The sequence below is a fragment of the Lacticaseibacillus salsurivasis genome (genome assembly GCF_036246225.1).
GTDB lineage: Bacteria > Bacillota > Bacilli > Lactobacillales > Lactobacillaceae > Lacticaseibacillus > Lacticaseibacillus salsurivasis.
In genome coordinates this window covers 57243-148539 of record NZ_BTTP01000005.1, presented here as the reverse complement: position 1 = coordinate 148539, position 91297 = coordinate 57243, and the positions used below count along the sequence as shown (strand labels likewise).

84 protein-coding genes, 1 pseudogene and 1 riboswitch (1 of these 86 running past the window's edge) are annotated in these 91297 nt (G+C 54.3%); of the genes and pseudogenes, 21 read left to right on the top strand and 64 right to left on the bottom strand.

All coding sequences use genetic code 11. From position 1 onward, the window contains the following. Window positions 1–478 precede the first annotated feature (478 nt). The 13 genes from lysS to pth form a co-directional block, all read right to left on the bottom strand. Window positions 479–1966: a lysine--tRNA ligase gene (lysS, locus tag AAA927_RS06085; protein WP_338216645.1), complete on the bottom strand. Its 1488-nt coding sequence runs from the start codon at window positions 1964–1966 to the stop codon at window positions 479–481. 64 nt (window positions 1967–2030) lie between these two features. After that, window positions 2031–3047 (bottom strand): tRNA dihydrouridine synthase DusB, encoded by a 1017-nt coding sequence (gene dusB, locus AAA927_RS06080; RefSeq protein WP_338216642.1) that lies wholly within the window; start codon window positions 3045–3047, stop codon window positions 2031–2033. Next, window positions 3037–3936, bottom strand: coding sequence for an Hsp33 family molecular chaperone HslO (hslO, locus tag AAA927_RS06075; RefSeq protein WP_338216640.1), 900 nt, complete (start codon window positions 3934–3936; stop codon window positions 3037–3039). The genes dusB and hslO overlap by 11 nt, the downstream gene beginning before the upstream one ends. 175 nt (window positions 3937–4111) lie before the next feature. Further along, window positions 4112–4663 (bottom strand): hypothetical protein, encoded by a 552-nt coding sequence (locus AAA927_RS06070; RefSeq protein WP_338216638.1) that lies wholly within the window; start codon window positions 4661–4663, stop codon window positions 4112–4114. Between the two features lie 152 nt (window positions 4664–4815). After that, window positions 4816–7110 (bottom strand): ATP-dependent zinc metalloprotease FtsH, encoded by a 2295-nt coding sequence (ftsH, locus tag AAA927_RS06065; protein WP_338216637.1) that lies wholly within the window; start codon window positions 7108–7110, stop codon window positions 4816–4818. Between the two features lie 74 nt (window positions 7111–7184). Further along, window positions 7185–7724 carry a hypoxanthine phosphoribosyltransferase gene (gene hpt, locus AAA927_RS06060; RefSeq protein ID WP_125579510.1) on the bottom strand — a complete coding sequence of 180 codons (540 nt, stop codon included), beginning with the start codon at window positions 7722–7724 and terminating at the stop codon, window positions 7185–7187. Between the two features lie 16 nt (window positions 7725–7740). Then, a complete protein-coding gene (gene tilS, locus AAA927_RS06055) occupies window positions 7741–9036 on the bottom strand; it encodes a tRNA lysidine(34) synthetase TilS (protein WP_338216634.1) in 1296 nt (431 codons plus the stop codon). Between the two features lie 151 nt (window positions 9037–9187). Continuing rightward, the gene (locus AAA927_RS06050) at window positions 9188–9676 is read right to left on the bottom strand and encodes a S1 domain-containing RNA-binding protein (RefSeq protein WP_338216632.1); all 489 of its coding nucleotides are present in this window, start codon (window positions 9674–9676) and stop codon (window positions 9188–9190) included. A gap of 86 nt (window positions 9677–9762) precedes the next feature. Beyond that, window positions 9763–10134, bottom strand: a complete 372-nt coding sequence (locus tag AAA927_RS06045) for an FtsB family cell division protein (RefSeq protein ID WP_338216630.1) — start codon at window positions 10132–10134, stop codon at window positions 9763–9765. Between the two features lie 69 nt (window positions 10135–10203). Beyond that, on the bottom strand, window positions 10204–10467 hold the full coding sequence (locus AAA927_RS06040) for an RNA-binding S4 domain-containing protein (RefSeq protein ID WP_125579506.1): 264 nt from the start codon (window positions 10465–10467) through the stop codon (window positions 10204–10206). A 22-nt stretch (window positions 10468–10489) separates the two neighbouring features. Continuing rightward, a complete protein-coding gene (locus AAA927_RS06035; RefSeq protein ID WP_338216628.1) occupies window positions 10490–12064 on the bottom strand; it encodes a polysaccharide biosynthesis protein in 1575 nt (524 codons plus the stop codon). Beyond that, the gene (gene mfd, locus AAA927_RS06030; protein WP_338216626.1) at window positions 12054–15566 is read right to left on the bottom strand and encodes a transcription-repair coupling factor; all 3513 of its coding nucleotides are present in this window, start codon (window positions 15564–15566) and stop codon (window positions 12054–12056) included. Before mfd ends, AAA927_RS06035 begins: the two co-directional genes overlap by 11 nt. 138 nt (window positions 15567–15704) lie before the next feature. Further along, entirely contained in the window at window positions 15705–16262 is a 558-nt protein-coding gene (pth, locus tag AAA927_RS06025; RefSeq protein ID WP_338216624.1) for an aminoacyl-tRNA hydrolase, read from the bottom strand. Between the two features lie 325 nt (window positions 16263–16587). On the opposite strand from pth, the gene AAA927_RS06020 reads away from it, so the two are divergent. Both AAA927_RS06020 and cbpA read left to right on the top strand, forming a co-directional pair. After that, on the top strand, window positions 16588–17565 hold the full coding sequence (locus AAA927_RS06020) for an L-lactate dehydrogenase (RefSeq protein ID WP_125579502.1): 978 nt from the start codon (window positions 16588–16590) through the stop codon (window positions 17563–17565). A gap of 148 nt (window positions 17566–17713) precedes the next feature. Beyond that, a complete protein-coding gene (gene cbpA / locus AAA927_RS06015; RefSeq protein WP_125579501.1) occupies window positions 17714–18379 on the top strand; it encodes a cyclic di-AMP binding protein CbpA in 666 nt (221 codons plus the stop codon). Window positions 18380–18665: 286 nt separating this feature from the next. On the opposite strand, the gene AAA927_RS06010 is transcribed toward cbpA, so the two are convergent. Further along, complete coding sequence (locus AAA927_RS06010) at window positions 18666–19169, bottom strand: QueT transporter family protein (RefSeq protein WP_338216621.1); 504 nt, start codon at window positions 19167–19169, stop codon at window positions 18666–18668. Window positions 19170–19176: 7 nt separating this feature from the next. Then, window positions 19177–19222, bottom strand: a riboswitch (PreQ1 riboswitch). Between the two features lie 142 nt (window positions 19223–19364). On the opposite strand from AAA927_RS06010, the gene AAA927_RS06005 reads away from it, so the two are divergent. Then, a complete protein-coding gene (locus tag AAA927_RS06005; protein ID WP_338216619.1) occupies window positions 19365–21290 on the top strand; it encodes a DUF3800 domain-containing protein in 1926 nt (641 codons plus the stop codon). 96 nt (window positions 21291–21386) lie between these two features. On the opposite strand, the gene AAA927_RS06000 is transcribed toward AAA927_RS06005, so the two are convergent. From AAA927_RS06000 to AAA927_RS05965, 8 genes are all read right to left on the bottom strand, one after another. Then, a complete protein-coding gene (locus AAA927_RS06000; RefSeq protein WP_125579498.1) occupies window positions 21387–21740 on the bottom strand; it encodes a type II toxin-antitoxin system PemK/MazF family toxin in 354 nt (117 codons plus the stop codon). An 11-nt stretch (window positions 21741–21751) separates the two neighbouring features. Then, window positions 21752–21994 carry an antitoxin gene (locus AAA927_RS05995; RefSeq protein WP_125579497.1) on the bottom strand — a complete coding sequence of 81 codons (243 nt, stop codon included), beginning with the start codon at window positions 21992–21994 and terminating at the stop codon, window positions 21752–21754. Between the two features lie 87 nt (window positions 21995–22081). Then, window positions 22082–23215: an alanine racemase gene (gene alr, locus AAA927_RS05990; RefSeq protein WP_338216651.1), complete on the bottom strand. Its 1134-nt coding sequence runs from the start codon at window positions 23213–23215 to the stop codon at window positions 22082–22084. A gap of 2 nt (window positions 23216–23217) precedes the next feature. Further along, the gene (gene acpS, locus AAA927_RS05985; protein ID WP_338216617.1) at window positions 23218–23574 is read right to left on the bottom strand and encodes a holo-ACP synthase; all 357 of its coding nucleotides are present in this window, start codon (window positions 23572–23574) and stop codon (window positions 23218–23220) included. A 368-nt stretch (window positions 23575–23942) separates the two neighbouring features. Further along, window positions 23943–25439 carry a degradosome RNA helicase CshA gene (gene cshA / locus AAA927_RS05980; RefSeq protein ID WP_338216615.1) on the bottom strand — a complete coding sequence of 499 codons (1497 nt, stop codon included), beginning with the start codon at window positions 25437–25439 and terminating at the stop codon, window positions 23943–23945. A 441-nt stretch (window positions 25440–25880) separates the two neighbouring features. Further along, a complete protein-coding gene (locus AAA927_RS05975; protein WP_338216613.1) occupies window positions 25881–26723 on the bottom strand; it encodes a helix-turn-helix domain-containing protein in 843 nt (280 codons plus the stop codon). Between the two features lie 144 nt (window positions 26724–26867). Next, on the bottom strand, window positions 26868–28256 hold the full coding sequence (locus tag AAA927_RS05970; RefSeq protein WP_338216611.1) for a UDP-N-acetylmuramoyl-tripeptide--D-alanyl-D-alanine ligase: 1389 nt from the start codon (window positions 28254–28256) through the stop codon (window positions 26868–26870). A gap of 59 nt (window positions 28257–28315) precedes the next feature. Further along, window positions 28316–29074: a hypothetical protein gene (locus tag AAA927_RS05965; RefSeq protein ID WP_125579522.1), complete on the bottom strand. Its 759-nt coding sequence runs from the start codon at window positions 29072–29074 to the stop codon at window positions 28316–28318. A gap of 98 nt (window positions 29075–29172) precedes the next feature. Between AAA927_RS05965 and AAA927_RS05960 the strand changes: the two genes are divergently transcribed. After that, window positions 29173–29802 (top strand): SMI1/KNR4 family protein, encoded by a 630-nt coding sequence (locus AAA927_RS05960; RefSeq protein WP_338216609.1) that lies wholly within the window; start codon window positions 29173–29175, stop codon window positions 29800–29802. Between the two features lie 45 nt (window positions 29803–29847). Here AAA927_RS05960 and AAA927_RS05955 read toward each other — a convergent pair whose 3' ends face one another. The 9 genes from AAA927_RS05955 to AAA927_RS05915 all read right to left on the bottom strand — a co-directional run bounded on the left by AAA927_RS05955 (window position 29848) and on the right by AAA927_RS05915 (window position 36972). Continuing rightward, window positions 29848–30507 carry a hypothetical protein gene (locus AAA927_RS05955; RefSeq protein ID WP_338216607.1) on the bottom strand — a complete coding sequence of 220 codons (660 nt, stop codon included), beginning with the start codon at window positions 30505–30507 and terminating at the stop codon, window positions 29848–29850. A gap of 12 nt (window positions 30508–30519) precedes the next feature. Further along, window positions 30520–31224: a hypothetical protein gene (locus AAA927_RS05950; RefSeq protein WP_338216605.1), complete on the bottom strand. Its 705-nt coding sequence runs from the start codon at window positions 31222–31224 to the stop codon at window positions 30520–30522. Continuing rightward, on the bottom strand, window positions 31221–31880 hold the full coding sequence (locus AAA927_RS05945; protein ID WP_338216603.1) for a hypothetical protein: 660 nt from the start codon (window positions 31878–31880) through the stop codon (window positions 31221–31223). The genes AAA927_RS05950 and AAA927_RS05945 overlap by 4 nt, the downstream gene beginning before the upstream one ends. Beyond that, window positions 31870–32736 carry an ATP-binding cassette domain-containing protein gene (locus AAA927_RS05940; protein ID WP_338216601.1) on the bottom strand — a complete coding sequence of 289 codons (867 nt, stop codon included), beginning with the start codon at window positions 32734–32736 and terminating at the stop codon, window positions 31870–31872. Before AAA927_RS05940 ends, AAA927_RS05945 begins: the two co-directional genes overlap by 11 nt. Next, window positions 32729–33100, bottom strand: a complete 372-nt coding sequence (locus tag AAA927_RS05935) for a GntR family transcriptional regulator (protein WP_338216599.1) — start codon at window positions 33098–33100, stop codon at window positions 32729–32731. The genes AAA927_RS05940 and AAA927_RS05935 overlap by 8 nt, the downstream gene beginning before the upstream one ends. A gap of 93 nt (window positions 33101–33193) precedes the next feature. Beyond that, window positions 33194–33859 (bottom strand): DUF2238 domain-containing protein, encoded by a 666-nt coding sequence (locus AAA927_RS05930; protein ID WP_338216597.1) that lies wholly within the window; start codon window positions 33857–33859, stop codon window positions 33194–33196. A gap of 359 nt (window positions 33860–34218) precedes the next feature. Continuing rightward, window positions 34219–34620: a hypothetical protein gene (locus tag AAA927_RS05925; RefSeq protein WP_338216594.1), complete on the bottom strand. Its 402-nt coding sequence runs from the start codon at window positions 34618–34620 to the stop codon at window positions 34219–34221. Next, window positions 34617–36275: a MutS-related protein gene (locus AAA927_RS05920; RefSeq protein WP_338216592.1), complete on the bottom strand. Its 1659-nt coding sequence runs from the start codon at window positions 36273–36275 to the stop codon at window positions 34617–34619. The genes AAA927_RS05925 and AAA927_RS05920 overlap by 4 nt, the downstream gene beginning before the upstream one ends. 55 nt (window positions 36276–36330) lie before the next feature. Continuing rightward, the gene (locus tag AAA927_RS05915) at window positions 36331–36972 is read right to left on the bottom strand and encodes a TetR/AcrR family transcriptional regulator (protein ID WP_338216590.1); all 642 of its coding nucleotides are present in this window, start codon (window positions 36970–36972) and stop codon (window positions 36331–36333) included. Between the two features lie 130 nt (window positions 36973–37102). Here AAA927_RS05915 and AAA927_RS05910 point away from each other — a divergent pair, with 130 nt between their 5' ends. Beyond that, complete coding sequence (locus tag AAA927_RS05910) at window positions 37103–37807, top strand: ABC transporter ATP-binding protein (protein WP_125579482.1); 705 nt, start codon at window positions 37103–37105, stop codon at window positions 37805–37807. Between the two features lie 11 nt (window positions 37808–37818). Beyond that, complete coding sequence (locus AAA927_RS05905) at window positions 37819–40536, top strand: FtsX-like permease family protein (protein ID WP_338216587.1); 2718 nt, start codon at window positions 37819–37821, stop codon at window positions 40534–40536. Window positions 40537–40678: 142 nt separating this feature from the next. Here AAA927_RS05905 and AAA927_RS05900 read toward each other — a convergent pair whose 3' ends face one another. The 5 genes from AAA927_RS05900 to AAA927_RS05880 all read right to left on the bottom strand — a co-directional run bounded on the left by AAA927_RS05900 (window position 40679) and on the right by AAA927_RS05880 (window position 45962). Beyond that, window positions 40679–40930: a type B 50S ribosomal protein L31 gene (locus AAA927_RS05900; protein ID WP_125579480.1), complete on the bottom strand. Its 252-nt coding sequence runs from the start codon at window positions 40928–40930 to the stop codon at window positions 40679–40681. A 93-nt stretch (window positions 40931–41023) separates the two neighbouring features. Continuing rightward, on the bottom strand, window positions 41024–42316 hold the full coding sequence (gene murA / locus AAA927_RS05895) for a UDP-N-acetylglucosamine 1-carboxyvinyltransferase (RefSeq protein ID WP_338216584.1): 1293 nt from the start codon (window positions 42314–42316) through the stop codon (window positions 41024–41026). A 368-nt stretch (window positions 42317–42684) separates the two neighbouring features. After that, a complete protein-coding gene (gene pyrG / locus AAA927_RS05890) occupies window positions 42685–44283 on the bottom strand; it encodes a CTP synthase (RefSeq protein ID WP_338216582.1) in 1599 nt (532 codons plus the stop codon). A 546-nt stretch (window positions 44284–44829) separates the two neighbouring features. Beyond that, window positions 44830–45465: a DNA-directed RNA polymerase subunit delta gene (gene rpoE / locus AAA927_RS05885; protein ID WP_308439908.1), complete on the bottom strand. Its 636-nt coding sequence runs from the start codon at window positions 45463–45465 to the stop codon at window positions 44830–44832. A 50-nt stretch (window positions 45466–45515) separates the two neighbouring features. Next, window positions 45516–45962, bottom strand: a complete 447-nt coding sequence (locus AAA927_RS05880; RefSeq protein WP_125579476.1) for a YwiB family protein — start codon at window positions 45960–45962, stop codon at window positions 45516–45518. A 166-nt stretch (window positions 45963–46128) separates the two neighbouring features. Here AAA927_RS05880 and AAA927_RS05875 point away from each other — a divergent pair, with 166 nt between their 5' ends. Further along, entirely contained in the window at window positions 46129–46935 is an 807-nt protein-coding gene (locus AAA927_RS05875; RefSeq protein WP_338216578.1) for a lipoyl protein ligase domain-containing protein, read from the top strand. Window position 46936: 1 nt separating this feature from the next. After that, window positions 46937–48286, top strand: a complete 1350-nt coding sequence (locus tag AAA927_RS05870; RefSeq protein ID WP_338216576.1) for an HD domain-containing protein — start codon at window positions 46937–46939, stop codon at window positions 48284–48286. Here AAA927_RS05870 and AAA927_RS05865 read toward each other — a convergent pair whose 3' ends face one another. Further along, window positions 48287–48730 carry an NUDIX hydrolase gene (locus AAA927_RS05865; RefSeq protein WP_338216574.1) on the bottom strand — a complete coding sequence of 148 codons (444 nt, stop codon included), beginning with the start codon at window positions 48728–48730 and terminating at the stop codon, window positions 48287–48289. A gap of 121 nt (window positions 48731–48851) precedes the next feature. On the opposite strand from AAA927_RS05865, the gene AAA927_RS05860 reads away from it, so the two are divergent. The 3 genes from AAA927_RS05860 (at window position 48852) to mscL (ending at window position 53263) form a co-directional block, all read left to right on the top strand. After that, window positions 48852–49862 (top strand): YdcF family protein, encoded by a 1011-nt coding sequence (locus AAA927_RS05860; protein WP_338216648.1) that lies wholly within the window; start codon window positions 48852–48854, stop codon window positions 49860–49862. A 205-nt stretch (window positions 49863–50067) separates the two neighbouring features. Then, window positions 50068–52797, top strand: coding sequence for a YhgE/Pip family protein (locus AAA927_RS05855; protein ID WP_338216573.1), 2730 nt, complete (start codon window positions 50068–50070; stop codon window positions 52795–52797). A 94-nt stretch (window positions 52798–52891) separates the two neighbouring features. Continuing rightward, window positions 52892–53263 carry a large-conductance mechanosensitive channel protein MscL gene (gene mscL, locus AAA927_RS05850; RefSeq protein WP_125579471.1) on the top strand — a complete coding sequence of 124 codons (372 nt, stop codon included), beginning with the start codon at window positions 52892–52894 and terminating at the stop codon, window positions 53261–53263. Window positions 53264–53304: 41 nt separating this feature from the next. Here mscL and AAA927_RS05845 read toward each other — a convergent pair whose 3' ends face one another. The 4 genes from AAA927_RS05845 to purR all read right to left on the bottom strand — a co-directional run bounded on the left by AAA927_RS05845 (window position 53305) and on the right by purR (window position 58077). Continuing rightward, on the bottom strand, window positions 53305–54273 hold the full coding sequence (locus AAA927_RS05845; RefSeq protein ID WP_125579470.1) for a ribose-phosphate diphosphokinase: 969 nt from the start codon (window positions 54271–54273) through the stop codon (window positions 53305–53307). 227 nt (window positions 54274–54500) lie between these two features. Next, complete coding sequence (glmU, locus tag AAA927_RS05840) at window positions 54501–55901, bottom strand: bifunctional UDP-N-acetylglucosamine diphosphorylase/glucosamine-1-phosphate N-acetyltransferase GlmU (protein WP_338216569.1); 1401 nt, start codon at window positions 55899–55901, stop codon at window positions 54501–54503. A gap of 176 nt (window positions 55902–56077) precedes the next feature. Then, complete coding sequence (locus AAA927_RS05835; RefSeq protein ID WP_338216568.1) at window positions 56078–57232, bottom strand: VanZ family protein; 1155 nt, start codon at window positions 57230–57232, stop codon at window positions 56078–56080. Then, window positions 57229–58077 carry a pur operon repressor gene (gene purR / locus AAA927_RS05830; protein ID WP_125579467.1) on the bottom strand — a complete coding sequence of 283 codons (849 nt, stop codon included), beginning with the start codon at window positions 58075–58077 and terminating at the stop codon, window positions 57229–57231. Before purR ends, AAA927_RS05835 begins: the two co-directional genes overlap by 4 nt. 208 nt (window positions 58078–58285) lie before the next feature. Here purR and AAA927_RS05825 point away from each other — a divergent pair, with 208 nt between their 5' ends. Genes AAA927_RS05825 through AAA927_RS05815 form a run of 3 tightly spaced genes read left to right on the top strand, consistent with a single transcriptional unit; the run spans window position 58286 to window position 60279 of the window. Then, window positions 58286–58813: a GNAT family N-acetyltransferase gene (locus AAA927_RS05825; protein ID WP_338216566.1), complete on the top strand. Its 528-nt coding sequence runs from the start codon at window positions 58286–58288 to the stop codon at window positions 58811–58813. Between the two features lie 60 nt (window positions 58814–58873). Continuing rightward, complete coding sequence (locus tag AAA927_RS05820; RefSeq protein ID WP_338216565.1) at window positions 58874–59524, top strand: ABC transporter ATP-binding protein; 651 nt, start codon at window positions 58874–58876, stop codon at window positions 59522–59524. Further along, window positions 59521–60279, top strand: a complete 759-nt coding sequence (locus AAA927_RS05815) for an ABC transporter permease (RefSeq protein ID WP_338216563.1) — start codon at window positions 59521–59523, stop codon at window positions 60277–60279. Before AAA927_RS05820 ends, AAA927_RS05815 begins: the two co-directional genes overlap by 4 nt. Window positions 60280–60336: 57 nt before the next feature. On the opposite strand, the gene AAA927_RS05810 is transcribed toward AAA927_RS05815, so the two are convergent. From AAA927_RS05810 to AAA927_RS05780, 7 genes are all read right to left on the bottom strand, one after another. Beyond that, window positions 60337–61215 (bottom strand): cation diffusion facilitator family transporter, encoded by an 879-nt coding sequence (locus tag AAA927_RS05810; protein ID WP_338216561.1) that lies wholly within the window; start codon window positions 61213–61215, stop codon window positions 60337–60339. 173 nt (window positions 61216–61388) lie between these two features. Further along, the gene (gene ispE, locus AAA927_RS05805; RefSeq protein ID WP_338216559.1) at window positions 61389–62237 is read right to left on the bottom strand and encodes a 4-(cytidine 5'-diphospho)-2-C-methyl-D-erythritol kinase; all 849 of its coding nucleotides are present in this window, start codon (window positions 62235–62237) and stop codon (window positions 61389–61391) included. Window positions 62238–62305: 68 nt separating this feature from the next. After that, on the bottom strand, window positions 62306–62797 hold the full coding sequence (locus tag AAA927_RS05800; protein WP_338216557.1) for a GNAT family N-acetyltransferase: 492 nt from the start codon (window positions 62795–62797) through the stop codon (window positions 62306–62308). 55 nt (window positions 62798–62852) lie between these two features. Beyond that, entirely contained in the window at window positions 62853–63104 is a 252-nt protein-coding gene (locus AAA927_RS05795) for a Veg family protein (protein WP_125579460.1), read from the bottom strand. Window positions 63105–63238: 134 nt separating this feature from the next. Continuing rightward, a complete protein-coding gene (gene rsmA, locus AAA927_RS05790) occupies window positions 63239–64123 on the bottom strand; it encodes a 16S rRNA (adenine(1518)-N(6)/adenine(1519)-N(6))-dimethyltransferase RsmA (RefSeq protein WP_338216555.1) in 885 nt (294 codons plus the stop codon). Then, on the bottom strand, window positions 64116–64679 hold the full coding sequence (gene rnmV / locus AAA927_RS05785; protein ID WP_338216553.1) for a ribonuclease M5: 564 nt from the start codon (window positions 64677–64679) through the stop codon (window positions 64116–64118). Before rnmV ends, rsmA begins: the two co-directional genes overlap by 8 nt. Window positions 64680–64681: 2 nt before the next feature. After that, complete coding sequence (locus tag AAA927_RS05780) at window positions 64682–65455, bottom strand: TatD family hydrolase (RefSeq protein WP_338216551.1); 774 nt, start codon at window positions 65453–65455, stop codon at window positions 64682–64684. 318 nt (window positions 65456–65773) lie between these two features. On the opposite strand from AAA927_RS05780, the gene AAA927_RS05775 reads away from it, so the two are divergent. From AAA927_RS05775 to AAA927_RS05760, 4 genes are all read left to right on the top strand, one after another. Further along, window positions 65774–66532 carry a DeoR/GlpR family DNA-binding transcription regulator gene (locus tag AAA927_RS05775; protein ID WP_338216549.1) on the top strand — a complete coding sequence of 253 codons (759 nt, stop codon included), beginning with the start codon at window positions 65774–65776 and terminating at the stop codon, window positions 66530–66532. Between the two features lie 92 nt (window positions 66533–66624). Further along, window positions 66625–67629, top strand: coding sequence for a tagatose 1,6-diphosphate aldolase (locus AAA927_RS05770; protein WP_338216546.1), 1005 nt, complete (start codon window positions 66625–66627; stop codon window positions 67627–67629). A gap of 255 nt (window positions 67630–67884) precedes the next feature. Then, the gene (locus AAA927_RS05765) at window positions 67885–69045 is read left to right on the top strand and encodes an MFS transporter (RefSeq protein ID WP_338216545.1); all 1161 of its coding nucleotides are present in this window, start codon (window positions 67885–67887) and stop codon (window positions 69043–69045) included. Between the two features lie 60 nt (window positions 69046–69105). Then, window positions 69106–69501, top strand: coding sequence for an iron-sulfur cluster biosynthesis family protein (locus AAA927_RS05760; protein WP_338216543.1), 396 nt, complete (start codon window positions 69106–69108; stop codon window positions 69499–69501). A gap of 220 nt (window positions 69502–69721) precedes the next feature. On the opposite strand, the gene metG is transcribed toward AAA927_RS05760, so the two are convergent. The 6 genes from metG to AAA927_RS05730 form a co-directional block, all read right to left on the bottom strand. Beyond that, window positions 69722–71701: a methionine--tRNA ligase gene (gene metG, locus AAA927_RS05755; RefSeq protein ID WP_338216541.1), complete on the bottom strand. Its 1980-nt coding sequence runs from the start codon at window positions 71699–71701 to the stop codon at window positions 69722–69724. Between the two features lie 84 nt (window positions 71702–71785). After that, window positions 71786–72607 (bottom strand): DUF72 domain-containing protein, encoded by an 822-nt coding sequence (locus AAA927_RS05750; protein ID WP_338216539.1) that lies wholly within the window; start codon window positions 72605–72607, stop codon window positions 71786–71788. Continuing rightward, complete coding sequence (locus tag AAA927_RS05745) at window positions 72600–73073, bottom strand: NUDIX domain-containing protein (protein WP_338216537.1); 474 nt, start codon at window positions 73071–73073, stop codon at window positions 72600–72602. Before AAA927_RS05745 ends, AAA927_RS05750 begins: the two co-directional genes overlap by 8 nt. 9 nt (window positions 73074–73082) lie before the next feature. Then, window positions 73083–73769: an NAD-dependent protein deacylase gene (locus tag AAA927_RS05740; RefSeq protein WP_338216535.1), complete on the bottom strand. Its 687-nt coding sequence runs from the start codon at window positions 73767–73769 to the stop codon at window positions 73083–73085. 10 nt (window positions 73770–73779) lie between these two features. Continuing rightward, window positions 73780–74718, bottom strand: coding sequence for a hypothetical protein (locus AAA927_RS05735; RefSeq protein WP_338216533.1), 939 nt, complete (start codon window positions 74716–74718; stop codon window positions 73780–73782). A gap of 17 nt (window positions 74719–74735) precedes the next feature. Continuing rightward, window positions 74736–75515 carry a PHP domain-containing protein gene (locus AAA927_RS05730; RefSeq protein ID WP_338216531.1) on the bottom strand — a complete coding sequence of 260 codons (780 nt, stop codon included), beginning with the start codon at window positions 75513–75515 and terminating at the stop codon, window positions 74736–74738. 104 nt (window positions 75516–75619) lie between these two features. Here AAA927_RS05730 and AAA927_RS05725 point away from each other — a divergent pair. Together AAA927_RS05725 and AAA927_RS05720 are read left to right on the top strand one after the other, a co-directional pair. Continuing rightward, window positions 75620–76128, top strand: a pseudogene (locus tag AAA927_RS05725) (YbhB/YbcL family Raf kinase inhibitor-like protein). A 59-nt stretch (window positions 76129–76187) separates the two neighbouring features. Then, window positions 76188–76727, top strand: coding sequence for a dihydrofolate reductase family protein (locus AAA927_RS05720; protein ID WP_338216529.1), 540 nt, complete (start codon window positions 76188–76190; stop codon window positions 76725–76727). Window positions 76728–76780: 53 nt separating this feature from the next. Here AAA927_RS05720 and AAA927_RS05715 read toward each other — a convergent pair whose 3' ends face one another. The 5 genes from AAA927_RS05715 to AAA927_RS05695 form a co-directional block, all read right to left on the bottom strand. Next, entirely contained in the window at window positions 76781–77011 is a 231-nt protein-coding gene (locus AAA927_RS05715; RefSeq protein WP_338216527.1) for a hypothetical protein, read from the bottom strand. Window positions 77012–77085: 74 nt separating this feature from the next. Continuing rightward, entirely contained in the window at window positions 77086–78069 is a 984-nt protein-coding gene (locus AAA927_RS05710; RefSeq protein WP_338216526.1) for a DUF1002 domain-containing protein, read from the bottom strand. A gap of 96 nt (window positions 78070–78165) precedes the next feature. After that, complete coding sequence (locus AAA927_RS05705; RefSeq protein WP_338216524.1) at window positions 78166–79104, bottom strand: Ppx/GppA phosphatase family protein; 939 nt, start codon at window positions 79102–79104, stop codon at window positions 78166–78168. Beyond that, a complete protein-coding gene (locus AAA927_RS05700) occupies window positions 79101–81281 on the bottom strand; it encodes an RNA degradosome polyphosphate kinase (protein WP_338216522.1) in 2181 nt (726 codons plus the stop codon). The genes AAA927_RS05705 and AAA927_RS05700 overlap by 4 nt, the downstream gene beginning before the upstream one ends. Beyond that, the gene (locus tag AAA927_RS05695; RefSeq protein ID WP_338216520.1) at window positions 81278–82807 is read right to left on the bottom strand and encodes a Ppx/GppA phosphatase family protein; all 1530 of its coding nucleotides are present in this window, start codon (window positions 82805–82807) and stop codon (window positions 81278–81280) included. The genes AAA927_RS05700 and AAA927_RS05695 overlap by 4 nt, the downstream gene beginning before the upstream one ends. Window positions 82808–83566: 759 nt before the next feature. On the opposite strand from AAA927_RS05695, the gene AAA927_RS05690 reads away from it, so the two are divergent. Continuing rightward, window positions 83567–84484 carry an aldo/keto reductase gene (locus AAA927_RS05690; protein WP_338216518.1) on the top strand — a complete coding sequence of 306 codons (918 nt, stop codon included), beginning with the start codon at window positions 83567–83569 and terminating at the stop codon, window positions 84482–84484. Window positions 84485–84591: 107 nt separating this feature from the next. On the opposite strand, the gene lepB is transcribed toward AAA927_RS05690, so the two are convergent. The 5 genes from lepB to AAA927_RS05665 form a co-directional block, all read right to left on the bottom strand. Next, window positions 84592–85209: a signal peptidase I gene (gene lepB / locus AAA927_RS05685; RefSeq protein WP_338216516.1), complete on the bottom strand. Its 618-nt coding sequence runs from the start codon at window positions 85207–85209 to the stop codon at window positions 84592–84594. Beyond that, a complete protein-coding gene (locus AAA927_RS05680) occupies window positions 85190–86572 on the bottom strand; it encodes an MATE family efflux transporter (RefSeq protein WP_338216513.1) in 1383 nt (460 codons plus the stop codon). The genes lepB and AAA927_RS05680 overlap by 20 nt, the downstream gene beginning before the upstream one ends. Window positions 86573–86744: 172 nt before the next feature. Next, the gene (locus AAA927_RS05675) at window positions 86745–87737 is read right to left on the bottom strand and encodes an SGNH/GDSL hydrolase family protein (RefSeq protein WP_338216511.1); all 993 of its coding nucleotides are present in this window, start codon (window positions 87735–87737) and stop codon (window positions 86745–86747) included. A gap of 1 nt (window position 87738) precedes the next feature. Then, window positions 87739–89778 (bottom strand): beta-galactosidase, encoded by a 2040-nt coding sequence (locus AAA927_RS05670; protein WP_338216509.1) that lies wholly within the window; start codon window positions 89776–89778, stop codon window positions 87739–87741. Between the two features lie 96 nt (window positions 89779–89874). Beyond that, window positions 89875–91297: the 3' portion of an alpha-galactosidase gene (locus AAA927_RS05665; protein WP_338216507.1), read on the bottom strand. It continues 815 nt past the right edge of the window; only the last 1423 of its 2238 coding nucleotides appear in the window; its start codon lies beyond the right edge, outside the window; the stop codon is at window positions 89875–89877.

Below are 91297 nucleotides of genomic sequence, written 5' to 3'. Positions count from 1 at the left end.
CATGTATTAGGCACGCCGCCAGCGTTCATCCTGAGCCAGGATCAAACTCTCATATAATGAGTTATTTGAATAGCTCGATTTGTTGTTTGCGAATTGACTTCGCTCATGTTTAATTCTCTTCGATTTACATCGAAAAGCCCTATCACATTTACGAAACTTTGTTCAGTTTTCAAAGGACTACCTTGTCCAAAAGGCAACTATGAAATCTTACCACCACGCCTGAAAGCCGTCAACTGAAAATTATCAGTCGTGCGGCTTAAAAACCGCCGTGGTTGCCTTGACAACGGTATTTATCATATCAGCAGAACCGCACAGCGTCAACAAAATTTTCAACCTTTTGCAGTTTCCGAACGAGCATTAAAAGCATCAATTTTTCGTTTGTCTTTTATGCGAGTTAGACCCACTTTTTACGGTATGACCAGCACCCAATGTTCAGGCAACAAAAAAGGCCTCCATCCAAGGAGACCTGCTTTGGCCATTATGGCCGCATGGTTGGGAACAAAAGCACATCGCGAATCGATGCGGCATCGGTCAAGAGCATGACCAACCGATCAATCCCGATACCGAGGCCCCCAGTTGGTGGCATGCCATATTCCAGGGCTTCGACATAATCATTGTCAATGGGCTGGGCTTCGTCATTACCACTGGCTTTTTCGGCCGCTTGGGCTTCAAACCGGGCTTTTTGGTCGATGGGATCATTCAGTTCGGTAAAGGCATTGCCGTATTCATTACCGTGCATGAAGAGTTCAAAGCGATCCACAAAGCGCGGATCCTTTTGACTCTTCTTGGCCAGCGGCGACACTTCGATCGGATGGCCATAGACAAAGGTTGGCTGGGTCAAAGTTGGTTCCACGAATTCTTCGAAGAACGCATTAATGATATGGCCCGTCTTCCAGAAGGCTTCATAGTGCACGCCTTTTTCGTCTGCAAGCTGCTTGGCCGCCTCGTCGGTCATCGGCGCCCAGAAATCAATGCCGGTTTCCGCCTTAATGGCGTCCACCATGTGCACCCGCTTGAATGGCGCATCCAAATCAATCGCTTGACCTTGATAGGAAATAGCGCCGGTGCCTAAGACCTTGTGGGCCACAAACCGGAATAAGCCTTCCGTTTCGTTCATGACATCGCTGAGGTCCCAGTAAGCGGCGTAAGTTTCCAATTCGGTGAATTCTGGGTTGTGCTTGGTGTCTAAGCCTTCGTTCCGGAACACTCGGCCGATTTCATAAACCCGTTCCATACCGCCCACAATCAGCCGCTTCAAGTGCAGCTCCAAGGCAATGCGCAGGAACAAGTCGATGTCCAAAGCATTGTGATGCGTAATGAATGGCCGCGCATTCGCGCCACCGGCGGAAGTATGCAGCACTGGGGTTTCAACTTCAAGAAAGCCCAAGTTGTCCAGATACTCGCGCACAGCACTGACGATTTTGCTCCGCTTGACGAAGCGGTCGAAACTATCTGGATTAGCAATCAGGTCCAGATACCGCTGGCGGTAAATCTGTTCCACATTCGTCAAACCGTGATACTTATCCGGCAGTGGTCGCAGCGCCTTACTCAGGAAGGTCAGGTGCGTGGCGCGCACGGTCAATTCGCCGGCATCGGTTTTCATCATGTCGCCGGCCACACCGATGAAGTCACCTAAGTCGGCTTTTTTGAAGATCTTGTAGTTTTCTTCACCGACAACATCACGGCGCGCATAGATTTGAATCCGGCCCGAGCGATCGCGGAGATCCGCAAAGCCGACCTTGCCTTTGCCGCGTTTGGCCATCATCCGCCCCGCGATCACGACTTCGACGGGATTAGCCGCCAAGTCATCCTTATCGGTGCCGTCATAGGCGTCATGCAACTGCTGGGTTAAATGGGTGCGGTCAAAGCGGTGACCAAATGGATCGATGCCATCCGCCTTGAGGGCCTCCATCTTTTGGCGCCGCGCGATCATCTGATCGTTTAATTCATTTTGTTCCTTAGCCAACGTTATTCCTCCGTTTCATGTCCACTAGCCATTTTGCCAATCTCATAAGAAAAAAGCAACCGCGTTACCCGGCGGCTTTGGCTTTTTGGCGGGCTTCGGTTTCTTCGACGAAGCGGTCAAAAATATCGTCGACTTCTTGCTCAGTGTCCACGCTCATCGCCGCTGCTTTGGTGCGGGCGGCGCGCGGAATGCCCTTCAGGTAATAAGCCGCCTGACTGCGGAATTCCCGCACGGCCTGACCTTCGCCTTTCAAATCGACCAACCGATGAAGCTGGAGCTTGGCCGTGGTGATTTTTTCGCGTGGGGTGGGCTCTGGCAGCAGTTCCCCGGTGCGCAGATAAGTCTCGACGCCTTTAAGCATCCAAGGATTGCCCAGCGCAGCGCGGCCAATCATCACGGCATCAGCGCCGACTTCTTCCAGCATTCGCTTCGCGTCTTCCGGCGTGCGCACATCCCCGTTGCCCATGAATGGAATGTGGAGCTGTTCCTTGACCGTTTTCAAAATATTCCAGTCGGCGTGGCCGGTGTACAGCTGCTTACGGGTCCGACCGTGCATGGCCAAAGCCGAAGCGCCTGCGCGCTCGGCTGCCAAGGCGTTCTCTACTGCGTAAATATGGTCAGAATCCCAACCGGTTCGCATTTTCACCGTCACCGGTTTGTGGACAGCATCCACCACCGCGGCGACCATTTCATAAACCTTATTCGGATCGAGCAACCAGTGCGCGCCAGCGTCGGTTTTGGTCACTTTCGGCACTGGGCAGCCCATGTTGATGTCGATAATGTCGGCTTCGGTATTTTGGTCGATAAACTTGGCGGCATTGACGAGGGTTTCCTTGGTGCCACCGAAAATCTGAATAGAAATCGGATGCTCGCGGGGATCCACGAACAGCATGCTCAAGGTCTTCTTATTGTGATACATGATGCCGCGGTCGGAGATCATTTCACACACCACCAACCCGGCGCCAAATTCCTTAGCGGTCACGCGGAAGGCGGCATTGGTGATGCCGGCCATCGGCGCCACCACGACGCGATTGGGAATCGTCACGTCACCGATTTGCCATTCTAAGGGCTTAGTTGTCATTCTTCTCATCCTTTGCTTTCAGCATTGCCTTTAACTCATCTTCTGAATACTGATACTTTGCACCGCAAAATTTGCAGACGGCTTCGGCGCCATGATCTTCTTCAATCATGGCTTTGAGGTCCCGCCGCGGCGTGGTGGCGATGATTGCGCCAAAATGGGCCTTACTGCAGGTGCAAGCAAACGCCACGGGCTTGGCTGCCACTTGTTTCACCGGAATGTCACCCATCGCGCGCTGGGCAATTTGCAGCGGGGTCAGCCCTTGCCGCAGCATCTCTGAGGTCAGTGGCAGGGTTTTGACACTGGTTTCCACCGCGGCCAGCTCAGCATCTTTGGCGCCAGGCAGGGCCTGAATCATAAACCCACCAGCGACTTGAATGGAATTGTCGGCATTGACAAACACCGACAACCCCACTGCCGCCGGTATTTGCTCGGACTGGGCCAAATAATAAGTGAAGTCTTCCCCGAGTTCGCCAGAGACCAGCGGCACTTGGCCAGTGAACGGCTCGCCGAGGCCGAGATCTTTAGTCACCGCCAGTAGCCCTTGATGGCCCACCGCGCGGCCGACGTCAATTTTGCCGACGACATTAAGGGGCAAAGTGACATGCGGATGCTCAATGTAACCGCGCACCGTGCCATGGCTAGTGCCGTCCACCACCATGCCACCGACCGGGCCGTCGCCCTTCAGCCGCACCGTCAGCAAATCGCGGTCATTTTTCAGGCCCGCCGCAGAGAGCAAAAGTGTCGCCACCAAAGTCCGCCCTAACGCCGCCGAAGCCGCGCTCCAGGTATCATGACGGCGCTGGGCTTCTGCCACCACGCCGCTTGCATCGACGGCGAAGACGCGAAACGCCCCGTCTTTTGAAACTGCTGTGATCAATTGATCTGCCATTTTCAGCTCTCTCCTTTGCCTCATAAACGCAAGTATCATACCAGAAAGTCTGCGCTGATGCCACCCAGTGCCAACGGGTCAACGTTTACATGGACAGCGTCGCCAGCAGTTCGGCCAGGCTTTTTCATCATTTGCAGAATCAAAAAAGCGTTCCGCAGAACGCTTCTGGTCACCACTAATTCCATAGTAAAGCAAACAGACAACTGAGCATGAAAAAGCCCTGCGCCGCAATCAAGTACTTGGCCGTGCCCATCAGTTGGGCGACATAGCGGCCGTCAGCGTGAAGTCCCAGCGCCTGATAGTCCTCGGCGCGCCGATGCTTGAGATTGGCGGTCGCCATCAGCTGGCGCCGTTCAAAATTGCGCCACGCCAGCGTGGCCCAAATGCCTAAAGCCAAAGCAATCAACCATATGTACCAACTATAATACGTGCCATTCCAACCACTGGCTTCAGCGATAAACGCCCCACACCCGGCGGCAGCGAACAAGCCAGTGAGCCCGAGCACGCGCAGCCAGCGACTAAGACTTGGCACATACTGCGGCTCCTGGCCACTCAGCGCGGTTATCACTTTCATCCGCTGCACCCAGCGAGCCGTCAGGGTTGCCTTTGCCTCAGCATTCGGCCGGCTTTTCGGTAGATCATGGCGGACAAAGCCATAAATCAATAGCGCCAAAAGCCCAAGCGCATCCGCCCCATAAATCATCACACTGGCATAATCTTCAAACATCCTCGTCACGCTCCCTCTCTGTTTCAACTTTTCAAGCATAGCGATGACCCTTGGGCAGGCCGTGGTGATTGTGTGTGAATCTTGCGGCAAGGGCGTGAAGATTTTGTGAAAGACAAAAAAAACAGCCTCCACTAGGAAGGCTGCTTAGTGCATTACGCCGACGGATCGTCGTCGTGCTTTTCATCTTCTGCTGGCTTGTCCGCCTCATCATGTGATGGGGTTGGTTCAGCAGGTGTTTCTGGTGTTTCTGGTGTTTCTGGTGTTTCTGGTGTTTCTGGTGTTTCTGGTGTTTCTGGTGTTTCTGGTGTTTCTGGTGTTTCTGGTGTTTCTGGTGTTTCTGGTGTTTCTGGTGTTTCTGAGGCTTCTGAAGTTTCCGCCTCTGGCTTAGTGTCTTCAGCGCTATCGGCAGTCGCTTGATCATCAGTGGTCTGATCAGCGGCTGGCTTGCCTTCTTCGGCCTGCTTTTCCTTATCCTTTTGTTCCAAGGCTTTCTTGGCTTCTTCGAAGGTCGCCGCCTTTTCACTTGGGAATTCAGGTTCCGTTTCTGGCATCTTGCCATCACGGAAGAGGCTGAGGATTTGCTTTTCATCCAAAGTCTCGTACTTCAGCAAGGCTTCAGCAATCAACTTGTGCTGTTCACGATGCGCTTCGATGATGTCGTGCGCCTGTTGATGGGCTTCAGCAATAATGCGCCGGACTTCATCATCAATGGCCTTAGCCGTCGCTTGTGAGTAAGCCGGCATTTGACCGTAGCTACCGCCGACAAATGGCTGGCCGCCCTCAGATTCAAGGGTCACTGTGCCTAACTTATCGGACATCCCATAGCTAGTCACCATGCTGCGAGCCAGCTGGGTGGCTTGCTCGAAGTCATTGGAGGCCCCAGTGGATTCGGTGCCAAAGACAATTTCTTCGGCAGTCCGGCCACCCATCAGGCCAGCGATTTGTTCGGTAAGGTCTTTCTTGGAAAGCAAGAACTGATCTTCCTTCGGCAACGTGATGGCGTAACCGCCGGCGCGACCCCGAGGAATAATCGTGACTTTCCGCACGACCCGCGAGTCAGACAGCACCAAGCCGATAATCGCGTGCCCAGCTTCGTGGTAAGCTACCATGCTACGCTCGCGCTTGGAAATGACCCGGTCCTTCTTGGCTGGCCCGGCAATGACGCGGTCTTCCGCTTCATCAATATCGCTGGCATCAATCTTGGTTTTGCCCCGCCGCGCCGCGACCAAAGCCGCTTCGTTCAAGACGTTTTCCAGATCGGCCCCAACAAAGCCTGGGGTTTCACGCGCCAATTCGCCTAGGTCAACATCAGGCGCCAACGGCTTGTTCTTGGCGTGAACCTTAAGAATGGCTTCACGGCCCTTAACGTCTGGCCGGCCCACCAAAATCTTCCGGTCGAATCGACCTGGCCGCAGCAAGGCCGGATCCAGGACATCGGAACGGTTAGTGGCCGCCATCACAATGACGCCTTCGTTCCCGGTAAACCCGTCCATTTCAACCAGCAACTGGTTCAAGGTTTGTTCGCGTTCATCATGACCGCCGCCCATGCCGGCGCCACGCTGGCGACCGACCGCATCGATTTCATCGATGAAGATGATGGAAGGCGCATTCTTTTTGGCTTGATCAAAAAGATCACGCACGCGAGAAGCACCGACCCCGACGAACATTTCAACGAAGTCTGACCCGGAAATGGAGAAGAATGGCACGCCAGCTTCCCCAGCGACCGCTTTGGCCAGCAACGTTTTACCAGTACCCGGAGGACCCTCGAGTAGCACCCCGGCTGGGATGCGCGCACCGAGCTGGGAGAATTTCCGCGGATCTTTCAAGAACTCAACCACTTCGACCAGTTCTTGCTTTTCTTCTTCTTCCCCAGCCACATCGGAGAAGCGCACCTTGTTGGCTTTCTTATCCGCCTGCTTGGCCCGCGACTTGCCGAAGTTCATCACCCGGCCATTGCCGCCGCCTTGCCCCGACTGGTTCATCATCATATAGAAGAACACCATGAAGATAACCAGCGGTAGCACCGTGATCAGCAATGTGACCCACACGCTCGATGAGGACTCTTCCACCGTGTCAACGGTGACTTTATTCTTCGTCGCCGCGGATTCAATGGTCTTCATGTAAGTGTTGTTCGTCGGCACGTAAGACGAGAACTTCGTCGTGGCCGGCGAAGACTGGGTCATCAGGCCGACATTGGCCGAGCTGTTGGTGACTTTTTTAGCCTTCCGGTATTCCCCGGAGACCTTATAAACGCCGCCAGATGGTTGGATCTTGAAAGACTTGATTTCATCTTTCTTCAGCTGTGAGATGAACTGACTTGAGCTCAACTCTTGCGTTTGGGTGCCGCTATTACCACGCAGATACCATGCAAAGCCTGCGACCAAGGCCACAAACAATATCACATAGGTCAGCGTGTTGCCGAACAGCCCGTTTTGTTTTTTATTCATGCATAACCTCCAGCAACATTAGATGAAACATTTCCCTTATATCTTAATCATACACCATGCGTCAGGCCTTTTGCCTATTCTTGATATACCGCCGGCTTCAAAACGCCGATGTAAGGCAAGTTGCGGTATTTCTCGGCATAATCAAGGCCATAGCCCACCACGAATTCATTAGGGACCTGGGTGCCAACATAGTCTGCCTTCACGGTTTTGATCCGGCGCTCAGGCTTGTCCATCAAGGTACAGATCTTGATAGAAGCGGCATTACGGGTCTGGAACATCTTGATCAAATAGCTCAAGGTACGGCCAGTATCCACAATGTCCTCAACAATGAGCAAGTCGCGGCCGGCGACGCTGGTATCGAGATCCTTGAGCACTTTCACTTCGCCGCTGGACTCCGTTTCGTCGCCATAGCTGGACACATCCATAAAGTCGATTTCGACATAGTCATCGATTTTGCGGACGAGATCCGTCATGAACATGATCGCGCCTTTCAAAATACAAATGACCAATGGATTTTTGCCAGCGTAATCGCGGTTGATTTGTTCAGCCAGCCGCGAGGTAATCGCATCGATATCGTCCTTGCTGTACAGGACTTTTAGTATGTCGTCGTTCATGACCTGCTCCCCTATTTCATTCGATTTGAAGTGCCAATACTGTTTGCAGTATATCAGTTTGTGACCCTTGAAACAATTGACCGCGATCAATTCCCTCAACCCAATAAACGCGGTGGTTTTGGGCCGCCACCAAGGCCGTTTGCCGCTGGCTTCGAGGCATTTTTTGATTGATAAAATAACGTCGCAACAGTTGATGCTGACCATTGGCCAATTTCAGCTCATCCCCAGCTTGTCTGGTGCGAATCAGCACCGGCCCTGCTGGCAAAGCAGCCAAGACTTGAGCGTGAGCAGGGAGCGCGGCAAAGCGGCCTAACTTCAGTGAGCCCACCTGGTACCACTGCTCGGCCGCCTCAAGCAGAACGGCCCGCGGCGCCGGCTCAGTCGCCACGCGCCGCAACTCATGATACGCCGCTTCCAGCTGCAAACCTTGCCCGTAATCAAAGCGGCGACTACCATTTGCCGCCAAAGCCGCCAGCACTTGCCTTGCTACTCTTGGGGTTAACACCATGTGCCACCGGGCCAGCGCCGCCTCAAGCAAAATGGCTTGCACCGCCTGAGTTTCAGTCAGAAACTGGCGCCAGTCAACGGTGTCGCCAGGCGCCGGCAACATGCTGGCCACTTGGCGCTGCGCCAACGTTTCGGTGGCTGCCAGGGCTTGGGTCATCCGCGCCGTATGCGCCACCAGGTTAGGGTTGACCTGTTTCAGCGCCGGGGTCACTTGGTGCCTGATCAAGTTGCGACTGTACCGCAAATCTTGGTTGCTGGCATCCTCCGCGTAAGGGATGCCGTGGCGCTGCGCATAGCTCAGCAATGCCGCTTTAGGGACGGTCAACAGCGGACGCACCACCCGCAACGGCCCCCGCTGGCTGTCTGGCTTGATTCCCACCAGCGCCGGCAAATGGCCGGTGCGCGCCAGGCGGAACAGCACGGTTTCAACTTGGTCATCCCCGTGATGGGCCGTCATCAAGACTTTCGCCCCAACGTTCTGGGCGACTTGGGTCAAAAAGGCATAACGCGCTTGCCGCGCCGTCGCTTCCAAGCCGCTTTGGGGGTGTTGCTCCGCCGGCCACGTACCCGCTTGAAAAGGCAGGTGCAGCGCCGCGGCAGCATCGGCCACCAACTTCTGTTCTTGCGCGCTTTCGGTTCGCAACTGATGATCAAAATGGGCCACGGTGAGCTGTAAGGCGTGCCCTTGCAAGGGCGCTAACAGGTGCATAAGTACCATGGAGTCGACCCCGCCAGACACTGCCACCACCACTTTGGTCCCGGCTGGCAAGGCAAATGGGGCCAAGTAGCGTTCAATTGTTTCCATCATGGCCTCCTTCGCGTGCCATTTACCCTACCATACCAAGACTGGGAAAAACGTCCTACTAAAGTCCGATTCTGACACCTTGTCGCATGTACTAAAAAAGAACTTGAAGCAAAGTCAGGCTTTGCTTCAAGTTCCAACTGCGGCAACGGGCTTAGCTCCGGCGCCCGCCGCGACCGCCGCGCTTGCCTTCGGTATTGCGCCGCAAGCTGCTCAGCCGATCTTCGCTTTCCTTGAGAAAGCCTGACATCATGGAGTCAAAGTCATCCTTCGGCGCATCTTTGCCTGGGCGACTTGGCCGCGCGCCTCGCGGAGCAAACGCTGGTCGACCGCCGCTATGCACTGGCCGCCCGGCGTCATGATGTGCTTCATGGGGCCGATGTTCCGTGTGGGCATGGCCCTCACCGGCGTTTTCAACCGCGCGGCGAATGGACAGGCCAATTTTGCCTTCCTTGATCGACATCACCTTGACGGTTACCGTGTCGCCGACACTGAGCACATCATGAATATCCTTGACGTAAGCATCAGAGACTTCACTGATATGCACCAAACCGGTCTTGCCTTCGCCTAAATCGATGAAGGCCCCGAAATTCGTGATGCCTGTGACCTTACCCGCAACCTTTTCGCCAACTTCAACTGCCATATAAAAAGATGTCCTCCTGATTGAATTGTGCTTCTAAGTATACCACGCAAAAACCGGCACGCAACAGCAGCCGCTCGCTTTAGCGGCTATTTCCGCGTGTCGGTTTGCGTTGTCGGCAAGGAGAAGACCACTTCGCCTTTTTTCGACATCAAATAACGTTCCCGAATCAATTTGGCGAGGTAATCCTCGTTGTTCAACTGATCGATTTTCACTTTTAAGTTTGCTGTTTCGGTTTTCTTCTGCTTCAGCGTTGCCTTCGCCGTCGACAGTGTCTGCGAACGCGTTTCAATCGCGTTATGCGTGGACACCAGCTGATAGCTCCCAAAGCCGCAGACCAACAGGAGCGCCGCCAGCATCAAGCCCAAGCGGCGCTTATGCACCCGGAGCGTACTGGTTGATTTGGCTGGCGCCGCGGGTTTGGTTGACTGGGGATGAAGCGGCCTGATTTTTTGCTGCATCGAAAGACCCACCTTGCTTGTCTAGTTACTGTCAGTATAGCAAAGTATTGGCATCCGCCGTGTTACAGTTTAATAACTTTCCTTGTAGGTTTCGCTGACCACCGTATACATGTCGCCGGCCGCTTCTTTTTTGGTGATTTCATTCAGGCCTTGGACCTTCACCGTCAAGGTTTTATTACCAAAAACGATGGTCAATTCGTCCCCCAGGGCAACATCGCTGCTGGATTTGGCGACCTTGCCATTGATGGAAATTCGGCCTTTATCGGCGATTTCCTTGGCGACTGTGCGCCGCTTGATGATTCGAGACACTTTTAAATATTTATCTAAACGCATAACAATAGTCCTTTCTATTGACCTAACTGTGCTGGGTGAGTTTGCGCCAGGCTTTCATGAAGCGCCGGCCAAATGGAATCGTGAGCACTTCCCGTACGGTATACAGCTTAACCCAACTGGCCAAAACCACAAACAGGAGCACCCCTAAGGTAATCGTCACCACCAGTAAAATCAGCGCATCCCCGCGGGTGGCAAAGGGCATGTGGGTGGCCACCACATGCACCACCACGCTCATCACGCCGACCACAAAGCATAACCGGAGATTAAACGCCCGCGGATCAAATCCGCGCAGCACCGGCGGCAGGGCGAAATGTAAGACCGCGAAAATCACGGTGAGACTGAGCACCGTACTAAAGGCCGCACCTAAGGTCCCATGCCGGAAAGTGAACCATTCCGTGCTGATCAACTTGACCAAGAAGCCAGCCGCCAAGGCATACGCTGTCACGCGCAAATGATTGAGGCTTTGCAAAATCGCATTGTCAGCATTAATCAGCGCCACCAGCACAATACTGAGCGCATACATCCGCAGCGCTGGTGTTTCCGCCGTGGTGCCAAACAGTAGCCGGTTCACCGCTGGCATCAAGGCAATCAGCCCGGCTGCGGCAGCTAGTGAAAGCCCAAAGTTAAAGTGCACCAGCTGGCGCGCCGTGCGGCGAAAGGCGGTGCGTCGGTCTTGCGCCACGGCCCGAGTCAACGCCGGCAGCAGTGACGCCGAAAACGAAGTGGCCACGACTAGCCCCAGTTGCACCAGCGGTTGGCCGCGATCATACACCCCTTTTAAGGCTTTGGCCGCCGCTGGCGTCACGCCGCTAGCCACCAAGCCGCGGGTCACGGTAAAAGAGTCCACCAACTGCAGCAAAATCAGCATCGCAGCAAACAGCGTGATGGCCCCGCCTTCCCGGACAAAGCGGGTCATCAGCTGAGCATATTGGTCAAAGCCGCTGAACGCAAAGCGCCGTTTGCGAAAGACCCGGTGATACGCCGGCCACACCACCAGTAGCGCGCCGAGGCCGCCGAAAAAGGCGCCGCTCATGGCCCAGGTGCCCATTTTGTAGACATCCCAGCCGCCTTGCACGGCAAACCAAGCGGCGAGTAAAATCACCGCCACGCGAATCACTTGCTCCACCACTTGGCTGACGGCAGTTTTCGTCATATCAAACGTCCCTTGGAAATAGCCGCGGGCGGTGGACAACAGCGGCATGGTCAAAAACATCAACCCGACGCTTTGAATCAGCGGCGTGAGGCCAGGGTCGGCCATCAACTTGGCAATCAAGCCTGCGCCAAGCTCTAACGCGCCAAACATCCCCAGCCCCAGCCAGGTCATGATGACCCGCGCGCGGTGGGTCACCGCGGCCTTAGCTTCGAAATCCGGGGCTTCAGCCACTAGCTTGGAAACAAACACCGGAAAGCCAGATAACGCAAAGGTCATGCCGATGCCATACAACGGGTAAACTTGCTGATACACGTAAAACCCGGTATCACCAACCAGGTTCTGGAACGGGACCCGGTACACGGCACTGAGAATTTTGGCAATTAACGCCCCTAAACTCAGCACCCAGGCGCCGCGCATGGCATGTTTGAATTGATTATTCTCCATCGCCTGCCTCCTGTTGTCCGGCCAGTGCCTTTAAAAAGGCGGTGAGTTCCGCCAGCCAAGCCGCTGGCGCCATGGTTTTAGGAATCTGTAAGGTGACCGTCAGCAGCTCGTCGTTGGCCACTTGGGCTTTGAGCTTGGTGTGGGCCAAAGCACTGAACAGCTTTTCGCCGCTGACCTGCCCGCTGGCTTTGGCGGTGAACTGAATCAGCAGATGCTGCTCGTTGCGGGTAATCTTCGCCACTTGGGCCTGATCGGCAAAACGCTTGAGATGCGCAATCGCCAGTAGGTTCGCCACTGCCTCAGGATAATCGCCAAAGCGGTCAATCAAATCACCTTGTAGCTCGGCTTCCTGCTCATCCGTTGCCGACTCGCGCACCCGCTTGTAAAGCTCAATCTTCTGCGCCGAATCCGCCACGTAGCTATCCGGCAGGTAAGCTTCCAGATCCAGATCAATTTCAGCATCGACCACGGCCCGCCGCTTTTTGCCTTGTTTGGCCGCCACCGCATCGCCCAGCATCTGGGTATACAGATCATACCCAACGGCATCAATGAAGCCGTGCTGCTGGCTGCCTAGCAAATTGCCGGCGCCGCGAATCGACAAATCGCGCATCGCAATTTTGAACCCTGAGCCCAGCGCGGTGAAGTCCTTGATGGCCGCAAGCCGTTTCTCGGCTTCTTCGGATAAGACGCGATTTTGCTTGTACATAAAGTACGCATACGCCACCCGGCTGGAGCGGCCAATCCGCCCCCGCAACTGGTACAGCTGGGACAAGCCATAGCGGTCAGCATCTTCAATGATCAAGGTGTTGACATTCGGCATGTCCACGCCGGTTTCGATAATGGTGGTGGTGACCAGCACGTCAAAGTTGCCGTGGACAAAATCGTAAATGACATTTTCCAGCTGCGTTTCGGACATTTGGCCATGGGCATACCCCACTGTGGCGCTTGGCACCAAGGCTTCCACTTCCGCGACGGTGCGTTCGATATCTGATACCCGGTTATGCAAGTAAAACACCTGCCCACCGCGTTCCAGTTCTCGCTCAATCGCTTCGCGAATGGCGCCGGCATTTTGCTCCATGACAAAAGTCTGAATCGGATAGCGGTTCGTTGGCGGCGTTTCGATCACCGACAAATCCCGCACGCCAAGCATCGACATGTTCAGCGTGCGTGGAATCGGCGTGGCGGTCAGAGTCAGCACGTCGACGTTGGCTTTGAGCGCCTTGAGCTTTTCCTTGTGCTTGACACCGAAGCGCTGTTCTTCATCCACAATGAGTAGGCCAAGGTCATGGTAGTGCACATCCTTGGACAGCAGGCGATGGGTGCCCACCACGATATCCAGCTGCCCGGCGGCCAAATCTGCCAAGGTAGCTTTGATCTGGCTGTTGGTACGAAAGCGCGACAGCATCCCAATTTTCACCGGAAAATCACTGAAGCGATCCACCATCGTGTCGTAATGCTGCTGGGCCAAAATCGTGGTCGGCACCAAAAAGGCTACCTGCTTACCGTTTTCGACGGCTTTAAACGCCGCCCGCAACGCGACTTCAGTTTTACCGAAGCCGACATCCCCGACCAGCAAGCGATCCATCGGCCGGGACTTTTCCATGTCGTGCTTGATTTCCTTGCTGGCGCGCAATTGGTCTGGGGTTTCCGGATAAGGAAATTCCGCCTCAAAGGCGCGCTGCAAATCATCATCTGGCGCAAAGACAAAACCCGGTTCCGCTTCGCGCTCGGCGTAGAGTTTGATCAAATCATCGGCAATATCTTCAATCTTGGCGGCCACTTTGCGCTTGGTTTTCTGCCATTCACTGCCGCCGAGTTTGTTAATGCGTGGCGTTTTGCCATCCGCCGCAACATACTTTTGGACCAGATGCAGCTGATTGACGGGAATGAAAAGCTGATCGCCTTTTTGATAGAGAATGGTGATGTAGTCTTGATGGACCCCATCCACCACCAGCGTTTGCATGCCGGTGTATTGGCCAATCCCGTGGTTAACGTGCACGACGTAATCGCCAGGCTTCAGCTCCGTGTAGCTGCGCAGTCGTTCAGCGTTCGCCAGCGTTTGATGGCGGGCGCGGCGTTTCACCTTGGCGTTAAAGAGCTCATGCTCGGTCACCACCACCAAGTGCGCGCTCGGCAGCTCAAAGCCATTGGCCAGCGATCCTTGCACCACCTGTTGCACCTGCGGCAGCAAGTCGTTTTTGGGGCTGATCACACTATCGATTTCAAAATCACGCAGCGTCTGGTTGAGCTTATCAATCCGGGCCTGTTCCTGCACCAAATAGACCACGGTTAAATGCTGCTTGCGCCAGCGGTCAGATTCGGTTTTGAGCAGTGGCATCTGGGAGAAGAATTGCTGAATGTTGCGACTTGGCAGCGCCGTCAGCGACTTCAGACGCACATTACCCATGCCTTTTTGGAATAAGCTCAAATACAAATGGGCGCGGCGCTGATGATGATCCAAGGCTTGCAAGGTGACATTGGGCTGTTCACCAGCAATGCGGCCGCCTTCCGCCAGGCCCGCATACCAGTCGACCGTTTCTTGCACCAAATTAACATCGGCATCTAACAGCCGCGTGTAATCATCAAAAACAATGATGGCATCCTTTTGCAGATAGTCCACCAAGCGCACCGGCTCTGGATAGAGCGCCGGCATGTATAGCGCAAGGGCTTCGGGCCGTTCACCATTCGCCAGCTGCGTTGCGGTCGCCAGCAGGCCATTGGTCAGGGCCTGCTTGGCTTCTTTCGTTTTGGCCTTCGCCTTGGCCTTGGTGCCTAGCGCCGTGAGCGTTGCGCCAGCGGCCTTGAGCACCTCAGGGCCAGCAATCAAATCCGTGGCCGGCGTAATCATGACGTGATCCAAGTTTTCAATGCTGCGCTGGGTGTCCATGGCAAAGCGGCGCATGGAATCCACCGCGGTATCAAACAACTCGATGCGAATGGGATCGTCCTGGTTGAGTGGATAAACATCGATAATACCGCCGCGAATCGCAAACTGACCGGGCGCCGTGACCAGCTGATCACGTTGATAACCCATTGCGACCAAAGTGGCGGCCAGGGCTTTTGGATCAACTTCCGAGTCCAGATCCAGGGTCAATGTTGCCGCCTGCCAGGTGGTTTGCGGCACCAGCAGCCGTTTCATGCCGGCCAAACTGGTGACCACTAGCCCGGGCTGGCCACTGGCGAGCCAGTTCAAGGTGTTGATGCGCTCATTCACCGTATCCGGCGAGCTGACGGCAATTTCTGCCGCCAGCACGTCTTCAACCGGGAAGGACCACACCAAATCAGGCCCCACTAAGGCAGTGAGGTCGGCAATTAATTCTTCGGCATGATACCGATTGTTTTCAACCACCATCAGTTGGCGCTTGGTTTGCCGCAGCGCTGCTGCTAAGAACAACGCCTTAGCTGAACCATCAAGCCCAGTGACCAAATGGCGCCCGGCATCAAGGCCGGGCCATAGCGTTGTTAGCTCTGGCGTTTGCGCCATCATTTCAATGAGATCCATAAATGCTCCTTTAAAGGCAAAACGATGCCACGCCCACAAGGCCACCATTGGCATGGTGGCCCCCTAAGCAGTTATTCTGTTTGCATTATCGCACGTTCAAAGTCAGCCCGGCAACGCCGTTAAGGCTTCCTTACAAACTCAGTTGTATTTATTCATCAATTGAGCAAAATCCAGCCCGTGGATCCAGTCATCCGCAGCGTCCTGCAACTTGTCGATGCCGGTCAAAATCGCAATTTGGTCATCCTTGCTAAAAGGCGTCAGCACCCAATCCACGACTTTTTGCCGCTTGGGATGCTGGATGCCGATTTTGGCCCGGTAAAAATCTTGCGTGCCCAGCACATTGATGATGGACTTGATGCCATTGTGCCCGCCAGCGGAGCCGCGTTGGCGCAGCCGCAGGCGGCCCATGGTCATATCCATATCGTCTTGAATGATCAAGATCTCATCGGCCGCAAATTGATAGAAGGCTTTGAGTTGGCCCACCGCCCGGCCCGAATCATTCATAAAGGTTTGCGGCTTCACCAGCAGGATTTTCTCGCCATCAACAAAGGTGCTGCCGGTTAAGGCATTAAACTCCTGCTTGCGGATCTCGACGTCATACTTTTTGGCTAACGCGTCCACAGCCATAAAACCGATATTGTGCTTGGTTTTTGCATACTGACTGCCTGGGTTGCCCAGGCCGACGATCATTTTCATAGTTACCTCCTGCAAGGGGCCACGAAACTTGCGACCCCCTTTTCCGGTATCCAGTATACCAGACCTGGCAAGGAAGACGCGTACTTGCGAAAATAGGGCTTTGAAAACGCTTAATCAATGATACCCAATTGCTTATGAAAACGGTTGCTTTCATCTTTTTTGGGTTGGTGAACAGTTTCACAAAACCCCGTAAGACCGGCCTTTACGGAAATGGCAAGTCAAAAGTAAACTCGGATAAATTTTCTGGAAAGGCGTGCATCCATGAGCAATTGTGTTATACTTCAAGATGAATTGTACACTGCACATATGAAAGGATGATATCACCGTGGCAAATGCTAAAAAAGATCACCAAAAAGTAATTCTTGTTGGTGACGGTGCCGTTGGTTCAAGTTACGCCTATGCAATGGTTTTGCAGGGCATCGCTCAGGAAATTGGGATCGTTGACATTTTCAAAGACAAGACGAAAGGTGACGCGATCGACTTAAGCAACGCGCTGCCATTCACCACGCCAAAGACGATTTACTCTGCTGAATACAGCGACGCCAAGGATGCTGACTTAGTTGTCATCACCGCCGGCGCCCCTCAGAAGCCTGGCGAAACCCGGCTTGACCTGGTTAACAAGAACCTGAAGATTTTGAAGTCCATCGTTGACCCAATCGTTGACTCTGGCTTTAACGGCATCTTCTTGGTTGCTGCTAACCCTGTTGATATTCTGACCTACGCTACTTGGAAGCTGTCTGGCTTCCCTAAGAACCGCGTGGTTGGTTCCGGTACTTCTCTGGATACCGCTCGTTTCCGTCAGTCCATTGCTGAAATGGTCGGCGTTGACGCTCGTTCGGTCCATGCTTACATCATGGGCGAACACGGTGACACCGAATTCCCTGTTTGGTCACATGCTAACATCGGTGGGATCAAGATTTCTGAATGGGTTAAGGAACACCCAGAAATCGATGAAAGCAAGCTGGTTGACATGTTCGAAAACGTTCGTGACGCCGCTTACGAAATCATCAAGCTGAAGGGCGCGACCTTCTACGGTATCGCAACTGCCCTGGCCCGGATTTCTAAGGCCATCTTGAACGACGAAAACGCCGTATTGCCACTGTCCGTTTACATGGATGGCCAATATGGTCAGCATGACATCTTCATCGGTTCTCCTGCTGTGATCAACGCTAACGGGATCCAGAACATTCTGGAAATTCCTTTGACCGACCACGAACAAGAATCCATGGACAAGTCAGCAAGTCAACTGAAGAAGGTTATCACCGATGCGTTCGCCAAGAACGACATCGAAACCCGTCAGTAATTTGACTGATGAGCGCTGTGCTTCGGCACGGCGCTTTTTTTATTGTCTCACGGCGTCTGAGTAGCACGTGTCAGCGGCGCAGGTCTGTGGTATTATGGACGAATGAGAAAGTTTTAATGTTCAAATTGGGGAGCTTGGAGGAAACATCATGGTCATCAAATCACTCATCCAGAAAAAGGACGCGTTGACGACGGTTAAGGAAACCGTCACGCTTGAAGAAGCGCTCAAGACGCTCGAGGATTCTGGATTCCGCTGCGTACCGATTGTCGACGAAAGCGGGCAGATTTTCCGCGGCAACATTTATAAAATGCACATCTATCGCCACAAGTCACAAGGCGGCGATATGACGTTGCCAGTGACTTACCTGCTGAAAAACGCCACCAAAACGATTCCCATTGATGCCCCGTTCTTCAAGGTCTTCTTCAACATCAAGGATTTGCCTTACATCGCGGTGCTGGACGAAAATGCCAATTTCTATGGCATCCTGACCCACGCTCGGCTTTTGGCCATGCTGTCCGAATCATGGAACATCGATGTCGGCTCTTACGTCTTAACCGTGATGTCGACTGGGGCCCGCGGCGACTTGGCGGCAATGAGCAAGATTTTGGCTAAATACGTGTCCATTTCCGGCTGTTTAACGCTCGATGCCAAGCAAGACGAAATCGTCCGCCGCACCTTATTCACGCTGCCAGCCGGCATTGATGAAAATACGCTTAACGAATGCGTCGCCCGCCTTGAACGCAAAGGCTTCCGAGTAGCAGAGATCGATGATTTGCAAAGCGGGCAGCCGCTGCGCATTGACGAAGAAATCTAGTGAATCAAACAGGGGGTGTGACAATTGTCACACCCCCTGTTTGATTCACCTCGAATGTTCTAGCAGAGTTACGTGCCAAAAGGCCGGAGCCGAGCAGCTTGATCAGCCTGTAGTGCAAAGCACGTACAGGCTGACATGCGGCAGCAGCTACGCCCGCCACCGAGTCCAAAGTTCGGACTTGGTGGATGGCTTGATCAGCCCGTAGCGCAGAGCGCTTACAGGCTGACATGCGTTAGAAAGGCTACCTGTCGGCTCCAAAACCGCCTTTCGTCACAGCCCTTTGGTTTTAATTCACGTACCGGGCAAAATGCACGGTTTTATCGATCACATACATGACTGGCGCCGAAATGGCCATGATTACGAGTTCTGACAGCATCAAGCTACCATAGGTGACCCAAAATGGCAGGTGCGCGGTCCACACAAGCTCGATGGCAATCAGAAACATGGTGACGGTCATCATCACAATGGCCAAGGCCTGACGCTGCCAGACCTTTGGCAGGTGCTGACCGGCCCAAGCCACGACGGCTAGGCCCAGCAAGCTTTGACCGCCACCGAACAAGACATCCAGCCAGCCCATCGGCGAGAACAACGCGTTGTAGACAATCACGCCGACCACAACGCCGAACAGGTATTTGCGGTCAAAGGCCACCAGATGGTTGAGGGCTTCAGACAGCCGGAATTGAATGGCACCACTGGCGAGATTGAACACGCCTGGGGCCCAGGATAAAACGACGTACAAGGCGACGATCAACGCATTGGTGACCAAAGCCTTGGTGGTATTTTTCTTCATACAATAATGCCTCCTAGTTTTTTAGCGTGGGATGGATTGCGAACCACGACGCTCCAGTTTCCCACGAAATGACGCGGCTGTCCACCGCCAGCCGTGCTTTTCAGAAAATTCTGTGTGCATCCCGCACGTGATGCCGTACAATAAAAGGGAGTGGTCAAACTTGACCACAATTTTCTCAAAGAAAGTAGGCATAAGATGACAGAAGCGACAGCTTACCGACTGAAACAGATCATGACCCAAGAACATCTCAGTCTGACTCAGGCGGCCAAGCAAATCGGCATTTCACCTTCCAGCATGCGAAAAGCGCTGAAAGAGACTACGATGAGTCGGCCGATCACCTTCAAGATCAACCGGTTCATCGAAGAACACCCGATCCAACAACAAAAGAACAGTTTCACGATTTTCGACTCGGCAGAAGCCGAATCTGCTCAGCAAGCCAAATCCCCAGCCAAGCGCCAACCCGCGAAGCCCAAAGCGCAAGCCAAGTCTGAGCAGACGGAAAAGCCTGCCCCAAAGCAGGCGCGCCAACCACGAGCGACGAAGACAACCGCGAAGCCAGCCAAGCAGGGCCAGCAACAGCAAAATGCGGCTTCCGCTGACCAAGGCAAGCAGTCAGAAGCCGTAACAGCCAAGCAGACCAACAAGCAACCTCGGCGCCAGCCGCGCAGCCAAGCGCAAGCAAAACCAGCGGCTAACCGGCCAGCACATCGCCAAGCGCAAAGCCAGGCGGCAACCGCGGCTGCCAGCAGCAAACCCGCACGTCCGGCAGCGGAAACCCAGGACAAGCAACAGTCCAACCGGCGCCGGCAACGCAATACCCAGCAAGCAGCCAAGCAAACGGCGCCAGTCCAGGCTCAAGCTAACCCGACTGCTGAACAGCCTGCAACCAAGCCCGCGGTAGCGGAAAAAGCCGAAGCTAAAACGCCACGCGAAGGCAACGAGCAGCATCATGAGCGGCAGCGCCGCGGCCGCCGTCCTGCCAAGCTTGCCCGCAACACCACCGAACCAGCAGCGTCTCAGTCCGCAACCACGACCCAGACACCGACGTCAACCAGTCAAACCGCCGTTCAAACGATTGATCACACTGATATTCACCCTGTCCGCCAGGAAACGACCATTATGATTTACATGGACGAATCATTCGGCGGCGGGTCTGACTACCAGCGGAACATGTCGATCGGCGCAACTGTGGTTGATCCCGATGACACCCAGGCCTTGGTACCATTCATGCAGACGCTGTACCCGTTCGGCTGGCAGCCAGGTGATGAAGTCAAGGCCCGCGGCAAAGCGCGCGACCAGCTGGAAGCCATGCTGCGCCACGCCAAAAATACCGGCGCGCAAACCTATGCGGTGTACTCCCCGCTTTCAGATACGGGTAACTTCAGCCTGAGCTTTGGTATTTTGTACCCGTATGTCGCTGCTTTACTCCGGATTTTGGACGCCTTGCCAAGCAAGCCGACCAAAGTGCGGGTGGTCATGGACCAGCGCAGTGAAATCACCGACGAACAGCTGGCGATGGCGGCGCGGATGCTGCATGCTTACGTCAAAGCCCAGACCGGCCGCGAAGTGATATTCATGTTCCGGACCACGGATTCCAAAACCACGATTGGCGTTCAATACAGCGACTTTGTCAGTCACGCCGCCATGATTTTTGGCCCAGACCAAGTCGCTTCCACTGGTATTCACAAGCTGCCGAACATCGGCGGTCAACTCGGTGATCAGCTGCAACTCTTTGCCATGGTGGGCTTGCAGAAATATCTCTTGGACGATCGCCCCAGTCAAAACACGCAAAGCGAACCGTTCAATAACCCCGTCCTCAATGCCGCCGACCGCATGGCGCATCTGGCCGCTAAGGCAGCGGACATGGCCGAAGTACCTGATGAAACCTTCGCGCAAACGAAGCTGGTCATCAACCAACTGCTCCAAATTGCGCCAGCCTCTGTGTCTGGTGCCATCAACAAGATGCCATTCCAGAATTGGTATGACATGATTGCGCGCACCACCGCCATCCTGCATTACACGGATGAGACCCTGCCGCCATTCAAGATTGACCCCGATGCCATGCAAATCGCGACCGATGCTTTGAACAACATCGCCACGTTGCTTGCCGGCGTTCGCTAGACCGATGCCGTCTATCGCACTTCATTGTGCGGTAGGCGGTTTTTGATTCTTTCCAAATAAAAAAATCTCGCCGCAGCGAGATGGGATGTTCTATGTTTAGACGACCTTTAGTCCTACGGAAATGGCGAGGGCGGTATCGACCGCTTTCATTTTAGCCGGCGTCAAGGCCGTGACCTTGTCTTGGAGGCGCTGCTTGTCGATGGTGCGAATTTGCTCGAGTAAAATCACCGAGTCGCGCTCGATCCCATCTTCCTCCGCTAACAGCCCGACATGCGTGGGCATCTTGGGCTTGGCAATGCGGGAGGTAATCGCCGCCACAATCACAGTAGGACTGTAGCGATTACCCACATCGTTTTGAATAATCAAAACCGGGCGCATCCCGCCTTGCTCCGAGCCAATGACTGGCGATAGGTCGGCGAAGAAGACATCTCCGCGTTTAACAACGACCATAGCCCCCTCCTTTACCAACTTTCGGTCAACGCTTCACTTTCGCAAACCGTGAACTCGTTGGCGATTTGCGCATTCAACGCTCCCATTTTAACATAGCCAGCGATTAAAGCGGCTAATGCAGGATCGTCATCGGTCAAAAAACGGCGCAGCGCTAGTGCCACGACGGTTTGTTCGTCGACGCCATTGCCCCGACAGTACGCGTCAAGTAACTCGGCTAATGGCTGATCCAACTTGATTAAATCCCCTGCGTCCATTTCAAGACCCCCCTGTTCTCCAATTTATTTCATCGTATCACAGGGATAAGAAAAAACAACCGCCCATTTAAGGCGGTTGCTCGGAGATTACGCGTTGAATGGGGCGACTGACACCCGCGGCAGGCGTTCACTTAACCCACAGGCGATTTCATAGTGAATCGTGTGGGCATAATCTGCCACATCCTGCAGCGAAATGCTGGCGGCGCCGCTTTGGCCAATCAGCACCACCGGCGTGTCAGCCGGCACCTCATGCGGGAGTCTAATCATAAATTGATCCATGCAGACACGGCCAACGATTTCACAAGCCTGCCCGTCAACTAAGACGTGAAAACCTTGAAGGCGCCGCTGCCAGCCATCCGCATAACCCAGTGGCACGGTGCCAATCCATTCTGCCTTAGCCGCATGATAGGTGGCACCGTATGAGACGGCCTCGCCGGCTTCGATCTGTTTCACAAAACTCAACGAAGACTTCAACGTCAGCGCTGGTTCCAGTGGATAAGGAGTGGCTTCAATCGCCCGCCCTGAAGGATTCAGTCCATACATGGCCACGCCAAAGCGCACCAGGTTGCAGTCACACGCGGCATGCCACAGGCTCGTGGCGGAATTGGCCACATGCACGTACTTGGGCCGCTCAGGCAAAGCAGCGAGGAAAGTTTTGAAGCGCTCAACCTGCATTTTGAAGTAAGTCGGATCCGGCTCATCGGCGGTCGCAAAATGCGTAAACAACCCCTCAATATGAAAGGCCGGCTGCCCGGCAATCACACTCAGGGCTTCCTGCAGCACCGGCAGCGTGCGGAAACCAATCCGGCCCATCCCGGTGTCCAGGGCCAAATGGATCGCCAAAGGTGGCAAGCTCTCCTCGGTCAGGCCTTTTTCGGCGCGCCGCAACCAGTCGGCATCCCCCACCGGCACAGCGATATGATTGGCCGCCGCAATCGGTGCATACTCAGGCTCAATAATGCCGAGCACCAGAATCGGTAGTGTAAAGCCGGCGCGGCGCAGCGCCAGCGCCTCATCCAGGACGGCCACGCAAAAGCCGCTAGCACCAGCCGCCTGCGCAATCCGCGCCACCCGCAACAAACCATGACCATAAGCATCGGCCTTGATCACCGCGAACAGCGCGGTTTGATCAGGGAGTCCGGCAATGGCGTGCTGAACGTTGTGGGCAATCGCCGTTTCATTGATTTCCACGCGACTTGGGCGCAGGGTTGCTGTTACCATACTCATGCTTGAGCCTCCAAAATTACTTCTGTCATCACTAACGTGGCCGTGTGCGAAATCGACACCAGAGCCTGGCCTGGATACGGATGCCTGGTGATGACGGGTTTGCCTTTGTCATCATCGAGCGTTTCCACATCCTGCAGCTGCACCTGCCCTAAACCCGTACCATACGCCTTGGCGTAGGATTCTTTTACCGAAAAACGCCCCGCCAAATACTCTACCGCCCGCGCGCCGTTATACTTAGCAAATTGGGCGTACTCGTTGGGCGTCAGCACCTTTTTCGCAAAGCCAGTATTCTTATTCTGCGCGGCTTCAATCCGCGCCAGTTCGGTTAGGTCGATGCCTAAACCAGCAATCATCGCGCCCACCCTTTCTCATGTGTTGTTTTCATTATAAGCCTGAAGGGTCTTCATGTCTGGCGCATCGGGTTGAAAATTGTTCATCGTGGCATGAATCCTACAGGTAGCGGAGGGGGGCCGCACTTAGCCGGATGGGTAGCCTAGGCCAAGGCATTGCCGTCGTACTTGGACGGCGAGGCCTTGGTCGTAGCTATCCACTCCGGCATTGGCCAACCGCAGTGCAACTACAGGCTGCGGAGCGGGGCGCTTTTAGTCCGACAGATAGCCTAGGCTGCTCGGACGTTGCCCAGCTGAGCGCAACTACAGGTAGCGAAGGCCAACCGCACTTCCGAATAAAAAAACTCGCCTCCGCAGAGACGAGCTTTCGGTTACTTCTTAAAACTACGCTTGGCGCCTTGACGTTCCGACCGCTTTTCAGAAAAACGCCGGCTCTTGTCAAAATCGCGTTTGCCGCGACCACTGTTGTGACCATTGCGATTGTTACCGCGATAGCCGCCGTGGCTGTTGTTGCCACGATAGTTGCCACGACCATGACCGTGATGAGGCAACGGCCGTTCTGGGGTGATTTTGACTGGCACCGCAGAGGCATCTTCAGGCGAAACGGCCTTCAGGTATGCCGAGACCAAATCCAAGGCACTGTATTGTTCCAGCAACCCTTCGGCCATTGGCTGATACTTTTCCAAGTCGTCAGCATCGGTCATCTGACCCTTGATGGTTTCAAGCCCGGTTGAAACTTGGCCGATGAAGGCTTCTTTTTCTGTCGGTGGCTTCAGTGGTAGCATCCGCTTCTTGGTCAAATCCTCAATGGAGTGCAGGTATTCAACTTCGTTCGGGGTGACGAGCGTAACGGAAACGCCCTTCTTCCCGGCCCGGCCCGTCCGGCCGATGCGGTGAACATAGCTGTCAGGATCCTGGGGAATATCGTAGTTATAAACGTGCGTTACGCCGCTGATATCCAAACCACGGGCCGCCACATCGGTAGCCACAAGAAAATCCAGTTCGCCGGCCTTGAACTGACGCAGCACGCTCATCCGCTTTTGCTGGGTCAAATCGCCGTGAATGCCTTCAGCACGGTAGCCGCGCGCCTTCAAACCGCGGGTTAATTCATCCACCCGCCGTTTGGTACGGCCAAAAATCAGGGTCAATTCTGGGGACTGAACGTCGAACAAGCGGGTCATGATATCAAACTTTTCATAATCCTTCGCGCGCACGTAGTATTGTTCCACAGTGTCGGCGGTTAATTCCTTGGACTTAATTTTAACGGTGACCGGTTCGTGCATGAACTTGTTAGCCAACTTCATGATCTGTTGCGGCATTGTCGCTGAGAACAGCAAGGTCTGACGGCCTTCTGGTGCCTGTTCCACGATTTTTTCAATGTCTTCAATGAAGCCCATGTCGAGCATTTCATCCGCTTCATCCAGCACCAACGTCTTCAAGTTGGCCAGCTTCAGGGTGTGGCGGTTGATGTGATCAAGTAGCCGCCCTGGGGTCCCCACAACGATTTGCGGATGATCCGCCAAACCGCGAATTTGGCGGCGGATATCGGCCCCACCATAAACGGCTTGGACTTTGATGTGCTTGTCGCTGCCGAGGCGGTACAGTTCTTCTTGCGTCTGGACTGCGAGTTCACGGGTCGGGGAAATGACCAGTGCTTGGACAAACCGATCGCTTAAGTCCATGGCTTGCAAGATTGGCAAACCGAAGGCAGCAGTTTTCCCTGTCCCGGTTTGCGCTTGGCCAATCACATCTTTGCCTTGCAGCACCAGCGGAATGGTTTGTTCCTGAATCGGTGTTGCTTCTTCAAACCCAGACCGTGAGATGGCTTTCAGCAAATCGTGATCGAGACCTAATTCTTTAAATTTCAAGCAAGTTCCTCCTTGTGTGTTCACCACACGCTCTTTTACAAACCAGAGCGTAGTGTAAGGGGCCCTGACTTTGTAAATATTCTAGTTTCTGACATGCCTTTTTCTGAAAAGCATCTCAAATAGCTTACCACGAATAAGCAGTGAACACAAACCAAGGCCGCATGCAGGCTGCGGAGGTCGGCCGTACTTAGCCGGTCAGGTAGCCTTTCTACCGCATGTCAGTCTGTACGTGCTTCACACTACAGACTGATCAAGCCTAGAGCATTATTGCCGGACTTTGGCAGTGAGGCTCTAGGCGTAGCTAGCTGCTCGGGCGTTGGCCTCACGCAGCGCGACTAAGGCTGCGGAGTCCAGCCACACCCCACCCGCCAGTCCAGGTTTGGCGGCATCAAAAAAGACCAGTGCAGCAAACATCCGCCGCACTGGCCTTGGTTAAACTATCTAGTTCATCAGCCCCAGCAACCCCGCATCCGACAGAAACGGCATAAATGCGCGCGCCGCTTGACTGTCGCCGTTTTGCAGCAAGGCTTTGACATGTGCGGCGACCGCGGTTTCGGAAACAAACGGCGCCATCGCGGTGAGCCCTTTGTCCAGTGAGTCGGCCTGGGCCGCTTGCGTGAACAAGTCATCCAAAGTTGGCTTGCTTAAGAATGGGAACAACTTCTTCACCGCTTTCAGACTGTGCGTTTGCGCCAAGATGGCCTTAGCAGTTTCGTCATTAGCATCATAAGTGCGAAATGGCGCTAGTTTGAATAACAGCGCCTGATCGGCCTCCTTGGTGACATCCAAATCCGCCACCAGTGGTTCGATGTTCGCCTGGCCAATGAAGGGCGCCAGTTCGACCAAGGCTTCGTTAAAACCGGGCTCGTGCTTTTGCGCTTCCAGATGTTCAACCAGGGTGGCTTCACTCAAAAATGGCGCCACCATTTTTAGCTTATCCATGGGCAAGTCAACTTTGGCCGCTTTGGCGTCAACGGCTTGGGGCTTCATCACCGGCGCGGCAGCAGTTAAAGTGGTGCTATCAACTGCGGCGTCATCGTCGTTGATGACCACTACGGTATGGGCGCCTTCCTGAGAGCCAATTAACGTGGCCAAATCCAGGTCTAGAGCTTCAGCCAGCTGGGCATATTTATCGATATCAGGCAGGCTCTGGCTCCGTTCCCAGTTGGAAACCGCTTGATAGGAAACACCGAGCTGATCGGCGAGAGCACTTTGCGTCATGTTTTTGGCTTTGCGGGCCGTTGCGATTTGTTGACCAATATGTTGCGCATCGAAAATTTGCATGTGAAATTCCTCCTTGTTTCCGGTCGGGACTGCCGACCAGTGCCTCTTGTTTTGAGGTTGCTTTCAGTCTAGCTGGCGCGCACGATTTTGCCTATCAACCAACGCTTGAGTACAAGAAAAGCGGCACGCTGGCCGCTTTTTTGCTTATTCGCTCGTGCCGTCGACTAAAGCCTGCAGCACATTTTCCAGGTGCAACCCATGGCTGGCCTTAAGCATCACCAAGTCGTCATGCATCACAGTATCTTGCAACGCCACAATCAGACGGCGCTGTTCAGCCTTCGGAAAATAATGCACATGCTCCGGGGCATATTTGGCACTCAAGGCCTGCTTGAGGCTGACGATTTCATCCCCATAGAGGTAAACTTCCTGAATCTGATTAGGATCCAAGGCTTCCGCGACGCTGGCATGCAAGGCCGCTGAAGCTTCACCTAGTTCAAGCATATCCCCCAGCACGGCAATGCGGCGGCCTTGGCATGGGAACTTCGCGAAGTCGCCCAGCACTGCCTTCATCGCCGTGGGATTGGCGTTGTAGACATCGCTTAGAATCGACTCGCCGGCATCCCCCATCACCCATTGCGTGCGGTTTTTGGTGACTGGAAAATCACGCAAAGCGCTTTGAATCGCTTCCGGCTTGACATGGAAGCGCCGGCCCACCAAAATCGCGGCTAAGGCGTTGGCCACATTCCATTCACCCATCATCGGAATCGAGAACCGCAAATCTGGCCAGCGGGACAAGGAGAATTCAGTGTGTGTTTCCCCGGCTTCAATGTCGCGAGCGTAAAGCATGTTTTCTGGCTCGAGGCCAAAGGTTTTTTGCTCTTGGGACACGTGCTCTGCCCGCTCGCGTAGCAGCGGCTCATCGCCGTTATAAATGAACAACCCATCTTCTTTGAGGCCATCAGTGATTTCCATTTTGGCGTCGGCAATTTTATCTCGCGTTTTGAAGAACTCGATGTGCGCTTCGCCAATCATCGTGATCACTGCCACATCAGGCGCCACGAGGTTGCTCAGTTCATGCAGTTGGCCTGGGCGATCCATGCCCATTTCCACAACCAGCACTTCGGTATTGGTGTCCATGGCCAAAATCGTCATCGGCACCCCGATTTCATTGTTGTAATTATCTTGCGTCTTGATGACGTGATACTGTGTGGCCAAAATCGCTGCCGTCATATCCTTGGTCGTGGTTTTCCCGTTACTGCCGGTAATGGCCACCACTTTGGGATTAACCTTCATCAGCAGGTAATACCGCGCCAGCGTATTCAACGCGGCCAAGGGATCTTCAACCACCAGCTGCGGCAAGCGGGTGGCAAAAGGCGCATGGTCGGCGGCCACAAAAGTCGCACAGGCGCCTTTTGCTTCCGCATTTGAAATGAACGTGTGCCCATCACGCTCACCTTGCAGCGGGATGAATAAATCGCCGGGTTGGAGCTTACGCGTATCAAACGCGACGCCCGTAACCGTCGGCGCCAATGAATCCGGCACCGAATACTCGGCCCCCACAACCCGAGCGATTTCGCTTAACTTCATTTTCATGACTTACTCTCCTAGCGTTGATCCTTAAAATTCACAGCGTTCATATTGTAGCGCAATGCTTAGCGCTCTGCTACTTTTTCCCGCAGGCGCAACTGCCACTGGTTAGTTTCGCGAATCAAACTCAACTCCCCGACGCGTTTGAGGCCATCTTGATCAAGTGGCTGTTCCGGAACAAAACGATTTTGCACCTGGTAAAGCGGAATTTTAACTTGATCACGGCTAAATAGGCCGCGGCTGAAGTCGAGCAGCACCCCTTCTTCAAACAGCGGGAACAAATCGGCCAGCACCGTTGTCGACACTGCCGGGAAATGCTGGGCGCGCAGGCGGAGCCAAAACGGCTGATCATTGGCCGCCAGCCGCAAATGCCGCACAATCGCCGTGGCCAGGGTCTGACTGAAACGCTTGGTGGTGCGGAAATACATGGTCACCATGTCATTGGGCATCGGCAAGAACACCAGCTGATTTTGCAATTTATAGTAATAAGGTGGGGTGATATGGGTCTTGGTGAACCCAAGGTAAAGTAACTCCGCAATTTCAGTCGGCAGCAGCTCCCGCAGGTAATTGGCATGGCGGTAATCCAGCCAGCTGCGCGTGCGGGCGGCTTTACTGCGCATGAACGTCTTGACCGCTTCCTCACCACTCACCTCATTGAAACCGGTGTGCGGATCGATGAATTCATCCTCATCAACCGGCGGCAGCAGCAGTAAATGGCGAAACGGCGTCGGCGCTGAATTCAACACATCGCTTGCCGAGATGCCGGCGGTTAAGAACATATTCGCCAGTGGTTCATAATGGACATAGACCAAAGTATTCCGCATCGTCATGACTCCTTCTCCTTACCCTCCGATTATACTTCAAAACCACCCTGCGCGCCTTCCACCTTTGGTAAGATAGACATTGAAATGAGGCGATGATCATGCTCAAATGGCCTAACTTAGTGACGCCGCCAACTGCCTTGCCCACCATCCCGCAACTGGCTGCAATTCCTGCTGACTATTATGCCCTGGTCGCTACCGGCCAGTGGCCACGGCGGTACTTTTTCCCCACGCCAGAACCCACCAGCGATGCCATCGACGGGGCGGTGATTCACGCCTTCGCCACCATTGGGCCGCGACTTGAGGCGCCGCTGCCGGCGAACTTGGTGCCCTTTGCCCAAATCGAGGCGCGGTATTTTTGCTTTGATCTTGCGCAAAATCCGCCTAGCATTCGCTACATCGATACCGAAGTGGACCAATGGCTAACGTTGTCCCCAGATTGGGCCAGCTTTTGGCGGCAACTGACTTGGCGCTCGCCCGAATTGGACGATGCCCCATCACCGCAAGCATTTGGCCATGCCGCCTTAGTAGCCGATGAAGCAGCCCTGCCTGGCGTGCTGACCTACGCCCGGCTAAATCTGCCTGCCAATGATTATGGCGCCTGGCTCGTTTACTTCAGTCGCCAAGCTGAATTGGCGGCCACGGCGGCCTTCAAAGAAGAATTACAGTTTGCTCGTGATTACCGGTGGCGTCAATTTGACGCCCAAATCCGCACCGTTTTGTCTAGCTGAATAGGCAAAAATCGACCCGGCCCGGGTCGATTTTTTTAGCTGCGGTCAGGTTGGTCGCGCCACTTCGCTTGGTCGCAATTCAAAGCGCCGGTATGCCCAAAGCATCAGCCCCACCAGCACGAGACAAAGCAAGGCTAGCAGCAGGAGACTCATCCAAGGCTGGCCACTAGGGGTCGCTGGTCGGTATAAGAATTTGGCCAAGATTCCCGTAGCCGGCTTGGCGCTGGGAAAAGTCTCGGCACTGATCATCCCGCCAAGCAGCGCTAAAGGGACGACCAGCTTCAGGCTGTTGTGATAGGCCCGCAGCAGGGCACCGGCGAGCGTCATCGCCAGCGTGCCAAGCAACAGGTATGCGCCGCGCAGGTCGTAGGCCCCATAACGGTCGATGTAAAACATCACCGTGTGCGGCGCCGTCAAACTAGCGGTCAACCAAAGTACCGCAGTAAACCATAAGGCACTGCCAAGGGCGACGCTTAGTTCACCGCTGACCATATGCCGCCGATTCAATCCATATTGAACCCCAAGCCGCGCCGTATGTAACGGCGTCAAAATCGCGCTGAGCAAAATCAATAACCAAGGAAAGGTATAAAACACTTGGGCCGTCTGACTGTTCGCATACGCAAAACCGGCAACCCCAAGGCCCATCACTAGATAACGCGCTGCGCCATGTTTAAGTTGTATCAGTAACACCGACCGTAGTTTCATGCTACTTTCCTCCTAGCGAGCCACCACTTCACTGGTTCGCAAGCTACGCCACAAGCCCCAGATACCAATAACCGTCACCAGCCCCAGTAGCCGAGCCAGATGCCATGGGCCGCCCCACAAGAATTGGCCCACTTGGTGCAACACCTCGGCCACTTGCTTTGACAACATCACCGCCGCAATCAGCGCTACAATCACAATCACCACCACGGCCAGGCCACTCATCACGACTTTGAAGCGACGCGCAGGCCGCAGTCTGAGGGTGACTAAAAACAGCCACCCCTCTAGGCTACACACCGCCAACACCAGTAGCCACAGCAAGCCCAACTGAAGTGGCCCAGGATTCAGACCTGGTAGCAGCGTCCATGCAAAGCCGACCACTGGCTGGCTGAGGGCTTCTGCCACTGACACCAGCGCTAGCGCCAAACCGCCCACCAAGGCAAAGGTAGCCAGCGTACTTTTCAGCAAAGTCTGGCGGGCCGCCCCATATTGAAAGGCAAAGCTTAGGCCATCGTTGATGGTGATCAAGGAAGCTCCCAGCATGCCAAAAACCACGGCATACCCCATGAGCATGCTGAACATCACCTGCCCGAACGCTGGATCATCAGGATGCAGCAGAAGCACAATCACCGTTGCCCCGATGGTGACAAAGCCAAAAATAGAGCCAAACATCAGCAAAGCCAGGGGTGCTTGCAGTTTCAACAAAACTTTGAATTTCATTGGCCCACCTCCGGCAACAGCGGTGCTTCCAAGCCCCGGTATATCAGCCGGGTCGCCAGTGCCCCAGCCGCACTCACCACCAGTAAACCTAACGCCAGTGGCCACTGCTCGCTCCAAGTCCACCACAGCGCATACAGCACCGGGGCCGTTGGTGCCTGATTGACGATTTGAGGCAACGCGCCGCAAATGGACAGCAGCAAAAACGCTGGTCCCAAAAGCGCCCAGCCAAAGCGGCGGTTTAAATTCCAGGCCCCAATCGCCAGCCCGCCCAATTGGCACACCACGAGCTGCAACCACATCACGCTCAACGTTAACCAATCCCCAGCTGCGACTGGCTGCCCAGCCAAGTGAAGCAGCGTCAGCACCAGCCAGCTACCGCAGCTGCCAATCGTGGCTAAGATCAGCATCACGACCATAGCAACCTGCCACATGGTGCGGCGACTGATGCCATTTTGAAAGGCAAAACCGGCTGTCCAGTCGATGGCAAACAAGCCGCCAAACAATGCCACAAACCATAATAAGTACCGCCCAGGCACCACCTCGCTACCCATGCCCAGTCCCAGCACCAGCGCCCCAATCCCGGCAAAGAGCATGCCGCCACCTAGAATTTTGCCGAGCTGAGTTAAGCTCAGCCCCAGCAACTGTTTAAACCGCATCGCTCTCATCCTCTCGCGTTAAGGCAATGAACAATTGCTGCAAATTAAGGGCCGTCACCTGCACCGCCGCCGGGGCCGGTGTGGCAGGCACATTCATCGTGTAAGCGGTGGTCAGCTGGCCCATCGTTGTTTGCGACAGAATCGGGGTCGCGGCTAAGTAAGTCGCCACAGCCTGGTGGGGGCCGCTGACGGCGCGACCGCGCGCTTGCAGCGTTTCCGCCGCCTCGTCGATGGTGACGACCCCATGGGCAAGCACGAAGACATGATCCACCAAGGTCGCAATTTCCTCAATCAGATGCGTGGCAATGACGAAAGTCCGCGGCCGTTGGGCGTAGGTCGCGAGCAGTTCCTGATAGAACTGTTCCCGATTCGGCGCATCCAGCCCTAACACCGGTTCGTCTAACAAAATAAAATCACAAGGCACACACAACGCAATGATCAACTTCACAATGGTTTTAAAGCCAGTGGACAGCTGGCGCAACTGCCGGGTCTGGTCCACGTGAAAAGTCTTCACCAGATGGGCGGCGAAAGCTTCATCAAAGCCGCCAAACAACAGCTTGGCAGTATGAAAGTGCCAACTGACAGTTTTGTCAATCGGATACAGCGGCGAATCATTCATCAGATAAACCCGGTTCTGAATGGTTTCGTTGTCCACCACGGACTGGCCATCCATCGTGATGCTGCCGCTGGAGGCTAGGGTGCGATTGTTGATCATGCGCAGCAGCGTACTTTTACCCACGCCATTGCGCCCCAGCAATGCATAGATGTGCCCAGCGGCCAGGTTCAGGTCAACGCCTTTGAGCACCTGCTTGGCACCGTAGCGCTTAGTCACCTGTTTAACCGTAATTTCACTCATGCCCATACCCTCTTTCAATGGCGGCGAGCAGATCCGCCTTGCTGATTCCAAGTTGCCTTGCGGTTTTTAGCAGGGTGGCGACCTCTTGTGAATAAAACGCGCTTTGGCGTTGCGCTCTCAGCCTAGCCTGAGCGCCAGTCGTCACAAACATCCCCAGCCCGCGCCGCTTCTCAATTAAGCCGGCCGCGACCAGTTGGTTCATCCCCTTCAACACCGTGGCTGGGTTTAACTGATATTGCCGTGAAACTTCGGTCGTGGAGGGGATTTGGTCACCTTCTGAAAACGCCCCGCTGAGAATGCCAGCCGTGAACGCATCGGCGACTTGTTGGTACAGTGGTATCACACTATTCGCATCAAAATGCATCGACGGCCTTCCTTTCTCGTGGTTAATTGGTTAGTTATATGAGCAACTAACCTACGGCATAAAAATACACCGCTATGAATGCGGTGTCAATCCTTATTTCGTCGTTAATTTAGTAAAGGTAAACGGCTGCAGCCATTTGTGGTCGCGTTTAAGCATGACATACGCCCAAACGGCCAGCACCAAGGCCCCAAACACATCGGCAAACAAATCGCCCATCGTGTCCATCAGCGCCGCGCGCCCGACCAGCGGCACACCGTTAGCCAAAAAGCGCTGCATGTTCATGCCCAGCAAACCATCAAAGGTGAATTCATAAAACTCCCAGAACACGCCGATGGTGGTACCAAAGCAAAACGCAAAGCCTGAGATCAGTATTGGATCAATGTCCGCCCGCTTGGCCACCGGGGTGCGTGCGCTGTACAGCGCCAAGCCTAAGCCGGCGAGCAGTGAGGCCGAGAAGAGATGTAAGAACTTATCCCAGTACGGAATATTGTAGAACTGCATCCCGGTGCCCAGCAGCACCGAACCGAGAATAAAGCATTCGTAAATGACCTTCAGCACCAGCGGAAAGCGAAATTTAAAGCCATGCTCGATGATCAGAGGCAAAAACGCCAGCAAGACGCCTGCTGCCACCTGGGCCAGCAAGCCCTTTTGGCCAGGGTAAATGGGATGCCCTGCCAGCAACGCCGGCAAACAGACGACATAGTAGCCCACCGCGCCTAGCAGATTCAGGCCATACAATCCTTTCAATAAACGCTGCATAAAAGCCCACTCCTTTTCTTCTAGTGTACAGACCCCGCCCCTGTGCTGCAAATCGCGCCGCCTCATTCGAGGGCAAAAAAAAAACCACCATCGCTGGTGGAAAAGTTTGGGGGAACTTTTTTGGGAGTGTAAGTTAGTGTGTAAGCATAAGGCTGATTTCCTGTTGCCTTACGATGATTTAATCATATAACTTATTCGCGAAATTTGAGTTCAGTTTTCGTAAAAATAATTTATTTAATGCACCAAGTCAATATCTACTGCTGGAATTGTTGGGTTATGCCACCTTAATTGCGGATTTGATGGTTAGCTCAGCCTAATATATCTTTTAAGATTTTGACAATTAGTTTGTGTACAACCAATCAAACTTCAGCCTCACCTGTTATTTTTGTCATGCCAAGCTCAATCACCCAAGCCACCAAGGTCCCCTCCGCCGCTAGCAGCCAGATCAAGCTGGCTGTTAACTGCAGTTGAAACCCCCAGGCCACCGCCGCATACACTGCGGCGTTCAGGCCCAGCATCACCAGCTGCTGCCGCCCCCAAGTGGGCTGGAGGCGCATCAAAGTCTCGCTTAACCCATCGGTGAACAAGCCGAGCGCAAAAGCGGCGACGTTTGCCACCACCATGTACCAAAAGGCCACCCGCCAAGCATAGCCCAGCCAACTTAACACGCCTAACTGCACGGCAATCATGGCACTAAGCGGCACCATGCCAATCATCAATAAGGCTAGGACGGCGCCGAGGCCCACCACCACCTGCTTCATTCTGCCTGCTCCACTTGCGGCCAACTGCGGGTCTGCTCAAACGCTGCCACCAAATCATGCGCAGTTTGAATAATCGGCTGGGGATAAGCCATGGTCGACAACAGGGCAATCGCGTTATGCGACGTCGCCGGTCCTTGATGCAACTGATAGTCGAAGGTGACACCACTGGCCGTCACCGTTTCTTGGAAATGCCAGTTAATCACTAACGCTTTCAAAATCTCGGTCAGCTCACTGTCATGCGTGGCCACCATCACCCGCGCCTTGGTGCGACTGAGCCATTGCACGACACTAGCAGAAGCAGCAATGCGTTCAATGGTGTTGGTCCCTTTGAGAATTTCATCGATAAAGCCATACACCCGCTGACCTTGGGCGGCTAGTTTCAGCACGCGCTGAATGGCTTTGATTTCGGCGATGAAGTAGCTATCGCCCGCAGTAATGTCATCTTGCACCGCCATCGCTGTCACCACATGCCCTGGGGCCAAGGCAAAACTGCTGGCGGTGGCGGTGTTGATGGTTTGCGCCAGCACACAGTTGATCGCGACACTTTTGACGTAAGTGGACTTCCCTGAGGCGTTACTGCCGGTAATCAAAGCGGTTTGGCGCCAGTTCAGATCGTTGGCCACTGGCTTTTTCAGCAAGGGATGCACCAGGCCTCGCGCTTCAACCGCATCCGCCGTAAAAGTCGGCTGGCAGGCCACCGGACTGGCTTGGCGGAAGTTGGCAATGGCAATCGCCACCTCCAACTGCCCCAACTCCTGCCACAACGTCAGCGCCGCTTGCCGCTGCGCGGTCAACGTCTGCAGCACCGAGTTATAGGCGATAAACGGCAACATGAAACAAATGCCCAGATAATCCATTACCACTTCCAATTCCGTGCCGGTGTGGGTGCGAAACACAAACGCATGCCGTGTGATTTGCTTGAGCGGGGCATAGGCCGCTTTCAAAGCCGCTTGCCGCGGGGTGTTAATGCCACTGAGCTGGTGGGCCGCAGCGATGGTTTGCACAAGATAGCGCATGGCATTGAGTTCAAGCTCCAGCGCGTTGCGGCGCAACTGATAGTACACCAAGTTAAACAGCAAACTGGCGATCATCAGCAGCACACCGGCCAGCGGTAGCACAAAAATCAGGGCGACGCCAACCAGCGGCAATAAACCCAGCATCCGAAACTGCCAGCTGCCCGGTAGCACATGGTGATCGGCATTCAACAGGTACTGCTGCGACTGGTTGTGATCGACCTTGCCAAGATGCGCAAAAGCGGTGCGCACCGCCATGCGCGCCGGTTGATTCTGGGCAAAAAAGGCAATCAACTGTTCATCGGTTGCTGGCTGGCCAAAATCAAACCCTCGCATCTGTGCGTACAGGGCCTCTGCCCCAACACTTGATTCGGTCAGATTCACGCGCTGAAATACCTGCATCAAATTAAGATCATGCCAAGTCAAATCATCAATCGTGCTGCCTTGGGGATGCAACTGCCGCTGCGCCGCATAGGCCTCTTGCAAACTCGCCTCACTGTCCTGCCGCGTGCGGCCTGGCAGCTGGCCCCACGACATCAACAGCCGCGTTTGCAACTGCTGGCGCGCTCGCCAGGCACTAAACAGCATGCCGCCAAATAAAAGGGCCACTAATCCCAATAGCCACCACCAAGTATTGTCCATTCGCCCAGCCTCACTTTTCATTATTGCACTCAGAATAGCACTGCCACTAGTGCTGTCAATTGTGATGATTCTCATCGGAAACGTCGTCGCGGCCTGTAATCCCCAGCATGTCATACGGCGAGAAATACAAAGCGCGCATGATGACTTGCGCCAATTCAGCCGGTGGCAGGCTATCTTCACCCGCCAGCCAGGTGCGCACCACCGCCATGATGGCATTGGTCACCAAGCTTAAGGCATAAGGCTGCGGCAGATCGCGGCGAAACGTCGGAGTTCCTTTTACCCGGTACAACTCGCCGAGAATGGCCGTTTGCAACTTATCCGTCAGTAAAGCCACGAATCCAGGATCACCATTCGGGCCAAATAGAAACGCCAGTAAAGCGCGATTGGCTGCGACCAAGGCCACAATCTGGTCAATCACCGGATAAGGGCGCCCAGCAGTAAAGTCTTGCGGATTCATGGTGCCTTCGATGCCCCCGTCTAACAGGCGCTGAAATTCAGTGGTGAGTGCCGCTTCCATTTTGGTCACCAAATCATCTTTATCTAGATAGTGCAAATAAAACGTGCCGCGACTAATCCCGCTGTGACGGGTGAGATCGCTGATGGTAATTTTATTCAAGGATTTGGTTTTACCAACGGCGACCAGCGCCGACATAATCGCCTTTTCCGTTTGGACGACCCGTTCTTGATGCGTAGGCATGTTATTTTTTCTCCTTTTACTGAACAGTTTTTTAAAATTTGTGCATAGAACTGGCCACGAGCCGTTGTTTAATATGAGAGTAATTTGATTAACACGTTGTTCATTATTAACGGCTTGGAGGAAAAATGCAATGACGAATTTCATCACCGTGAAAAACGAAACCAAAACCTATGGCAGTGGCGACCACGCCGTCACCGCCAATCAAAACATCAGCTTCGACATCGCGCCGGGCGAGCTCACCATCATCTTAGGCGCTTCCGGCGCCGGCAAGTCCACGCTTTTGAACGTGCTTGGGGGGATGGATCACCTCACCAGCGGGTCAGTCAACGTGAACGGCATCGAACTGGGCGACCTCGATTCACGCGGTCTCACCACTTATCGCCGCAAACAAATCGGCTTTGTCTTTCAGTTTTACAACCTCGTGCAAAACCTCACCACCCGGGAAAATGTCGAACTGGCCGCTGAAATTGCCGATCAGGCAATGCCAGCTGACGAGGCGCTCAAGGCCGTGGGGCTGGCAAAGCGCACGGAAAATTTCCCGGCCCAGCTCTCTGGTGGTGAACAGCAACGCGTCGCCATCGCTCGGGCCATGGCCAAAAATCCTGCCCTGCTCTTAGCTGACGAACCCACCGGCGCCTTGGACTACAAAACCGGTAAAAAGATTTTACAACTGTTCCAAGACTTCGCCCGGCAATCCGGCAAAAACGTCATCATCGTGACCCACAACTCCATGATCCGGCCGATGGCAGACCATGTGATTGAAATTGCCGACGGTCAGGTCAAGGCCGATACCCGCAATGCCCAGCCGACCCCGGTGGCTGAGTTGGAATGGTAGGAGGCCGCCTCATGACAATGTTAAATAAGAATATTGGGCGCGAGTTCAAAATGTCTCGCGCGCGTTATTTCTCGGTGTCAGCGCTCCTGATGCTTGGGGTCTTCGTTTTGATTGGCCTCAATGTCACCGGCCCCAACATGCGCCAAACCGCGCAAACGGCCTACCAAGCAGAACACTTGGCTGACGCTAAAGTCACCTCAACGGTCAGCCTTGACGCCAAAGACCAAACCACTATTCGCCAACTCAGCGGCATTAAAAAAGCCGAGTTTGGCTATACCACCGACGTTTTGATCAAAAACACAACGCAGGCGCTGCGCATTCAAAGCAACCCCCAGACCTTGTCGCAGTTAACCCTCACTAAAGGTCATCAAGCCAACACTGCCAAGCAAATCGTCCTCAGTGACAGCTTGCGCGGCCGCTATCAACTAGGCGATACCATCACCCTAGCGGCAGGCAAAACCGGCGCCACGACTGGTCTCAAGCACCGCAACTTCACTGTGGTGGGCTTTGCCACCTCAACTGAATACTTGAAGAAAGACAAAATCGGTTCAACGAGTTTGGGTAATGGGACCTTAACCGGCTTTGCTTACACCACGAAAGCCGCGTTTACAGCCAACCAGCCCAATGTCGCGCGGCTAGCTTTCAGCACCACCAAAGGCGTCGCCTACTCAACGGCTTATGAGCATCATGCCACCACATTGGTCAACAAACTGCAAAAAACGCTGAACCGTCGCAATAAGGCCCGGGTCACCAGCCTGCGCAGTGACTTAATCGACCAGATCACCACCGCTGAACAAGCCATTAAGACCAACACGGCTGCCTTGCAAAGCGCATCGGCCACCTTGACCGCGGCCCAAACCCAGCTGACGAGCCAAATGACCCAGGCCGAGGCCACGCAAAATACCACCGCCATTGCGCAACTCACCGCCAAGCAGGCCGCGCTCACCCAGCAGCAAGCCGCCTTAACCACGAAGCAAAAACAGCTGACTCAAGCCAAGGCTAAAGTTGCCACCGCCAAAAACACCAAGCGGCAACTCAGCCAGGTCACCTTGACTGTGGCGACCCGCAATGACTACAACGATGGCTACAACAACTATGGCGAAGACGCCGCCCGCATCGACGCCCTGGGCAAATCCTTCCCCGCGTTCTTCTTCTTGATCGCCATTTTGGTCAGCTTCACCACCATGCGGCGGATGGTGGAAGAAAAACGCATCGAAATGGGCACGCTGCGCGCTTTGGGGTACACCAAAGGCGAAGTTATGCGCGAATTTCTCGTTTACAGTGTCACCACCGCCATCACTGGTACGGTGTTAGGCAGTATCCTAGGGCTGCTGGTGCTGCCACGAATCATTTTCCGTGCCTACACCGCCAACTTCAACTTTGCTAGCTTGCAACTGGCCTTGCATCCCGGCTATATTGCCTTAGGCTTTGCCCTGGCGTTATTCTCGACCGTCCTCGCGTCTTGGCTCGCGGCCCATGCTTCACTCAAAACGATTACGGCGGACTTGATGCTCCCAAAGCCGCCGGCCAGCGGCTCGCGCATTTTGCTTGAACGCATCACCCCGCTGTGGCAGCGCATGAGTTTCTCGCACAAAGTCACCGCGCGCAATCTCTTCCGCTACAAAGGGCGCATGCTCATGACCATTATCGGGGTGGCTGGCGCGACCGCCTTAATGATTACCGGCTTTGGGATTCGTGATTCCCTCAACACCATCATCGACCGGCAATTTGGCCAAATCAGCCAATATGATCTGGTGGCGGTTTACAACCCTGATGCCCAAGCCGCCAAGGTCAGCGCGGCGAAAAAAGCCGTGACCGCTTCCAATCAAGTCAAGCGCGAAGCCGCCGCCTACTTTGAGAATGTTTACGCCACCACCAGCAGCTCTGATTCCCGCGAAAACATCTCTCTGATGGTCCCCCAAACGACCAGTGCCCTAGATCAGTACATCAAGCTCCGGGATGCGCAAACCGGCAAAAAACTCACCCTCACCAACCAAGGGGCCATCATCTCGCAGAAACTCGCCAAACTGCAAGGCGTCAAAGCCGGTGATTCCTTCACCATTAAAGCTAGCGACGGTACCGCGCACAAGATTAAAGTCGCCGCCATCACCACGATGTATGCCGGCCACTATGTCTACATGAACCAACACTACTACCAGCAGGTCTACCACACGAAGGCCAGCCCAAATGCCTACCTGGTGACGCTGAAACACAGCACCAGTAAAGCGGTGACCCACTTTGCCGCCCGCTTCAACCACAAGGCCGCCGCTGTGCAAACGGTGCAATCGCAAGAAACCAAACGCACCATCACCAACATTTTGAGTAATTTGAATAACTTAATTCTCGTGTTGGTACTCAGTGCCTCACTGCTGTCGTTGGTCGTGCTATACACCCTAACCAACATCAACGTCTCCGAGCGCGTCCGCGAACTGTCCACCCTGAAAGTGCTTGGGTTCTACCCACGAGAAGTGCTCATGTACATTTACCGGGAAACCAACATCTTAACTGGGGTCGGGATTGTCGCCGGCATCGGCGTTGGCTACGCGTTCCATGCTTACATCATGGCGCTATTGCCGCCGGCTACCGCGATGGTTGCACCGGGGTTAACCTGGCTTAACATCGGGATTTCCGTTGGCCTGACGATTGTCTTCTCACTGCTCGTGATGCTCATGATGAATCATAAAATTCAAAGCGTTGACATGCTTGAAGCCTTGAAGTCGGTGGATTAATCGCCTTATCCCTGGCGCTGAAAGCAAAAAATCCACCATCACTGCTCGATGAATGAATAACATTCATTGACTGGTGATGGTGGATTTTTTTGAATCAAAAACCGGCACGTCGCAGACAAACCGCAACATGCCGGGAAATGTTTTACTTGTTGGTGAAACCGTACTTCTTGTTGAAACGATCAACACGGCCGTCAGCCTTGCTGAACTTCTGCTTGCCCGTGTAGAACGGGTGGGAGTCAGAAGAAATTTCAACGCGGACGAGTGGGTAGGTGTTACCGTCTTCCCATTCGATGGTTTCGCTTGAGTTCTTGGTCGAACCGGAAATAAACTTATAGCCGGTTGAGGAATCCATGAACACTACCTGGTGATATTCTGGGTGGATGCCTTGCTTCATGATATCTTCTCCTTTGCCCTAAGTCATTGCCTGACCTAGAGATAATTCAGTACACAACTCTAGCATTTTATCATGCCAAAGCCAAACTTGCAATCAGTTTTCGGCTTGGACTGGGGCTGGCGTTTCACTATCAACGAGCTCCACATCGGCGCCTAACCCGCGCAGTTTTTGAATCACACGGTCGTAGCCGCGTAGGATATTCTCCGCTTTGGTGATGGTCGTGTCGCCTTCCGCCATCAGCCCTGCAGTCATCAGACAAGCCCCGGCGCGAATTTCTTCGGCGGTGACTTCGCAGCCTTCCAGATGATCCGCATGGTGGAGCATAATGACATCATTTTCCACGGTGATGTTGGCGCCCATCCGCTCTAATTCTGGAATGTGGCGTACCCGCTTGGGATACAAGGTGTCGACAATAATGCCTTCCCCTTGCGCCTTCAGCATCAGCGGTGTGATCGGCTGCTGCAAGTCCGTGGCAAAGCCCGGATAAGGCAAGGTCTTGATCTGCACCATCCGCAAATCACCGGAAGGATAGACGAAAATATTATCTTCGCCGACATCCATCACGACCCCCATTTCTTCCAGCTTGGCCAAAAACGCGTCCAAGTGTTCAGAAATGATGTTTTTGACATTGATGCCATCACCCACGGCAGCGGCCATCGCTAAGTAGGTACCCGCTTCAATCCGATCGGGAATGATGGTATGGGCGTTGTGGGCCGCCAATTCTGCGACCCCTTCGATCCGGATGGTATCCGTCCCGGCGCCGCGCACGGTGGCGCCCATGTTATTCAAATAAGTGGCCAGGTCGATAATTTCAGGTTCCTTAGCCGCATTTTCAATCACAGTATGGCCTTTGGCGGTGACCGCCGCCAAAATCACGTTGATGGTGGCCCCCACTGACGCCATATCGAGGAAAATCCGGGCGCCATGCAGGCCTTCCTTGGGCGCTTGGATGGCGATGGCACCATGTTCATTGGTCACGGTGGCGCCTAGCGCCTCAAACCCTTTAATATGTTGATCAATGGGGCGCGGGCCGATATCATCCCCGCCAGGCAGGCCGACCACCGCGCGACCGAAGCGCCCTAATAAGGCCCCCATGAAGTAGTACGAAGCGCGCAAACTTTTGATTTTACCATTGGGCAGCGGCACATCTTGAATCTGGGTGGGATCGATATGCAGGACGCAATCAGAAAACTGCGATTTGACGTTCATCTCTTCCAAAATGGCCATCAGGTTGTAGACATCTTGAATCTCAGGAACAGATTCGAGCGTGACAGGCGTGCGAGACAAAATCGCGGCTGGGATCAGCGCCACGGTACTATTCTTCGCCCCGCCAATCACGACGGTGCCGGAGAGCTTTTTGCCTCCGTGAATCAGCATGTTTTTCATGAATTTTTTCCTCACTAAAAGACGTTCACTAGAAGCAACCACCGCAAAAATTGGCGCTTTGCGTTGGGCCACTGAAAGCGGCACACGAAATTCGGCGCAGGCGTCGAATTCGGCCGAATATTATTTCGAAATGAAAATTTCGTTAACTGGTAGGCGTGAAGGTTTCAAAACTACATTCACCGTTATATTCTAATGAACTCGCGCGCAAAAAACAACCCGCAATCTCCCGTCGCACCGCCGTTTTCAGCAAATTGCCATTAGCACTCTAACAAAAAAGTGCCAGCGTTTCGCTGACACTTCAAAGTTAGTGCTGACCTTGCTTGATGATAAGCGCGAAGCACCGCACTTTTCCAAGTAAGAAATTTCTTTTAGTAATTGCCAGCCGCCTTGATGAAAGCCTTGAACAGACCTTCTGGCTTGGTTGGCCGAGATTGGAATTCAGGGTGATATTGTGGGGCAACGAAGAACTTGTTCTTCGGATATTCGATGATTTCCATCAACCGGTTGTCTGGGCTGGTCCCAGAGAAGACCAAACCTTTAGCTTCCAGCGCCGCGCGATAGTCGGTGTTGAATTCGTAACGGTGACGGTGACGCTTGTCGATTTCTTTGACGTTATCGTAAGCCGCTGCTGCCACTGAACCAGGCTTGAGCACGCATGGGTAGAGGCCGAGGCGCAAGGTGCCGCCTAAGTTTTCCAGGTTCTTTTTATCAGCCATGATATCGATTACAGGATCTTTGATATCCTTGCTGACTTCCGTGGTGAAGGCATCCTTGTAGCCAGCCACATCGCGGGCAAATTCAATGGACGCCATTTGCATCCCTAAGCAGATACCGAAGAATGGCACATCATTTTCTCGGGCATACTTAATGGTGGTAATCATGCCTTCCAAGCCGCGATCCCCAAAGCCGCCTGGCACCAAAATCCCATCGGCATCGCCGAGCAGTTCCTTGACGTTAGCTTCCGTAATGTCTTCGGCCTGGTACTTCTTCAAATCGATCTTGGCATTCCAGAAGTAACCCGCAGACTTCAGCGCTTCAGTGACGGAAATGTACGCGTCCTTAAGCTCCACATACTTGCCGACCAAGGCAATGTGCACCGTGTCTTGCAGGTTTTCCACCCGACTGACCAGATTGGTCCAGTCGCTCATATCCGCAGCTGGGGTGTCAAAACCAAAGTGCTCCACCACGCGTTCGTCCATGCCTTGAGCCTGCATTGCCAGCGGCACGGAGTACAAAATTTTGGCATCGCGTGACTCGATAATTGACGCCACCGGCACATCCGTGAACAGTGAAATCTTTTTCTTCATGCTTTCGGTGACCGGCTGTTCCGTCCGCAGTACCAGCATATCCGGCTGAATGCCAACGTTACGCAATTCCTTAACCGAGTGCTGCGTTGGCTTGGTCTTCATTTCGCCAGCGGCGCGCAGATATGGTACCAAGGTGGCATGAATGTAGTAGACGTTCTCCGGGCCGACGTCTTTTTTCATCTGACGAATGGCTTCTAGGAACGGTTGGGATTCGATATCCCCCACGGTCCCACCAATTTCGGTGATAATCACATCAGAGTCGGTTTTGGTCGCCGCCCGCATGATTTTTTCCTTGATCATGTTGGTGATATGCGGAATGACCTGCACCGTGGCACCCAGGTATTCACCGTGACGTTCGCGGTTCAGCACTTCAGAATAAATCTTCCCGGTCGTGACATTGCTGTACTTGTTCAGGTTGATATCGATGAAGCGCTCGTAGTGGCCAAGGTCCAGGTCGGTTTCCGTGCCGTCATCCGTCACAAACACTTCCCCGTGCTGATAAGGGTTCATGGTGCCTGGATCCACGTTGATATATGGATCGAACTTTTGAATCGTGACTTTCAAGCCGCGGTTTTTCAGCAAGCGGCCAAGGCTGGCTGCAACAATCCCCTTACCTAGTGATGACACGACCCCACCAGTGACAAAAATATACTTGGTCATGAGAAAACTCCTTTGTGAATTTTTTCGGGAAAAAACAAAAACAAGCCCCCTATTCAATCGAACAGGGAGCTTGAAACCGTCTGGCCTTACGTTTTCTGTAAGGCGCCCAAGCAATATAGTAACTGGAAGGAGGGTGGGTGTCAAGTAAAGGCTGTGGAGATTGGCGGCCTTGGCTCGACGAATAGCCGCAGGTGAGGGCGGTGTGGCGCCGGGACGCGGTGGTCCTGCAGCGGGGGTCGGCTGGAGCCAAAATGCGGTCTCCAGCCTCAAATGTGAACCGCCACCGCGTCCCTCTGCCACCCCACCCTCACCTGCTTCATAACAGTATTGCCTTCACTTGATGGCCTCGCGTCCACAATCGTCTCAATTGTGGTTAGGAGCACGTCAACGGTTTCTGTGAGCCGCCAAGGGTCTAGCTTCACCACCCGGCTCTACTGGTTGAAAAGTACGTGAATTGAACGCCGACACGTTCCCGGTAATGGCCCCAACCTATAAGCACTTTAGAAATTGGTATAAAAAAAGCGGCGCTAGGCCGCTTCCAGATGCTTAATTTTCGTCTGAGTCATCATCATCGCTATCGTCATCCGCGGAGAAATCCGGGGTGTCGGTGTCGTCTGAATCGTCATCTTCTTCATCGTCGTCGCTGAATTCTGCCAGCTGGCCTTCGATACCGTCGGGCAAATTGTCTTCTTGCTCGTCGTCATCGTCGTCGCCGTTAGCGTCAACGCCATTGTCGAAGTCGTCGCTGGTGTCTTCATCGTCATCATCGGCGTCGAAGTCATCATCTTCTGGATCATCGTCGTTGTAGTCGATGACATCATCATCGTCAGCTACGTCAGCCAGGAAGGCGTTGACCTTCTTACGCTTCTTAGCGCGGCGTGGGGTGTCTTCTTCGTCTTCTGGGTGGTTGACTTCTTCATCAACGGAATCGTATGGGTACCAAGCCCGCAAGCCCCAGACATTATCGCCCAAGGAGATGAAGCTGCCATCATCGTTCAGGTCAGTGTAGAATTGCGGCAACCGATCACGGATCTCCTCATCGCTTTTGCCCAAGAAGGTCTGGATTTCGTTCACGATGTCGGCAAAGCCCATCGTGTCGCCTTTTTCTTCGAGAATGCCGCGAGCAACCTCGATCATGGACAGTTCTGATTTATTCGCATCGGCAAATACATCAAGTTTCAACCGGTACACGCCCTTTCTGCTTAATACAGTCTATTGTGAATAATACGCGCTCAAGCGTTAAAAAGCAATCGCATCCGATAATTTCCCAGATGGTCGCCATTGCCAAACAACTCGTACTCGATATAGATTTCGCCGGCTAGTGGATCAGTGGTCAGGCGCACATCCAGCCGCGGCGTCACGGTTTCCACCGGAATGATGCCATAAGGCGTGCGGTAGCGCGTCAGAATGCGGCGGTTGTTGGCAAAATGCAACCGCAGATGCGTATCATCTTCACTGGAGCCTCGCGACAGCTGGACAGAACCATCAGCCCGCAACTTCAGTGTGACCGGATAGTCGGTATGTTCTTCTTCGTTCACTTCACGATAGCGAATGTACAGTGTGTCCCCCATTTGAACGACTGTGCCTGGCTCATCGAACACATGGTTCTCCGTTTCCGCCTCTTGGGTGACAAAAGTCTCAAGGTGCACTTGCACCGGGACGCCGTGTGATAAATCCATTCGAATCAGCCCTTTCTGCTCTCCATTATAACGTAAAGGCCCGCTTTTGGCTTAAAACTGACGCCAGCGTCATGTTTTCTGCCGGGGGCGCAACCGCCCAATTCCTTGGGAAGGGTGCATGGCGCGCCGAACTTGCATATAATAGGGTATGAATGGGGGCAAGCGGATGGACAAGGCACTGAAAAATCTAGGACCAATCGGCGTGTTAAACCAACACTTCACCGCTGACCAGCGGCTTTTAAGCTTTGCGCATACCAACGCCCTTTTGAGCCGGCCAGCCGGGTTGCCTGCGGTGTTCGTCCACTACTGGACGTTGGCCCGCACAGTGATTTTGGGGATGCAGGATTTGCGCTTGCCGCAGCTCCCAGCAGCGCTGAAGACCTTGCAAGCAACGGGCTACCCCTTCTTTGTTCGCAACTCTGGCGGTTTAGGTATTGTCTGTGACGAGCAGGTGCTGAACGTTAGCTTGTTCTTACCCCCTGACGCCGCCACGATTCCTGAAGCCTATCAGCTCATGGCGGACTGGCTGACGGATGCGGTGGGGGCACCGCTTGCGGTTGGTGAAGTGCCGCACTCCTATTGCCCCGGCACCTTTGACCTGAGCCTAGGCGGGCAAAAAATCGCCGGGTTAGCTCAGCGTCGCACCAGTCGCGGCATCGTGGTGATGGCATACCTGGCCGTTGGCGGCGATCAGGCGGCACGCGGGCAGGTGATGGCTGACTTTTATCAGGCCGGCCAAGGTCAAGCCGATCCGCGCCACCGCTTTCCGCAGGTGCATCCAGCAACAATGGGCACCTTAAATGCCCACCTTGCCGCCCCGCTCACCCCGCAAGGCTTAAGGGCTAAACTCACAGCCGCGTTAACCACAAAGTCAGTATCCCTCACGCCCGTCCTTGCCACCCCGACCTATCAATCCGCGCTGGCCGCCGCCTTAACCGACATGCAGCAGCGCAATCAGTTTGAAGGAGAATAATATGGCCATTAAAATGCTTCCCCGCGAGAAAGTCTTTCGCGATCCCGTCCATAACTATATCCATGTTCAGCATCAGGTGATTTTGGACTTAATCAACACGCCTGAGTTCCAGCGCCTGCGTCGCATCAAGCAACTCGGCGTCGCCGATTACGTCTTTCAAGGCGCTGAACATACCCGGTTCACGCACAGCTTAGGCGTCTACGAAATCACGCGTCAAATCTGTGATAACTTTGCGGTGAACTTCCCCACCCAAACCGCTGGCGATGGCCTGTGGGATGACAACGAACGGCTGGTGGCACTATGCGCGGCCTTGCTCCATGATATCGGCCACGGGCCCTACTCACATACTTTTGAGCACATCTTTGCCACTGACCACGAAGCCATCACCCGCCGCATTTTGACGGATGAAAGCACCGAAGTAAACAAAATTCTGCGCGGCGTGGCGCCAGACTTCCCCGAGCAGGTGGCCAGCGTGATTGCCCATACTTACCCTAATCCGCAAGTGGTGCAAATGATTTCCAGTCAAATCGATGCCGACCGGATGGACTATCTGCTGCGGGATGCCTATTTCACCGGCACCAAATACGGCGACTTCGATTTAGCCCGCATCTTGCGGGTGATGCGCCCTTATCAAGGCGGCATCGGTTTTGACGCCAACGGCATGCACGCCGTGGAAGATTACATTGTGGGCCGATTCCAGATGTATCAGCAAGTTTACTTCCACCCCGTGTCTCGTTCAATGGAAATGATTTTGACCCACCTGCTGCAGCGCGCCAAGACGCTGTATGAAGCCGGCAAGTTCGATACCCGCTACAACCCGCGGCTGCTGATTCCGTTTTTCGAGCATCAATTCGACTTGAAGGATTACCTACGGCTTGATGACGGCGTGCTGAACACGTATTTCACCTACTGGCTGGACTATCCCGATCCGGTGCTGAAAGATTTAGCTGGTCGCTTCTTGAGCCGCCGACCACTGAAGTCGGTGGCCATCACCGACCAAACCGCCGCGCTGCTGCCGCAGCTGCGCGCTTTGGTCAGTGAGGCCGGGTTTGATCCAGATTACTACACCGCCGAAAATGACAGCTTCGATTTACCCTATGATCAATACGATCCTAGCGTCGCTAATCCCAAAACCCAAATCGAAATTATCCAGGCCGATGGGACTTTGGAAGAACTCTCGACCTTGTCGCCACTGGTGGCTGCGATTAGTGGTAAAGCCACTGGGGACAAGCGGTTCTATTTTCCGAAAGTCATGCTCAGCAAAAATGCCGACGATTTATTCGCCGGCACCTACGCTAAATTTCAGCAGTATATTCTCAATGACACGCTGATTGATCCCGCGTTCAAATAATTAACGTTGCTTCAGCCATTGCGCCACGCCATAGCGATGCGTTGGCCGCTTCAGCTCCGCTGCCGCCAGCTCAAGCGGCATCAACATCAGCGCGTTGAAGTCTTCCAAAGGATCCGCGACGCGCTGAATGTCACTGCACGCATAGAAAGTGGCTGGGTGGTAATAAGCGGTATTGCGGTGATGAGAGTAGAAATACTCGGCCGCGCGGCCCAGTTTAGCGCCGATGGTGACGCGCACCCCGAACTCTTCTAGGAGTTCACGGGTCAGCGTCTCCTCATCGCTTTCACCTGGCTCCACTTCCCCACCGGGCAAAAACAAGGCATGGTTAGGCGCCTGTAAAATCAACAGGCGTTTGCCGCTGGCGTCAGGAATGACCCCGTACACCCCGATTCGCGTGTGATAATCTAGCTTGGGGTCTTTGCGTCCGAATACCGGATCTGCCATGATCAACTAGCCGTCCTTTTCTCATATTTTCCTCATTATACTTGAACCTGCTTCTAATCGCCACTAAGGATGTGATTTTGTGCCGAACTTTGCGCTTTGGTACTGGTTGCCAGCCCTCATCATGGGCGCGCTTTTCTGCTTTAGCTTTTTCAAAGAACCACGCCATCTCTACAACGGGATGCTGTTCAACTGGTTTGCCATTGTCTTTCTGGCGACGCTAGCCTTTGCTATTTTGGCCTCTGGCAACCGGCTTTTAATTGCCGTCACTGGCACGCTATTCGTGATTGCGGTGGGCATTATCATTTTGCTGTTCGCGTTGCACTTGGTCTTGCTGCTTTGGAATGCCTGGCTGGTGTGGCGCCGCGAAGGCCATTCGCTGGGCAACATGCTCACGTTGGGCATTGCGGTGGGACTGCTGCTACTGGAGGTGGCTGGTACCTTTGGCCGCCAGTGGATCCCTGATCCCTTGTACAATGGCTTGACCTTCTTCTTCACCCTCAGCATCGGTTATGAGCTGTTAGCGCTGTATAATTTCTTGACCATCCTGGTGCTTTACAATCTCTGGCGGCCGCGGCACAATCGCGACTACCTGATTGTCCTAGGGGCCGGCCTCATCAATGGGGACAAGATCTCGCCACTGTTAGCCGCCCGCATTCAGGCCGCCGTCACCTTCTATCAAAAACAAGTGGCCAAAAACCGGCCCGCACCGAAAATTATTTTTTCCGGTGGCCAAGGCGAAGATGAGAACCTGTCGGAAGCCGCGGCCATGCGCGCCTGGGCAGTTGATCACGGCATCCCCGAAACCGATACGTTGTTGGAAGACCAATCCAAAACCACCTATCAAAATATGAAGTTTTCCAAAGCGTTGATCACCAAGCGCGAAGGCGCGAAACCGGTGAAGGCGGCCTTCTTCACTAACAACTACCACCTGTTCCGCGCCGGTGTCTTTGCCCGGGCGGCCGGGCTTGATGCCAATGGCGTCGGCGCCGCCACTTCCTTTTACTTCCTGCCCAATGCCGTGATTCGCGAATATCTCGCCTTCGTGGTCCTACACAAGCGGCGGCATATCATCATCATCGGCTTGATTGCGGTGATGTCCATCATGGTCGGCATTAGCGCCGGCGTACGGTGATTGGACAAATCCGGGAAATTGTATCAAGACGGCCAACGTTTTTTTCGTTATCATGATAACAGCAAGCTACAATCTGGAACCTAAGCCAGTCTGGCTGAGGTTCTTTTTTTGTTCACTTTGGAGGCGCCAAGCTCGTGAATCTTGCATTCTAGCCTCGCATAAATAATGCTATACTCTGCCCTAGAATAAGTTATTGGAGGATTTTATGAAAAACATTGGTCGGCTCTTCGTCCTTGATTGGCGGCGCATTTTAAAAAGTCCATTTGCGTTCCTGTTAATTCTGGCCTTGGTCGTCATTCCCAGCCTGTATTGTTGGTTCAACGTCTGGGCCTTGTGGGATCCTTACAGCAACACGCATGACTTGAAAGTCGCGGTGTACTCCGCCGATCAGCCCACCACTTTTCAGAATCAAAAGGTGGCCATCGGCGATGAACTGATTACCGAGCTCAAGCACAATGATAAGCTCGGGTGGCAGTTCGTTGACTCCAAGCAAACTGCGGTGGAAGGGGTCAAAAGTGGCAAATATTATGCCAGCATTGTGGTGCCCAAAACCTTTTCCCATGATCTCATGAGCTTCGTGCAAGGCAAAATCAAAAAGCCGCAGCTCGATTATTACGTGAACCAGAAAATCAACGCCATTGCGCCAAAAATCACCGATACCGGCGCCAATACCTTGCAAAGCACCATTTCTAAGCAGTTCGTCACCACGGTTGCCTCGACGCTGGGCAAGGTATTCAATCAAGCCGGCGTCAAGCTGGATGAGAACCTGCCGATGATCAAACGTTTCACCAGTTTGGTCACCAGTACCGACGCGCAGCTGCCGACCATTGAAAAGTACCTGAATGAAGTGGATACGCTCCAAGCCAAAATGCCGACCTTGAAGGCCAAACTCCAAACCGCCAATGAAATGGCCACTTATCTGCCTGAAGTCAACACCATGACCCAAAAGCTGGTGGCGTCGCAGCGCTTCTTACCGGCCATCGATGAGGCCGGCCAGCTCGCCACCCAGGTCAAAGGCAAACTGCCTGAAGTGAAAAACGCTGGCGCCCAGCTGAACACGGTGGTCGTGAACTTCGACCAACTGGAATCCGCCGTTACCAAGTCCCTCACCATCACCAGCCAAGGCATCAACGTGATTAATTCGGTAGACGGTACCCTGCCGGCGCTCACTGCCTTTGGTCAGCACGCCCAAACCGCAGTGGCCACCACCAAAGACGAGGTGCTACCGAAGATCAAGCAGGCACTCACCTTGATTCAAAACGCCACTGACGCTGGCCTCACGCTGATTCAAGCCGCCAACACCAGCTTGGCCGCCGATTTAGCCAACCTGAAGACGCAACTGGCCGACCTGGACGCCAACCCAGATAACGCGGCGGCGCGCACCGCCATTGCGGACCGGCTCACCGCGTTGGCCAGCCGCCAAGGCGAAGTGGCCACCACCGCCACCAAGCTGGCGCAAACGCTGACCCAGCTGCAAACCGCGGCGGGCCAACTGAATGGCCAAAATGTCTCCTTCGCCGACGCCATCAGCCGCCTGAATGCCTTATCCGCTGGTGCCACGGTCATTCAAAAGCAAGCCACCCATTTTGCCAGTCTGGTGCAAACGGCCAGCACCGCTGAGCTGCAAAGTCAGCTCGAGCAGCTGCAAAGCACCGCGACTCAATTTGCCCAAACTGCCGCCGGCTTGCAACAATTACAGCTCGGCCAAACCGTGCACCAGGTACTGACGGCCCTGACCGCCGCGTTGCAAGATGCCGATGTCACCTTAGCGCAGATCAACAGTCAGATTTTGCCGCAACTACCGGCGCTGCTGGCTAACACCAAAGACCTGCTGACGCAGGCCAACACCTTCCTAGCCACCGCCAAAAAACAACTGCCAGCGCTCAAAACCGAATTAACCGACGCCAATGAACTGCTGAATGGCCACATGCAGCTGATCACTAGCGGCATCACCACCGTCGCTGACTTGTACCAAAATGATTTCCCGACCCTCAAAACCAAGCTGACCCAGGCCAACGCCTTTATCCAGCAGGACCTGCCTGGCATTGAGCAAGATCTCACCAACAGCTTGGCCTTGGCCAATGCGAAAATGCCGGAACTCGAATCTGGTTTGAAGCTGGCCGCAAACTTCAAGCAAAACGACTGGCCAACCTTGAAGCAGGCCATTCAAACTGGAGCGGCCGCCATCAAAAAAGGCGAAAAGTCCATCGACTTAAGCGCCTTGCTTAAACTGCTGCGCCGCGATGCCACCAAGGAAGCCGACTTCCTGGCCGCGCCAGTCACCATTAACGAAACCCACCTTTACCCGATTCCGACTTACGGCTCGCAAAGTGCCCCATTCTACTTAGCGCTGTGTATCTGGGTCGGCGCACTCCTGCTAGGCGCGATTTTGATCACGGAATACAAGCTGCCTGCTGAACTGGCCCAAGCCACTGTGAAGCAGCAGTACATCGCCCGCTGGCTCACTTTCGCCGGGCTGGGCATGGGCCAAGCGCTGATTGCGGCGCTGGGGAACCTCTACCTGATTGGCACCTACGTCGTGAACAAGCCGCTGTATGTGCTGCTGGCCATGCTCCTGTCGGTGGTGTTCGTCTCCATCTTGTACGCCTTGATTTCCCTATTTGGCAACATTGGGAAAGGGCTGGGCATCATCATTCTGGTGTTGTCGATTTCCGGCGCCGGCGGGAATTTCCCGGTGGTCTTGTCCGGTAAATTCTTCCAGATGATCAACCCGTGGCTACCCTTCACCTATGCGGTCAATATGCTGCGGGAAACCGTCGGCGGCATCTACTGGCCGAATATGCGGCTTGATCTGCTGGCGCTGGCGGCGTTCGGCCTGGTGTTCTTCTTAGCCGGCCTGCTGCTGAAAGAACCGATTCGCCCGTGGATCAACAAAATGCACCACATCACCCGCAAGAGTGACATCATCGAATAATCACTAAATCCAACGACCGGCCTTGCACATCTGATGTTGCAAGGCCGGTCGTTTTGATAGAATATAAGTAAAGCGAATAAGGAGGAAGATGGCAATGTTAAAAGATTTTCGTGATTTCATCATGCGCGGCAACGTGCTGGATATGGCAGTTGGGGTCATTATTGGCGGCGCGTTCACTGCGTTGATCACGTCCCTAACCAATAACTTACTGAATCCGTTGATTGGCTTATTCCTGCGTAGCGCCAGCCTCGCCAAGCTGAGCGTCACCGTCGCCGGTGCCAAGTTTACATATGGGGCCTTCATCAACGATATTCTCAACTTCTTGGTCATTGCGTTCATCGTGTTCTTACTGGTGCGCATGGCGAACAAGATTTTGCCGAAGAAAAAGCCAGCCCCTGCTGGCCCGACCCAAGAAGAACTGCTGGCTGAGATTCGCGATTTGTTGGCCAAAGAAAAACAGGCCTAAGCAATAAAAGAGCCGCGCAATTGCGCGGCTCTTTATTTGCCTTAGCGAGTGAACCGGTTTTCGAACAACGGTGAAACCGGCTTGTTTTCTTGAATGCGGGTGATGGCCCGGCCAATTAGTGGCCCAACCGAAACAATCACCAGTTTATCGATCTTCTTATCTTCGGCCAAGTTGATTGAGTCGGTGACAATCACGCGCTCAATCGCACTGTTTTGCAGACGTTCAACCGCTGGGCCAGAGAAGACGGCGTGGGTGGCGGCCACTTGCACTTCAATGGCGCCAGCGTCTTTCAACGCTTGGGCAGCCAGGGTAATGGTGCCAGCGGTATCGATCATGTCGTCAATGATGATACATTTCTTACCTTTGACATGGCCGACAATGTTCATCACTTCAGCGACGTTTGGCCGTGGGCGGCGCTTGTCGATGATGGCGATTGGGGCCTTCAGGAATTCGGCCAGCTTGCGGGCGCGGGTCACGCCACCATGGTCAGGCGAAACCACCACGGTGTCCGCATTGGTGTAGCCGTTACGGATGAAGTAATCCGCCAACAGCGGGGCACCCATCAAATGGTCAACGGGAATGTCGAAGAACCCTTGAATTTGGGCCGCATGCAGATCCAGTGCCAAAACGCGAGTGGCACCAGCGCGTTCCAACATGTTGGCCACCAGCTTGGCAGTAATCGGTTCACGCGAGCGGGCCTTGCGATCTTGGCGGGCGTAACCGTAGTAAGGAATCACGACGCTGATCGTGTGGGCACTGGCCCGGCGCAAGGCATCGATCATGATCAAAAGTTCCATCAGATTGTCATTAACCGGCGCGGAAGTCGACTGGATGAGGTAAATATCATCCCCACGAATACTTTCTTCGATGTTGATCTGAATTTCCCCATCGGAAAAACGAGTCACTGACGACTTCCCTAATTCAACACCCACTTCAGCGGCAATTTTTTCCGCGAGGGGTTTGTTCGAATTCAAGGCAAAAATCTTCAACTTCGGATCAGAGTAAGGCATGGTTTCCTCCATGATATTAATTTTTTGATGAACACAGCACTGACTTTTGAGCCCATTTACAGTCTGATTATACCAGAACATTGAGGCGTGAACGGGCTTTTCCACCCATCTATCGCAATTTTATTTGCGTTTGCTGACCTAATTTTTAGGTACCACCGCAATAATCAGTGCGGCATTTGCAGAAAATGGCAAAGCAAAACCAGCCGCAACGCGACTGGTGGCTTTGACTACTTATCTGGTTGGTTCCATTCTGGATCATCGGCAATCGCCGTGCGTTGCCAGAAGTCCGCCTTGTTGACCTGACGGGCGCGGGCAATGCCCATGGCGTGGTAAGGCACATCCTCGGTGATGGTGGAACCGGCGGCAATGAAGCTGTGGTCGGCAATGGTGACAGGAGCCACAATGTTCGAGTTGGAGCCGATGAAGGCGTGACTGCCAACCTTGGCTTCCCACTTTTTGACGCCATCGTAGTTCACGAAGACCACCCCGCAACCGACATTGATGTCGCTGCCTAAAATGGCATTGCCGACATAGGTCAAATGCCCGACCTTGGTGCGCGGCCCAATCGTGGCTTTTTTGATTTCGACAAAGTTGCCAAGATGTGCACCTTCGCCGATCTCGGAGTCTGGCCGCAAATGGGAGTTCGGGCCGATGTCCGAGCCGGTGTGCATGATGGAATCTTCGATGGTAGAACTGGTGACGGTGACGCGATCTTCCAGCGTGGCATTGATCAGCTCGGAATGGGTGCCAATCTTACAATCCGCCCCAATTTTGGTGTGGCCTTTGAGGTACACGCCCGGTTCGATAATCGTGTCCGGTCCGATTTCGACATCGGCATCGATGTAAGTCGTGGCCGGGTCAATCAAGGTCACCCCAGCTTGCATGTGCTGCTTGTTGATGCGCGCTTGCATCACCTTGGTCGCGGCAGCCAAAGCCACGCGGTCATTCACCCCCATAGATTCGGAGAAATCCTTCATCCGGTAAGCGGCGATGACGTCACCTTTGGCTTTGAGAATTTGAATCACATCTGGCAGATAGTATTCACCTTGGGCATTATCGTTTTTGACTTCATGCAAAGCGGCAAACAACGCTTGGTTATCGAAGACATACACGCCGGTGTTGATTTCGTTGACCCGGGCTTCTTCGGCCGTGGCGTCTTTTTGTTCCACAATCTTTTGCACCGTGCCAATGTCGCTGCGAATAATCCGGCCATAGCCGAATGGATCCGGCGCAGTCGCGGTTAAAATCGTCGCCTTGGCACCTTTATCCATGTGATAGGCAAACAGCTTCTCAAAAGTGGCGGCGGTGAATAGCGGCGTGTCACCGCTGGCAATCAAGGTCATGCCTTCTTTAGTACCTAACAGCGGCTCTGCCTGCAAAACGGCATGCCCTGTGCCCAACTGTTCTTCTTGCACGACATACTGACTGCGCTTGCCCAAGGTTTCTTCAACAGCTTCGGCGCCATGGCCCACAACCGTCACAATCTGATCCGGCTGGGTCTTTTCGACCTCGGTCAGCACATGATCGACCATCGGCTTACCGCAGACTTGATGCAAAACCTTGTAGAGCTTCGACTTCATCCGCGTCCCTTTACCGGCCGCTAAGATGATGGTGTATTTTCCAGACATAATGTTCGCTCCTATCCTACTAACATTCTCGTTTATCATAGCCCACTGCCGCCTTTTGAGCAACTGACAAAGTGGGATAGACCGCTTGGCGGCGGGCTTTCAGCAGTTTTCATTTGGCTAAACCAATTTGATCAGGTAAGCAAAAAGCCACTCGGATTGCCGAGTGGCTAACAATGCTACGCCTTAGTTTGCGGGTCCGTTTGAATGGTGCTGACCTGCTTGGTTTTCGCCCAGACATCATAGAAATAATGATTATCCCGCGTCACCATCTCCCACAAGAAATTGAGCACGATGAAGGCGGCCACGAGGCCAAACAGGCCGAGCAGCGCGAAGTTGACTTCTGTGCGGTGGAACTTCACAAAGATTTCGTTAAAAATCTGCATGAAGCCGAACACACTGTATTGCGCCACCCCATATAAGAGAAATTCTCGCCACAGCAAGCGGCCAAAGCCGACGGGCGTGCCATCTTCTTGGACAATGCGAATGCGCACCAGCGCTTTGCCTGGCGTCGCACCATGCCGCACCAACGGGTAGACCACGAAGATGAAGACTGGCGCCAAAACCCGCGTCACAATGACATCCCCCAGCGCCGACCGCACGCCGAGCAGCGTGGCAATCAACTCCAGCACCACGCCAATCAACCACACGCCCAGCAGATTGTCGACCAAAAAGGCCACAAAGCGCCGCAGCCAGGTCACCTGACTGCCGCGAGCCCGACTTTTGGCATCCATTTCATCGCGGCTCGGAAAGGCGCGCATCAAGGCGGGGGCAATCAAGCCGCCCAGCACCCCGCCGGTGGTGTTGATGATCAAATCATCAACATCAAACAGCCGGTATGGCCGCGGGTAGATGCCGTACAAGCCAGACAGCTGAGTCAGTTCAAAGAACAGGCTGAGGCCAAACGTCATCACCAGCACTTGCGGCACACTGCGCTTGAAGTAATAACGCAGATAGACCCCAAATGGCACAGTCAGCAGCAAGTTGAACGCCGGCTGGATGAAGCCCGGTTGCTTCAACGCCGCCAACCAAGTTCCTGGATGCAGCGGGGAAAATACCGTGGTATTCAGGAACGTGCGTAGCGCCATGAACGGCACCAGGTTGTAGCGCGGGGTGGTCAGTTTCGCCACACTGGCGATGCTAGGTAGCGGCAAGGTGATGAGAAAATACGCCGTAATCAGGTAAAAGACGAAAGTATAAAGCACCACGGCCCGCCAAAAAATAAAGCTCCCATAGCGGCGGTACTGGGCAATCATGAACGGCAGGGCCAGCAGCAAGGCCAAAAACGGAAACACCAGCGCCGCAGTTTTAATCGGAATTAGATACGCACTCATTCGGCCAACCCTTTCAGCCGGCTCATGTTCTGATCCAAATAGTTCCCTGGCACAGCATGCAGCGTGTTGGCTTTCGTATCGACTTCATCCACGCGAATCAGACTGGTGTATTCCGACACCATCCGGTCGCCGGAGAAGTTGCCTTCTGCAAACACCGAGATGCCCACCAATTCAGCATCGAATTCGGTAATCAGGCTGCGCATCCCGTTGACGGTACCGCCGCCTTTCATGAAGTCATCCACTATCAGCACCCGACTGCCGGCTGGCAAACTGCGCTTGCTCAGCTCCATCTTTTCGATGCGCGCCGAAGAAGCGGACACATAGTTCACCGACACGGTCGAGCCTTCGGTGATTTTGGAGTCGCGGCGGACGATGACAAAGGGAACGTCGAGGTATTGACTGACACTTTGCGCAATCGGAATCCCCTTGGTGGCCACAGTCATCACGGCATCCACTTTGGCGTCTAAGTATTGGGTGGCAATCGCCCGCCCGATTTGGCGGAGCACATCAGGGCTACCCAGCAAGTCAGATAAGTAAACATACCCCCCTGGCAGCAGGCGGTCGGTTTCCGACAAGCGGTGGGCCATTTCGGTGACAAATTGTTCTGCTTCTGCCAGCCCCATCACTGGCACAAAGCGCACCCCACCGGCGGCACCAGGGACCGTTTCCAGAATGCCGGTTTGCCGCTGGGCGAAGACGCGACGGATGATGGCAAGGTCTTCAGAGATTGAAGACTTCGCCGAATCATACCGCTTTGAGAAATAAGTCAATGGCACCAGGGTGTGGGGCCGTTCTAATAAGTACCGGGTCATATCGATGAGCCGGTCGCTACGCCGAACTTTCATATTGTATTACTCCTTAACTCCGAATATTTGGATTATCCTGCCTCGTTTGACATTAATCCTCACAATTATACGGGATTGGCGAACAAAATCCCAGTCAATTTCCGATAATTTCCATTATTGTTCGCATTCCTTAGTCAAGGTGCGTTGTTCCCACTGGCGAGCTGGCGTATACTCAGGCGAGATGTTACCTCATGAAGGAGTGTCACTAGTGAAAATTGAACGCATTACCGCAGCGAATCAAGCCGCCTTGCAGCTACCGAATGAACCTTTCAGTCGGTTTGGGGAATTCATTGTGACTCGCGATGACCAAGGCTGGCAGCATCACGAACGGCTTCTGACAACGCCGTTCACCCAGACCTTCCCCGATGAACATTACCAACTGGCAGACATCGATGCCGCCGGGTTTGCCTTAGGCGCTTTTGACGAGGCGACGTGCATCGGCCTGGCGACTTTTGAATACGAGTTTCGGTGGAATCATTACCTCTACCTAGCTGATCTGAAGGTCAATCAAGCCTACCGCGGCCAAGGCATCGGCCACCAGCTCCTCGACGCCGCGATTCCGCTCGCCAAAGCCCATGGTAATCAAGGCCTGTGCACAATTGCTCAAGGGTCCAATCTGGCCGCCAATCGCTTCTATCTGAAGTATGGCTTCCATATCGGCGGTCTGAATACCGCGGATTATTATTTTACCAGTGCTCGCGGGGAAACGGATATCAACTATTACCTCGAGTTTTAGGCCAGAACAGGTGCATTCGCTAAACATTTATATTAGAATGATTATAAACAAGTTGAAAGGATGACCTCGATGTTATTTTCACTGGATCATGTGGGGTATCGTACCCCTGACCGTGAGATTCTGACCGACATTAGCTTCAACGTTGATGCCGGCGAATATGTCACCATTTCGGGCCCTTCAGGCTCCGGGAAAAGTACGCTGCTCCGCCTGCTAGCAACGCTCTTGACGCCCACCAGCGGTCAGATCACCTACCGCGACCAGCCGCAAAGTTCATACCCTAAAACAACGTACCGGCAAGCGGTGTCGTATTGTTTCCAGCAGCCCAGTCTCTTTGGCGACACGGTGCAGGATAACTTGGCCTTTCCCTTTGAGCTGCGTAACCAGCCATTTGATGCGGCCAAGGCCCAAGCCGCACTGGCGCAGGTCGATTTGCCCACTAGCATGCTGACCAAACCGATCACGGAATTATCAGGCGGGGAAAAACAGCGCGTGGCCTTAATCCGCAACTTGCTGTTTGAACCGGATGTCATTTTGCTGGATGAAGTGACGACTGGCCTGGATGCCGCCACCAAAACCATCGTCCACCAGCTGATTGAAGGCCTCAATCAAAAAGGCCTGACGGTGCTGGCCGTGACGCATGACGAAACGGAAATCAACGTTGCCCATCGCCTGCTCACCATTACTGCCGGCAGATTGGAGGCCGCCCAATGAACAATTTAATTGTGAGTCCCACCGCGCTGGCCTTCGCCGTGATTTTGGTGCTGATTGCCCTAGCCGTAAACTTCAAAGAACACATTGGCCTTGAAAAAGACATGCTGATTGGTGTGGTGCGGGCCGTAATTCAGCTCACCGTCGTCGGCTACGTTTTGACCTATATTATCCGCGTCGACCGGGTTTGGTTGACGCTGCTGATGGTGGCCATCATCATCTTTAACGCCGCGTTAAACGCTCGCAAGCGCGCCGCCGGCATTCCGCACGCCTTCGTCATTAGCTTGCTGGCGATTTCAGTGGCGACCTTGACCACCATCGTCCTGCTGGTACTGGCGCACGCGGTTAAATTCACCCCCAGTCAAATCGTGCCGATTTCCGGCATGATTGCTTCTAACGCCATGGTCGCCATCGGATTGTGTTATCGGAGCTTAAACGCCAGCTTCCATGATCAGCGCCAAGGCCTGCTGGAACGGCTGGCGTTAGGGGCCGACTTGAAGCAAGCCACGATGCCGATTGTGCGCGTCGCCATCAAAACCGGCATGGCACCGACGATTGACTCAGCCAAAACGGTTGGTCTAGTGAGCCTGCCTGGCATGATGTCCGGCTTAATTTTTGCCGGCATCGACCCCACCAAGGCGATTATGTATCAGATCATGGTCACGTTCATGCTGCTGGCAGCCACTTCCATCAGCAGTGTCATTGCTTGCTATCGCGCCTACCCACAGTTCTACAATGAGGATCTACAGCTGCGCTAAATCAAAAGCAGCCGGCCTCCACTCGTATGACACGGGTGAAGACCGGCTGTTTTTGCGTTAATATGCATTATCCCCGTCTTGCAGCGGCTGATAATCGCCGTACTCGACTTGGATGGTGACATGGGCGATGTCAAAGGTGTGCCGCAATTTGTGACTCAAATCCGTCAGAAACTGGTCATTATTGGCATCGGTTTTGCGCGTGATGTGCACCGTCAAAGCGACATCGGTGGTGCTCAAGGCCCAAATGTGCAGGTCGTGGCAGCTGGCCACTGTCGGGTAAGCATTGATCATCGCTTGCACCTTGGTGGTGTCAATCGCTTTTGGTACTGCCGCCATGGCGAGGTTCACCGCGTCTTTGAGCAAGCCCCAGGTACCAATCAGCACCACAATCGCCACCAGAATGGACACGAGGGGGTCAAGCCACTCCCAGCCAGTTAGCAGATAGAGCCCGCCGGCGAGGACGACGCCCAGCGACACCCCGGCGTCAGCGGCCATGTGCATGAAGGCCCCGCGAATATTGAGGTCATGCGCTTGCCCTTGGTGAAACAACAGCGCCGTGGCGCCATTGATTACAATCCCAATGCCCGCCACCAGCATCACGGTCCCACCTTGAATGGGTTCCGGATGCGCAAAGCGGCCCGCCGCTTCCACAATGATAGCCCCCATGGCCACTAGCAGAAACACGGCATTGATCAGCGCCGCCAAAATCGACGAGCCTTTGTAGCCATATGTTCGGTTCGCCGTTGGCCGCTTACAGGACAGCCAATCGGCAAACCAGGCAATGCCCAGCCCCAGCACGTCGCTTAAGTTGTGCGCCGCATCAGCTAGCAAGGCAATGGAGCCAATCAGCAGGCCAAAAGTGGCCTCCGCGATAATATAGATTGAATTGAGGAGTATTCCCCAGCGAAACGCTTGATTCGGTTTCGGTTGTTGCATCCTAATCCCTCCTGTCTAGCCGCAATCAGCCAAAAAATCAGGCTGACCGGACGTCTTCATTGTGGAACATCGCCCCAGCAAAGTCAACGCAAACCCCGTCGCACCGGCATTTCGGGAGTCATTACGAATAAGCTGACCAATAAAAAAGCTGACCTTGGCGTCAGCTGAATCCGTTATTGAAGCGGCCGCACGAGATAGACCTCGCGGCAAAAGCCTTTCATGCTGTTGTACACCCGATGCGCGCGGCTGCGTTTGCGGCAGACCCCAAACACGGTCGGGCCGCTGCCGGACATTTGGGCGTGATCCGCGCCAAAACGCACCAAGCGCTGCTGCAAGGCTAAGATTTCCGGATGCTTAGCAGCAGTCACCGGCTGCAGGCTGTTGGCCATGCCACTGATCATCAAAGGCAGATCCCCTTGCTTGATGCCAGCCACCACTTTCTTAGTGTCTGGATGCCGCACCGTTTGATCATAGTCGATGGCCCGCAAAATGCTTTGCGTCGATACCGACACGCGCGGCTTTGCCAGCACCACCCAGCAATCTGGGCGCCGGTCCAGCGGCGTGACAATCTCGCCTTTGCCAGTGACCAAGGCCGTGCGGGAGTACACACAATACGGCACATCGGAGTCCACCGCCAGACCAATTTTGGCTAAGCGCTCAAGCGGCCAATTCAGGCCCCAAAGCTGATTGAGGCCGCGCAGTACAGCCGCCGCATCCGAGGAGCCGCCGCCTAAGCCAGCCGCCACCGGGATATGTTTTTCCAAGCGGATTTTCGCGCCTTGGTGCACGCCAGCGGCCCGCTGCAACACCAAAGCGGCTTGATACGCCAGGTTGCGCGGGTCTTCAGGTAAAAAGCCACTGTCAGTGGATACCGACAGGCGGCTGCTTGGGCTAATATGCACATAGTCTGCCAGATCGACCGAGGTCATCACCATTTCCCACTCGTGGGCCCCATCACGGTGTTGGTAAAGCGCGTCTAGACTGAGATTGATCTTGGCTGGGGCCTTCTGGACGATTTCCATAGGCTATCACCGTTTGTAGTTGTTAAGCTGATTATACCGGTTTCAAGCGCATTTGAACACGGTTGGCGCTATAATGCCTGTTCCAAAATGACCACTGCCTGTGGCGCCGCCCCGACTTGGGCCTGGCTTTCGCCCAGTGGCTTAAAGCCCAGCTGTTCCCAAAACGTCAAGGCCCCGGTGTTGGCACTGACGACAGCCACGCGCAGGCGCTTGAAGCCTTGTTGCTTAAACTGCTTGCGCAGCCCCCGAATCACGCGTTGACCCAAGCCTTGGCCTTGCTCACTTTTGGCCAACATCAGCAGGCCGATATAAACAATGTCGGCTTCAGGATAGCCGTTGAGCCGGTCCAAAACGCCAACTGGTCGGTCATCGATTTTGAGCAGGCCGTAATGTTTATCCCATTTGCTCACCTCAGCGGGCCGCGCGGCGGCGTCTTCTTGCACCATGGCCAATGTTGGCTGAGGCTGCTCGGTCAACGTGAAATAGTCAGGATTGCTTTGATAAATGGTCAGCACCGCAGCTTCGTCTGCCGCAGATTTGACCGGATGGAAACGTAACATAGGCTCCTCTTTTCCAAACAAAAAAGCCCCTCAAATGAGTGGCTGGTTTGTTTTGTTATGATGCTTGCTCTTCGTCATCAAATGTAATTTGAATCGATTTGGTGAGGAGGTCAGCGTAACTATAGGATACACGCTCAAAGGCGTTTTCGTCTTGGTCTAAGGCAACCACGAAAACGGCTGGGTAGGTCTCTTTGAGTGTCCCTTTGCGCCGAGTGACCTTTTTACGGCCTGCTTGTGCGACAACGGTTAAATTTTCCCCGATCTTGCGGTCGAGTTGCTGCTTGATGCTTGCTAAAGTAATTGGCATGCACTTCACCCCTTGTCAGCAATCATAGCACGAAAGCAAGAAATTTGCAATTATACCATTACAAATGCATATAGACAAGCATCATCTTTTGGCTTTTGTACAATTCTCACCATTTTTTTATTTTCGCCGTAACATTACAGCCCCGCGGCTTTGAGCGCATCCGCGAGCCGGGCAAAAGATTCAATGGATAAAGTTTCGGCGCGCGCGCTTGGGGCAATCTCAACTGCCGCCAGCGCCGTGGTTAATTGGGCTTTAGTGGCGGCATCTTTGCCATATAAGCCCTGCAAATTGTTCCACAAGGTTTTGCGCCGGGCGGCAAAGCTACCGCGCACCAAGCGATCAAAGGCCGCCTGATCATGCACGCTGGCCAGCGGCTGCGGCCGTTTGGTCAGCGTCACAATCGCCGAGTCAACATTCGGCGCTGGGACAAAGGCAGTGCGGCTAACCGTAAAGGCGACGGCCACTGCCATGCGCTGCTGCACACCAATGCTCAGGCTGCCATAGTCCTTGCTTCCAGGACCGGCAGTCAGGCGGTCTGCGACTTCTTTTTGCATCATGACGGTGATGCTGGCAAAATCAATCGGCGCTTCAATCAGGTGCATCAGAATCGGTGTGGTGATGTAATACGGGAGATTGGCCACCACCTTCACCGCGTGCTTGCCGTCAAAATGCGCCTTCAGAAGCGTAGGTAAGTCGGCCTTTAAAACATCGGCTTCCTCCACGGTGACATTCGGATACGGGGCCATGGTTTCGGCGAGCACTGGAATCAGTTGCGGATCGATTTCCAAGGCCAGCACCTGATGGGCTGATTCTGCCAAGTATTCTGTTAACGCACCGATGCCAGGGCCAATTTCAATCACATCATCGGCGGCGGTGACCTCACCGGCTTCAACAATGCGCTTCAGCACCGCCGGATTCGTTAAAAAGTTCTGGCCCAAGCGTTTCTTAAACCGAAAGCCATGGCGCTGCAAGATTTCTTTGGTGCGCGCCGGGGTGGCAATATGGTGATCTTCAGGCATGAGCATCCTCCCCATTGATAGTTTTGACCGCCGCCGCAAAATCGGATTCACTGATCCGAAATTGCGCCAGCCGTTTCTGCAATTGTTTACCGTTGGTGTAGCCGATATGCAGCAGCTCACCCAGCCGCTCACGGCGATGGCGCGCAGCCGGCCCGCCAATCAGCCCTTGTGCTTCCAGCACTGCCCGCGGAATTTGCACTGGCGCATCCGGCACTTCCACGACCAAATGACTTAACGCCTCGCGCAACGCTGCTGGGCTGGCATGTTCCACCCCGAGCGAGCCTTTGTGATCTGGCACCGCCGCCGCCACCGGTAAAAAGGCGTGGGTGACGCCTGGCACGGCGCGGCTGATCGTTTTGCGAATCTTTTCACCAGGGAAATCAGGGTCGGTCAGCACAATCACGCCACGGCTGGCCTGCGCTTTTTTAATCAGCACTAGCGTCGCTTCATCAATAGCGCTGCCGCGGGTTTCAATTGTGTCAATGGGTCCAAAAGCTTCCGTCAGCCGCTTGGTATCGTCGCGGCCTTCCACGACAATAATTTGTTTAAACGTCATAACTACCCTTTCAAGTTGAAAATGCGATGCGCGTTCGCCCAGGTCGTTTGGGCGATAGCCTCAGGCGTTTCCTGCCGCCACTTGGCCACTGCCTCAACCACATAGCGCGTGTAGCCCGGCTCATTTTGCCGACCGCGGTAAGGCGCTGGCGTCAGGTAAGGGGCGTCCGTTTCCACCAGTAGCCGATCTGCCGGCACCACCTGCACAGACTCATGTTCCTCAGGGGCATTTTTGAAACTGACAATGCCGGAATAGGAAATATACATCCCCAGATCAAGGAACTTCTTGGCCCACTCACCGTCGCCGGTGAAACTATGCATAATGGCGCCAAATTCAGAGAGGTGGGCATCCTTCAAAATCGCGTAGGTATCTTCGAACGCGTCCCGGGAGTGAATCGAGACTGGGATGTGCAGCTCCCGCGCAATGGCCAGCTGACGGCGAAAAACGCGGCGCTGAATTTCGCGGGGACTGTTATCCCAGTGGTAATCCAACCCGATTTCGCCTAGCGCGACGGTTTTCGGCAACGCCAACTGGGTTTCCAGCAGGTCTTCCGCAGCTTGGTCATAATCCTTGCTATCATCCGGATGCCAACCGACAATTGCGTAGAGCTGATCGAACTGTTTTGCCAGCCGCAGCGCCCCGGAATTCAACTCGGCATTGGAGCCAACAATCGCCATCTTGGTCACGCCCAGCGCCGCCGCCTGCTGCACATACTGCGCCTCTTGGCCCGCGTATGGCGTATCGTTCAAATGCGTATGAGAATCAAAAATTTGCATAACGCTCTCCTCTTATATACTGACAGTTATTATACGCAGGTGGCGAAAGGAAGGCAAAAGGCGGCGGAACGACAGGCTGCGAAGGTCGGCGGGCTTAGCCGGATGGATAGCCTAGGTTGAGGCCTTGCCGGTGTCCTTTGCCGGCAAGGCCTCAACCGTAGCTAGCCACTCCGACGCTGCCGACCGGAGCGCAACTACAGGTGGCACCCTGAAAAGTTCCATTCCTTAGTTATCATTTCTTGACCTCCCCGTTCCTGCATGCTAAAGTTTAAGTCGAACAAAAGTAAACAATTTCGAACATGGAAGCGAGGTGATAAATTGCTGAAACGCGAACGGTTACTGACGATTCAAGGCCTCGTCGACGCCCGCGGAATCATCAGTGTCAACGAGATCTGTGCGGAACTCGACGTCTCAACAATGACCGTCCGCCGCGATTTGGAAGAGTTGGCTGCCCAAAAGCTGCTAACGCGGGTTCATGGCGGTGCCCAAAGCTTAGCGTTTGAGCGCACCCATGAACTCACCCGGCTGCAAAAGCAATCACTGAATACCGTCGAAAAAGACGCGGTGGCTCGCCGAGCAGCAAGCTTGATTGAAGCTGGTGATGCGGTTTATATTGGCCCTGGTACCACCAACGAGTTGATTGCCACCTATGTCAAAGTGCCTGATGTACGTATCGTCACGAACAGTTTGCCGGTGTTTGAAAGCTTTCAACGTCACGCGGATCGTTTCATTTTGGAAATGGTGGGGGGCATTTACCGCAGTCGCTCCGGCGCCTTCATTGGTAGCATGGCCACCAGTGCTTTGCGCCACTTGAGCCTGAGCAAGGCCTTCACTTCCGCCAATGGCATCGCTGGCAACGCTCTATACGATGCCAGCCCTGAAGAAGGCGAAGTCCAGCGCCTCGCCTTGAACAATGCGGAACAGCGCTATCTGTGCTGTGACGTCAGTAAGCTGAACCACCGGGATTTCTATTCGTTTTACGATTTGGACCAGATGGATGCGCTGATTACCAACGCCACCATCACCGCCCAAGATCAGGCCACCTATTCGCGCCTCACGCAAATTATCACGGTGTGAAACATTTTCGAAAAAAAGTGAACATTTTTGTTTGAAATAGAGTACGCTATTGATGAACGGCTCATGCCGATTAAAAACATGGAGGGACTATAATGTCTGTAAAACTTACTGCTGGTCAATTTGAACACTTGAAGCAACTGTCCGATGACAACGATGTGATTTCCGCGTTGGCCATCGACCAACGGGGTTCTTTGAAAAAGATGATCGCCGCTGCGGCTAACCAACCTGCTAACGAAACCACCATCGTGGACTTCAAAGTTGCGGTTTCTGAAGAGCTGACCAAGTATGCAAGCAGCATTCTGCTGGATCCAGAATACGGCCTGCCAGCTGCTAAGGCGCGTGATTCCAAAGCCGGCTTGCTCCTTTCCTACGAAAAGACCGGTTACGATGCAACCGAACCTGGTCGTTTCCCAGATTTGATCGAAAACCAATCCGCTTTGCGCATTGCTGAAGAAGGCGGCGACGCGGTTAAGTTCCTGCTTTACTACGATGCCGATGAAGGCGACGCCGTTAACGATCGCAAGAAGGCCTTTGTTGAACGCGTTGGTGCTGAAGCTAAGGCGAACAACCTGCCAATGTTCTTGGAACTGGTTTCCTATGATGCCAACTCCGACAGCGTTGCCGATGCCGCTTACGCTAAAGTAAAGCCACACAAGGTCATCGAAATGACCCGCGAATTCAGCGATCCTCGCTACAACGTTTCCGTCTTGAAGCTTGAAGTGCCAGTTAACCAGAAGTTCGTTGAAGGCTTCACCGATGATGGCGTTGAAGCAGTTTACACCAAGGAAGAAGCCACTAAGTACTACAAGGAACAAAGCGATGCAACCGACCTGCCATTCATCTTCCTGTCCGCTGGCGTCACCAACGAACTGTTCTTGGATGAATTGAAGTTCGCTAAGGCTGCTGGCTCCACCTTTAACGGTGTTCTTTGTGGTCGTGCCACCTGGAAGCTTGGCGTTGAACCATTCGCTGCTAAAGGCGAAGACGCCGGTAAGCAATGGCTGCAAACTGAAGGTAAAGCTAACATCGACCGCCTGAACAAGGTCTTGGCCGAAACGGCTACCCCTTGGGACAGCAAAGTTGAAGTTGAAAAGTAATTAAGCAACATCCGACACCTGCGGCGACGCAGGTGTTTTTTTGTCCGCGCAAGCCGAATTGCGCTGGGCGAGCGAACGTGCTAAAATCAACCCAACAATTATCGGAGGTCTTCATCGTGTTATCCTGGCTTGCTCGTGCCCACGCGATTATTAACAATTTTGCCGCTTAAGGGGTGGAATCTACCCTCTTTCGTGGCCCTTGGCCATCTTTGCGATGGCCTTTGTTTTGCGCAAAAACGCAGTTAGGATAAATCAATGAATCACCAAAAACAGCTCTACGCCGCTTATGCGTACAGCTTCTTCGCTTTTTTCGGCATCACCCAGCTTTGGGTCATCTATCTTGGCCAACAAGGTCTGAGTCTCGTTGCGATTGGCCTGTGTGAAAGTATTTTCCATGTGGCGAGTTTCTTGTCCGAAGTGCCCTCCGGCGTCCTCGCCGATCGCTTTAGCTACCGCACCATGCTCATTTTGAGCCGGGGCATGAGCCTCATTTCATCCGCCATGATGTTGATCAACGGCGGCTTCGCCTGGTTCGCCTTGAGTTTCATTTTCTCGGCCTGGTCTTACAACCTGCAATCTGGCACCCTTGAAGCCTTACTCTATGAATCGCTCCTCGAGACTGACCAAAAAGCCCGCTGGCCGCAAGTGTCCAGTCGGCTGAATATTGTGATCGAAATCGCCACCACCTCTGGCCTCCTCCTAGCTGGCACCATGGTCAACTGGGACTTGGCCGTAAGTTACTGGCTGGCCCTGGGCTTTGCAGGCCTAGGCATTTTGGCCACCTTGTTTCTGCATGAGCCGCAGCAGCACAAGCAGCAAGAAGCCCGTCAGACCATCAGCCAAATCATTCGCGAGGCCATCATGGTGTTGCGCCAGCAGCCTACCTTGCGCCGGCTTATGGTGTTTGACGCCACAGTTTCGGCGATTGCCGCCGCTTACTATTTCTATTTTCAAAACGTGATGACCGCGCGCCACTTCAGCACGCCCCTGATTACGCTGTTGCTAGCCGGCACCACAGTCGTCGCCGTACTCACCATCCGCCTGTCGCCGCGCTTATTAAAGCTGAACACGAACCGACTCCTGGCCGGGGTGCTCGGCGTTTTGAGCCTCCTACTTCTACTCACTGCCATTGGCCAAACCGCGGTCATCAGCGGCTTATTCCTGCTGATTTACGGTTTATCGGCGTTGATGCCGCCGGTGTTCACCGTGCTGTACAACGCCCGCATTCCCAGCGCGCAACGCGCCACTTTGTTGTCAGTGGCATCACTCTTGTACTCGCTGGCCATGATTGGCCTGTTTCCCCTGCTGGGTTGGGCCATCCAGCAAATCGGCTTCGCCTGGACCTTTGGCGCGTGTGGCGTTTTATTAGCCTTCGCCAGCCTGATTGGCTTACGCCGGCTCCGGCACTCAGCTTGACAGCAGGTTTATACTCAAGTTAGGTTGTGCAAGATAGTGTTGTGAAAGGGGATAATTTTAATGGCAACGATTCAACTTTCGGATTCTTTCGTTTCCCGGATGCGCCAAAACGGCTATGCCGACAAAACAATTCTACTCATCGCCGATGATGGCGGTGGGCGCTACTCCCTTCAAGGCGGCGCTTGTAGTATCGGCACCAAGTTCTCGCTGATCATTCTCGATCAGCCTGACGCCGATTATGACGTTGCACTAGATAACGCCGCCGGCCTCCACTTGTACACATCAGACTACGACATGCTGTTCTTCAATCCCGGCTTGAAAATGGATTTTGTCAACGGTGCCATCAGCATCAGTGACAACGCCCACGCCCTTGACAGCAGTGTCCGCATCGCTAACGGCGCCGACGTCCTCGCCGCCTTCAAGCAAGGCGTCATGGTCGATGGCAAAACATGCTAATATTTCATCCAGCGAACTGACCGCGGTCGGTTCGCTTTTTTCTTGCCCTACTGCATAGCAAATATCAGCTCACTACGATTAGACATTCGCTTTAAGCCTGCCAGACTGCCAGGATAGTGGACGAGCAACCAAATCAACCTCGGTCCACCGCCGCAACCCGCGGCCGTCCACACAAAAAGCCCGGCCGCAGCCGAGCTTTGAGTGAATATAAGCGTTTCAGTTAACCGACGAGACTACCGTTTTGGATACCAGCAGCGACTTCGAGCAGGGTGATGTGACCGGCATTGTCTTCGGAAGAAAGTAACATGCCTTCACTGATTTCGCCTTTGAGCTTACGCGGCTTCAAGTTGACCACGGCCATGACTTTCTTACCGATCAGCTGCTTGAACTGCGGATAATACTCGGCGATACCAGACAGGATCTGGCGTGTGCCTTCATCCCCCGCGTCCAAGGTGAACTTCAAGAGCTTATCGGCGCCGCGGACTTTTTCCACATTCAGAATCTCCGCCACACGGATTTCAGACTTGTCGAAAGTCTTGAAGTCGATTTCGCCTTTGCGGGTCTTTTCGTCCACCGTCGCTTGTTTCTTCGGCGGCTGCATCTGGTCCTTGATGTAGGCCACTTCTTCTTCGACATCAAGCCGCGGGAAGATTGGCGTGCCTTGTTCGGCAATCCGGTTGCCGGCTGGCAGATGACCCCATTCCAGCTGTTGCTGAGCTTCCAGTGCTGGATCCATGCCCAATTGTTCGAACATCTGCTTCGGCGCATGCGTCATCACTGGCTGAATGAGCAGTGCGATCAAGCGCAGGCTTTCAGCCAAGTGCCCCATGACACTGGCCAGCTGCGCCTTTTTGGCAGGATCCTTGGCCAAAGTCCAAGGCTCAGTTTCATCGATGTACTTATTCGCCCGGGCGACCAGCTTCCAGGCGGCGTCCAAGGCGTCAGAGAACTGCAGGTTGTCCATTAAGTCGCCGTACTTCGCAATGGCGGTTTTGGCGACAGCCTCCAGGTCGGCATCAAACTCGGTGGCTTCGGTTTGACTCAAGTCAGGTAAAATACCGCCTTCGTACTTGTTGATCATGGCCACGGTCCGGTTCAGCAAGTTGCCCAAGTCATTGGCCAAATCAAAATTAATCCGGTCAATGAAGTCTTCCGGCGTGAAGATGCCGTCATTGCCAAACGGAATGGCCCGCATCAGATAGTAACGCAAGGCATCAAGACCGTAGCGCTTGACGATCATTTCCGGATAAATGGCATTGCCCTTGGACTTGGACATCTTGCCATCTTTCATCACTAACCAGCCATGGCCGTAAATCTTCTTTGGCAGTGGGAGATCCAAGGCAAATAAAATGATTGGCCAGTAAATGGTGTGGAACCGGACGATTTCTTTTCCAATCAACTGCACATCTGCCGGCCAGTACTTGTCAAACAAGGTGGTGTCATCGGAGCCGTAACCCAGCGCGGTGATATAGTTCAGCAGCGCGTCCACCCAGACGTAAACCACGTGCTTCGGGTCACTGGGAATCGGCACGCCCCAGTTGAAGCTGGTGCGACTCATGGCGAGGTCTTCTAGGCCAGGTTTGATGAAGTTGTTGATCATTTCGGTTTTACGCGAAGCAGGCTGAATGAAATCAGGGTGCTCGTCGTAGAACTTCAACAACCGGTCGGTGTACTTGCTCATCCGGAAGAAGTAGCTCGGCTCATGGACCAGCTTGACGTCATGACCAGACGGCGCCTTGCCGCCGATGACCTTACCGTCTTTATCGCGGTAAACTTCGGCCAGCTGCGGTTCGGTGAAGTATTCTTCATCTTCCACTGAGTACCAGCCCGTGTATTCACCAAGATACACGTCGCCTTGCTTGATCAGGCGCTCAACGATTTTTTGCACCGCCGCTACGTGTTCTTTATCCGTGGTGCGGATGAATTTGTCATTGGTGATTTCAAGCATTTTCCATAATTGCTTGATCTGCGTCACCATCCCGTCGACGAAGGCCTGCGGGGTGATGCCGAGCTTGTCGGCTTTTTGCTCGATTTTCAAACCGTGCTCATCGGTGCCGGTCAAGAAGAAAACGTCGTAGCCAGTCAGGCGCTTATACCGCGCGAGGACGTCGGCTGCAATGGTCGTGTATGCATTGCCGATATGAAGCTTACCAGATGGATAGTAAATCGGCGTAGTGACATAAAACGTGGGTTTTGCCATGAAAAGTGTGCCTCCTGAGCATCGCCTGTCGAAATGACGACAAGCGCTAAATTGCCTTAAGTATAGCATATTGGCGCCTACCCGCTAGAACAAATCCAATTGGTGGGGCCCCAAATCAGCGTAGTGCAACCCTTGCTGGGTAATGAATTGCTGCGCATTATCGGCAGCATCGTGGCCGCCGTTGTTGTTGAAAATCACGATCACCCGCTGGCTGGCCAAACTTTGGGCCACCGTACCGAGGCCTTGCAACTCTTCAGTCGAGTAGCGGTAGTTTGTGCGCTGGCTGCGCCACTGCGCGCCGCCGCGCTGCCAACCAGCGAGGTTGCGGCCATGCAGGCGCATGATGGTCAAATCATCGTTGGTCGCCTGCGCCACTAGCGGCACACTGCCAGCGGCGCTTTGCGGCTCATCCACCACCACGTGAATGAAACCCAGCGTCCGCAGCAAATCCAGCGTTTGGGCCTGGTATTCCGGCAAATACCAGCCAGCGTTGCGGAACTCAATCGCTACGGGTAAATCCGGGTACAGCAGCTTGATGCGGCGCAGGACATGAATGTTGGTGGCGGATACACCAAAATACGGCGGCAGCTGAAACAAAATTGCAGCCAGCTGCTGGCGGTCAATCATCGGCGCCAACGCTCGCCGCAAGCCGGTAAATTCCGCGCCGGCGTCATGGCCTTCTTCCACCTTATGCGCCGACATCGCCTGAGTGGCTTTGACAATGAATTGAAAGCCGGCCGGCACTTGTTTCAACCAGTTGATGACCACCGCTTGACTCGGCACATTGTAGTAGGTGGTATCCAGCTCAACCACTGGAAACACTGCCGCCAGATCCGCCAAGCTGCTGGTTTTACCGCTGGCCAAGCTGGGATGATCCGCCACTGCAGTGAGCCCCACGTCAATCATGCGCTAGCACCTGCAGGCCATCAAAATGATCACCGGTAAAGTCCGAGCGATAGGTATGTGCTTCCCCGGCCAGCAGCGCCGGCAGCAGTGGCGCGAGATCCGGCACCAAACCCAAGTTATCCGGTGCAAGCAGCCAGCCTCGAGCCATGGCGGCGACGATGCCTTCACGGGTCACCAGCGGCTGGGCAAACGGCAGGTCAGTTTTAGCAGTATACAAATACAGCTCGCCGCGCAAGCTGCCATCAACGTACCAGTGCACCAACCCGCCAGCGGTAAAAGCGGCTTTTGGCAAGTGCAGGCCACATTCTTCGGCGAGCTCGCGCTGCATGCCAGCCAGCGGCGTTTCGCCAGGCTCAACTTTACCGCCTAGGCCGTTCCATAATCCCCGGTAAGGCGGCTTTTGCCGGTTAATCAACAGAAACCCAGAAGCGGTTTCGACCAACCCGACTGTTAAGGCTTTGACCATCATTTCCTCCTACAGTGCCTCGAAAACCGTCGTCGCATCCCCCACCACCATATGAGCACCAGCGGGCAAGCTGATGGGCTCGCGGTTGACCGCGGCCAGCACGGCGTCCGGCTGCGCCATCTGCAGCAGCCCGGCGAAGGGATATACCTGAAAACTCGTCCCCACCACCACAATCAAATCCGCGTTGATCACGGCTTCAACTGCCGCGTTGATCACATCAGGTTCGATGGGCTCGCCGTATAACACAATATCAGGCCGGAAGATGCCGCCATCTTCGGCGTGAACGTCCGACTGCAGGTAAGTTTGATAGTCGATTTGCTGGCCACAAGTCTGGCAATAAATGCGATACAGGTTGCCATGAAACTCCACCACGTGCTTGGCACCGCCGCGCTGATGCAAGCCGTCAACGTTCTGGGTGACAATGGCGCCTTTGGCATTGGTGATTTGCGCCATTTTTTCATGAATCACGTTAGGTTTGGCGTCAGGATAGTACATTTTCTTGGTGACCCAGTCGTGAAAAGCCTGGTGATGCTGCTGCAGATTCTCAATCGAAAGCGCTTCTTCCGGACTGGCCAAATCGGAATACAAGCCACCTTTGCTCCGGTAATCGGGAATGCCGGAAGCAGTCGACACCCCGGCCCCAGTCAAAAACGTGACAAAATGAGCGTTCGCAATCGCTTGTTTCAAATCAAACATGCCCTACTCCTTAATCGCGGATGGCGTAATCAATGTCATACTGATTCAAAATCGTTTTCAGCGGCGCCTGGTACAGCTGCTGGAACCCTTCCGGACTCAAATCTCCCACTGGCAGAACAAAGGCGTTTTGACCATCGCCCTTGCCCATGGCAACATAGGCCCGCTTTTTGGTTTCCAGGTCCCGCATCTCACTGTGAAGCAGCTCATAGGTCTGATTGACCGCCAGCCGTAGCTGGCGCTCAGACAGCACCGGCGGCAAGGTGGCAAATTCGGCGTTGACGGTCGGCTGGAACCCGGCGTGCGGCAGCATCTCATCGAATTGACGCCACAAGCGCACCACCAGCCGCCGAAAATCAAACGGCGTGGCGTGCTTTTTGCTGGTGATGGTGGCGTACAGACTCTGGGCCAAAGTCATTGCCTGCGGATAATCATGGCTCCAGTGTTTCTGCTGGGCCTTGCTGCCGCCTTCAAACATGACTAAGGCATCGAGTAAGGTCATCGTGCAGTAAACCAGTAAACCATCATTCAATTCATCCACGGCAGGCAGCACCGCCTCGACTCCGGCAGCCAAGGCCGTCATCACCTCGGCGGTTAAGACGCCGTGCTCGGCTTGCCACTGGCGAATCAGATCATGTAACGCTGCATCGTACAGCGCCATACTGACCGCGAAAAACTGTTGATCCAGCGCCGGTTCGCCGCTTGCCAGGTGATACTGAAGTTGCGGAAACCCAGTGGTAATCAGCAACATGTGCATGAGTTCATGGCTCAAGGTGTAATCAGGCGCCGTGGTGTCCGTGACGCGCACTTCCAAATGGCCATTGGCTAGGAGTTTTTGCGCCGACTGGCTGTGATTGAGCTGACCAGAAGCTTCACCCTCCACTACCACTTCGATAGGCGTGGCGTAGTTGCTTTTAACTGCTTCTAATAACTTCGTAATGGTTTCGTCCAAGATGTTAACTCCTTTATTTATAATGCCACCAGTGTTGGCTGATGCTGATGATAAACCGCTAATTGACCAAAACCGGCCCGCTTGATCAGGGCTTTGGCTGCGGGAAATTCGGTTTGAAACTTATCCGGGGTATGCGCATCACTGCCTAAGGTCAAAAGCTGGCCACCGACCTGCTTGTACCATGGTAGCACCAACTCATACAGCGGGGCATTGTGCCAGCGATACAACGACTTGGTATTCACTTCTAAAGCCATGTGCTTCGAAACGAGCAGCCGCAGAATTTCCAGCAGCTGCGGTTTGGCCCAAGCTGTCAGCTGGGCCGGCGTGAGGTCAAGCACCCGCAGGCCGTAATCAAAATGCGCCAGCACATCGCCAAAGTTGGCCTGCCTGAGGCCGCTGAGCATGCGCTGATAATAGGCCTGAACATGTGCTTTTTGGTCAACCGTTTTGAAATACGGATTCTGGTAATCGTACTGGCCGTCGTGGTGAAAACTTAGCAGCACTAGGTCATAGTCGCCTGCCGCCAGGTACGCCGCGAGGTCAGCGGCCCGCGGGGCAAAATACCCGCACTCGACCCCGCGCAGGAGCTGATTGGGGTACTGCTGATGCAGCACCTTGAGCTTAGCCTGATACGCGGCAAAATCTGGCTTGTCATCCCCGCCGCCATCATCGGGATTGCTCAGTTCTAGGTGATCAGTGGTCACAAAGGGCTGCTGGGTTTGGGCCAGATAATCCTCAAATTGCGCAGAGGAATCAAAGGAAAAATAGGTGTGCACATGCTGGTCATAAACTGGCATTGGACTAACTCCTTTTCATGATGGTATCTAAGTACAGTAGTGCCTCACTGCCTAATTGAAAGTGCTATGCTAAGTTTAATTATACATGTAAAGGAGTCCTGAAGATGAAAATCACTGTGCCAACAACAAATGGTTACCTCGCTGACCGGTTCGGTAAATATGCCGCGCCGGCCGATCAACACCAAGGTACGCCCACCCGCAGTTTCCCCATTACCATCGAAGAGGCGCCGGCAGGGACGCAGACGTTTGCGCTGCAGCTGATTGATTTCGATGCCGTGCCAGTCTCTGGGTTCCCCTGGATTCACTGGGTCGCCGTGAATATTCCGGCCGCCACCACCACCTCGCGGAAAATGCCAGCCACACTGGCCTCACGCCGATGGTGAAAGGCCACAATTCTTCATCTGGCGCCATGGTCGGCAACAAGGATCCAGAGACGGCCACGGGTTACGTCGGCCCGCAACCGCCGAATGCCGATCACGCCTACACCCTCACGGTGTTTGCCCTTGATACCACGCTCCCGCTGCGTGACGGGTTTTGGCTCAATGAAGCGCGCCATGCGATGGCCGGGCACATTCTGGCGGAAGTCAGTGTGGATCTCTGGTCGCGAAAGTAACAGAGAAACCGCTTTCTTTTGTGATATAATTAACGTAACAAAGGAAAGCAGGTGGCAGTATGTCTGAACGAAAAGTGATTTTATATCTAACTGAAAGTCTGGATGGCTTCATTGCCGAACCAGATGGTGGCACCAAGTGGTTGAGCCGGCTGAACTCATCAGCGGCCGATGCCGCCTATCAGACTTTTTATCAACAAATCGACACCGTGCTGATGGGACGCAAAACCTACCAGCGCGCCTTGCGGTTAGCTGGCACCTATCCTTATCAAGACAAGGAAAGCTATGTCTTCTCCACCACCCTGCACGATACTGATGATCCTACGACTGTGGTGGCTGGCAACATCCCTGAATTCGTGCGGCAGCTCAAAGCCAAAAAGGGCCATGACATTTGGCTCGTTGGTGGTGCAGATATCTTCACCGAATTACTGAAGGCCAACTTGATCGATCAGCTGATCATCACCATTGCCCCGGTCCTGTTAGGCGATGGCATCAGCCTGGTCACCAGCAACCTGACGGATGTACCGCTGAAGCTGGAAACCACCGCCCAGCACGATCAGTTCGTGACCTTGACGTATCGCGTTTGCACCGAACCCAAATAGCCTGGCTTTCAGGCAAAAAAATCACGCCTCCTGGGCGTGATTTTTGATTCTGCTTATTTGTCGGGTTGCTTGGCGCGCAGGCCGAGCAGCCGCCAGACTTCACGGCCTAACTGCGCCAGCGCCATGAAGGCCGGCACTAGCCATAGCAAGCTGATCCAGATGTCGGCGGTGTCGCTGTAGCGGCCAAACCAAGCGGCACCGAACTGAATGCCAGCCAGGTAGAACATCACCGCTGCGGTCAGCGCGTAAAGGACCAAAAACACTTTATCAACTGTGGTAACCATGCACCCATCCCTTTTTCATGCTGTAGCACGTTCACTGGCTGCGTTTGCCCGTGCGCCGTCAGTGCCACTTCTAGCTAGTTGAACAGCCCTTGCACCCAGGCCACAATCTGGCTAAAGAAGCTAACAATGCCATCCCAAATTTTCTGCAGTAAATTGCGGTTCTCCTGAGTGTCCAAACCTTTCAGCTTACTGAAGAGGTTCTTGGCGCTGTCTTGAATGCTGGACATCAGCTTTTGGGCCTGGGCCTTAAAATCGCTGCTCTTCAACGCCCCAGAGTTTTGAATCTTGACCAGCAAATTAATGATTTGGGTGCGCTGGTTGTTGTTGATGACCCCGGCCAGTTGGTTGTCTTTGAGCTGCGAATCGACGATATTGCCGATTTGATTTTGCGACAGGGTCTGGGAGCCATTATTGCTCTGACTGGCCATTTGAGACTTCATCCCCGCCACCGCGTTGTTAAGCTGCTTATCCGAATACCCATCCTTATCTTTGTTCGCAGACGTGATGCCAGAAAGCGTGTTGACTTCATCCTGCGCCGCCGTAATCTGCGCCGAATTCAGAGTTTGACCGTTTTGAGCAAAAGCTGCATAGACCCCAGCCAAGGCGCCGGAGCCGTCAATCCGCACCGCCGAAGTGATGTAGATATTCGCATTCGTCACCCCAGCAGTCAGGGCCGCATTGCGGTACTGATCAGCCGTGATGGTGGTGATGTTATTGGTGCCGTTATAGTTCACGATTGTGACGTTGATGCCGCCGCTACTGGTTTTTTGGACCAAGGCGCTCGACCACACGCCAGAATTCGCAGTGAAGGTACTGCCGGCAGGGTTGAGGTATTTGACCAAGGTGTTCCCATTAACCGTCAATTCGCTGGGGTTAGTCACATTGGCCGCATTTTCCAAGGTGTTCAGGGTGCCCGTTTTCTGATCAGCAGTCAGCGACACCCCCAGCGTAGCCACTGGGGCCCAGGTTTCATCCGCATGCACTGGCGCCGCTTGGGTGGCGGCTGCCACCAACCCAAAGGCGGCAGCCGCCATTAAGGTGAATAAGCCTTTTTTCATGATCATTGCTCCATTCGTTTTTTAATACCCCAGTTATACCAAACCCGGCTTGGCAGCGGAAGCAGCCCAGCCGGGATTTAAGGAAAGCTTTTGCAGTCACGCTTCTTGGCCTAACTCGTTGGCGTTCAAATAGCTATACAACGCCCCTTCGCGCAAGCCATACTGGGAAAACAGCAGCCGGTCGCTGTCGAGGTAGCGAATCATCGTAATCACAGGCGTCAACCCGCCGACAATGATATCCGCCCGAAACTTGGACAGGCCAGGAACTTCTTTGCGCGCCGCTAGGTCTTTGTCCAAGATGTCGGCATAAATCTTGTTGGCGGCAGTGGTGGCCATCCGGTAGCCATGAATATCTTCATAACTGCCTCGCTGCTCGCGCCGGCGCTGAATTTTGGCCAACGTCCGATTGGAGCCGCCCAGCGCCACAATCGGCAGATTCAAGGCCTTGCGCAGCCACCAAATGCCATTGAGCATGCTGGAGAATTCGGTAATCAGGTTGAACAGTTGCGCCGGCCGCACCACATCAGCGTCCAGAAAACGCTCCGATAAGTTCACCGAGCCTACTGGTAGCGACACGCGGTGAATGAGTTTGCGGTTTTGCACCAAAATGAGCTCAGTGGACGCCCCACCGGTATCCATGATCAAAGCATTTTGGATGGGCAAGGTGTTGACCACCCCGAGATAGTCCAGCTCGGCCTCGCGGGTGCCAGGGATCACCGTGATGGTCAGCCCAGTTTCGGCTTTGACCTGCCTGAGAAAGGCTTTTTGATTGCCCGCTTGCCGCACGGCCGCGGTGGCATAACCCTCTAGCGTTAACTCTGGAAAGGCCTTAGCCGCGGCGCTAAACCGCTGCAGCGCTGCCAAGGTGCGGGCAATGGCGGCAGGCTTGAGCGTTTGCTCTGGCCCCATGTCCTCAGACAGTCGCACCATCTCCTTGAGCTTGAGCACTTCATGGGGCTGATGATTGCCATCGATTTGCCAAATGGACAGCCGCGCCGAGTTACTACCTAAATCAATGACCCCAAAATGCGTCATTCGCCGGCCTCCTCATCTTGCGGCGCCGTTAACGGCGTAAAGCGGCGGTTGGCTTGCGGGTCTTCTTGGTTATCTTCCCGGTGTGCCAACTGCGCCGCGGTTTGGGCCTGCGCCGCCGCCAGGAAGGTGGCTTGCGCGTCCAGTTTGTTGACCCCGCGCAGATCCACCCGCTCCCAGGAGTTGTCTGGCTGGAGCAGCCGGGTTTTGACATTGTCGTCCCACATGGTCTGGAAAATCTCACAAATCCGGGCATGAATGTCAGCCTGCAGAATAGGGAACAAAAGCTCCACCCGCCGCGACAGATTGCGCTTCATCAAATCCGCTGAAGACAGGTAGAGGTGTTCCTCACCGCCGGCGTAGAAATAGTAAATCCGGCTGTGTTCGAGGAAGCGGCCCACAATCGAATGCACCGTGATGTTTTCAGACACGCCTGGAATGCCGACCCGCAGATTGCAAATGCCGCGGACAATCAAATGAATTTTGACCCCAGCCGCCGAGGCGCGGTACAGGGCTTCAATCATATCGCTATCTGACAGCGAATTCATTTTCATCGCAATCAAGGCCTTGCGCCCCGCCTGCGCTTCAGCGATTTCTTCTTCGATCCGTTCCTTGAGAAAATCGCGAATACCCAGCGGCGCAATCACCAGCTTGTTAAAGTACGCCGGTTCCGAGAAGCCAGACAACATGTTGAAAATGTTGGAGGCGTCGGTACCCATTTCGGTATCGGCCGTGAAGAGCCCCATATCGGTATACACGCGCGCGGTGACATCGTTGTAATTCCCAGTGGCCATGTGCATGTAACGACGAATGCCGTCTTCATCGCGGCGCACTACCAGCGCCAGCTTGCAGTGGGTTTTCAGGCCCACCAAACCGTAGATCACGTGGCAGCCGGCGCGTTCGAGCTCTTGCGCCCAGTGGACGTTGTTTTCTTCGTCAAAGCGCGCCTTCAGCTCAACCAGCACCGTGACCTGTTTACCGTTTTGCGCCGCCAGCTTCAAATAGCTGATAATCGGCGATTTGGATGACACGCGGTACAGCGTCATTTTCACCGCCAGCACCTGCGGATCCAGCGCCGCCTGATGGATAAACTCCACTACCGGCGTGAAGGAGTCATAAGGGTGCTGCAGGAACAAATCGTGCTCCCGGATTTGGGCGAACAGGTTACCTTGCATCAGGCTTTGATCCAGATACGGTGTGAACGGCGGGTATTGCAGCTCACTGTGGCCTTGCACCTGCTTGACCAGTTTGCTGAGCACATTTAAGTCGATGGGCCCTTTGATGGCATAGACGTCGGCTTCTTTTTCAATATCGAGGCCTTTGATCAGCTTTTTCTTGAGGTACTTGCTCATTTCGGCGTCGATTTCCAGCCGCATCACCTTGCCGCGCTGGCGCTTTTTGAGCTGCGACTGAATCTCTTTCATCAGATCCGACGCGTCTTCTTCCGCCACATCCAGGTCCATATCTCGCGTCACGCGGAACAAGGCAGTTTCCCGGATGGTAGCGCCGACAAATAGCGACCCCAAATGCGCCTTGATGATGTTCTCCAGCAAAATAAAATCATTTTCGCCGTCTGGTAGGCGGAGCACCCGTGGAAACATATCGGGAATCTGCACGGTGGCAAAGCTGCGCGCCTTCTCGTTGTCCTCGCCTTCGTCTTCCGGCCGTTGCAGGCGAATGGCTAGATTCAGGCTATTATTCGCCAAAAAGGGAAACGGCCGGGTTGGGTCCACGCCCATCGGGGTCAGCACCGGATATAATTCCTGCTCGAAGTAATCGCGGCAGAACTGCTGCTGGTGCGGCGACAATTCGTCCATCCCCTTGAGTTTGATGCCCAGCTCCGCCAGCCGCGGCTCCAAGGAACGACTCCAGGTGGTGTATTGCTTATCGACCATGGCATGAGCGGCTTTGGCAATCGCGGTCAGCTGCTGCATTGGCGTCATCCCCGCCGCATCAGGCGTGTCGTAATTGACGGCGACCATTTTGCGCAGTGAAGCCACCCGGACGTTGAAGAATTCATCCAGGTTACTTTGGGTAATGGCTAAAAAGCGCACCCGCTCCAGCAGCGGGTTGGTTTTATCCCGCGCTTCTTCCAGCACCCGGTCATTGAAGGCCAGCCAGCTGAGTTCGCGATTGTTGTAGTACTTGCTATCTTTAAAATCGATGGATTTTTTGCTCATAAGCGCGTCTTTCCTTTCAATTCAATGGGCAGACCAAAGACAATCGCGAAGAACTCACCTTTCGTTTGCAGCGTCCAGCGCTCCAGCTCGACATCATCAGTCGCCGTGGCGGTCAAAAGCACCCGCGTAGGCTGAATCGAAACGCGAATCTTCTGAATTTTCTGCTGGCGGGAGGCATCCAGACTATCCGCCACTCGCAGCAACGCCGAAAGCTTGGCGATAATCAGCCGCCGGGTGGAGTTGAGTTCATGCAAGTCGCTCAGGTCCGTTTGCGGGGTATCGCTGGAATGATAGCGCGCAATCGCCGCCACCATCCGTTGCTCTGGCATGGTCAGGCCCATCAGTTCTGAAGAGTTGATGATGTATTCGGAATGTTCGTAGTGCTTATGGGTGTCGACATAACTCCCCACGTCATTAACCGTCGCCGCAATTTGCAACAGCAGCCGCTCGCGTTTGCCTAAACCATGCAGCTTTTTCAGCCGATCAAACAACTGCAAGGCAAAATTAACCGTGCTATCGCGATGCTTCGGATCCACCTGGTAACGATCGGCTAAATTCTGCGCCGAAATCAAAATCTCGCGGGTGGGATCAATCGCTGCCGCCTGGGATCCTGCTTCCCCTGCCGCCGACAGCTCGATGCCATCCAGTAGCTTCAGGTTAGAAATCCAGACGCGCTCAGCATTCAGCGTCTTGAGCAGCCGGTAAACCAAGAGCACCGTTGGCAGCACCTGGGCCGTTTGCGTCGGAGTTAAATCAAAATGATCACTTAAGTATTGGTCGCTGGCCTGCACGACTTCCTGGTAGATCAGCCGGAAGCCTTCGTGGTCGGTTTCCACCATTTCCTCGCCGCTGGGAATCAAGGTATTGAACACCGACAAGGCGCTGCCCATCAAAATCATGTGCGGATAATGCTGATTTTTCGACAGCAGCCGCATAAAATCCGCCAGCCGACTGTCGATGTAATCCCGCATCACTTCGGTCGGGTTTGGCACCGTGCGCTGCAAGTCCCCCATCACTTCAAACACCCGCAGCGGGCCGAGCGACAAGTTGCGCGAAAAGCCGAACTCCCCATTAGCAAAGGCCGTTAACTCAACGGAACCGGAACTGATATCAATCAGCACTGTGCCTTTTTGGGTGATTTGGTCAAAATGCGGGAACTTCCCCAGCACCGCTTGCGTGCGGTAGTAAGACTCCTGCGATAAGGTCAGCGTGGCCACTGGCCGGCCGGTGCGACTGAAGAGCTGGTCGCGCACGAACTGCGAATTCTTCGCTTCAAAAAAACTGTGGGTGCCAATGATCTCATAGCTTTTGACGCCATAATCGGTCATCAGCTGATCAATGGTTTGCAGCGCCACCACGAGCTGATCAACGGTGCCAGGCTGAATTTCATGGGTGGCGAAAATATCCTCCCCAATTGACACCGGATAGGCGCCACGCTCGACTTCCACCAAGGTTTTCAGGTTCGTGATACTAAAGAAGACGCTTTGCGCCCCAATCACCACAAAGCCATGTTCGCTCATTGCCATCGCGCTCCTTTTTCAGTGGTCTACCCTGACCACTTTTCACCAATCTTGCTGACCCCATCATAGCATGTTCACCCCCGACTCGGCGCAGGTTCTCGATCCGGGTTTGCGGACGCCGTGTTCGGCGACAGTGGGCTCCGCTTGGCGGGGGCGCTGGCAGTGCGGCCGGTCCGAGCCACAAACCGGTCTCGGGCCTAGTTTTGAAGCCGCGTCGCTACGCTCCAATGCGTCTTCAAAACTGCCGCGATTAGCGATAGGAAGCCCAGCGCCAAAAACGCGCCGGTCTTCCTATCGCTAATCGATTCACTGCCAGACCCCCACCTAGCTCCGCCCACTGCCACCAAACCCGGCTCGATAGCGATGAGTAGTCTGTTGTTGTCATAAATTTGACGGTAACGGCTATCACGTTTCCACTCGCAATCAGCAGTCAATGCTAGTGCGGTTGTGTCATCATCTTGATGAGCCTCACGCTTATGTAGCAGGTGGGGTTGGTGGGGCAGAGAGGCGTGGTGGTCCAGCCGCGAAACAGTCAGGACACGAATAGACTGCGGGCTTTGCAGGCTATTCCTGTCCTGACTGGGGGCAAATGTGAAACGCCGTTGAGCGTAGCGATGGCGGTTCACATTTGAGGCTGGAGACCGTATTTTGGCTCCAGCCGACCCCACCTGCGGCCGTGCCCAGATTTAACGAAAGCGCTCACTGTGCTAAAATGAAAATGAATCTGCGGGTCGAAGTGAAGACCTAGGATAAAGGAGCGATGTTATGAAAACTATCGATCTTGGCCATGTTGGCCTGAAAGCTTCCGCCGTTGCGTTAGGGGTCATGCGGATTACCAAACTCGACCGCGCCGGCGCCACCAAGTTACTGGAAGCCGCTCATGATGCCGGCATTAATTTCTTTGATAATGCTGATATTTATGACGGTGGTAAGTCAGAAACCCTGTTTGGCCAAGCCTTGCGCGACGCCAACTTCAGCCGTGAGGATGTGCTGGTGCAAAGCAAAGTCGGCATCGTCCCTGGCAAGCGCTATGACTTTTCCAAGGAACATATTCTCGAAGCCGTTGATGGCAGCTTGAGCCGCTTAGGGGTGGATTACCTTGACACCCTGCTACTGCACCGGCCAGATGCCTTGATGGAGCCAGAAGAAGTCGCTGAAGCTTTTGACACCTTACAAGCCAGCGGTAAAGTCCGGCACTTTGGTGTGTCAAACTTCAACCCGATGCAGGTTGAACTACTGAAAAAAGCCGTCAAGCAGCCGCTCGTGGCCAATCAGCTGCAGTTGTCCGTGATGCACACTGGAATGCTGGACAACGGCATTCACGTGAACATGGCCGATGACCGTTCAGTGGATCATGATGGTAGCATCTATCAATACAGCCGCCTGCAGGATATGACCATTCAGGCCTGGAGCCCATTCCAGTATGGCTTCTTCGAAGGTGTGTTCATCGACAATCCGAAATTCCCGAAGCTAAACGCTAGCTTGAAGCAATTGGCTGATGAATATCACACCAATACCAGCGCCATTGCCGCAGCTTGGTTGCTCCGGATTCCTGATGTGCAAGTCATCGCTGGCACCACCAACGCTAAGCGCATTGCTGATATCGCCGAGGCTGGCGACATCACCTTAACGCGCCAGCAGTGGTACGATGTGTACTTCGCGGCTGGCAACGATTTGCCGTGATTTAAGGCTCCAATCCAAAAACAAAGACGTCTCCTGCGCGTTAAGGAGACGCCTTTTTTCGTGGACCAGCTGCCCGGGCAGGAATTCACTAGGCCGCCGGCTTGGGGTTAAAAGGTCTTCATTTGATTAAGCGGCCAATACCGCCATTTGACGACCCCGTAGATATCGCTGCGTTTCACAAAGCCGAACTTGCGACTGTCGTAAGACACTGGTCGATTGTCGCCGAGCACAAAGTAACTTCCTTTCGGCACTCGCGCTGTCTGGGTGGCCTTAAGCGTGGCGAGGCTGAAGTTCGGCGTAAAATGCTGGCCGCTGGTCACCGCGCCGTTTTGCACTTCAGACAGCTGCAGACTCTTGACCATGAAACTCGTTTTCAAATAAGGCTGGGCCGTGCGCTTGCCATTGATGTACAGTTGATCATTTTTGACGCTCACGGTATCACCAGGCAGGCCTATCACCCGCTTAATATACTGTTCATCGGCCTGCATCGGACTTTTCAAGGTGACGATGGCATTGCGTTTGATGCTGGTTTGGGTCGCAACCACTAGGCGGTCCCCGTTCTTCAATGTGGGCTGCATCGAGTTGCCGGCCACTTGGTCATTGCTCAAAAACAAGCCGAGCACCATTTTGACGCCAAAGACCACGGCCATAATCACCACCACGGTCCCCAGCCAGCGGAGTACGCGCCAGAGCAGCTGCCATTGGTTAGACTGGGGTGCGCTCATCTTGACCTCCTGCCAACTCTGCGGCTTGCGCATCTTCCTTCTGCCGGATCTTGCGCATAGTGCGAATGTACATATTCACCAGAACAAACACCGAGCCGGCCCAGGCCAGCGGGTTAGCCATCGCCGCCCCGGTAAAGCCGAGGTGCGACACCAGAATAATGCCGGCAAACGCCCGCATCATCAGCTCAAACAAGCCGGCAACGGTCGGCACCAAGGTATGGCCCAGCCCCTGCAGTAAATTACGCATGGTAAAGAGAATGGCCAGTAGCCAGTACATGCTGGCATTGAAGTGGAAATAGGTCTGAGCCAGCGCGGTAACGGCAGGCTGATTCGGGCCCAAGAACAGGTTGACCAGTGGCTTGGAGAAGACAATAATCAACGCCCCGAACACCGCCGAAATGCCGACGTTCAGCAGCAAGGTCTGATGCACCCCGCGCCGAATCCGGCCATACTCGCGGGCCCCTAAGTTCTGGGCGGCGTATGTGGCCATCGTCACCCCAAACGAAGACGCGGGCAGCGTGGCAATTTGATCAATCCGGCCAGCGGCAGTGTAAGCCGCCACGGCATCGGTGCCCAGCGTATTGAGCATGACCTGGAGAATAATCGAGCCAATGGCAATGATAGACATGGAAAAGCCCATCGGCATCCCCACGACGACGTGATGCTTAATAGCAGCCCAATCGATGACTAGGTCTTCTTTGTGAATGTTAAGGAGCGGAATGCGGCGCTTAATATACCACCAACACAGCAACGCCGAAATCACTTGCGCGGTGACAGTTGCCCAGCCGGCGCCGGCGACACCCATGTGGAAGCCGAGGATGAAGGTGAATTCCAGAATGATGTTGATGACTGTCGCGATAATCAAAAAAATCAGCGGCGTGCGTGAATCGCCCAATGCCCGCATCATGTTGGATAACAGGTTAAACGCCATCGAGGCAAAAATCCCATAGAAAATCACGCGCACAAAGGCAATCGAGTCTTCCAGGATGGCCGGCGGCGTTTGCATCAGGACCAGCATCGGCCGCGTCATCGCCACCGCTACAATGGTCAGGACCAAGGCAATGGCGGCTGAAATCCAGACGCTGGTGCCAAAACTCTTGCGCACCCCGCGTTCATCCCGCGCGCCATACGCTTGCGCGGTCAGCACGGACAAGCCGGCGGTTAACCCTTGGGCGAACCCGATAATCAAAAAATTGATACTGCTGGTGGCGCCGACTGCGGCCAGCGCGTCTTTACCAATCGTCCGCCCAACAATCAGCGCATCCATGAAACTATACAGCTGCTGAAAGAGGTTCCCAATCAAAAGCGGGATCGTGAAGAAAAATACCAGCTTCAGGGGATTGCCCTTCGTCAAAGTCCGCATGCTACAACCTACCTCGTCTTCAATATCTTGCCCCACTCTATCACAAATGCCTACCGTTTAGGCGTCATTTTCGCAAAGAAACCCCGCAACTTTTCCCGGCTGGTGAAGCAGCTTAAAAAGGCGCCGCTCTCGCCGCCAATGCGGATGGAAGCGGTGCCTTGTTCAATTGTCCCTAAGCAGGTTGACCGGCGTGGGCCACCAGAAAATCGCCGAGGTGGTCCGCAATTTGCCGCATGCCAGTCGCCGTGGGATGCAGCAAGTCTGAACTCAAGTCAGTTTCATCCCCAAGCAGGTCCAAGCCACTGATGTAGGGCAACTTACCAGCGGTTTCCGCTTTGACGATTTGCCGAAATTGCGCCACTTTGCCAGGATCGGCCGGATAATCGGTGACCACCATATCCGTGGCCACAACCGGCCGCGGATCGGCGGCGAAGGGCGCGATAAAGCGGCGGACCCGCGCTCGAAACTCAGCTGGCGAAAAAGCGCCAAGCATGTTGATGCCCATGGCCAGCGACGCCAAGTGCCAATCTGAGCGGCTGACCAAGTAATCGGCCACCGCCGGTTCGAGCCACGCCGATCCGGGAAAACCAAAGTTCAACAGATCCGTCCCCAGCCGATCCGCAATCAGCTGCGGATACGTTGCCATGGGATTCAGCGCCAGCGAACCATGCGTGATGGAAGAACCATAAGCTAGGTACGTGCGCGGCGGCAGCTGCTGGGGCGCCGGCAACGCCACCGCTCCTTCAACCCGATAGTAGTAGTTGCGACAGTACGGCAGGCAGACGCGCACGACGGCTGGATCAAAAGCCAGATGTTTGGCCTGGGCGAGGGCTTGCAGCCGCACCAGGTTTGCCGGCTGGGCAATCGTGATGGTGGTCGGTTTGGTCGTTAGAATGCGAGTTGAAGCGGTCCAAGTGCCGGGAAAAGTCCCGAAGCGCAGATAGGCGATTTGTGCTTCCGCTGCCGCCTCCACCGCCAAGGTCAACTTCACTTCCGGCGCTTGCATGACAAACCGCAGCTCGACGCCTGACGCATCCGAGGAGGTATGTGTCGCCGGTTCGTCGACTTGGGCGCGCTCCGCGGCCGGCAGTCGATCCAGTAGCGGCCCGGCTGGCGTGGCGCGAATTAACGCCACGTTATGAAAATCAATCCCATCCTGCTGCAAGTTAGCCCTCCTTGGCCACCACGACTTGATACGGGTTCAGCGCCAAGGTGCCACTGAGCGCTGCGCCAGTTTCAGCATCGACCAGCGCTTGTTTCAGGGTCACGGTTTGTGCTTGCTCGCTAAAGTTCATGATGAAAACAAAGGTCCCGGCTTCACCTTGACGGGTTTGAATCGATACGGCGGCATTAGGCGCTGCCAACTGCTCGCTCATCAGGGCCTGCACCACTGGCAGCCCAGCATACAGCTTATTCAGCAAATCGCGGTCGGTGCGCGGCCCGATATAGTACGCGTGACCGGCGCCGTAGTCGTTTTGAGTTACGGCGGCAGTACCGGCATAAAAGTCGTTTTCATACTGACCCAACACTTGCGCGGCTTTAGCCGTGATTAGCTGATTGTAATCATGCGTTTCAAACGTTTGGCCGGCAAAGCTGACGTGATTGTGCTCACCAGGGTAAACCGAGTCAAACTCACCCAGCGCTATGCCAAAGGTTTCTTGTAGCGGCTGAGGCCAGCCGCCAAGGTAAACGGAGTCATGTTCATCGACAATGCCGGTGAAGTATGAGGAGACCAGCGTGCCGCCCTGTTTGACATAAGCCTGCAGGCGCGCCATTAATTCTGGCCGCATCAGGTACAGCATCGGGGCAATCACCAAATCGTACTGACTGAAATCGTGATCCACCGGCTGAACCGCTACCGGAATGTCATGCTGCCAGAAGAAGTTGTAATGATCTTCCAAAGTCTGGAAGTAACGCTTGCGATCGCGGCCGAACGCCGCTTCCCGATTTTGCGCCCACAGGACATCCCAGTCGAACAAAATGGCCACATGCGGCTGGCGCGTGGTGCGGCGTAATCCTTTAAGTTGGGTCAGGCGTTCACCATAGGCCGCCACTTCCTTAAACACCCGGGTGTCGCCGGTGCCATCATGACCGATCACGGCACCATGGAACTTTTCCGAATTTGCCCGGGAAGCGTGAATTTGGAAGTATAAGGAGCCCTCAGAGCCATGCGCAAGCTGCTGGAACGACGCCAAGGCGTGCACCCCTGGCCGCTTCAACTTCGCGACTGGGGTATTCACCCGCGAAGGCGCGGATTCCATCACCAAAAACGGCTGGCTTTTCAATCCATAAAAAGTGTCATGGACGAACGCCGTTTTCATCGCGGTTTCGGCGAGCGGTTCAAAATTGTTGTTCCACTGCGGATAACTGTCCCAAGACACCACATCGACATGCTTGGCAAACGCGCCATAGTCAATGCCCTCTAGCGGAATGAAATCCCCATTCGGGCCTTCTGCCATGAAGTTAGTCGTCACCGGAATGGCTGGGTTCACCGCCCGCAGCGGCTTCACTTCGGCATCGAAAAAGTCGATGGTCATCGCCGTGTTGAACCGGTGCCAGTCCAGTGCCACGCCATGCACTTTACTGGAGCCCAGTTCACTAGGCACTTTGATTTGCGTCCAGTCGGTATAGGTCCCACCCCAAAAGCTCATTAGCCAGGCATCGTTCAAGGCCTTGAGGGTGTGATACTTGGCCTGTAGCCACTGCTGCCAGTTCGCCTGACACAAGTCGCAAAAGCAGGTGCCAGAGTATTCGTTGGACACATGCCACATCGCCAGCGCCGGATTGTGGCCGTAGCGCTCGGCCAGCTTGGTATTGATGATGCGGACCTTTTCCCGGTACACCGGGCTGGAAAAACAGTGATCATGGCGGAATCCATGGGTGTGGCGCTGCAGGCGCTCATCGACCCGGTTCACCTCTGGATACTTTTCACTGAGCCACTGCGGCCGCGCCCCACTTGGGGTGGCCAAAATCACATTGCCACCCATTTGGTTCACCCGGTCAAAAATGTCATCCAGCCAGCCAAAGTCAAAGTGGCCTTCCTCCGGTTCCAGCGCCGACCAAGCGAAGACGCCTAAGGTCAGCGTGTTGATCTGCGCTTTTTTCATCAGCGCAAAATCTTTTTCAATTACCTCTGGATAATCCAGCCATTGGTCGGGGTTGTAATCGCCGCCATGCAGCAAGCGTTCATCAACATTGAAGTTCACGAGTCTTTCCTCCTATCAGCAGGCAGTCCGCGCCGCCTTATTCACAAAAGGGGATGTGATGGCATCACATCCCCATTATATGGCATCCGGCAGCGATTAAAGGGCCTGCAGATGCAACAAACATGATTGATAGTCACCTTTGAGCGTGGCGGTATCGGGGTTTACCCCATTGAACTGCACCGGCAGCGGCAAGCCGACATGCTTTAGCACACTGCCGCTGATGGGCACGCTTTGGCCTTCGACTTGGTACTGCTGCTCGCCGTTCAAAAATGGCAAGGCTAACCGGTCTGACACCGTCTTACCGGGGGTGGCTAACAGCCGGTAGAAGCCCACCAGCGCTTCTGTGCGTTCAGCATTCACCACTGCCCAGGCAAACTCATTCGGATCCGTCCCAGTTGGTGGCAGCAATTCGAACTGGCCATGCAAAATCAATTCCTGGTTTTGCCGGTACTGGACGATTTGCTGCTTGAGCGCTGCCAGTGTGGCTGGCGTTAGCTTGGTGAGATCCAGCTCATAGCCCAGCACGCCGAACGTCGCCACGTTGTAACGCATGGCCAGCGGCGTGGTGCGACCCACCTGATCATTGGGCACCTTGGTGAGATGATTACTCATCGCACTCAGCGGATAGCCCAGACTGGTGCCGAACTGAATCCGCAGGCGTTCAACCGCATCACTGTCATCAGAGACCCAGATTTGCGGCGAATAGAACAGAATCCCAAGGTCAAAGCGGCCGCCGCCACCGGCACAGCCTTCGATCAGCACATCCGGATAAGCGGTCAACAATTTCGCATACAAGGCATAAACGCCTTGAATATACCGGTGGAAAAATTCCCCTTGCGGACGTTCCACTTGCGCGAGGTAAGCCGAATAAGCTTCGGTAATATCGCGGTTCATGTCCCATTTGATGTAATCCAGCTGCGTTTCATCAATCACGCGCCGCATCTGGTCAAACAGGTTCTCCACCACCGCCGGGTTGGCGAAGTCGAGCACATACTGATGGCGACCAACCGAGCGCCGCCCGCGGCTTGGACCCACGACCCAATCAGGATGCGCCTTGATCAGCGCACTGTTCGGGGAAACCATTTCCGGCTCAAACCACAGCCCAAACTGCAGGCCTTTAGCATGAATGGCTTGAGCAAAAGCGCCTAACCCATCTGGAAACTTGCGGCGATCCACTTGCCAGTCGCCCAGCGACGAATTGTCTGTATCACGATTACCAAACCAGCCGTCATCCAGCACGAAGCAGTCGACACCGATTTGTTTGCCTTGATCCGCTAACTTCAGCAAGACCTTAGGATCCAAATTGAAGTACGCCGCTTCCCAGCTGTTCAGTACCACTGGCCGCGGCCGGTGCTGCCAGTGCGGCGCAATGATATGCTGATTGGCAAATTGCGCCGCTTGTTGCGCCAAGCCATTCAGCCCATCAGCCGAGTACAGAAGCACCGCTTCGGGTGAGGTAAACGCCGTCTCAGGATCCAACTGCCATTCAAATTGCTCAGGATGAATTCCCGTGGTCAGC

What these genes read in the sequence shown, in the direction of transcription:
- AAA927_RS05835 (WP_338216568.1), bottom strand. Translation starts at nt 57,232, where the DNA reads ATGAGTGCGTATCTAATTCCGATTAAAACTGCGGCGCTGGTGTTTCCG.
- AAA927_RS05900 (WP_125579480.1), bottom strand. Translation starts at nt 40,930, where the DNA reads ATGAAGCAAGGCATCCACCCAGAATATCACCAGGTAGTGTTCATGGAT.
- metG (WP_338216541.1), bottom strand. Translation starts at nt 71,701, where the DNA reads ATGGCAAAACCCACGTTTTATGTCACTACGCCGATTTACTATCCATCT.
- AAA927_RS05770 (WP_338216546.1), top strand. Translation starts at nt 66,625, where the DNA reads ATGTCTGTAAAACTTACTGCTGGTCAATTTGAACACTTGAAGCAACTG.
- AAA927_RS05815 (WP_338216563.1), top strand. Translation starts at nt 59,521, where the DNA reads ATGAACAATTTAATTGTGAGTCCCACCGCGCTGGCCTTCGCCGTGATT.
- AAA927_RS05905 (WP_338216587.1), top strand. Translation starts at nt 37,819, where the DNA reads ATGACAATGTTAAATAAGAATATTGGGCGCGAGTTCAAAATGTCTCGC.
- AAA927_RS06000 (WP_125579498.1), bottom strand. Translation starts at nt 21,740, where the DNA reads ATGGTCGTTGTTAAACGCGGAGATGTCTTCTTCGCCGACCTATCGCCA.
- AAA927_RS05750 (WP_338216539.1), bottom strand. Translation starts at nt 72,607, where the DNA reads ATGATTGACGTGGGGCTCACTGCAGTGGCGGATCATCCCAGCTTGGCC.
- cbpA (WP_125579501.1), top strand. Translation starts at nt 17,714, where the DNA reads ATGGTCATCAAATCACTCATCCAGAAAAAGGACGCGTTGACGACGGTT.
- rsmA (WP_338216555.1), bottom strand. Translation starts at nt 64,123, where the DNA reads ATGCCTGAAGATCACCATATTGCCACCCCGGCGCGCACCAAAGAAATC.
- AAA927_RS05680 (WP_338216513.1), bottom strand. Translation starts at nt 86,572, where the DNA reads ATGCGGACTTTGACGAAGGGCAATCCCCTGAAGCTGGTATTTTTCTTC.
- AAA927_RS05960 (WP_338216609.1), top strand. Translation starts at nt 29,173, where the DNA reads ATGCTCAAATGGCCTAACTTAGTGACGCCGCCAACTGCCTTGCCCACC.
- AAA927_RS06035 (WP_338216628.1), bottom strand. Translation starts at nt 12,064, where the DNA reads ATGGAGAATAATCAATTCAAACATGCCATGCGCGGCGCCTGGGTGCTG.
- AAA927_RS05865 (WP_338216574.1), bottom strand. Translation starts at nt 48,730, where the DNA reads ATGGCAGATCCGGTATTCGGACGCAAAGACCCCAAGCTAGATTATCAC.
- dusB (WP_338216642.1), bottom strand. Translation starts at nt 3,047, where the DNA reads ATGACAACTAAGCCCTTAGAATGGCAAATCGGTGACGTGACGATTCCC.
- hslO (WP_338216640.1), bottom strand. Translation starts at nt 3,936, where the DNA reads ATGGCAGATCAATTGATCACAGCAGTTTCAAAAGACGGGGCGTTTCGC.
- AAA927_RS05745 (WP_338216537.1), bottom strand. Translation starts at nt 73,073, where the DNA reads ATGGTCAAAGCCTTAACAGTCGGGTTGGTCGAAACCGCTTCTGGGTTT.
- AAA927_RS05765 (WP_338216545.1), top strand. Translation starts at nt 67,885, where the DNA reads ATGAATCACCAAAAACAGCTCTACGCCGCTTATGCGTACAGCTTCTTC.
- AAA927_RS05915 (WP_338216590.1), bottom strand. Translation starts at nt 36,972, where the DNA reads ATGCCTACGCATCAAGAACGGGTCGTCCAAACGGAAAAGGCGATTATG.
- AAA927_RS05740 (WP_338216535.1), bottom strand. Translation starts at nt 73,769, where the DNA reads ATGTTTGATTTGAAACAAGCGATTGCGAACGCTCATTTTGTCACGTTT.
- AAA927_RS05700 (WP_338216522.1), bottom strand. Translation starts at nt 81,281, where the DNA reads ATGAGCAAAAAATCCATCGATTTTAAAGATAGCAAGTACTACAACAAT.
- mfd (WP_338216626.1), bottom strand. Translation starts at nt 15,566, where the DNA reads ATGGATCTCATTGAAATGATGGCGCAAACGCCAGAGCTAACAACGCTA.
- AAA927_RS05860 (WP_338216648.1), top strand. Translation starts at nt 48,852, where the DNA reads ATGGGCGCGCTTTTCTGCTTTAGCTTTTTCAAAGAACCACGCCATCTC.
- ftsH (WP_338216637.1), bottom strand. Translation starts at nt 7,110, where the DNA reads ATGAATAAAAAACAAAACGGGCTGTTCGGCAACACGCTGACCTATGTG.
- purR (WP_125579467.1), bottom strand. Translation starts at nt 58,077, where the DNA reads ATGAAAGTTCGGCGTAGCGACCGGCTCATCGATATGACCCGGTACTTA.
- AAA927_RS05845 (WP_125579470.1), bottom strand. Translation starts at nt 54,273, where the DNA reads ATGCCTTACTCTGATCCGAAGTTGAAGATTTTTGCCTTGAATTCGAAC.
- AAA927_RS05975 (WP_338216613.1), bottom strand. Translation starts at nt 26,723, where the DNA reads ATGCAAATTTTCGATGCGCAACATATTGGTCAACAAATCGCAACGGCC.
- AAA927_RS05795 (WP_125579460.1), bottom strand. Translation starts at nt 63,104, where the DNA reads ATGCCAATTACTTTAGCAAGCATCAAGCAGCAACTCGACCGCAAGATC.
- AAA927_RS05920 (WP_338216592.1), bottom strand. Translation starts at nt 36,275, where the DNA reads ATGGACAATACTTGGTGGTGGCTATTGGGATTAGTGGCCCTTTTATTT.
- AAA927_RS05875 (WP_338216578.1), top strand. Translation starts at nt 46,129, where the DNA reads ATGGACAAGGCACTGAAAAATCTAGGACCAATCGGCGTGTTAAACCAA.
- AAA927_RS05705 (WP_338216524.1), bottom strand. Translation starts at nt 79,104, where the DNA reads ATGACGCATTTTGGGGTCATTGATTTAGGTAGTAACTCGGCGCGGCTG.
- AAA927_RS06040 (WP_125579506.1), bottom strand. Translation starts at nt 10,467, where the DNA reads ATGCGTTTAGATAAATATTTAAAAGTGTCTCGAATCATCAAGCGGCGC.
- AAA927_RS06070 (WP_338216638.1), bottom strand. Translation starts at nt 4,663, where the DNA reads ATGTTTGAAGATTATGCCAGTGTGATGATTTATGGGGCGGATGCGCTT.
- mscL (WP_125579471.1), top strand. Translation starts at nt 52,892, where the DNA reads ATGTTAAAAGATTTTCGTGATTTCATCATGCGCGGCAACGTGCTGGAT.
- murA (WP_338216584.1), bottom strand. Translation starts at nt 42,316, where the DNA reads ATGAAAAACATGCTGATTCACGGAGGCAAAAAGCTCTCCGGCACCGTC.
- AAA927_RS06005 (WP_338216619.1), top strand. Translation starts at nt 19,365, where the DNA reads ATGACAGAAGCGACAGCTTACCGACTGAAACAGATCATGACCCAAGAA.
- glmU (WP_338216569.1), bottom strand. Translation starts at nt 55,901, where the DNA reads ATGTCTGGAAAATACACCATCATCTTAGCGGCCGGTAAAGGGACGCGG.
- AAA927_RS05870 (WP_338216576.1), top strand. Translation starts at nt 46,937, where the DNA reads ATGGCCATTAAAATGCTTCCCCGCGAGAAAGTCTTTCGCGATCCCGTC.
- AAA927_RS06050 (WP_338216632.1), bottom strand. Translation starts at nt 9,676, where the DNA reads ATGGCAGTTGAAGTTGGCGAAAAGGTTGCGGGTAAGGTCACAGGCATC.
- rnmV (WP_338216553.1), bottom strand. Translation starts at nt 64,679, where the DNA reads ATGACGTTTAAACAAATTATTGTCGTGGAAGGCCGCGACGATACCAAG.
- AAA927_RS05955 (WP_338216607.1), bottom strand. Translation starts at nt 30,507, where the DNA reads ATGAAACTACGGTCGGTGTTACTGATACAACTTAAACATGGCGCAGCG.
- AAA927_RS05855 (WP_338216573.1), top strand. Translation starts at nt 50,068, where the DNA reads ATGAAAAACATTGGTCGGCTCTTCGTCCTTGATTGGCGGCGCATTTTA.
- AAA927_RS05690 (WP_338216518.1), top strand. Translation starts at nt 83,567, where the DNA reads ATGAAAACTATCGATCTTGGCCATGTTGGCCTGAAAGCTTCCGCCGTT.
- AAA927_RS06010 (WP_338216621.1), bottom strand. Translation starts at nt 19,169, where the DNA reads ATGAAGAAAAATACCACCAAGGCTTTGGTCACCAATGCGTTGATCGTC.
- AAA927_RS05950 (WP_338216605.1), bottom strand. Translation starts at nt 31,224, where the DNA reads ATGAAATTCAAAGTTTTGTTGAAACTGCAAGCACCCCTGGCTTTGCTG.
- AAA927_RS05940 (WP_338216601.1), bottom strand. Translation starts at nt 32,736, where the DNA reads ATGAGTGAAATTACGGTTAAACAGGTGACTAAGCGCTACGGTGCCAAG.
- tilS (WP_338216634.1), bottom strand. Translation starts at nt 9,036, where the DNA reads ATGGAAACAATTGAACGCTACTTGGCCCCATTTGCCTTGCCAGCCGGG.
- ispE (WP_338216559.1), bottom strand. Translation starts at nt 62,237, where the DNA reads ATGGAAATCGTCCAGAAGGCCCCAGCCAAGATCAATCTCAGTCTAGAC.
- AAA927_RS05995 (WP_125579497.1), bottom strand. Translation starts at nt 21,994, where the DNA reads ATGGACGCAGGGGATTTAATCAAGTTGGATCAGCCATTAGCCGAGTTA.
- AAA927_RS06045 (WP_338216630.1), bottom strand. Translation starts at nt 10,134, where the DNA reads ATGCAGCAAAAAATCAGGCCGCTTCATCCCCAGTCAACCAAACCCGCG.
- AAA927_RS05820 (WP_338216565.1), top strand. Translation starts at nt 58,874, where the DNA reads ATGACCTCGATGTTATTTTCACTGGATCATGTGGGGTATCGTACCCCT.
- AAA927_RS05810 (WP_338216561.1), bottom strand. Translation starts at nt 61,215, where the DNA reads ATGCAACAACCGAAACCGAATCAAGCGTTTCGCTGGGGAATACTCCTC.
- AAA927_RS05760 (WP_338216543.1), top strand. Translation starts at nt 69,106, where the DNA reads ATGGCAACGATTCAACTTTCGGATTCTTTCGTTTCCCGGATGCGCCAA.
- AAA927_RS05945 (WP_338216603.1), bottom strand. Translation starts at nt 31,880, where the DNA reads ATGCGGTTTAAACAGTTGCTGGGGCTGAGCTTAACTCAGCTCGGCAAA.
- AAA927_RS05710 (WP_338216526.1), bottom strand. Translation starts at nt 78,069, where the DNA reads ATGAAAAAAGGCTTATTCACCTTAATGGCGGCTGCCGCCTTTGGGTTG.
- AAA927_RS05720 (WP_338216529.1), top strand. Translation starts at nt 76,188, where the DNA reads ATGTCTGAACGAAAAGTGATTTTATATCTAACTGAAAGTCTGGATGGC.
- AAA927_RS05965 (WP_125579522.1), bottom strand. Translation starts at nt 29,074, where the DNA reads ATGCGGAATACTTTGGTCTATGTCCATTATGAACCACTGGCGAATATG.
- AAA927_RS05970 (WP_338216611.1), bottom strand. Translation starts at nt 28,256, where the DNA reads ATGAAAATGAAGTTAAGCGAAATCGCTCGGGTTGTGGGGGCCGAGTAT.
- AAA927_RS05730 (WP_338216531.1), bottom strand. Translation starts at nt 75,515, where the DNA reads ATGCCAGTTTATGACCAGCATGTGCACACCTATTTTTCCTTTGATTCC.
- AAA927_RS05780 (WP_338216551.1), bottom strand. Translation starts at nt 65,455, where the DNA reads ATGCAAATTTTTGATTCTCATACGCATTTGAACGATACGCCATACGCG.
- AAA927_RS05880 (WP_125579476.1), bottom strand. Translation starts at nt 45,962, where the DNA reads ATGGATTTATCACACGGCGTCCCGGTGCAAGTGCACCTTGAGACTTTT.
- alr (WP_338216651.1), bottom strand. Translation starts at nt 23,215, where the DNA reads ATGGTAACAGCAACCCTGCGCCCAAGTCGCGTGGAAATCAATGAAACG.
- AAA927_RS05695 (WP_338216520.1), bottom strand. Translation starts at nt 82,807, where the DNA reads ATGGCAATGAGCGAACATGGCTTTGTGGTGATTGGGGCGCAAAGCGTC.
- AAA927_RS05930 (WP_338216597.1), bottom strand. Translation starts at nt 33,859, where the DNA reads ATGCAGCGTTTATTGAAAGGATTGTATGGCCTGAATCTGCTAGGCGCG.
- AAA927_RS05800 (WP_338216557.1), bottom strand. Translation starts at nt 62,797, where the DNA reads ATGTTACGTTTCCATCCGGTCAAATCTGCGGCAGACGAAGCTGCGGTG.
- lepB (WP_338216516.1), bottom strand. Translation starts at nt 85,209, where the DNA reads ATGAGCGCACCCCAGTCTAACCAATGGCAGCTGCTCTGGCGCGTACTC.
- AAA927_RS05925 (WP_338216594.1), bottom strand. Translation starts at nt 34,620, where the DNA reads ATGAAGCAGGTGGTGGTGGGCCTCGGCGCCGTCCTAGCCTTATTGATG.
- pth (WP_338216624.1), bottom strand. Translation starts at nt 16,262, where the DNA reads ATGAAAATGATCGTCGGCCTGGGCAACCCAGGCAGTCAGTATGCAAAA.
- AAA927_RS05910 (WP_125579482.1), top strand. Translation starts at nt 37,103, where the DNA reads ATGACGAATTTCATCACCGTGAAAAACGAAACCAAAACCTATGGCAGT.
- acpS (WP_338216617.1), bottom strand. Translation starts at nt 23,574, where the DNA reads ATGATTGCTGGTTTAGGCATCGACCTAACCGAACTGGCGCGGATTGAA.
- AAA927_RS05935 (WP_338216599.1), bottom strand. Translation starts at nt 33,100, where the DNA reads ATGCATTTTGATGCGAATAGTGTGATACCACTGTACCAACAAGTCGCC.
- hpt (WP_125579510.1), bottom strand. Translation starts at nt 7,724, where the DNA reads ATGAACGACGACATACTAAAAGTCCTGTACAGCAAGGACGATATCGAT.
- pyrG (WP_338216582.1), bottom strand. Translation starts at nt 44,283, where the DNA reads ATGACCAAGTATATTTTTGTCACTGGTGGGGTCGTGTCATCACTAGGT.
- AAA927_RS05715 (WP_338216527.1), bottom strand. Translation starts at nt 77,011, where the DNA reads ATGGTTACCACAGTTGATAAAGTGTTTTTGGTCCTTTACGCGCTGACC.